Origin of the sequence: Streptosporangium heterodermiicola (assembly GCF_051390675.1) — a bacterium.
Classification (GTDB): Bacteria; Actinomycetota; Actinomycetes; order Streptosporangiales; family Streptosporangiaceae; genus Streptosporangium.
In genome coordinates, this window is record NZ_JBPJSR010000003.1 from 230,287 (window position 1) to 342,589 (window position 112,303).

General features: G+C 69.1%; 105 protein-coding genes, 2 tRNA genes, 2 pseudogenes and 1 riboswitch (2 of these 110 running past the window's edge). Of the genes and pseudogenes, 51 read left to right on the plus strand and 58 right to left on the minus strand.

All coding sequences use genetic code 11. The features are described from left to right. Positions 1 to 1,033 carry the start of a replicative DNA helicase gene (locus ACSC1Q_RS08200; RefSeq protein WP_436758052.1) on the minus strand. The gene continues 1,601 nt to the left of window position 1, outside the view, so the window shows 1,033 of its 2,634 coding nt (coding positions 1–1,033); the start codon lies at positions 1,031 to 1,033; the stop codon falls past the left edge of the window. 469 nt (positions 1,034 to 1,502) lie between these two features. On the opposite strand from ACSC1Q_RS08200, the gene ACSC1Q_RS08205 reads away from it, so the two are divergent. Both ACSC1Q_RS08205 and ACSC1Q_RS08210 read left to right on the plus strand, forming a co-directional pair. Further along, a complete protein-coding gene (locus tag ACSC1Q_RS08205) occupies positions 1,503 to 2,771 on the plus strand; it encodes an MATE family efflux transporter (RefSeq protein ID WP_436758364.1) in 1,269 nt (422 codons plus the stop codon). A 274-nt stretch (positions 2,772 to 3,045) separates the two neighbouring features. After that, positions 3,046 to 4,662 carry an APC family permease gene (locus ACSC1Q_RS08210; RefSeq protein ID WP_436758053.1) on the plus strand — a complete coding sequence of 539 codons (1,617 nt, stop codon included), beginning with the start codon at positions 3,046 to 3,048 and terminating at the stop codon, positions 4,660 to 4,662. Positions 4,663 to 4,722: 60 nt separating this feature from the next. On the opposite strand, the gene ACSC1Q_RS08215 is transcribed toward ACSC1Q_RS08210, so the two are convergent. The 7 genes from ACSC1Q_RS08215 to rpsF all read right to left on the minus strand — a co-directional run bounded on the left by ACSC1Q_RS08215 (position 4,723) and on the right by rpsF (position 9,422). Then, positions 4,723 to 5,466, minus strand: a complete 744-nt coding sequence (locus tag ACSC1Q_RS08215; protein ID WP_436758054.1) for an amino acid ABC transporter ATP-binding protein — start codon at positions 5,464 to 5,466, stop codon at positions 4,723 to 4,725. 70 nt (positions 5,467 to 5,536) lie between these two features. Continuing rightward, entirely contained in the window at positions 5,537 to 6,403 is an 867-nt protein-coding gene (locus tag ACSC1Q_RS08220) for an amino acid ABC transporter permease (RefSeq protein ID WP_436758055.1), read from the minus strand. A 91-nt stretch (positions 6,404 to 6,494) separates the two neighbouring features. Next, entirely contained in the window at positions 6,495 to 7,385 is an 891-nt protein-coding gene (locus ACSC1Q_RS08225; RefSeq protein WP_436758056.1) for an ABC transporter substrate-binding protein, read from the minus strand. A gap of 303 nt (positions 7,386 to 7,688) precedes the next feature. Next, the gene (gene rplI, locus ACSC1Q_RS08230) at positions 7,689 to 8,135 is read right to left on the minus strand and encodes a 50S ribosomal protein L9 (protein ID WP_436758057.1); all 447 of its coding nucleotides are present in this window, start codon (positions 8,133 to 8,135) and stop codon (positions 7,689 to 7,691) included. A 14-nt stretch (positions 8,136 to 8,149) separates the two neighbouring features. Then, positions 8,150 to 8,386, minus strand: coding sequence for a 30S ribosomal protein S18 (rpsR, locus tag ACSC1Q_RS08235; protein WP_012895699.1), 237 nt, complete (start codon positions 8,384 to 8,386; stop codon positions 8,150 to 8,152). Between the two features lie 101 nt (positions 8,387 to 8,487). Further along, the gene (locus tag ACSC1Q_RS08240) at positions 8,488 to 9,054 is read right to left on the minus strand and encodes a single-stranded DNA-binding protein (RefSeq protein WP_436758058.1); all 567 of its coding nucleotides are present in this window, start codon (positions 9,052 to 9,054) and stop codon (positions 8,488 to 8,490) included. 77 nt (positions 9,055 to 9,131) lie between these two features. Next, positions 9,132 to 9,422: a 30S ribosomal protein S6 gene (gene rpsF / locus ACSC1Q_RS08245; RefSeq protein ID WP_030919721.1), complete on the minus strand. Its 291-nt coding sequence runs from the start codon at positions 9,420 to 9,422 to the stop codon at positions 9,132 to 9,134. 248 nt (positions 9,423 to 9,670) lie between these two features. On the opposite strand from rpsF, the gene ACSC1Q_RS08250 reads away from it, so the two are divergent. Further along, the gene (locus ACSC1Q_RS08250) at positions 9,671 to 9,982 is read left to right on the plus strand and encodes a hypothetical protein (RefSeq protein ID WP_436758059.1); all 312 of its coding nucleotides are present in this window, start codon (positions 9,671 to 9,673) and stop codon (positions 9,980 to 9,982) included. A gap of 130 nt (positions 9,983 to 10,112) precedes the next feature. Here the strand turns inward: ACSC1Q_RS08250 and ACSC1Q_RS08255 are convergent, their stop codons facing one another. Next, positions 10,113 to 10,298: a hypothetical protein gene (locus tag ACSC1Q_RS08255; protein ID WP_344744214.1), complete on the minus strand. Its 186-nt coding sequence runs from the start codon at positions 10,296 to 10,298 to the stop codon at positions 10,113 to 10,115. Positions 10,299 to 10,393: 95 nt separating this feature from the next. Here ACSC1Q_RS08255 and ACSC1Q_RS08260 point away from each other — a divergent pair, with 95 nt between their 5' ends. Beyond that, complete coding sequence (locus ACSC1Q_RS08260; RefSeq protein ID WP_436758060.1) at positions 10,394 to 11,152, plus strand: deoxyribonuclease IV; 759 nt, start codon at positions 10,394 to 10,396, stop codon at positions 11,150 to 11,152. 165 nt (positions 11,153 to 11,317) lie between these two features. On the opposite strand, the gene ACSC1Q_RS08265 is transcribed toward ACSC1Q_RS08260, so the two are convergent. The 3 genes from ACSC1Q_RS08265 to ACSC1Q_RS08275 form a co-directional block, all read right to left on the minus strand. Continuing rightward, positions 11,318 to 12,469: a putative hexosyltransferase gene (locus ACSC1Q_RS08265; RefSeq protein WP_436758061.1), complete on the minus strand. Its 1,152-nt coding sequence runs from the start codon at positions 12,467 to 12,469 to the stop codon at positions 11,318 to 11,320. A gap of 203 nt (positions 12,470 to 12,672) precedes the next feature. Continuing rightward, positions 12,673 to 13,980, minus strand: coding sequence for a glycosyltransferase family 87 protein (locus ACSC1Q_RS08270; protein ID WP_436758062.1), 1,308 nt, complete (start codon positions 13,978 to 13,980; stop codon positions 12,673 to 12,675). Further along, complete coding sequence (locus tag ACSC1Q_RS08275) at positions 13,980 to 16,700, minus strand: transglycosylase domain-containing protein (RefSeq protein ID WP_436758063.1); 2,721 nt, start codon at positions 16,698 to 16,700, stop codon at positions 13,980 to 13,982. Before ACSC1Q_RS08275 ends, ACSC1Q_RS08270 begins: the two co-directional genes overlap by 1 nt. A gap of 620 nt (positions 16,701 to 17,320) precedes the next feature. Here ACSC1Q_RS08275 and ACSC1Q_RS08280 point away from each other — a divergent pair. Both ACSC1Q_RS08280 and ACSC1Q_RS08285 read left to right on the plus strand, forming a co-directional pair. Then, a complete protein-coding gene (locus ACSC1Q_RS08280) occupies positions 17,321 to 17,995 on the plus strand; it encodes a PadR family transcriptional regulator (RefSeq protein WP_436758064.1) in 675 nt (224 codons plus the stop codon). A gap of 32 nt (positions 17,996 to 18,027) precedes the next feature. Beyond that, on the plus strand, positions 18,028 to 19,107 hold the full coding sequence (locus ACSC1Q_RS08285; protein ID WP_350968666.1) for an inositol-3-phosphate synthase: 1,080 nt from the start codon (positions 18,028 to 18,030) through the stop codon (positions 19,105 to 19,107). A gap of 294 nt (positions 19,108 to 19,401) precedes the next feature. On the opposite strand, the gene ACSC1Q_RS08290 is transcribed toward ACSC1Q_RS08285, so the two are convergent. Both ACSC1Q_RS08290 and ACSC1Q_RS08295 read right to left on the minus strand, forming a co-directional pair. Next, on the minus strand, positions 19,402 to 19,875 hold the full coding sequence (locus tag ACSC1Q_RS08290; protein ID WP_436758065.1) for an NUDIX domain-containing protein: 474 nt from the start codon (positions 19,873 to 19,875) through the stop codon (positions 19,402 to 19,404). A 10-nt stretch (positions 19,876 to 19,885) separates the two neighbouring features. Then, positions 19,886 to 20,635 (minus strand): helix-turn-helix domain-containing protein, encoded by a 750-nt coding sequence (locus ACSC1Q_RS08295; RefSeq protein WP_436758066.1) that lies wholly within the window; start codon positions 20,633 to 20,635, stop codon positions 19,886 to 19,888. A gap of 764 nt (positions 20,636 to 21,399) precedes the next feature. Between ACSC1Q_RS08295 and ACSC1Q_RS08300 the strand changes: the two genes are divergently transcribed. Both ACSC1Q_RS08300 and ACSC1Q_RS08305 read left to right on the plus strand, forming a co-directional pair. Then, on the plus strand, positions 21,400 to 21,771 hold the full coding sequence (locus ACSC1Q_RS08300) for a hypothetical protein (protein ID WP_436758067.1): 372 nt from the start codon (positions 21,400 to 21,402) through the stop codon (positions 21,769 to 21,771). A gap of 14 nt (positions 21,772 to 21,785) precedes the next feature. Then, positions 21,786 to 22,211 carry a hypothetical protein gene (locus ACSC1Q_RS08305; protein WP_436758068.1) on the plus strand — a complete coding sequence of 142 codons (426 nt, stop codon included), beginning with the start codon at positions 21,786 to 21,788 and terminating at the stop codon, positions 22,209 to 22,211. A gap of 100 nt (positions 22,212 to 22,311) precedes the next feature. On the opposite strand, the gene idi is transcribed toward ACSC1Q_RS08305, so the two are convergent. Further along, positions 22,312 to 22,896, minus strand: coding sequence for an isopentenyl-diphosphate Delta-isomerase (gene idi / locus ACSC1Q_RS08310; RefSeq protein ID WP_436758069.1), 585 nt, complete (start codon positions 22,894 to 22,896; stop codon positions 22,312 to 22,314). 135 nt (positions 22,897 to 23,031) lie between these two features. Between idi and ACSC1Q_RS08315 the strand changes: the two genes are divergently transcribed. After that, entirely contained in the window at positions 23,032 to 24,342 is a 1,311-nt protein-coding gene (locus tag ACSC1Q_RS08315) for an MFS transporter (RefSeq protein WP_436758070.1), read from the plus strand. A gap of 80 nt (positions 24,343 to 24,422) precedes the next feature. Here ACSC1Q_RS08315 and ACSC1Q_RS08320 read toward each other — a convergent pair whose 3' ends face one another. After that, positions 24,423 to 25,631: an adenosylmethionine--8-amino-7-oxononanoate transaminase gene (locus ACSC1Q_RS08320; protein WP_436758365.1), complete on the minus strand. Its 1,209-nt coding sequence runs from the start codon at positions 25,629 to 25,631 to the stop codon at positions 24,423 to 24,425. Positions 25,632 to 25,719: 88 nt separating this feature from the next. Then, on the minus strand, positions 25,720 to 27,216 hold the full coding sequence (locus ACSC1Q_RS08325) for a CCA tRNA nucleotidyltransferase (RefSeq protein WP_436758366.1): 1,497 nt from the start codon (positions 27,214 to 27,216) through the stop codon (positions 25,720 to 25,722). Positions 27,217 to 27,375: 159 nt separating this feature from the next. Between ACSC1Q_RS08325 and ACSC1Q_RS08330 the strand changes: the two genes are divergently transcribed. From ACSC1Q_RS08330 to trxA, 8 genes are all read left to right on the plus strand, one after another. Then, positions 27,376 to 27,897, plus strand: coding sequence for a YbaK/EbsC family protein (locus tag ACSC1Q_RS08330; RefSeq protein ID WP_436758071.1), 522 nt, complete (start codon positions 27,376 to 27,378; stop codon positions 27,895 to 27,897). A gap of 46 nt (positions 27,898 to 27,943) precedes the next feature. Continuing rightward, positions 27,944 to 30,094, plus strand: a complete 2,151-nt coding sequence (locus tag ACSC1Q_RS08335) for a DUF6049 family protein (protein ID WP_436758072.1) — start codon at positions 27,944 to 27,946, stop codon at positions 30,092 to 30,094. 37 nt (positions 30,095 to 30,131) lie between these two features. Continuing rightward, the gene (gene murJ / locus ACSC1Q_RS08340; protein WP_436758073.1) at positions 30,132 to 31,736 is read left to right on the plus strand and encodes a murein biosynthesis integral membrane protein MurJ; all 1,605 of its coding nucleotides are present in this window, start codon (positions 30,132 to 30,134) and stop codon (positions 31,734 to 31,736) included. A gap of 195 nt (positions 31,737 to 31,931) precedes the next feature. Continuing rightward, on the plus strand, positions 31,932 to 33,458 hold the full coding sequence (locus tag ACSC1Q_RS08345; protein ID WP_436758074.1) for a protein kinase family protein: 1,527 nt from the start codon (positions 31,932 to 31,934) through the stop codon (positions 33,456 to 33,458). Between the two features lie 114 nt (positions 33,459 to 33,572). Beyond that, positions 33,573 to 34,220: an RNA polymerase sigma factor SigM gene (sigM, locus tag ACSC1Q_RS08350; RefSeq protein WP_436758075.1), complete on the plus strand. Its 648-nt coding sequence runs from the start codon at positions 33,573 to 33,575 to the stop codon at positions 34,218 to 34,220. Continuing rightward, positions 34,210 to 35,121 (plus strand): RsmA family anti-sigma factor, encoded by a 912-nt coding sequence (locus tag ACSC1Q_RS08355; protein WP_436758076.1) that lies wholly within the window; start codon positions 34,210 to 34,212, stop codon positions 35,119 to 35,121. The genes sigM and ACSC1Q_RS08355 overlap by 11 nt, the downstream gene beginning before the upstream one ends. A 189-nt stretch (positions 35,122 to 35,310) precedes the next feature. Continuing rightward, positions 35,311 to 36,243, plus strand: coding sequence for a thioredoxin-disulfide reductase (gene trxB, locus ACSC1Q_RS08360; RefSeq protein WP_436758367.1), 933 nt, complete (start codon positions 35,311 to 35,313; stop codon positions 36,241 to 36,243). Between the two features lie 143 nt (positions 36,244 to 36,386). Next, on the plus strand, positions 36,387 to 36,710 hold the full coding sequence (trxA, locus tag ACSC1Q_RS08365) for a thioredoxin (protein ID WP_350968651.1): 324 nt from the start codon (positions 36,387 to 36,389) through the stop codon (positions 36,708 to 36,710). Positions 36,711 to 36,960: 250 nt separating this feature from the next. Here the strand turns inward: trxA and ACSC1Q_RS08370 are convergent, their stop codons facing one another. Next, entirely contained in the window at positions 36,961 to 37,581 is a 621-nt protein-coding gene (locus ACSC1Q_RS08370; RefSeq protein WP_326646217.1) for a GNAT family N-acetyltransferase, read from the minus strand. Between the two features lie 286 nt (positions 37,582 to 37,867). Between ACSC1Q_RS08370 and ACSC1Q_RS08375 the strand changes: the two genes are divergently transcribed. The 3 genes from ACSC1Q_RS08375 to ACSC1Q_RS08385 all read left to right on the plus strand — a co-directional run bounded on the left by ACSC1Q_RS08375 (position 37,868) and on the right by ACSC1Q_RS08385 (position 41,643). Continuing rightward, on the plus strand, positions 37,868 to 39,100 hold the full coding sequence (locus tag ACSC1Q_RS08375; RefSeq protein ID WP_436758368.1) for an aminotransferase-like domain-containing protein: 1,233 nt from the start codon (positions 37,868 to 37,870) through the stop codon (positions 39,098 to 39,100). A 185-nt stretch (positions 39,101 to 39,285) separates the two neighbouring features. Continuing rightward, the gene (locus ACSC1Q_RS08380) at positions 39,286 to 40,239 is read left to right on the plus strand and encodes a D-alanine--D-alanine ligase family protein (RefSeq protein WP_436758077.1); all 954 of its coding nucleotides are present in this window, start codon (positions 39,286 to 39,288) and stop codon (positions 40,237 to 40,239) included. A 345-nt stretch (positions 40,240 to 40,584) separates the two neighbouring features. After that, positions 40,585 to 41,643: a threonine aldolase family protein gene (locus tag ACSC1Q_RS08385; RefSeq protein WP_436758078.1), complete on the plus strand. Its 1,059-nt coding sequence runs from the start codon at positions 40,585 to 40,587 to the stop codon at positions 41,641 to 41,643. 717 nt (positions 41,644 to 42,360) lie between these two features. Here the strand turns inward: ACSC1Q_RS08385 and ACSC1Q_RS08390 are convergent. The 8 genes from ACSC1Q_RS08390 to rpmH form a co-directional block, all read right to left on the minus strand. Further along, a complete protein-coding gene (locus ACSC1Q_RS08390; RefSeq protein WP_436758079.1) occupies positions 42,361 to 43,341 on the minus strand; it encodes a ParB/RepB/Spo0J family partition protein in 981 nt (326 codons plus the stop codon). A gap of 71 nt (positions 43,342 to 43,412) precedes the next feature. Continuing rightward, the gene (locus ACSC1Q_RS08395) at positions 43,413 to 44,339 is read right to left on the minus strand and encodes a ParA family protein (RefSeq protein ID WP_436758080.1); all 927 of its coding nucleotides are present in this window, start codon (positions 44,337 to 44,339) and stop codon (positions 43,413 to 43,415) included. A 195-nt stretch (positions 44,340 to 44,534) separates the two neighbouring features. Beyond that, complete coding sequence (rsmG, locus tag ACSC1Q_RS08400; RefSeq protein WP_436758081.1) at positions 44,535 to 45,230, minus strand: 16S rRNA (guanine(527)-N(7))-methyltransferase RsmG; 696 nt, start codon at positions 45,228 to 45,230, stop codon at positions 44,535 to 44,537. Between the two features lie 183 nt (positions 45,231 to 45,413). After that, on the minus strand, positions 45,414 to 45,917 hold the full coding sequence (locus ACSC1Q_RS08405; RefSeq protein ID WP_350968643.1) for a Jag family protein: 504 nt from the start codon (positions 45,915 to 45,917) through the stop codon (positions 45,414 to 45,416). 35 nt (positions 45,918 to 45,952) lie between these two features. Continuing rightward, positions 45,953 to 46,903 (minus strand): membrane protein insertase YidC, encoded by a 951-nt coding sequence (gene yidC, locus ACSC1Q_RS08410; RefSeq protein WP_436758082.1) that lies wholly within the window; start codon positions 46,901 to 46,903, stop codon positions 45,953 to 45,955. Positions 46,904 to 46,907: 4 nt separating this feature from the next. Then, positions 46,908 to 47,189, minus strand: coding sequence for a membrane protein insertion efficiency factor YidD (yidD, locus tag ACSC1Q_RS08415; RefSeq protein WP_425582575.1), 282 nt, complete (start codon positions 47,187 to 47,189; stop codon positions 46,908 to 46,910). Continuing rightward, positions 47,186 to 47,560, minus strand: coding sequence for a ribonuclease P protein component (gene rnpA / locus ACSC1Q_RS08420; protein ID WP_436758083.1), 375 nt, complete (start codon positions 47,558 to 47,560; stop codon positions 47,186 to 47,188). The genes yidD and rnpA overlap by 4 nt, the downstream gene beginning before the upstream one ends. A 109-nt stretch (positions 47,561 to 47,669) precedes the next feature. After that, positions 47,670 to 47,807 carry a 50S ribosomal protein L34 gene (gene rpmH, locus ACSC1Q_RS08425; RefSeq protein ID WP_329088117.1) on the minus strand — a complete coding sequence of 46 codons (138 nt, stop codon included), beginning with the start codon at positions 47,805 to 47,807 and terminating at the stop codon, positions 47,670 to 47,672. A 532-nt stretch (positions 47,808 to 48,339) separates the two neighbouring features. On the opposite strand from rpmH, the gene dnaA reads away from it, so the two are divergent. The 10 genes from dnaA (at position 48,340) to ACSC1Q_RS08475 (ending at position 61,701) form a co-directional block, all read left to right on the plus strand. Then, positions 48,340 to 50,082 (plus strand): chromosomal replication initiator protein DnaA, encoded by a 1,743-nt coding sequence (dnaA, locus tag ACSC1Q_RS08430; protein ID WP_436758084.1) that lies wholly within the window; start codon positions 48,340 to 48,342, stop codon positions 50,080 to 50,082. Positions 50,083 to 50,656: 574 nt separating this feature from the next. Next, positions 50,657 to 51,796, plus strand: coding sequence for a DNA polymerase III subunit beta (gene dnaN / locus ACSC1Q_RS08435; protein ID WP_436758085.1), 1,140 nt, complete (start codon positions 50,657 to 50,659; stop codon positions 51,794 to 51,796). A 50-nt stretch (positions 51,797 to 51,846) separates the two neighbouring features. Next, the gene (locus tag ACSC1Q_RS08440) at positions 51,847 to 52,803 is read left to right on the plus strand and encodes a 3-keto-5-aminohexanoate cleavage protein (protein WP_436758086.1); all 957 of its coding nucleotides are present in this window, start codon (positions 51,847 to 51,849) and stop codon (positions 52,801 to 52,803) included. 32 nt (positions 52,804 to 52,835) lie between these two features. Beyond that, complete coding sequence (gene gnd / locus ACSC1Q_RS08445; protein ID WP_436758087.1) at positions 52,836 to 53,780, plus strand: phosphogluconate dehydrogenase (NAD(+)-dependent, decarboxylating); 945 nt, start codon at positions 52,836 to 52,838, stop codon at positions 53,778 to 53,780. A 113-nt stretch (positions 53,781 to 53,893) separates the two neighbouring features. Next, positions 53,894 to 55,069, plus strand: a complete 1,176-nt coding sequence (gene recF / locus ACSC1Q_RS08450) for a DNA replication/repair protein RecF (protein WP_436758088.1) — start codon at positions 53,894 to 53,896, stop codon at positions 55,067 to 55,069. 118 nt (positions 55,070 to 55,187) lie between these two features. Beyond that, complete coding sequence (locus ACSC1Q_RS08455) at positions 55,188 to 55,703, plus strand: DciA family protein (protein WP_436758089.1); 516 nt, start codon at positions 55,188 to 55,190, stop codon at positions 55,701 to 55,703. A gap of 298 nt (positions 55,704 to 56,001) precedes the next feature. Beyond that, complete coding sequence (gene gyrB / locus ACSC1Q_RS08460; protein ID WP_436758090.1) at positions 56,002 to 57,954, plus strand: DNA topoisomerase (ATP-hydrolyzing) subunit B; 1,953 nt, start codon at positions 56,002 to 56,004, stop codon at positions 57,952 to 57,954. A 31-nt stretch (positions 57,955 to 57,985) separates the two neighbouring features. Continuing rightward, positions 57,986 to 60,535 (plus strand): DNA gyrase subunit A, encoded by a 2,550-nt coding sequence (gene gyrA, locus ACSC1Q_RS08465; RefSeq protein ID WP_436758091.1) that lies wholly within the window; start codon positions 57,986 to 57,988, stop codon positions 60,533 to 60,535. Positions 60,536 to 60,717: 182 nt separating this feature from the next. Then, entirely contained in the window at positions 60,718 to 61,485 is a 768-nt protein-coding gene (locus tag ACSC1Q_RS08470; RefSeq protein ID WP_436758092.1) for a DUF3566 domain-containing protein, read from the plus strand. Between the two features lie 142 nt (positions 61,486 to 61,627). After that, positions 61,628 to 61,701: transfer RNA gene (locus ACSC1Q_RS08475), tRNA-Ile, on the plus strand. A gap of 379 nt (positions 61,702 to 62,080) precedes the next feature. Here ACSC1Q_RS08475 and ACSC1Q_RS08480 read toward each other — a convergent pair. Both ACSC1Q_RS08480 and ACSC1Q_RS08485 read right to left on the minus strand, forming a co-directional pair. Continuing rightward, complete coding sequence (locus ACSC1Q_RS08480) at positions 62,081 to 62,362, minus strand: hypothetical protein (RefSeq protein ID WP_436758093.1); 282 nt, start codon at positions 62,360 to 62,362, stop codon at positions 62,081 to 62,083. Positions 62,363 to 62,364: 2 nt separating this feature from the next. Beyond that, the gene (locus ACSC1Q_RS08485) at positions 62,365 to 62,661 is read right to left on the minus strand and encodes a hypothetical protein (protein ID WP_436758094.1); all 297 of its coding nucleotides are present in this window, start codon (positions 62,659 to 62,661) and stop codon (positions 62,365 to 62,367) included. Positions 62,662 to 62,804: 143 nt separating this feature from the next. On the opposite strand from ACSC1Q_RS08485, the gene ACSC1Q_RS08490 reads away from it, so the two are divergent. Both ACSC1Q_RS08490 and ACSC1Q_RS08495 read left to right on the plus strand, forming a co-directional pair. Then, the gene (locus ACSC1Q_RS08490) at positions 62,805 to 64,064 is read left to right on the plus strand and encodes an NsdA family TPR-like regulatory protein (protein ID WP_436758095.1); all 1,260 of its coding nucleotides are present in this window, start codon (positions 62,805 to 62,807) and stop codon (positions 64,062 to 64,064) included. Between the two features lie 87 nt (positions 64,065 to 64,151). After that, positions 64,152 to 64,475, plus strand: a pseudogene (locus ACSC1Q_RS08495) (NUDIX domain-containing protein); the annotation flags it as partial. A gap of 81 nt (positions 64,476 to 64,556) precedes the next feature. Here ACSC1Q_RS08495 and ACSC1Q_RS08500 read toward each other — a convergent pair. Next, positions 64,557 to 65,159 carry a TetR/AcrR family transcriptional regulator gene (locus tag ACSC1Q_RS08500; RefSeq protein ID WP_436758096.1) on the minus strand — a complete coding sequence of 201 codons (603 nt, stop codon included), beginning with the start codon at positions 65,157 to 65,159 and terminating at the stop codon, positions 64,557 to 64,559. Positions 65,160 to 65,201: 42 nt separating this feature from the next. Further along, positions 65,202 to 65,621 (minus strand): hypothetical protein, encoded by a 420-nt coding sequence (locus ACSC1Q_RS08505; protein WP_436758097.1) that lies wholly within the window; start codon positions 65,619 to 65,621, stop codon positions 65,202 to 65,204. A 333-nt stretch (positions 65,622 to 65,954) separates the two neighbouring features. On the opposite strand from ACSC1Q_RS08505, the gene ACSC1Q_RS08510 reads away from it, so the two are divergent. Beyond that, complete coding sequence (locus ACSC1Q_RS08510; protein ID WP_436758098.1) at positions 65,955 to 66,968, plus strand: NAD(+)/NADH kinase; 1,014 nt, start codon at positions 65,955 to 65,957, stop codon at positions 66,966 to 66,968. Here ACSC1Q_RS08510 and ACSC1Q_RS08515 read toward each other — a convergent pair. From ACSC1Q_RS08515 to sigJ, 3 genes are all read right to left on the minus strand, one after another. Next, a complete protein-coding gene (locus ACSC1Q_RS08515; protein WP_436758099.1) occupies positions 66,943 to 67,767 on the minus strand; it encodes an MBL fold metallo-hydrolase in 825 nt (274 codons plus the stop codon). The genes ACSC1Q_RS08510 and ACSC1Q_RS08515 overlap by 26 nt on opposite strands. A gap of 70 nt (positions 67,768 to 67,837) precedes the next feature. Beyond that, positions 67,838 to 67,905, minus strand: a riboswitch (guanidine-III (ykkC-III) riboswitch). 511 nt (positions 67,906 to 68,416) lie between these two features. Continuing rightward, on the minus strand, positions 68,417 to 69,646 hold the full coding sequence (locus ACSC1Q_RS08520; RefSeq protein WP_436758100.1) for an NAD(P)/FAD-dependent oxidoreductase: 1,230 nt from the start codon (positions 69,644 to 69,646) through the stop codon (positions 68,417 to 68,419). A gap of 91 nt (positions 69,647 to 69,737) precedes the next feature. Continuing rightward, complete coding sequence (sigJ, locus tag ACSC1Q_RS08525) at positions 69,738 to 70,682, minus strand: RNA polymerase sigma factor SigJ (RefSeq protein WP_436758101.1); 945 nt, start codon at positions 70,680 to 70,682, stop codon at positions 69,738 to 69,740. Positions 70,683 to 71,139: 457 nt separating this feature from the next. On the opposite strand from sigJ, the gene ACSC1Q_RS08530 reads away from it, so the two are divergent. Then, positions 71,140 to 72,639: a sulfatase family protein gene (locus ACSC1Q_RS08530; protein ID WP_436758102.1), complete on the plus strand. Its 1,500-nt coding sequence runs from the start codon at positions 71,140 to 71,142 to the stop codon at positions 72,637 to 72,639. 90 nt (positions 72,640 to 72,729) lie between these two features. Here the strand turns inward: ACSC1Q_RS08530 and ACSC1Q_RS08535 are convergent, their stop codons facing one another. The 3 genes from ACSC1Q_RS08535 to ACSC1Q_RS08545 all read right to left on the minus strand — a co-directional run bounded on the left by ACSC1Q_RS08535 (position 72,730) and on the right by ACSC1Q_RS08545 (position 75,579). Continuing rightward, entirely contained in the window at positions 72,730 to 73,671 is a 942-nt protein-coding gene (locus ACSC1Q_RS08535; protein WP_436758103.1) for a GMC oxidoreductase, read from the minus strand. A 541-nt stretch (positions 73,672 to 74,212) separates the two neighbouring features. Then, the gene (locus tag ACSC1Q_RS08540) at positions 74,213 to 74,800 is read right to left on the minus strand and encodes a calcium-binding protein (RefSeq protein ID WP_436758104.1); all 588 of its coding nucleotides are present in this window, start codon (positions 74,798 to 74,800) and stop codon (positions 74,213 to 74,215) included. A gap of 449 nt (positions 74,801 to 75,249) precedes the next feature. After that, on the minus strand, positions 75,250 to 75,579 hold the full coding sequence (locus tag ACSC1Q_RS08545; protein WP_436758105.1) for a putative quinol monooxygenase: 330 nt from the start codon (positions 75,577 to 75,579) through the stop codon (positions 75,250 to 75,252). 324 nt (positions 75,580 to 75,903) lie between these two features. Between ACSC1Q_RS08545 and ACSC1Q_RS08550 the strand changes: the two genes are divergently transcribed. Next, entirely contained in the window at positions 75,904 to 76,620 is a 717-nt protein-coding gene (locus tag ACSC1Q_RS08550) for a YqjF family protein (RefSeq protein ID WP_436758106.1), read from the plus strand. A gap of 36 nt (positions 76,621 to 76,656) precedes the next feature. On the opposite strand, the gene ACSC1Q_RS08555 is transcribed toward ACSC1Q_RS08550, so the two are convergent. From ACSC1Q_RS08555 to ACSC1Q_RS08585, 7 genes are all read right to left on the minus strand, one after another. After that, positions 76,657 to 77,877, minus strand: coding sequence for a cytochrome P450 (locus ACSC1Q_RS08555; RefSeq protein ID WP_436758107.1), 1,221 nt, complete (start codon positions 77,875 to 77,877; stop codon positions 76,657 to 76,659). A 260-nt stretch (positions 77,878 to 78,137) separates the two neighbouring features. Then, positions 78,138 to 79,529 carry an NAD(P)/FAD-dependent oxidoreductase gene (locus tag ACSC1Q_RS08560; RefSeq protein WP_436758108.1) on the minus strand — a complete coding sequence of 464 codons (1,392 nt, stop codon included), beginning with the start codon at positions 79,527 to 79,529 and terminating at the stop codon, positions 78,138 to 78,140. Then, on the minus strand, positions 79,526 to 79,801 hold the full coding sequence (locus tag ACSC1Q_RS08565; RefSeq protein ID WP_436758109.1) for a ferredoxin: 276 nt from the start codon (positions 79,799 to 79,801) through the stop codon (positions 79,526 to 79,528). The genes ACSC1Q_RS08560 and ACSC1Q_RS08565 overlap by 4 nt, the downstream gene beginning before the upstream one ends. Positions 79,802 to 80,116: 315 nt before the next feature. Beyond that, positions 80,117 to 80,329 carry a hypothetical protein gene (locus tag ACSC1Q_RS08570; protein ID WP_436758110.1) on the minus strand — a complete coding sequence of 71 codons (213 nt, stop codon included), beginning with the start codon at positions 80,327 to 80,329 and terminating at the stop codon, positions 80,117 to 80,119. A 179-nt stretch (positions 80,330 to 80,508) separates the two neighbouring features. Further along, a complete protein-coding gene (locus ACSC1Q_RS08575; protein WP_436758111.1) occupies positions 80,509 to 81,093 on the minus strand; it encodes an ATP-binding protein in 585 nt (194 codons plus the stop codon). 233 nt (positions 81,094 to 81,326) lie between these two features. Further along, entirely contained in the window at positions 81,327 to 81,647 is a 321-nt protein-coding gene (locus tag ACSC1Q_RS08580) for an STAS domain-containing protein (RefSeq protein WP_436758112.1), read from the minus strand. 269 nt (positions 81,648 to 81,916) lie between these two features. After that, positions 81,917 to 82,294 carry an STAS domain-containing protein gene (locus tag ACSC1Q_RS08585; protein ID WP_436758113.1) on the minus strand — a complete coding sequence of 126 codons (378 nt, stop codon included), beginning with the start codon at positions 82,292 to 82,294 and terminating at the stop codon, positions 81,917 to 81,919. Positions 82,295 to 82,601: 307 nt separating this feature from the next. Between ACSC1Q_RS08585 and ACSC1Q_RS08590 the strand changes: the two genes are divergently transcribed. From ACSC1Q_RS08590 to ACSC1Q_RS08605, 4 genes are all read left to right on the plus strand, one after another. After that, a complete protein-coding gene (locus ACSC1Q_RS08590) occupies positions 82,602 to 82,961 on the plus strand; it encodes a GNAT family N-acetyltransferase (protein ID WP_436758114.1) in 360 nt (119 codons plus the stop codon). A 571-nt stretch (positions 82,962 to 83,532) separates the two neighbouring features. Beyond that, entirely contained in the window at positions 83,533 to 83,652 is a 120-nt protein-coding gene (locus tag ACSC1Q_RS08595) for a DLW-39 family protein (RefSeq protein WP_211264163.1), read from the plus strand. A gap of 29 nt (positions 83,653 to 83,681) precedes the next feature. Continuing rightward, positions 83,682 to 84,419, plus strand: coding sequence for an HAD family hydrolase (locus ACSC1Q_RS08600; RefSeq protein WP_436758115.1), 738 nt, complete (start codon positions 83,682 to 83,684; stop codon positions 84,417 to 84,419). Between the two features lie 165 nt (positions 84,420 to 84,584). Further along, positions 84,585 to 84,657: transfer RNA gene (locus ACSC1Q_RS08605), tRNA-Ala, on the plus strand. A 61-nt stretch (positions 84,658 to 84,718) separates the two neighbouring features. Here ACSC1Q_RS08605 and ACSC1Q_RS08610 read toward each other — a convergent pair. The 8 genes and pseudogenes from ACSC1Q_RS08610 to ACSC1Q_RS08645 form a co-directional block, all read right to left on the minus strand. Beyond that, positions 84,719 to 85,843, minus strand: coding sequence for a tyrosine-type recombinase/integrase (locus ACSC1Q_RS08610; protein WP_436758116.1), 1,125 nt, complete (start codon positions 85,841 to 85,843; stop codon positions 84,719 to 84,721). Between the two features lie 83 nt (positions 85,844 to 85,926). Beyond that, a complete protein-coding gene (locus ACSC1Q_RS08615; protein WP_436758117.1) occupies positions 85,927 to 86,178 on the minus strand; it encodes an excisionase family DNA-binding protein in 252 nt (83 codons plus the stop codon). Further along, a pseudogene (locus ACSC1Q_RS08620) lies at positions 86,175 to 87,889 on the minus strand (replication initiator). The gene ACSC1Q_RS08615 and the pseudogene ACSC1Q_RS08620 overlap by 4 nt, the downstream one beginning before the upstream one ends. Continuing rightward, complete coding sequence (locus ACSC1Q_RS08625; protein WP_436758118.1) at positions 87,886 to 88,080, minus strand: hypothetical protein; 195 nt, start codon at positions 88,078 to 88,080, stop codon at positions 87,886 to 87,888. Before ACSC1Q_RS08625 ends, ACSC1Q_RS08620 begins: the two are co-directional and overlap by 4 nt. Then, entirely contained in the window at positions 88,080 to 89,525 is a 1,446-nt protein-coding gene (locus ACSC1Q_RS08630) for an FtsK/SpoIIIE domain-containing protein (RefSeq protein WP_436758119.1), read from the minus strand. Before ACSC1Q_RS08630 ends, ACSC1Q_RS08625 begins: the two co-directional genes overlap by 1 nt. Before the next feature lie 83 nt (positions 89,526 to 89,608). After that, positions 89,609 to 90,022: a plasmid replication, integration and excision activator gene (locus ACSC1Q_RS08635; protein ID WP_436758120.1), complete on the minus strand. Its 414-nt coding sequence runs from the start codon at positions 90,020 to 90,022 to the stop codon at positions 89,609 to 89,611. A gap of 121 nt (positions 90,023 to 90,143) precedes the next feature. After that, positions 90,144 to 90,878: a GntR family transcriptional regulator gene (locus ACSC1Q_RS08640; RefSeq protein WP_436758121.1), complete on the minus strand. Its 735-nt coding sequence runs from the start codon at positions 90,876 to 90,878 to the stop codon at positions 90,144 to 90,146. Positions 90,879 to 91,960: 1,082 nt separating this feature from the next. Then, positions 91,961 to 92,746, minus strand: coding sequence for a GntR family transcriptional regulator (locus tag ACSC1Q_RS08645; RefSeq protein ID WP_436758122.1), 786 nt, complete (start codon positions 92,744 to 92,746; stop codon positions 91,961 to 91,963). A 73-nt stretch (positions 92,747 to 92,819) separates the two neighbouring features. Here ACSC1Q_RS08645 and ACSC1Q_RS08650 point away from each other — a divergent pair, with 73 nt between their 5' ends. Further along, positions 92,820 to 93,272, plus strand: coding sequence for an NUDIX hydrolase (locus ACSC1Q_RS08650; protein ID WP_436758123.1), 453 nt, complete (start codon positions 92,820 to 92,822; stop codon positions 93,270 to 93,272). 1,733 nt (positions 93,273 to 95,005) lie between these two features. Here the strand turns inward: ACSC1Q_RS08650 and ACSC1Q_RS08655 are convergent. Beyond that, entirely contained in the window at positions 95,006 to 95,923 is a 918-nt protein-coding gene (locus tag ACSC1Q_RS08655) for a helix-turn-helix domain-containing protein (RefSeq protein WP_436758124.1), read from the minus strand. A gap of 161 nt (positions 95,924 to 96,084) precedes the next feature. On the opposite strand from ACSC1Q_RS08655, the gene ACSC1Q_RS08660 reads away from it, so the two are divergent. Continuing rightward, complete coding sequence (locus tag ACSC1Q_RS08660) at positions 96,085 to 96,843, plus strand: SDR family NAD(P)-dependent oxidoreductase (RefSeq protein ID WP_436758125.1); 759 nt, start codon at positions 96,085 to 96,087, stop codon at positions 96,841 to 96,843. A gap of 2 nt (positions 96,844 to 96,845) precedes the next feature. On the opposite strand, the gene ACSC1Q_RS08665 is transcribed toward ACSC1Q_RS08660, so the two are convergent. Continuing rightward, on the minus strand, positions 96,846 to 97,775 hold the full coding sequence (locus ACSC1Q_RS08665; RefSeq protein WP_436758126.1) for an AraC family transcriptional regulator: 930 nt from the start codon (positions 97,773 to 97,775) through the stop codon (positions 96,846 to 96,848). A gap of 80 nt (positions 97,776 to 97,855) precedes the next feature. Between ACSC1Q_RS08665 and ACSC1Q_RS08670 the strand changes: the two genes are divergently transcribed. Together ACSC1Q_RS08670 and ACSC1Q_RS08675 are read left to right on the plus strand one after the other, a co-directional pair. Next, complete coding sequence (locus tag ACSC1Q_RS08670) at positions 97,856 to 98,860, plus strand: zinc-dependent alcohol dehydrogenase family protein (RefSeq protein WP_436758127.1); 1,005 nt, start codon at positions 97,856 to 97,858, stop codon at positions 98,858 to 98,860. Between the two features lie 12 nt (positions 98,861 to 98,872). After that, the gene (locus ACSC1Q_RS08675) at positions 98,873 to 99,886 is read left to right on the plus strand and encodes a zinc-dependent alcohol dehydrogenase family protein (RefSeq protein ID WP_436758128.1); all 1,014 of its coding nucleotides are present in this window, start codon (positions 98,873 to 98,875) and stop codon (positions 99,884 to 99,886) included. Here the strand turns inward: ACSC1Q_RS08675 and ACSC1Q_RS08680 are convergent. Then, complete coding sequence (locus ACSC1Q_RS08680) at positions 99,876 to 100,304, minus strand: HIT family protein (RefSeq protein WP_436758129.1); 429 nt, start codon at positions 100,302 to 100,304, stop codon at positions 99,876 to 99,878. The genes ACSC1Q_RS08675 and ACSC1Q_RS08680 overlap by 11 nt on opposite strands. Further along, the gene (locus tag ACSC1Q_RS08685; RefSeq protein ID WP_436758130.1) at positions 100,301 to 101,590 is read right to left on the minus strand and encodes an FAD-binding oxidoreductase; all 1,290 of its coding nucleotides are present in this window, start codon (positions 101,588 to 101,590) and stop codon (positions 100,301 to 100,303) included. The genes ACSC1Q_RS08680 and ACSC1Q_RS08685 overlap by 4 nt, the downstream gene beginning before the upstream one ends. Positions 101,591 to 101,676: 86 nt before the next feature. On the opposite strand from ACSC1Q_RS08685, the gene ACSC1Q_RS08690 reads away from it, so the two are divergent. Then, on the plus strand, positions 101,677 to 102,888 hold the full coding sequence (locus ACSC1Q_RS08690) for a helix-turn-helix transcriptional regulator (RefSeq protein WP_436758131.1): 1,212 nt from the start codon (positions 101,677 to 101,679) through the stop codon (positions 102,886 to 102,888). A gap of 226 nt (positions 102,889 to 103,114) precedes the next feature. On the opposite strand, the gene ACSC1Q_RS08695 is transcribed toward ACSC1Q_RS08690, so the two are convergent. Then, positions 103,115 to 103,399, minus strand: a complete 285-nt coding sequence (locus ACSC1Q_RS08695; protein WP_436758132.1) for a hypothetical protein — start codon at positions 103,397 to 103,399, stop codon at positions 103,115 to 103,117. 277 nt (positions 103,400 to 103,676) lie between these two features. On the opposite strand from ACSC1Q_RS08695, the gene ACSC1Q_RS08700 reads away from it, so the two are divergent. The 3 genes from ACSC1Q_RS08700 to ACSC1Q_RS08710 all read left to right on the plus strand — a co-directional run bounded on the left by ACSC1Q_RS08700 (position 103,677) and on the right by ACSC1Q_RS08710 (position 104,818). After that, positions 103,677 to 104,222, plus strand: coding sequence for a DUF5753 domain-containing protein (locus ACSC1Q_RS08700; RefSeq protein ID WP_436758133.1), 546 nt, complete (start codon positions 103,677 to 103,679; stop codon positions 104,220 to 104,222). Between the two features lie 10 nt (positions 104,223 to 104,232). Further along, a complete protein-coding gene (locus tag ACSC1Q_RS08705; protein ID WP_436758134.1) occupies positions 104,233 to 104,448 on the plus strand; it encodes a DUF397 domain-containing protein in 216 nt (71 codons plus the stop codon). A 160-nt stretch (positions 104,449 to 104,608) separates the two neighbouring features. Continuing rightward, positions 104,609 to 104,818 carry a DUF397 domain-containing protein gene (locus ACSC1Q_RS08710; RefSeq protein WP_436758135.1) on the plus strand — a complete coding sequence of 70 codons (210 nt, stop codon included), beginning with the start codon at positions 104,609 to 104,611 and terminating at the stop codon, positions 104,816 to 104,818. Positions 104,819 to 105,054: 236 nt separating this feature from the next. Here the strand turns inward: ACSC1Q_RS08710 and ACSC1Q_RS08715 are convergent, their stop codons facing one another. Then, positions 105,055 to 105,582 (minus strand): YcxB family protein, encoded by a 528-nt coding sequence (locus ACSC1Q_RS08715; protein WP_436758136.1) that lies wholly within the window; start codon positions 105,580 to 105,582, stop codon positions 105,055 to 105,057. Between the two features lie 235 nt (positions 105,583 to 105,817). Between ACSC1Q_RS08715 and ACSC1Q_RS08720 the strand changes: the two genes are divergently transcribed. Next, entirely contained in the window at positions 105,818 to 106,186 is a 369-nt protein-coding gene (locus ACSC1Q_RS08720; RefSeq protein ID WP_436758137.1) for a hypothetical protein, read from the plus strand. Positions 106,187 to 106,718: 532 nt separating this feature from the next. Here the strand turns inward: ACSC1Q_RS08720 and ACSC1Q_RS08725 are convergent. Then, positions 106,719 to 109,817 carry an AfsR/SARP family transcriptional regulator gene (locus ACSC1Q_RS08725; RefSeq protein WP_436758138.1) on the minus strand — a complete coding sequence of 1,033 codons (3,099 nt, stop codon included), beginning with the start codon at positions 109,815 to 109,817 and terminating at the stop codon, positions 106,719 to 106,721. 364 nt (positions 109,818 to 110,181) lie between these two features. On the opposite strand from ACSC1Q_RS08725, the gene ACSC1Q_RS08730 reads away from it, so the two are divergent. The 3 genes in view from ACSC1Q_RS08730 to ACSC1Q_RS08740 are tightly spaced (at most 23 nt apart) and all read left to right on the plus strand, a layout consistent with a single transcriptional unit that may run on beyond the window. Further along, positions 110,182 to 111,258 carry a hypothetical protein gene (locus ACSC1Q_RS08730; protein ID WP_436758139.1) on the plus strand — a complete coding sequence of 359 codons (1,077 nt, stop codon included), beginning with the start codon at positions 110,182 to 110,184 and terminating at the stop codon, positions 111,256 to 111,258. A gap of 23 nt (positions 111,259 to 111,281) precedes the next feature. Continuing rightward, positions 111,282 to 112,022: a hypothetical protein gene (locus ACSC1Q_RS08735; protein ID WP_436758140.1), complete on the plus strand. Its 741-nt coding sequence runs from the start codon at positions 111,282 to 111,284 to the stop codon at positions 112,020 to 112,022. Then, positions 112,019 to 112,303: the beginning of a carbohydrate kinase family protein gene (locus ACSC1Q_RS08740; protein ID WP_436758141.1), read on the plus strand. It continues 684 nt past the right edge of the window; 285 of the gene's 969 nt are visible here — the first part of the coding sequence; the start codon lies at positions 112,019 to 112,021; the stop codon falls past the right edge of the window. The genes ACSC1Q_RS08735 and ACSC1Q_RS08740 overlap by 4 nt, the downstream gene beginning before the upstream one ends.

Below are 112,303 nucleotides of genomic sequence, written 5' to 3' on the forward strand. Positions count from 1 at the left end.
CGTTCTGGCGGCTCTCGGTCTTCTTCGGCGAGGACATCAGCTGCAGATAGTCGATGATGACGAACCGCAGGTCGTTGCGCTGCTTGAGGCGGCGGCACTTGGCCCTGATCTCCATCATCGACATGTTGGGCGAGTCGTCGATGAACAGCGGGGCCTCGGCCACCTCGCCCATCCGCCGGGCCAGCTTGGCCCAGTCGTCGTCGGTCATCGTGCCCGATCGCATGGCGTGCAACGCCACCCGCGCCTCGGCCGACAGCAGACGCATCGTGATCTCATTACGCGACATTTCCAGCGAGAACACCACAGTCGTCATGCCGTGCTTGATAGCGGCAGATCTCGCGAAATCCAGCCCCAAAGTCGACTTGCCGATGGCGGGGCGGGCGGCCACAACGATCATCTGGCCGGGGTGCAGGCCGTTGGTGAGGGAGTCGAGGTCCTGGAAGCCGGTGGGAACCCCGACCATCTGGCCGCTCCGGCCGCCGATGGCCTCCAGCTCGTCGAGGGCGCCCGGCATGATGTCGGCCAGCGGGATGTAGTCCTCGGAGGTGCGGCGCTCGGTGACCTTGTAGATCTCCGCCTGCGCGCGGTCGACGAGGTCGTCGACCTCCTCGTCCTGACCGCCGTAGCCGTAGGAGACGATGCGGGTGCCCGCCTCGATCAGGCGGCGGAGGATGGCCTGCTCGCGGACGATCCTCGCGTAGTAACCGGCGTTGGCCGCGGTCGGGACGACGGCGGTCAGCGTGTGGAGGTAGGCGCCGCCGCCGATCCTGGCGACCTCGCCCCGCTTCTGCAGCTCGTCGAGGATGGTGACGGCGTCGGCGGGGTCGCCGCGGCCGTAGAGGTCGGTGATGATGTCGTAGATGATCTGGTGGGCCGGACGGTAGAAGTCGTCTGACCGCAGGATCTCGACCACGTCGGCGATGGCGTCCTTGGACAGCAGCATGCCGCCCAGGACCGACTGCTCGGCCTCGATGTTGTTCGGTGGGGTGCGCTCGAATCTCGGCTCGAAGACCGGCGGCTCCGCGATGCTCACCACACACCCCCTCTTTCGAACACAGTTACGCTATCTCTATTTGTAGCCGATCGGGGTGACAGTTTCGCCGCTTCGCGCCCGGCTGGCAACGCGGCCTGTCGACAGAGGTGTGGATAAGCTGTGCACTTCTTCCCCAGAGGTGTGGGCACCCTGGGGACAGTGCTGTGGATAACTCTTGTCCACAGCTGTGGATAACGCTCTGACCAGCGGAAACATCATCCACCGCCTGTGGAGAAAAGAAAGTTTGGGCGACACGCCGAAAGTCGCCCCCGATGGCACGTCCTGACGGGTTCATCCCGCCGAAGATCCATTCAGAGGTAAGAGGCACAATGGACGGGTGCCTCTTACTCCTCGATCCGGCCGACCCGGTCGATCCGGCCGACCCGGTCGATCCAGCCGGTCCGATCGGTCCGATCGGACGGGTCGATCCGGCCGGTCCGATGGATCGGGGCGCGACCACGATAGGCAGATCCTGCGGCTCGCGCTGCCCGCGTTCGGTGCCCTGGTGGCCGAACCGCTGTTCCTGCTGACCGACACCGTCGTCGTCGGCCGCCTGCCCGCCCCCGCGCTCGGCGCCCTGGGGGTGGCGAGCACGGTGCTGAGCTTCCTCGTGGGACTGTGCGTGTTCCTGGCGTACGGCACGACCGCGGCGGTGGCCCGGCAGATCGGGGCGGGCGAGACCGGGCGGGCGCTCCGGCAGGGGGTGGACGGCCTCTGGCTGGCCGCCGGGGTGGGACTGGCGATCATCGTGGTCGTCTGGCCGCTCGCCCCCTCGCTGGTCCACCTGATCGGCGCCGAGGGCGAACTCGCCCGGCAGGCGGTCACCTACCTGCGGATCAGCCTGCTGGGCGTACCCGCCATGCTGCTGGTGCTCGCGGGCACGGGCGTGCTGCGCGGCATGCAGGACACCGCCACCCCGCTGCTGGTGTCGGTGGGGGCCTTCGCGCTGAACGCCGTGCTCAACGTCGTGTTCGTCCTGGGACTGGGCTGGGGGATCGCGGGCTCGGCCTGGGGCACCGTGCTGGCCCAGTCGCTCGCCGCCGCCGTCTACCTCCTCCTCATCCTCGTCCGGTACCGCGCGCCGTTCCGCCCCGACCTGGCGGGCGTGCGGGCGGCGGGCTCGGCCGGGATCGCTCTGATCATCCGTACGGCGTGCCTCCAGCTGGTGCTGGCCGTCGCGACCGCCGCGGCCACCCGTATGGGGGAGTCGCAGATCGAGGCGCACACCGTCGCCATCAGGATCTGGACCCTGATGGCGTTCGCCCTGGACGCGATCGCCATCGCCGGGCAGGCGATCACCGGCCGCGCGCTGGGCGCCGGCGACGTGGCGGGAGCCCGCGGCGCCACCGGGCGGATGGTGGTCTGGGGAGTCGGCTCGGGCGTGCTGCTCGGCCTTCTCATCGTGCTGGCCAGGCCGTTCGTGCCCGCGCTGTTCGACGCGGGTCCCGTCGTCGCGGCGGAGCTGCTCGACCTGCTCTGGGTGGTGGCCGTCCTGCAGCCCGTCGCCGGGGTGGTGTTCGTGCTGGACGGCGTGCTGATCGGGGCCGGAGACGGGCGCTACCTCGCCTGGGCGGGGGTGTGGACGACGATCGCCTACCTGCCCGCCGCGTTCCTGGTGGACCTGCGGGGCGACGGCCTGGTGGCGCTCTGGCTGGCGCTCGGGCTATGGATGACGGCCCGGCTGCTCACCCTGTCGACGCGGGCGTACGGCAGGGCGTGGCTGGTGGTGGGCGGCTGAATCGGCGGCCGGATCGTCGGCCCCGGAGGTCGGCCGGACGCACCGGACGGAGGCCGGGACGGCGCGACGGCGGGCGGTTCACCTGTGACGGACGGTGTTCGCCGGGCGGGTGATCAGGGCGTGACACGGTGGTGTCCACCACGTGACCGGCTAGCCCTTGTCCAGCGCAACTCCCCTGCGGCACTGTGAAGCGAGTCCCACAATATAGGGTTATCAACCCACCACGATTGGTCACGTCGTGCCCGAAGGTGCTTCCTCGTCGATCGTTCGCCGCATGCCGCCGGACCGTGCCACAGGCCGACTGACCGGTGCGCGTCACGGCCTCCCCACGGCCTATCGCGGGGCGGACCTCATCGTCCTCGGTGTCGGGGTCATGATCGGCGCGGGCATCTTCAGCCTCGCCGCCCGCCAGGCGGCGAACATGGCGGGACCGGGCGTGATCCTCTCCTTCATGATCGCGGGAATCAGCAGCCTGCTCGTGGCCTTCTGCTTCGCGGAGCTGTCCTCCGCCATGCCGAGCTCGGGAAGCGCCTACACCTTCACCTACGTCATCTTCGGCGAGGTCTGGGCCTGGATCGTGGGCTGGGCGCTGGTCCTGGAACTCCTGCTGGCCACGGCCGCGGTGGCCCGCGCCTGGTCGCTCTACGCCTCCCAGATGCTCACCGACCTCGGCGTGCGCCTTCCCGAGGTGATCGCGGGCATGGTCGGCCAGACCACGGGTTTCGACCTGTTCACGCTGTTCATCCTGGCGATCCTCACGGCCGTGGTGGCTCTGGGGGCCCGGGTCGGACTGCGCACCCTGTGGGTCATCGTGGTCGCCAAGCTGCTGGCCATCGGCGCGGTCATCGTGATCGGCGCCCTCCACTTCGACCAGCGCAACCTCGCGGCCATCCCGGTGCCGGCGGTGCCCGCCGAGAAGGCCGAGGAGGGTCTGCAGTCCCCGCTGCTCGGCCTCCTCCTCGGCCAGACGGGCACGTTCGGCTGGTTCGGCATCTTCGCCGCCTCGGCGGCCATCACCTTCGCGTACATCGGCTTCGACGTCGTGGCCACCGCCGCCGAGGAGTCAGAGGACGCCCCCCGGTCGATCCCGAAGGGCATCATCCGCGGGCTGGTGCTCACCACGGTCATCTACATCGCGGTCGCGGTGATCATGGTCGGGATGACCCCGTACGACAAGATCGCGGCGGACGCGCCGCTCGCCAGTGCCTTCCGCGAGGCGGGCGAGGGCTTCATGGTGCACGTCATCAACATCGGGGCGGTGCTCGGTCTCACCACCGTCGTCCTGGTGCTGCTCGTCGGCCTGACCCGTGTGCTGTTCTCCATGGCGCGCGACGGGCTGATCCCCCGCTCGCTCTCCAAGATCAACCGTAGTTACCGCAGCCCGACGAGGGTCACGCTGATCATCGGCTTCCTCGCGATCCTGCTGGCCGAGTTCGTGGACGTGCTGACGCTCGAACCGCTGGTCGTGATCGGTGCCCTGTTCGTGTTCATCGCCGTGGCCGCCGGGGTGGTCAGGATGCGGCAGACGATGCCGGACCTGCCCCGGGGCTTCCGCACCCCGCTCTCTCCCGGCGTGCCGATCGCCTCGATCCTCGCCTGTCTGTGGCTCATGGTGAACCTGCAGCTCATCACCTGGCTGTACTTCATCATCTGGATGGCCTTCGGCGTGCTGGTCTACCTGGTGTACGGCAGGCGCAACAGCGTGCTCGCCGCGACGGCGCGGCCCGTCCCTGAGCCTCCGGTACGTCCGTCCCCGGGGCCGTACCAGTACGGGCCCGGGGACGGATGGACGGGCCCGCCCCGGCCGCCCGGGCCAACCGGTCCTCCCGGTCCTCCCGGGGGTCCCGGCTCCGGATCCACCGCCGGGCCCCGCGGCAGGCACCGCCGCTGAGACCGCGCGCCTCGAAGGCTCTGAGGCTCTGAGGCTCGAAGGCTCTGAGGCGGGAAGAGGTCAGAGGCGCCGGGCGTCGATGACGCTCTGCACGAACTCCCTGGTGCGGGGCTCGCGAGGGTCGGTGAAGATCTGCTCAGGGGTGCCTCGTTCCAGGAGCACGCCGCCGTCGAGGAAGCAGACGGTGTCGGCGATCTCGCGGCAGAAACCCATCTCGTGGGTGGTGAGGACCATGGTCATGCCCCCCTCCTTGAGCTCCCGGATGATCCCGAGCACCTCCTTGACCAGCGCCGGGTCCAGGGCCGAGGTGACCTCGTCCAGCAGCATCAGGCGGGGCCGGGTGGCCAGGGCCCTGATGATGGCGGCACGCTGCTGCTGGCCACCGGAGAGCTGGTCGGGGTAGGCGCCCGCCTTGTCCGCCAGACCGAACCTGGCCAGCAGGTCGCGGGCCTGCGCCTCGGCCTCCGTCCTGCCCGTCCCGTGCACCTTGCGCGGCGCCAGCGTGATGTTGTCCAGCACGCTCATGTGCGGGAACAGGTTGAACGCCTGGAACACGATGCCCATGCGCTTGCGCACGTCGTCGGGGTCGGTCCTGGCGTCGGTGATCTCCTCACCGTCCAGGGTGATCGTGCCGTCGTCGGCGGTCTCCAGCAGGTTGACGCAGCGCAGCAGGGTGGACTTGCCGGAGCCGGAGGCGCCGATCAGGCAGACCACCTCGTGCGGCTCGACCTCCAGGTCGATGCCGCGCAGCACGCTGTGGCCGCGGTAGTTCTTCCACAGGCCCTCGATGGCCAGCAGGCTCATGCCCTCTCCTCCCGTACCGCCGCCGCCGTCTCATCGGGCGCGCTGCCGCCGTACGCCCCGATCCGCCCGCTCACTGGCCCCGCCGCCGCTGCGAGCGGGCCGCCAGGTAGTCGGTGAAGCGGGCCATCGGGATGGTGAGCAGGATGAACAGCAGCGCCGCCGCCAGGTAGGGGGTGTAGTTGAAGGTGCTGGCGACGTGGATCTGCGCCTGCCGCAGCGCCTCCAGGGGACCGATCGTGGCGACGAGCGCGGTGTCCTTCTGCAGCGAGACGAAGTCGTTGAGCAGCGGCGGCACCACCCTGCGCACGGCCTGCGGCACCACCACGTAGCGCATGGTCTGGCCGTGACTCAGCCCGAGGGACCGGGCGGCGGCCCGCTGGCTGGGGTGCACCGACTCGATCCCGGCCCGGAAGACCTCCGCCACGTACGCGCCGTACGAGAGGGTGAGCGCGATGATGCCCAGCGTCGCGAGGTCCGTCGGCGTGCCCTGCAGGCCGAGCGCGGGCAGGCCGAAGCCGACGAGATAGATGACGAGGATCGTGGGCACGCCGCGGAAGACGTCGGTGTAGATCACCGCGACGGCGCGCAGCGGGAAGAACACCGGCGCCGTGAGGTTGCGGGCCAGCGCGACGAGCAGTCCCACCACGAGGATGAGCGGCTCGGCGATCAGGAAGATCTTGATGTTGAGCAGGAACCCGCTCAGCACGTCCGGCAGCGCCCCGGTGAACTGGTCGAGGTCGAAGAACGTCTCCCGCACCCGGGGCCAGCCGGGCGAAGTGGTGAAGAGCCAGAGCAGCAGGACGATCACGAGGATCGTCGAGACCGTCGCGACGGAGCCCGAACGGATCGACGACCTCCTGCGGAGCCGCTCCCGCTCGACCTGCCGCTCGCTCTTCTCCCAGCCGGTGGGAACCTCCAGGCGCTCGTCGTTCCTCATCGGGCGCCACCGTGACGCGGACCGTACGCGCTCCGCGCCCGGGTTCTGCTCGTGGACACCCGCGTCCGCGACGCCGGAGAGTACGCCAGGGTCACTTCAGCTCCGGCGCGCCCGCGGCGGAGCCGAGCCACTCGGTCTCGATCTTCGCCAGCTCACCGGAGGCGGTCAGCTTGTCGATGGCCTCGTCGACACAGCCCACCAGCGGGCTGCCCTTCTCGAAGACCGCGCCGAAGACCTCGGGCTCCCCGGAGGCCGTGCCGAACTGACCGACGATCTTGGAGTTCTCGACCTGGGCGGCGGTCACGTAGAAGGCGGTGGGCAGGTCCACCACCACGGCGTCGACCTGCTTGTTCTTCAGCGCGTTGACGGCGTCGATCTGCTCGTTGTAGACGTTGAGCTCGGACGACGGCTTGATGACGTCCTTGACCGCCTGCAGCGAGGTGGTGCCGATCTGCACGCCGATCTTGGCGTCCTTCAGGCCCGCCAGGTCCGTGGCGGAGGCGACCTTGGAGCCGTCCAGCGCGACCACGGCCTGCTTGACCGTGTAGTAGCCCTTGCTGAAGTCGACGACCTTGGCCCGGTCGGGGGTGACCGAGACCTGGTTGACGTCGAAGTCGAACTGCTTGGCGCCCGGCGCGAACGCGGAGTCGAACTTCACCGTGGCCCAGGTGACGTCTTCCTTGGCGAAGCCCAGCTGGCCCGCGATGGCGTAGGCGACCGCGCTCTCGAAGCCCTTGCCGTTGGCCGGGTCGTCGTCGCTGAACCACGGGTCGTAGGCAGGCTTGTCGGTGCCGACGGTCAGCTTGCCCGGGGTCTTCAGCGCGGGGCTGTCCTTGGCGCAGGCGCTCGCGGCCGTGGAGGCGGCGCCGGAGGCGCTTGAGGACGCGGGGCTCGCCTGGGTCGTCGTTTCCGAGGCCGGCGCACAGGCTACCGCGGTCGCCGCGAGGGCACCGAGCGCGAACAGCGTCGAGGGACGGACCATGACAAAACCTCCAGGGCGAAGCAACGGTTCCCGAATTGTATGTACTCGCGGTGACCTGGGGTAACGGGGTATCAGAATATGAAATTTCCCCGGCGGAAAAGAGGGTTTTCACCGGCCCGTACGGGCCCGTGGAAGGACCGGGGAAGGACGGAGAGGGGCCGGGAAGGGGACTGCGGCCCGGGGACCCGGAAACTCCGGGACTCGGGAACCCGAGAACTCAGGGACTCGGAGACTCGGAGACTCGGGAAAAGGACAAGGGCCCCTCCCCGTGAGCGGGGAGGGGCCCTTGTCACACGGGGCCTGTCAGGCCGCGACGACCTCGACATCGAGGGACGCGGAGACCTCCGGGTGCAGCTTGACGCTGACCCGGTGGGAACCGAGGCTCTTGATCGCGGAGGCGATCTCGATGCGACGGCGGTCGAGCAGGGGGCCACCGGCGGCCTTGACCGCCTCGGCGACGTCACCCGTGGTGATGGAGCCGAAGAGACGGCCGGACTCGCCGGCCTTCGTCTTCAGGACCACCTTCAGGGCCTTCAACTGGCCGGCGACTTCCTTGGCGGTGCCGAGGTCGCGAATCTCGCGGGCGTCGCGGGCCTTCTTGATCGAGGAGATCTGCTTCTCGCCGCCGCGCGACCAGAGGATCGCGAAGCCGCGGGGAAGCAGGAAGTTGCGGCCGTAGCCGCTCTTGACCTCGACGATGTCACCGGGAGCGCCGAGGCCGGTGACCTCACTGGTGAGAATGAGCTTCATCTGTCCGGACCTCCTTAGCGCGCGGTGCTCATGTACGGCAGGAGCGCCATCTCACGAGCGTTCTTGATAGCGGTCGCCACGTCACGCTGGTGCTGGGTGCAGTTGCCCGTCACCCGGCGGGCACGGATCTTGCCGCGGTCGGAGATGAACTTCCGAAGCAGCGCCGTGTCCTTGTAGTCGACGTAGGAGATCTTGTCGTGGCAGAACAGGCAAACCTTCTTCTTAGGCTTGCGCAGTGCCGGCTTGGCCATCGTGGTGCTCCTTTCAGAGCCCCGCCGTCAGGCGGGAATGGTCGCTGCGGATATGGACTGGGATGTCGGGACGCGGTGGTGGCCGTCCCGGAGGAGCGTCCCTAGAAGGGCGGTTCGTCGCTGAAGTCGCCGCCGCCGAAGCCGCCGCCACCCTGCTGCTGCTGACCGCCGCCGCCCCCGTAGTTGTTGCCGCCGCCGCCGCCGGAGAAGCCGCCACCTTGCGGTGCGGCCGGCGCCGCGGAGGCCCACGGGTCGTTGGCGGGGCCGCCGCCGAAGCCGCCACCGCCGCCACCGCCCTGACGGGCGGTCTTGTTGACCTTGGCGGTCGCGTTACGCAGGGAGGGGCCGACCTCGTCGACCTCGACCTCGTAAACGGTGCGCTTCTCGCCTTCCTTGGTCTCGTAAGACCTCTGACGGAGCCGCCCCTGAACGATGACCCGCATGCCGCGCTGGAGGCTCTCGGCGGCGTTCTCCGCCGCCTGCCGCCAGACGTTGCAGGTCAGGAACAGGCCTTCGCCGTCTTTCCACTCGTTGGTCGTCTTGTCGAGGAACCTCGGAGTGGACGCGATGCGAAACCGGGCCACCGCTTGCCCCGTGGGGGTGAAGCGCAGCTCCGGATCGTCGACGAGGTTGCCGACGATGGTGATCGTGGTGTCGCCTGCTGCCATGGCTAGCGCTGCCCTTCCTGCGGCCTTCGCTGGTTATCGGCTCAGAGTACGGCTGCCGTCCGACAGAATGCCGGAGATTAGTGCACGTCCGGGCGCAGGACCTTGGTGCGCAGGATTCCCTCGTTGAGGTTCATCTGCCGGTCGAGCTCCTTGACCGTGGCGGGCTCGGCGCTCAGGTCGATGACGGCGTAGATGCCCTCGGGCTTCTTCGCGATGTCGTAGGACAGCCTGCGGCGACCCCACACGTCGACCTTCTCCACGGTGCCGCCGTCGTTGCGGACGACCGTGAGGAACTGGTCGAGGGAAGGGGCGACCGTACGCTCATCGAGCGAGGGGTCAAGAATGACCATCACTTCGTAACGGCGCATGCTGACTTCCAACCTCCTCTGGACTCTTGCGGTCACGACACCGTGCCGTGACAGGAGGACGCTGACGTACGCCACCTCGGGCTCCCATTTCGGCGCTCGGGGTGGAGGGTGGGCCATGACACACCCATTCGACGTAGCCGTGCCAGCCTACCAGTCCGGCAAGGGTTGGGCCGTCACCTCGCCGGGCACGTCCCCATCAGGGGAAACGGGTACGTCCTCACGAATTCTGGGGGAAGGGGGTGGTGGAGATGCCGCGCACGTCCGGACGCGACCGGAGCGGGCCGTCCCGGTTCAGGCTGAACAGCGACGGGCGGCGCCACCCCCTGGAGAACGTGCTGAGCGTCGCTACGATCCTCTGCGGGCTGATCGCCTTCGTGGCCGGATTCATCCCCTCCGCGCACTCCGTCGCGTCGTTCCTGGGGGTGCTGGGATTCTTCGGCGGCCTCTACTCCCAGTACATCTCCGCGACGAGGCCGGAGCGCGCGCTGAACATCGTGGGCATCGTGGCCTCGTTCGTGGGTGTGGCCTTCGGCATCCGCCACGGGGGTTTCCTGCCCTGAGCTCCCCGGGCCCAGGGTCCCGAATCCCGGAAGCCCGGACCTGACCAGGGCCACAACGGCGAGGGCCGGGCCGAGTGGCCCGGCCGGATCGCGCGGCACGTGGACGGGGAACGACTAAGACCGGGAACGGCTAACCCGCCAGGCGCAGGTCCACTCCCAGCAGGACGAGGAACCACAGGAAGACCGCGAGCAGGGCCTCCGCGATGTCCTTCAGGAGCGCGGGGGTGATGTAGTCGTACACCCAGGCGACGTAGATGCCGATCAGGATGTAGATGAGGCCGATGAGACTGATCCCTCTGCGATAGCGAGCAGCCACTTGGAACTCCTTGGGGTTGGCCCGTGGGGGCGGGCGGTGGGGCGCGACCTGCGACTGCCCAAGCCCTCGGCGTTGAAACGGCTACTCTCGGATACATGCCGCTTATCGGAGCTCATGTCGATCAGGACGACCCGCTGGCGCATGCCAGGTCACGCGACGCCGAGGTCGTGCAGTTCTTCCTCGGTGACCCGAAGGGGTGGAAGGCCCCGGTCATCGGCGAGAAGACACGGGAGATCAAGGACTCGGACGTGGAGGTCTACGTCCACGCCCCCTACGTGATCAACGTGGCGACCGCCAACAACCGGGTGCGCATCCCCAGCCGCAAGCTGCTGAGCGCGCATCTCGCGGCGGCGGCCGAACTGGGCGCGCGGGGGCTGATCGTCCACGGCGGGCACGTCGGCGCCGGGGACGACCCGCGGAAGGGCTTCGACAACTGGCGCAAGGTGTTCGAGCGCCTGGAGGAGCACGAGGTCCCCGTGCTCATCGAGAACACCGCGGGCGGCGGCAACGCGATGGCGCGCAAGCTCGAACGCGTCGCCCGGCTGTGGGACGCGCTCGACGGCTTCGACGTGGGTTTCTGCCTCGACACCTGCCACGCCCACGCGGGCGGCGAGGACCTGGCGGACGTGGTCGAGCGGGTCATGGCGATCACCGGCAGGATCGACCTGATCCATTGCAACGACTCGCGCGACGCCTTCGACTCAGGCGCCGACCGGCACGCGAGCCTCGGCGCGGGCCAGATCGACCCGGAGCTCATCCTGGGGGTGTGCCGGAGCGCGAACGCCCCGATCGTGGTGGAGACCCCCTTCGACGGCCAGGCCGAGGACATCGCCTTCCTCAGGACGAAGCTCTAAAACCCTCAGGACGAAGCTCTAAAACGAAGCTCTAGAACGAACCTTCGGGAGGAAGGCCCAGGTGAGGCTCCGACGTGGCTCCGGGGCGAGAATTGATCCACAGCCTGTGGATAACTTCATGGGATTACTTTTCCCGGAGAGTGGGTAAGGAGCCTTCCCCGCCGTTCAGCCCACCCAGGCCCCGTCGGCGAAGATCAACACGTTGAGCGCCATCAACGGGCCCACCACCAGGGCGTAGACGACGATGATCCATCGTCGCCACGGCGCCGGCCCGCCGCTCGCCCGGGCGATGAGGATGAAGAGCGGCCACCACAGCAGCGCCGAGCGCGGGACCGACAGATAGTAGGCGGAGCACAGCAGGGCACCCACCTGGAGCCCCACGTAGACGAACTCGCTCCATCTCCGCAGGTAGAGCAGGACCAGCACGAGCCCCACCCCGACGATCGCCCCCGCGATCTCCAACCGGAACGCCCAGGCGAACCGTCCGTCGCCCGCGGTGGCGTTCCAGGTCGTGATCAGCGACTCCCAGGGCCACACCAGATGGCGTCCCCAGCCGGCCTCCTGCGCGGTCTTCCAGGCCAGCCAGTCGCCCGTACGGGAGTACTGGTACGCGGAGTAGAGCCCCAGTGGCACGAACGGGAGGAGCAGCCACGCCGCCTGCCGCACGGGCTGCCTGCGGACGAGGAACTCCACGATCAGCGCGACGGCGAGGAACAGGCCGGTGATGCGCACGCAGGAGGCGCCCGCCGCGAGGGCCGCGGCGAGCGGCCAGCGGCCCTGGCGAGCCGCGAGCCAGGCGGGGACGGCGAAGGCCAGGAAGAGCGACTCGCTGTAGCCCGCGAACAGGAACACCGCCATCGGCCAGAGCAGCAGCGCCAGCACCGCGCGCCTGCCGGTCCCCTCCGGGCCCTCGAACTCGGCCAGCCTGGCGAGCGCCGCCATCGCGACGGCACCGGCCACCAGGGAGATGAGCAGACCGGCGAGCGTCCAGTCGTCGATCACGAGATGCGCCGCGCGGAGCATCAGCGGCATCCCGGGGAAGAACGCGGGCAACCCCTTGTCGGGCTCGCTGCCCGGGGCGCCGTCGTAGCCGTGCTCGGCGATGGTGACGAGGAGGCCCGCGTCCCAGTTGCGCCAGCGCTCCAGGAACGGCTTCGGCAGGGCGTCGCCCTCCATCAGCGCCTGGGCGCCGACGGCGACCAGGACGACGATTCCCAGGCGGGAGGCCAGCCAGAGCAGCAGCCCTTCCGTCGCGGTGTCGCGCGGAGGGGTGTCGCGCGGGGGAGCGTCCTGTGGGGGAGCTGGAGGAGTGGTCACAAGGTCGGATTGTCCCGGATCATCTCGGCGGACCGCCAGACTCGGACGCTCGCTGAACAGCCCCACTCCCGCCTCCTGCCACCTCGCCGGACGCTCGATCCGGTCCTGTAACCTCGCCGGACGCTCGACGAACACCCTCACCCCACCGGAGCCGCCGAACCCACCGAACCCACCGAACCCGGCGGACGTCCCCCGTCCAGGCGTTAGGAGAGCGCGAGCCGGAAGCGGTCGGGTGCCTCGTCGAAGACGCCGCCCGCCTGGTCGTCGGTCCCGTCCTCGCGGACCACGTCCTTGTCCGGGACGAAGATGTCCCGTACGACGAACGCCATCATGATCAGAATGGTGATCGCGCGGGCCCACACTGCGGTGAAGTAGGTGTCGCCCGCGATGCCCAGGGCCTCGTTGCCCGGCTGGATGCCGACGAGATACAGCCAGATCGCGAAGAAGTACCAGCACTCGGCGAGCTGCCAGAGCGCGATCGGCTTCCAGCCCGGCCTGGCCAGCACCGCGAAGGGGATCAGCCAGAGCACGTACTGCGGCGACCACACCTTGTTGGTCAGCATGAAAGCCGCCAGGGTGAGGAAGCACAGCTGCATCAGGCGGGGACGGGTCTTCGCCGTCAGGGTGATCACGGCGATCGCGAGGCAGAACGCGGCGAGCGAGACGACGCCCAGCTTGTCGAGGAGCTCGGAGTCACCCAGGATCGGCCACTGCTTCTGGTTGAAGAAGTACCAGATGGAGCCCCAGTCGGCCGGTCGCTCCTGGCTGAAGACGTAGAACCTCTTCCAGCCGTCGAAGGCGAAGACCATGATCGGCACGTTGACGACGAGCCAGGCGCCCGCGACGCCGCCGATCGTCTTGAGGAACGGTACCCATCTGCCGGTGCGCAGCGTCAGCAGGAACAGCGGGCCGAGGAACATCAGCGGGTAGAACTTGGTGGCGATCGCCAGGCCGAGCAGGATGCCCGCGAGCCACTGCCTCCGCTTCGACCAGGCCAGCAGCGCGCCCAGCGCGAGGGCGTTGGCCGCCAGGTCCCAGTTGATGTACGCGGTGAGGATCAGCGCGGGGGCCAGGGCGTACCAGAGCGCGTCCCAGCGCCTGGCGGGACCGGCCAGCGTGGCCATCAGCAGCACGCCGACGATCAGGCAGATCGCCATCAGGATGACGGTGAGGTCGTAGAACGCCGTCCCCTGGTCGCTCATCGGGGTGACGATCCGGCGGAAGAACTCCATGATCCCGCCGATGCCGACGGGGTACTCGACCGGATAGTCGAAATAGGGGATCTTGCCCTCGTTGAGCTTCTCGTTCCACCACAGGGGATAGATGTCGGTGTAACAGAAGTTCGTGAACTGCAGGGTCCCGTGGTTCCATGCCCCGTCGACGCGGCACGGCCACTTCCAGAACCAGGCCAGGACCGCCCCCAGCCCCGCGAACAGGGCCAGGGGCACGTACGGGATGGCCCGGGTGCCGAACTCGGGCAGCGGGCTCCGCGGCGACAGGAGATTCTTCATCAGGGACGTCGTCCGCTCGCGGAGGGTGTCGGGACGACGGCCGCGCCCGGTGTGCCGGGGGCGCCGAACGTGTCAGGCCCGCCGTTCTGTTCCACCTCGCCGTTCGGCGGATCGTCGCTCGGATTGTCGTCGGTGCCGATGTCGCACGAGCCGTCCCAGGGCAGGCACTCGTTGCCTTCGGGCTCGCCCTGCTCGCCGCCGTCGCCGTTGTCGTCGTTCTGCCAGCCGCCGTCGTCGCCGTTCTCGTCGGGGAACGGGTTGGTGTCGTCCATCGTCGGCGTCGGGCTGGGCGTCGGGGTGGGCGTGACCAGGTTGTTCCGCGTGCCGGTGTTGGCCCTCGGCGGGAACTGCATGACCTCGTCCTTGGCGGTCACGGCCTGCATGTAGTCGTGCCAGATCTGGGTCGGGGTGCCGCCGCCGCCGATGAACTCGGGCATGCCCTCCTCTTTCCAGAGGATGCTCTCGTTCTTGATCTTCGGGTTCGGCAGGCCGTACTTGTTGACCTTGAGCTTGCGCGTTCCGGTCCTGTTGTAGGGCACGTCGTTGGACATGCCGACCGCGGTGACGATCTGCGGGGTGAAGCCGACGAACCAGGCGTCCTTGTAGCCGTTGTTCGTGCCGGTCTTACCGGCCACCGGCCGCGTGCCGAGGTTGGCGGCGCCGCCGGTGCCGCCCCTGACGACCTGCTGCAGCGCGACGGTCGTATCGGCCGCGGTCTCGGGGGTGATGACCTGCTTCTCGACGATCTGCTCGGGGAGCACGAGACCGCCGTCGACCGTGGTCACCTTGGTGACGGTGTGCCAGCCGAAGTGCTTGCCCTCGTTGGCGAAGATCCCGTAACCGCTGGCCTGCTCGACCGCGGTGACCGAGGCGCTGCCGATGGTGACCTGGTACTTCTGCTCCTGGACCGCGTAGTCGACCGCGTTCTTGCGCTGGTAGAGGGGGTTGTACTTGGTCGTCTCACCGACCCCCGCCTCCTTGGCGATCCTCGCCACCTCGTCGAGGCCCACCTCCTCGCCCATCTGCGCGAAGACGGTGTTGACCGAGCTGGCCATGGCCTTGACCATGTCGATCGGCCCGAACGCCTGGTTCCCCGAGTTGCCGATCGGGGTGGTGCCGGGCATCTTGATCGTCCGTACGCCGTCGACCAGGCTGTCGAGCGACTTGTCGTTCTCCAGCCAGGCCGCGAGCACGTAGGGTTTGAACGCCGACGCCGCCTGCTTGGTGGAGTCGAACGCGCGGTTGACGGAGTCGTTGACGAAGTCGTCGCCGCTGTAGAAGGCGAGCACCCGGCCGTTCTTCGGGTCCACCGAGGCCACCCTGGCGTGGATGGTCCGGTCCAGCCCGGCGGTGCGGGCCTTCACCGCCTTCTGCGCCTCCTTCATCATCTTCTCGTCGAAGGTGGTGTAGACCTTGTAGCCGTCGGTCTCCAGCTCCTCCTGGGTGATGTTCCGCCCCTTGAGCTCCCGGAGGACGATGTTGAGCATGTAGCCCTTGAGGCCCTTGTAGGTGTTTCCGATCGCGACCTTCTTGAACTTCAGGTCGTCGAAGGAGCTTCCCGCGTACTTGCCGTACGCGGTGGGGTCGAGCTCTCCCATGTTCTTGATCGCGGCGTTGAACCGCCACTTGATCGCGGAGTAGTCGCCCGCCTTCTCCTGGACGTCGAAGGCGCTCGGGTTCTGAACCCGGGCGGCCAGGTAGGCGCCCTCCTGCGGGGTCAGCTCGCCGACGTTCTTGTTGAAGAACGTCTTCGCCGCCGCCTGGATGCCGTGCGCGCCGCGGCCGAAGTAGACGAGGTTGAAATACTCCTGGAGGATCTCGTCCTTGGTCTTCTCCTTGCTCAGCTTGACCGAGACGAAGATCTCCTTGATCTTGCGCTGGATCGAGACCTCCTGGCTGAGGCCCTCGTAGTAGCCGCGCGCCATCTGCTGGGTGATGGTCGAGGCGCCCTGGAGCTGGGTGCCGCTCACGGTGCTCCAGAGCGAGCGGGCCATGCCCGCGATGTCGATGCCGCTGTCGGTGCGGAAGGTCTGGTTCTCCAGGGCGATCACCGCGTCCTGGACGTGCTTGGGGATCTGCGAGAGCTTCACCGGGGTGCGCTGGACGCCGAGCCGCGCGATCGCGGTCTTCTTGTCGCGGTAGTAGATCACGCTGCCCCGGTCGTCCGCGCTGTCCTGCGTGGAGTCGGGGATGGGCGTGTTGGCGTAGGCGACCGCGATCATGCCGAAGACGCCCGCGCTGAGGACCACGAAGCTGGCCATGACGATCTTCCAGTTGGGCAGGAAGCGCGTCCACCTCTTGGCTTTGGGCTCGTCGTCGTCCTCGGGACCGCCGCCTCCCGGGCCCCCCGGGCCCTCGGGGCCGCCCGGTCCGCCCGCGGCGGGACCGCTCGCGCCACGCCCTCGGCGCCTGCGCCCGCCCTCGCCCGGCCTCGAACCGGCGGAACGCCCGCCGCCCGCCTGGGCGGCGAGCATCGCCTGGGTGTCCTCGAAGGCGGCCTCGGCACGGCGGCCGGTCGGGTCGGTGTCGCGGCGGCGCATCTCACCGGGACCACCGGGAACGCCGGGACCACCGGGAACGCCTGGGCCGCCAGGACCACCGGGGCCGCGAGGCGGCATGCCGCCGGGGGCGCCCGCGTCGCGCCGGGGCGGTCCGCCGGGCTGCTGGGACGCGGCGCCGGGGTAGGGCATCCCGCCGGACTGGGGCCCCGGCTGGGGCATCATCGCGGTCCGGGGATCGGCTCCCGCTCCCTGTGGCGGCCGGCCCTGCGGTGCCTGCCGGGAAGAATCCCAGCCTGCGTCGGTTTGGGGATTTTGTGAGGGGGGAACTGCACGGGGAGCGGCTCCTGGGCTTGAGCGACGGCGCCGCCCCTGGCGAGCCGACCCGTCGGCGCCCTCCTGGCGCCCGTCCGGCTCCGGGTCATTGCTGTGGCTGTAACTCACGCGTCCTCGTTCGGTCATCGGGGTCTACGACGGCGTGCAGGCGGGCGAGACTACCTCCTGACCACCGGAGATCTCGCCGCCTTGGCTCACTGGTAGCCGGCCTATTCGGGTGGATCTCCATTCCCGGTGACGAACGAGATCGTCGGGTGGTTCCAGCGACAACCTTGGCAGACCTCTCCCAGGTTGACGCGGAATTCCGGGTATTGGAAAGCGGTCCACGCCGCGCGAGGACCGTGTCCCACGACCGCCTGCTGTGACCACATACGCGCCAGACTACGGCCTTTTTGTCGTTTGCTCCCAACCACTTGGGAAAGTCGCTGATTGCAGCCTTATGTTGGATGGACGTATCCTGTCGATGTATCGGTTCGATACATCGACGCGAGAGGTGGTGGTTTCCAGTGGCCGGCGGACGTGGCGGCGTGCTGGAGCTGGCCGTGCTCGGGTCGTTGCACGAGACCCCGTTACACGGCTATGAGCTGCGCAAACGGCTCAACGCCCTGCTCGGCATGTTCCGGGCGTTCTCCTACGGCTCCCTCTACCCGTGCCTTCGTCAGCTGCTCACCGACGGGCTGATCGTCGAAGACGGCGACGCCGCCGCGGCCTCCACGGCCGCCGACAGCGCCATCGTGCTCCCCGGCCGCCGTTCGAAGATCGTCTACAAGCTGACAGCGGAGGGCAAGGAACGCCTGCAGGAACTCCTCACCCAGGCCGGCCCGTCCGCCTGGGAGGACGAGAGCTTCGGCGTGCACTTCGCCTTCTTCAGGCACACCGAGGCCGAGGTGCGCCTGCGCATCCTCGAAGGCCGCCGCAGCCGGCTGGAGGAGCGTCTGGACGCCGTGCGCACGGCACTCGCCCGTACGCGCGAACGTCTGGACAGCTACACCCTCGAACTCCAGCGTCACGGTCTGGAGTCGGTCGAACGCGAAGTGCGCTGGTTGAATGAGCTGATCGCCACCGAACGGCGAGCATCGCCGCCGGAGGGGGAACGGCGGCCCGCGCGAGATGAGACGTCCAGGGCGCCCGCGCCAGGGACGGGCACGACGGGGCGGCACGCCACCCCGGAAGAGAACTGACCACTGAGAAAGAACAAAGGGGAGCGAGTGCCATGGGTTCGGTGCGCGTAGCCATTGTCGGTGTAGGCAACTGTGCCACGTCGCTCATTCAGGGCGTGCACTACTACCGGGACGCCGACCCCGGTGCCCGGGTGCCGGGCCTGATGCACGTCAAGTTCGGCGACTACCACGTCGGTGACGTGGAGTTCGTCGCGGCGTTCGACGTGGACGCCAAGAAGGTCGGGCGTGACCTGTCCGAGGCGATCGTGGCCTCGGAGAACAACACGATCAAGATCTGCGACGTGCCGCCGCTCGGCGTGACGGTGCAGCGCGGCCCCACCTACGACGGTCTCGGCGAGTACTACCGGGAGATGGTGGAGGAGTCCGACGAGGCCCCGGTCGACGTCGTCCAGGTCCTCAAGGACAGCCAGGTCGACGTCCTCGTCTCCTACCTGCCGGTGGGCTCCGAGGAGGCCGACCGCTTCTACGCCCAGTGCGCCCTCGACGCGAAGGTCGCGTTCGTCAACGCGCTGCCCGTGTTCATCGCCTCCGACCCCACGTGGGCCCAGAAGTTCGTCGACGCCGGGGTCCCGATCGTCGGCGACGACATCAAGTCGCAGGTCGGGGCGACCATCACGCACCGCGTGATGGCCAAGCTGTTCGAGGACCGCGGCGTCGAGCTGCTCCGCACGTACCAGCTGAACTTCGGCGGCAACATGGACTTCATGAACATGCTGGAGCGCAAGCGCCTGCAGTCCAAGAAGATCTCCAAGACCCAGTCGGTCACCTCGCAGATCCCGCACGAGATGCAGAAGGCCGACGTGCACATCGGCCCGTCGGACCACGTGCCGTGGCTCGACGACCGCAAGTGGGCGTACGTGCGCCTGGAGGGCAGGTCCTTCGGCGACACTCCCCTCAACCTGGAGTACAAGCTGGAGGTCTGGGACTCCCCCAACTCCGCCGGAATCATCATCGACGCGGTGCGCGCCGCCAAGATCGCCCTCGACCGGGGCATCTCCGGGCCGATCCTGTCGGCCTCCTCGTACTTCATGAAGTCACCGCCGGAGCAGTACTCCGACGACGAGGCGCGCGACTACGTGGAGAAGTTCATCCGCGGCGAGGTCGAGCGCTGACCCGTCGGCGTCGTACGGCGAGGGGGCTTCCCCTCTAATGGTCGTCGCGACACCCCGGCTCGGGGAGTGCGACGGACGTCGGGATCCGCGAGATCCGAAGCCGTGAGACATGCCGGACCGTCGGGATCGACCGGCGCAACGGCCGGGCGCGAACGAGACCGACAAGATGGGGGCACCGCAGGTCAGACGACCTGCGGTGCCCCCATCTCGCGCGTCCCGCCACTCACAGGGAGATGAGCGCGTCCACATCGCCGACCGAATGCGGGAGAAGGTATCGATGTGGCGCCGGACCGTTCAACCGAGGAACGGCTGAACGCGAGACTCGTCGAGAGCGTGACCGATGCGCAGTCGCTGCGTGGGGTGCATGTCGAGTACGTCGAGTTCCGCAGGAGACACCCACCGTACTTCGCTCGCCTCGTCCGTCGCGTGAGCCGTGCCCGACACCGGCCGGGCACGGAGGCAGACGTTGAACTGCTGGCGGACCTCGCCGTCACTGTAGGCGATCACGTGCCGAGGGTCGCTGTAGATACCGACGACGCCGGTGATCTCCACGGTCACGCCGGTCTCCTCGCGGACCTCGCGGGCCACGGCGTCGGCGATGGTCTCGCCCAGATCCATCACTCCGCCGGGCAGGGCCCACAGCCCGCTGTCGCGCCGACGGTGCAGAAGAACACGCCCCGAGTCGTCGATCACTACCGCGGACCCTCCGGGCACGACGGAGTTCGGTGCGGGGGCGTTGGGATCGTTGTAGTAATCGGTTCGGGTCATGCCCGATCGCCTACCCGGCGGTCACGGTGTCCAGTCGCCGAGTCGTGCCCCAGATCTGTTCGAACTGGTCGGCGTACCGGGTAAAGATCCCGTGCGGGGAGAGCCGCTGCATGTGCAGGGCTGGATGCTGGTAGCCGCGGGACCGATACAGATACGGCGTGACGATCATCTGCTCGTCGAACCGGTAGATCGCCGAGTACAGGTGCACCTGGTGAAGCCCGATCTGAACGCCCGGGACGTCTTGAAGATCCCGCAGATGGTTGAGGGCGTTGCGGATCCGACCTGGCAGGGTGCCGCCGAGTTGCTCCAGGTCGTCGCGCTCAACCACGTGGGTGCTGTCGGGATCGGCCAGCGCGATTCGCACCCGGCCCCCGGCCGCACACTTCTCGGCGATCAGTTGGGGGAGGTTGATGTGCTGCTCCCAGATGAACAGGAAGCAGTAGCCGACGATGTCGATCTGCTCCCGCGCTCCGATGAGAAGCGACTCCCACAGTGCCGGGGGGACGTCGACTCGGTGAGCGTAGGCGCCCATGACCTCACCCGTCACCGTGCCGCCCGGTGCTTGATCTGGTCGCGAGGTAGGCCAGAGGACGGCTTCGTCCTCGTTGAGGCGACGAGCGATGGCCATTCGGTTGGCCCGGTGGGGGACGCGGCCGTGGACCCAGCGGTTCGCGGTCTTGGCATCCACACCGACGGCAGCGGCGAGTTCGGACAGGGTCACGCCCGCACGGAGGATCGCGGTACGTAGGCGGTCGTTCACAGGGGGCATGGGACTTTTATAAGGCTTCAAGGACGTCCCCGTAACGTCCTTTGCGGACGTTTCCGCGTCCCCCATCTCCTCGCACCCTTGAGAGCGTGAATGATTCGCCAGCGGAACTGATCGACCGGACTCCAGTGAGCATCAGCTGCCACTGTCTCGCCGACGTCCCACCCCTGCCGATGGGCTGCGCCGACTGCGGGCACGCCCCCTACGCGCACGGCTGCCCCGGCCAGGCCGCCGACCACGAGTACGCGCGGCCGACCGGCGCGCTGATGGCCGAGCGCCTCGACGCGCGCCGCCGCCTCGGACTCGGCCGCGCCCTGCCGACCTTCAAGCCCGACCCCGAGATCCCGGCGCGGCCGATTCCGCTGGTGCCCGCGCCCCGCCAGGCCGAACCCGAGGCGACGCCGCCGCGCACCCGGCCCGCCGGACACACCGGCACCCCCCGCCGCCCGCCCGTACCGGCCGGTGGAGACGCGGGAGAGCCGCGCGGTCCGCCTGGCGCTCGCCCGCGACTCCCTCGCCCGCCGCCGGGCCCGCACCGCCGCCCGCATGCACGAACACGGCGCTCCGCCTCCGGGCACCGTCCTCTCGGACGCCCCGCCGCTCCCCGACCCCCGGACCCTCCGGCCGGGGCCCGCCGTCGCCCCCGGCCGGGGCCGCTCCCCGGACGCCCCTCCGGTACGACGGCACGAGCCCCGGCGAGAGGTCGCGGCATGCACGCGATCCCACCGCGGGATGACCCCATGAACAGGCGCGGCGGCGTGTCTCCTTCCCAAACACGCGCCGTCGCGCCGTCGGCCGACACCGAGAGCGAGGCCGTTGCGCGGGCCAAGGAGCTGACCCTCGTGCTCGGCGAGGTGTACGGCATCTCGGCCGACGTCCACACGCTGCGCTCCGGCAACGCCGTCGTGTCCATCTATCACGGGCTCCTGGCCTACACCGACGGCGAGAGGTTCTGGTGGACCGGCCCCAGGCCCGGCGACTCCGGCGCGCCCGTGCTCAGCCCCGAGCTGACGCTGCCCGCAGCCGCCGAACAACTCGCCGGGCACTACGCGATCCTGCGCGGCAGGAGCCTCACCACCGTGCCTCCGCTCGCCGACGAACTCATGACCGATCACGCCGGACCGGTCTGAGGAAGGAGGCGGTCGTGATCCCATCACCCGGCACACCGGCAGGCGACCTGCGAGGCGAGACGCAGGGGGCCGGGAGTCGTCGCCGGGCTCCTCGCGTCCCCAGGGAGGAGGTCCGGGTGCCGACCACCCCCGACGCCCTGGGCGGTGATCTGGACGCCCGCGATGAATGGACCTGCCCCGGCGTCAGCCCGCACCCCGTGCGTGTCGCCCCGGGCCGCCGGGCACTCGGCTGGGAGGCGTTGGCGCCGGGACCGTACCGCGTGCTGGAGCACACGTGCGCCTGCCGGGCGGTCTACTTCGAGCTGATCGCCTGCGGCGGCACCTACATGATCCACAGGGTGATCCAGGGCAGGCCGACGGAGCACGCCTTCGCCGGGCGGTGGACACACCGCGAGGCCCGCGAGATGTGGCTCCGGCTGCTGACCGGGCAGGCACGGTAGCCGGCATCCGGACGCGCGGGAAGGCGCCGGGCCGGGAAAGCTCGCCGTGGAACGACCGGCGGCGTGAGAGACCCTCACACCGCCGGGACGGAAGGCCGCGTCAGCAGCGGGCAGCGAGCGGGAGCTCGGCGGGGTCGGCGGCCCGCCAGGCGAGCGGGTCGGCGCCGAGCTCGACCAGCTGGGGGACCTGCTCGCGGCACCAGGGAGAGATCGCCAGACGGTCGCCGATCACCCCGTCGGTGAACTCCTTCCACGGCACCCAGCGGACGTCGTCGACCTCGTCGGGGTTGGGCGCCGCCTCGGCGGTCACGAGCACCCGGTAGACCGGGCACAGCTCCCGCTCGACGGTGCCGTTGTCCATGACCGCGCGGTAGGAGAAGCGGGGCAGGAGGAGATCGACCTGACCGGCCGCGAGGCCCAGCTCGTGGGAGAGCCTGCGCGTCACCGCCTCGGGAAGCGGCTCGCCGGGCAGGGGGTGGCCACAGCAGCTGTTGGTCCACACCCCCGGCCAGGTGATCTTGTGCAGTGCGCGGCGGGACAGGAGGACCCGCCCCTGCTCGTCGAACACGTAACTGGAGAAGGCCAGGTGGAGGGGAGTGTCGAGACCGTGCACCGTGGCCTTGGCCGCCGTGCCGATCGCGTTTCCCTCGGTGTCGACGAGCACAACGTGTTCATCAGGTGTCACCCGACCGAGGGTACGTGATCATGTCGGTTTACCGCGCCCCCTAAGTGATACGTAGGCAAAGGTGTTGAATGTCCATTTGGCTAATCAGGGATGTACCCGATGCCCGGCCACGGCGCCCGCACATAGGCTGAGCGCGTGTCATTCATCTCCGATCTACGCGTGGTCCTGGAAGGTCGGGACTTCCGGAGGCTGTACGCGACCCGCCTGGTCTCGCAGTTCTCCGACGGGATCTTCCAGTTCGCCGTGGCCGGGTTCGCGTTCTTCAGCCCGGAGAAGAGCACGAGCGCGGTGGAGATCGCCGCCGGGCTGGCCGTCCTGCTGCTCCCGTACTCGATCCTGGGCCCCTTCGTCGGGGTGTTCATCGACCGCTGGTCGCGGCGGCAGATCCTGGTGGTCGCGCCGCTGGTCCGCGGGGCGCTGCTGCTCGCCGCGGCGGCGCTCGTCGCCGCGGACGCCCCCGACGGGATCTTCTACGCCGCCGCGCTCGGCGTGCTCGGGGTGAACCGCTTCTTCCTGGCCGCGCTGGGGGCCTCGCTCCCGCACGTCGTGCCGGCCGACCGGCTGATGGTGGCCAACGCCGTCACCCCGACCTCGGGCACCGTGCTCACCTTCGTTGGCATCGGCGCCGGCTACCTGCTCCGGGCGCTCTTCGGCTCCGACCACCGGGGCACCGCGGTGCTGCTGGTCGTCTCCGGTCTCGTCTTCGGGCTCAGCGCGCTCATCTCCATGACCATGGGCAGGCGGCTGCTCGGCCCCGCCTACGACCCCGCCCGGCCGCAGGCCCGCGAGGCCGTGCGCCACGTGCTGACCGGCCTGGCCGACGGCGCGCGGCACCTCGCCAGGCACCGGGCCGCCGCCGCGGCGATGGGCGCGATGGCGACCCACAGGTTCATGTACGGCATGTGCACGGCGATGCTCGTGCTGCTGTCGCGCTACTACTTCGCCGAGAACGCCGAGGACGCGCTGAACGCGGTCTCCGTCGTGGTCGCCACCTCGGGGGTCGGCTACTTCCTGGCCATCCTGGTCACGCCGTGGGCCACCGAGCGCTTCGGCATCGAGCGGTGGGTCCCGGCCATGCTGGTCACCGCCGGGGTGCTGACGCTGGCGCTCTGCGCGCCGTTCCAGCAGTGGGGGTTCGCGGCCGCGGGCTTCGTCCTCGGCATCGCCGGGCAGAGCATCAAGATCTGCGCCGACACCGCCGTCCAGCGGGACCTGCAGGACGCCTACCTCGGCCGGGCCTTCTCCATCTACGACATGCTCTTCAACGGCAGCTACGTGCTGGCCGCGGCCCTGGCGGCGGCGCTGCTCCCGCCGGACGGCAGGTCGCTGCTCGTGCTGGTGGTCATCGCCGCCGGATACGTCGTGGGCGCGGTGATCTACCGGATCGTCACACCGGCCCGGGTGATCGAGCCTCTGCCGTCGTCACCGTCGTCGCCCTCACCGTGACCGGGCCGCCGTCGCCATCATCGCAATCATCGTCGTCGCGAGCCTCACGATGACCGGGGCGCCGGTCACCGGCGCGCCCCTCACAGTGACCGGGCCGCCGCCGTCATCGCCGTGGTGACCCTCTTCAGGTCGCCGTCGCCGATCGAGTAGGGCGGCATCGCGTAGATCAGCCGTCCGAACGGGCGGAGCCAGACGCCGTGCCGCATGACGAGGGCCTGGACGGCGGGGACGTCGACGGGCTCGCGGGCCTCGATCACCCCGATCGCGCCGAGGACCCGCACGTCCCGCACCCCGTGTGCCTCCGAGGCCCCGGCCAGGCCCGCGAGGAGACCGGCCTCGATCCGGCCGACCTCCTCGCGCCACGGGCGCTCCCGCAGGAGCTCCAGGGAGGCGCTCGCGACGGCCGCGGCCAGCGGGTTGCCCATGAAGGTCGGCCCGTGCATCAGCACGCCGACGCCCCCGGCCACCCGCTCGGTGCACAGCGTCGCGGCCAGCGACATGTAACCGCCGGTCAGGGCCTTGCCCAGGCACATGATGTCGGGCCTGACCCCGGCGTGGTCGCAGCCGAACAGCTCCCCGGTCCTGCCGAACCCGGTGGCGATCTCGTCGGCGATCAGCAGGACGCCGTGCTCGTCGGCCAGCTCGCGGAGCAGCCGCAGGTAGGCCGGGTGGTAGAAGTGCATGCCGCCCGCCCCCTGGACGACCGGCTCCACGATGATCGCTGCCAGCTCCCCGGCGTGCCGGGCGACCAGGTCCGCCAGCCGGGCCGCGTAGCCCTCGTCGTACTCGCGCGGCGGCCGGTCGGCGAACACGTGCTCGGGCAGCACGCCGGAGAACAGGTGGTGCATGCCGTTGACCGGGTCGCAGACCGACATCGCCCCGAAGGTGTCGCCGTGGTAGCCGCCCCGCACCGTGAGCAGCCGTCCCCTGCCGGTGAGCTGGAAGGCCATCTTGATCGCGACCTCGACGGCGACCGACCCCGAGTCGGCGAGGAAGACCTTCGGCAGCCCGGTCATCGCGGCGAGCGTGGCGGCCAGCCGCACGGCGGGCTCGTGGGTGAGCCCGCCGAACATGACGTGCGCCATGTCCTCCAGCTGGTCCTTCAGCGCCCGGTTGAGCCGGGGGTGGTTGTAGCCGTGGATCGCCGCCCACCAGGACGACATGCCGTCGACCAGCTCGCGCCCGTCGGCGAGCGTCAGCCGCACCCCGTCGGCGCGGGAGACGACGTGCGGCGCCACCGGCTGGGGTGTGGCCGCGTAGGGGTGCCACACGTGCTCACGGTCGAGCATGGCGATCTCCGCGCCCCCGGCGGCCTCCGCGGTCTCGCCAAGGCCGCCAAAGTCACCGGTGTCGCCGGGGTCGCCGGGGTCGCCGGGGTCAGGAGCGCCGTTCAGAGTCCACCTCACCGGCGACGTCGCCGGCCTCGCCGATCCGGCCGGCCGCCACATCCACCCCGTCCGCCACGGCCGCCCCGTCCGCCTCGTTCACTCCGTTCGCCCGTGCCCACTCGCGGAGGGCGTCCGCGGCGGCCTCCTTGCCGAGGACGCCCTGGTCGAGGCGCATCTCCAGCAGGAACTTGTAGGCGCGGCCCACGAGGGGACCCGGCGGGACGCCGAGGAGCTCCTGGATCTCGTTGCCGTCGAGCTCGGGGCGGATCTTGCCGAGCTCCTCCTCCTCGGCCAGCCGGGCGATGCGCTCCTCCAGCTGGTCGTAGGTCTGCGACAGGGCCTGGGCCTTGCGCCGGTTGCGGGTGGTGCAGTCGGCGCGGGTCAGCTTGTGCAGGCGCTCCAGCAGGTGGCCGGCGTCGCGGACGTAGCGGCGTACGGCCGAGTCGGTCCACTCGCCCGTGCCGTACCCGTGGAAGCGCAGGTGCAGCTCCACCAGGCGGGAGACGTCGGCCACCACGTCCTTGGGGAACTTCAGCTCCGCCATGCGCTTCTTGGCGAGCTGGGCGCCGACCACCTCGTGGTGGTGGAAGGAGACCCGGCCGCCGGGCTCGTGGCGGCGGGTCTTCGGCTTGCCCACGTCGTGCAGGAGCGCGGCCCAGCGCAGGATCCGGTCGGGGCCGCTCTCCTCCAGGTCGATCGCCTGCTCCAGCACGATCAGCGAGTGCTCGTAGACGTCCTTGTGCCGGTGGTGCTCGTCGATCTCCAGGCGGAGCTTGGGCACCTCGGGCAGCACGTGGTCGGCGAGCCCGGACTCGACGAGGAGCCGCAGGCCCTCGCGCGGGTGGTCGCCGCCGATGAGCTTGTCCAGCTCGTCGCGGATGCGCTCGGCGGAGACGATGTCGATCCTGTCGGCCATCGCGCCCATCGCGGCGAGCGCCGCCGGGTCGACGGCGAAGCCGAGCTGGCTGGCGAACCTGGCCGCGCGGAGCATCCGCAGCGGGTCGTCGCCGAAGGAGCGCTCGGGGGCGCCCGGGGTGCGCAGCACCTTGGCGTGCAGGTCGTCGAGGCCGCCGTGCGGGTCGACGAACTCGCGGGACGGCAGGCGCAGCGCCATCGCGTTGACCGCGAAGTCGCGCCGGGCCAGGTCGCCCTCCAGCGTGTCGCCGTAGGCCACGTCGGGCTTGCGCGACTTGGGATCGTACGACTCGCTGCGGTAGGTGGTGATCTCCAGCAGCCACCCGCCCTTGCGGACGCCGACGGTGCCGAAGTCGATGCCGATCGTCCAGATGGAGTCGGCCCAGTCGCGGACGAGCTCCAGGACGGTCTCGGGCCTCGCGTCCGTGGTCAGGTCGAGATCGTTGCCGATCCTGCCCAGGAAGACGTCGCGTACGGAGCCGCCGACGAGGGCGATCTGGTATCCCCTGGCGGCGAAGAGCTCGCCGAGCTCGTCCGCCACGGGTGCGATCTTCCGGAACAGCTCGCTCATGCCGTGGCGCTGGCTCTGGGTCAGATTTGAAAGGGACAAGCCGGGTAGGTCCTTCGGTTACGGAACATGTTCCCCTGCGGGGATACACCTGAAGCGATCACCAGGTTACGGTCGGTCAGGGAACCTCGGGGACTGTGCGTCGAGGCAAGGAGCACACACATGAAGGATGCGCTCGCGATCCACCGCTGGCTCCTCGCACACCAGGTCCATCATGAGATCGTACGCCTTCCGCGCGCGATGACATGCTCGGACGAACTCCCCGAGGTGCTGTCGGCGAGTCCCGAGATCTGCCTGGGAGTCACGGTCCTGGAGGTCACGACGCGAATCGGCCGCGAGCCCGTGGCGGTCGTCACCTCCGTCGGATCCCCGCCGCGCCCCGGCGTGATCGGCGGCATCCTGGAGGCCCGGCGGGTCCGGCAGGCCTCGGCCTTCACCGTCAACTCCGCCACCGACTACGCCTCGGGCCTGGTCTGCCCGCTGCTGCTGCCCCCCACGCTCACGGTGCTGGTGGACGAGCGGCTCACCCGTACCGTCACACCCGTTTACGTGCCTACCGGAGAGCGTCGTACGGCACTCCTGATCCGTGCCGACCACCTGCTCACACTGGTGTCAGGAAAGATCGTCGACCTGACCCGGCATGGCTCCCGCAGGGAACCGGCGACCTTTCCCCTCGCCGGTTAGGCCATAGCATTACCGGCGTGCGCCGTACTCGACCCCTGGCCGGCACGTGATCCACAAGGCCGCTCTCCTCGCCCTGCTCGCCACCACGCTGCTCGTTCCCGCGGCCGTGGTCGCTCCGGGCACGGCGAACGCCCGGACGACCTCGGCCTCCTCGGCCTCCTCGGCCCCGGTCTCGGCGAACCGGGCGGGCCTCCAGGTCGTGCTGGAGGCGATCGGCCCCGACGCCCCCCGTGACCCGACCACCGAGATCAAGCTGTCCGGCTCCATGGTCAACTCGGGCGCCGAGCCCCTGAACGGGCTGCGGGTCCAGATGCGCTACTCGCCCAGGCCCTTCGCCAGGCGCGCCGACATGGAGACCTACCGGGCGGGACAGACCCTCCCGAGCTCGTGGTGCTGCCAGAGCTTCGTCCAGGCGCCGATCGCGCCCGCGGGCAAGCTGCCGTGGGAGTTCTCCTTCACGCCGCAGGAGCTGCAGTTCTCCGGCTTCGGCGTCTACCCGGTCATGATCGAGGTGCTCGACTCCTTCGGGCAGCAGGCCGGCAGCCTGCGCACCACGGTGACCTACATGCCCAGGGAGACCAGGGTGGCCCGCACCCGGCTCGCCACGGTGCTGCCCATCGTCGACCAGCCGCGCCGGGGCGTCGACTCCACCTTCGTCGACGAGGGCCTGCCCGCGGCCATGGCGCCCGGCAAGCGCCTGGGCGACCTGCTCAAGATCGCCCAGGACACGTCGTCGGCCAAGGGCCTCACCTGGATCGTCGATCCCGCCCTGCTCGACGACGCGCGGGCCATGGGCGGGCCGCACACGGTCAGGGTCAAGGACCGCGCCCAGGAGCGCCCCGCGACCCCCGAGGCCGCCCAGTGGCTGAGCGACCTCCGCGAGGCCGTCGCCGACCACCCGGTGGTCGCCACCCCGTACGGCGACCCCGACGTGGCGGCCCTCGCCCACAACGGCGTCGACGACGCCACCTCGACCGGGATCGCCGCGGCCGCGATCGTCGGCAGGGAGACCCTCGGCCGCGACGTGATCACCAACGTGAACTGGCCGGTGGGCGGCCTGATCGACTACGACGGGCTGGACCTGCTGGCCACCGGCGGCGTCGGCACCGTGCTGCTGAACGTGCTGAACCTGCCGCCGGCGACGCCCCCGCTCACCACCCCCGACGCCTCGGCGACCCTGGAGAGCGTGAACGGCCCGCTCACCGCCCTGGTCGCCGACGCGGCGCTGAGCGAGACGGTCGGCGCCGACACCTCCGCCCCCGGCGCGGCGCTGGCGAACCGCCAGCGGTTCATCGCGGAGACGGCGATGATCGGTTCGGAGCCCGGCACCTCGGCCAGGACGGTGATCGCCGTCCCGCACCGCCGCTGGGACCCCGACCCCGAGTACGTGACCGACCTGATCGAGACGGCCGCGACCCTGCCCTGGCTGGCACCCGTCACGCTCGACGCGGTCAAGCGCGGCAAGGGCGTCCCGGTCCCGCGGGCCGGCCTGACCTACACCGACCAGGACCGGAAGCTGGAGCTCTCCAAGCAGTACCTGACGGGCGTCAAGAGGGTCGGCGCCCGCGCCGACCTCACCGCCGCGATCACCACCGCCCAGGACCTCGACGCCTTCGACCTGGCGCTGCTGCGCCTGACCTCATCCGCGTGGCGCGGCAGGACCGGCAACGCGGCGCCGTACGTCCAGCAGCTCGCCGAGGCGATCGACGGCCGGATCGCCATGGTCAACATCACCGGCAGCGAGCAGTCGCGGCTGCGCACCCTGGCCGGCAGCAACGGCGACGTGCCGATCAGCGTGCGCAACGGGCTGAGCGGCGAGGGCAGCAGGATCGCGGTCCGGCTCAAGGTGACCTCCGACCAGCCAGACCTGCTCAAGATCGAACCGTACGACGACAAGCTGGAGATCTTCGGCGGCCAGAACCAGACCATCCGGATCCCGATGACCTCGAAGGAGAGCGGCCAGTCGACCGTGACGGTCCAGCTCACCACCGAGGACGGCCGCAAGTACGGCAAGCCGATCGAGCTGACCGTGCGGACGACCGGCTACACCGGGGTCGCCCTGGTGATCGTGGGGGCGGCCCTCGTGGTGATGCTGGCGGCCGTCGTCCTGCGCGTCCTCCGCCGGAGGGGACGCCGCCGCCCCGCGGCCGCCCCGCCGCCGGAGCGCGAGCGCGAACCCGCCGGCACCGAGTCGTGAGCGCCCGGCGCTCCGAGCACCTAGCGAAGGAAAGCGCATGAGCAGGGTCCTGCGCGCGAGCGCGATCATGGCGGCGGGGACGATGGTCTCCCGCGTCACCGGCTTCGTCCGGACGGCGGTTCTCGCCGCGGCCATCGGCACCTTCGCGCTGGGCGACGCCTACAACGTGGCGTACACGATCCCGCTCATCCTGTTCGACCTGCTCATCGGCGGGATCCTGAGCAGCGTCGTGGTTCCGATGATCATCAGGCGGCAGAAGTCCGACCCCGACGGCGGCCGGGCCTACGAGCAGCGCCTGATGACCCTCGGGGTCGTCACGCTGACGCTGATGGCACTGGTCGCGGTGGCGCTGGCCAGGCCGCTGATCGGCCTCTACAGCGCCGACTGGAACGCGGAGAAGACCGAGGTCGCGGTCACCCTGGCGCGGTACATCCTGCCGCAGATCGCCTTCTTCGGGATCGGCGCGATCGCGGGCGCGATCCTCAACACCCGCGACAGGTTCGCCGCGCCGATGTGGGCGCCGGTGCTGAACAACATCGTGATGATCGGCGTCGCGATCGTCTACTACGTGAAGCTGGGCGGCTCGGGCACCGACATCGGCACCGTGACGGACGGCGACCTGCTGCTGCTCGGGCTCGGCACCACCGCGGGCATCGTGGCCCAGTGCCTGGTGCTGGTCGTCTCGCTGCACCGGGTCGGCTTCCGCTTCCGGCCCCGGTTCGACCTGCGCAACGCCGGTCTCGGCGAGATGGGCCGGACCGCGTCCTGGACCTTCGCCTACGTCGGGATCAGCCAGCTGGGCTTCCTGATCACCACCAAGCTCGCCTCGGGCGCGGGTGAGCGCGCCCCCGGTGCCGGAAACTCGGCCTACGCCTACGCCTACCAGTTCTTCCAGCTCCCGTACGGGATCATCGCGGTCTCGGTGATCACCGCGATGCTGCCCAGGATGAGCCGGGGGGTGGCCGACGGGCAGTTCGACACGGTCCGCGAGGAGTTCGCCTCGGGGGTGCGGCTGGTGTCGGTGCTGCTGGTGCCCGCCGGGCTGCTGCTGATGGTGCTGGGTCCCGCGGTGACCGTGCTGATCTTCTCGTGGGGCAACATGACCGTCGACTCGGCGGTCCACATCGGCAACGTGCTGCAGGTCTTCGGGCTCGCGCTGGTGCCGTTCTCGATCTTCCAGCTGCTGCTGCGGGTCTTCTACTCCTTCGGCGACACGCGCACCCCGGCCTTCCTCGCCCTCGGCAACGTGGCGGTGAACGCCACGCTCAGCCTCGTGGCCTATTACGCCCTTCCCCCCCGGTACATCGTGATGGGCCTGGCCTTCGCGTTCACCGTCGCCTACGTGGTCGGCGCGGCGGTCGCCTGGATCATGGCGGCGCGGCGCGTGGGGGGCCTGGCGGGGCGCAGGGTGGCCGCCGGGCTGTCCCGGATGTACCTGGCCGCGCTCCCCTCGGCGGCGCTCGCGCTCGGCGTCCTGTGGCTCACGCAGGAGCTCACGGGACTGGACGCGCTGAGCGCGGCCATCATGCTGGCGGCGGGCGGCGGACTCGGTATGGTTCTTTACTTGGCGATCGCCCACCGGATGCGCATCCCCGAGGTGAGTTCGATCGTTGGAATGGTGGCAGGACGGGTAGGCCGGTAACCCAAAGACTTGTCTCAAACGTCTGACAAGACGAACACGGGCGGAACCGGCGCGGGACTACCATGGTGCGACGCGTGTGGTGACATGCGGCTAATGGAAGCAGGAGGGCGTGGGCGGATCCACCCAGCATCGTGTGATGTGTCGTGAAGTGCTGACCGGGCATGGTGCTGTCGTGTTCTCAGGTACGGGGTCCTCGTGAGTTCCCCCGCCGTCGAGCCCGGCACCAAGCTGGCCGAGCGTTTCCGGCTCGAGGACCGCGTCCACGAGTCGGGCGGCGCCACGCTGTGGAAGGCGATCGACGAGGTGCTCGCCAGGCCCGTCGCCGTCCACACCTTCGATCCCGACTTCCCCCGCCTGAACGAGGTCGTCACGGCCGCCAGGGTGGCCAGCCGGCTGACCGACCCCCGCCTCACCCAGGTCTTCGACGCGACCGAGGACGACGGCCACTCCTACGTCGTCAGCGAGTGGGTGAGCGGCGAGTCCTTCGGCGACATGATCGCGGGCGGGCCGCTCGACCCCGAGCGGGCCGCCGCGATGGTCGCCGAGGCCGCGGAGGCCCTGGCCCACGCGCACGAGGCGAACCTCGCCCACCTCTGCCTCACCCCCGACCACCTGGTCTGGACGGCGGGCAGCACGGTCAAGCTGCTCGGCCTGGGGGTCGACGCCGTCCTGGACGACGTGACGAGCGACGACCCCGCCCGCGACGACGCCGAGGGCCTCGGCCGCCTGCTGTACGCCGGGCTGACCGGCCACTGGCCGGGCGACGAGCGCGACGGCGGCGGCCTGCCCGTCGCGCCCATGGGCGACGGGCACTTCTGCACGCCGCGCCAGGTCACCGCGGGTGTCCCCGGCTACCTCGACGCCATCGTCTGCCGGGCGCTGCTGCCGGAGACCAGGCGCGGGCTCGAACCGCTCACCACGCCCGCCGAGGTCGCCGAGGCCCTCGCCTCGGTGTCGCGGCCCAGTCCGCTGCCGATGCCGACGCCGATGCCCATGACGGCGCTGCCGGTGGCGGCCTCCCGCTCCGAGGGCATCGACACGGCGGCGCCGCACCGCCACACGCCCCCTCCCCAGCACCACCAGACCCAGCACCAGCACCGCCCGATGCCCCGCCAGGCGGGTGGCATGGTCAACAAGGTCGCCATGACCGTCGTCGTGCTGCTGGTGATGGTGGCCGTCGGCCTGGGCGCCTGGACCCTCGGCCGCAGCATCGGCAACGCCGGCACCCCGGTGCCCGGCGAGGAGAGCACCACGCCCACGCCGACCGCGGCCGCCGGCACCCGGGAGGTGAAGCCCTCCTCGGTCACCGGCTTCGACCCGCTGGGCGACAACGAGGAGCGCGGCGAGCTCGCCGTCAACGCGACCGACGGCAGGGAGTCCACCGACTGGCACTCCGAGTCGTACGACTCCGCCGACTTCGGCCGGCTCAAGACTGGGGTGGGCCTCCTGCTGGACATGGGCGAGAGCGTCCCGGTCAAGCAGGTGACGGTCAACTTCGGCAGCACCTCGGGAGGCACCGTGGAGCTCAGGGTCGGCGACTCCCCGCAGCTCGACGACCTGTCCGTGCTGCAGAAGCTCAACGGAGTCTCGGGCAAGAAGACGTTCACCGCGGAGGCCCCGAAGAAGGGCCGCTACGTGCTCGTCTGGTTCACCAAGCTGCCCACCTACCAGGGGAAGTACCGCGGCCAGGTGCTGGACATGAAGGTCCTCGCGACCAAGTGACACCGCTCCGATTTGATCTGTTTTACGTGGCTTCTTGCAGATCATCGGAGAATCCGTGGCACCATCTATCCCGTAGAGGTGTTCTCCCCGGATCGGTATAGCAGGACTCTCCTTGTGAATTCCCCACCCGAGACCCCGCCAGCGGCGGACGAGCAGACGGCGAAGACCCCCGTGTCCGACGCCGACCTGCTCACCCGGCACATCGCCGGGGATCCGCACGCCTTCAGTGAAATAGTCAAGCGACATCGAGACCGCATGTGGGCGGTCGCCCTGCGCACGCTGGGCGATCCCGACGAGGCGGCCGACGCCGTTCAGGACGCCTTCGTCTCGGCCTACCGCAAGGCCGGGAGCTTCCGCGGCGAGGCGGCGGTGACCACGTGGCTGCATCGCATCGTGGTCAACGCGTGCCTCGACCGCATGCGCAGGAAATCGGTGCGCCCGGTGGCCGACGACGAGCTCGTCGAGGCCGCGGAGCGCGAGACCCCGGTGCTCGACCAGACGGCCGAGCGCGAGGTGTCCATGGAGGTCTCGGCGGCCCTGAAGCTGCTGCCCTCCGACCAGCGCGCCGCGCTGGTCCTCGTGGACATGATGGGCTACTCGGTCGAGGACGCGGCCCAGGTGCTGGAGGTGCCGAGCGGCACGGTGAAGAGCCGGTGCGCGCGCGGAAGGGCGAAACTCGCCCCGATTCTTTCCCATTTACGGAACCGATCAGACCTGTCTCGCGTCTCATCCGCGAAGGGAGCAGAACTTCGTGACGGGTGATACGCACTACGACCTGGAGATCTTGGCCGAACTGGCCGAGGGGCTCCTCGACGCCGCCACGGCCATGCGGGTACGCGAGCATCTCGCGATCTGCGATCCCTGTGGTGAGAGCCTCGCCGACCTCGCGGCTGTCCGCGAGGTGCTGGCGGCGACTCCGACACCGGCGATGCCGATGGGAGTCGCGCTGAGGATCGACCGCGCGCTGGCCGCCGAGGCAGACAGCTTCCGTGGAGGTGGAGTGGGCCTGGTGGAAGCACCGGCCTGGGACGACATAATGCGCGACGCGCCGTGGGAGACGTCCTCTCCCGCAGAACCGGCGCCATGGGAGACGACCCCTCGGAGGGCCCCGCTCCCGGAACGGGAGCCGGAGCTTGAGCCGGTGCGGCTGGGGGTCGTCGGCGACGACGGCACCGTCGTCCCGGTGGTCCCCGCCAGGCGTCGCGGCACGAACCCGCTGCGGCGGTGGGCGATGCCCGCCGCGGCGGCGGGCGTGGCCGCGGCGGTGATCGGCGCGACCGTGCTGGCGACCGGGACGCTGACGGCGTCCGGCCCGGCCCCCGTGCCCATCGCTCAGCCCTCGCCGGCGGACACGATCCAGTACTCGCTGACCGACAGCAACTGGAACTACACCGACGCGGAGCTCCGCGGCTCGCTGCTCGACTACATCAGCCCGGGGACCATCGTCGGGACGACCGAGAACTCGGGGATCGACAAGTGTGTCCGGCAGGTCGCGGCGCAGGTCGGCTTCTCGCCCTTCGCCGTGGACCAGGGGTACTACAACGGGCAGGAGGCCAACATCCTGCTCTTCTGGCAGGACAAGGCCAAGAACACGGTGCGCGTCCACGTCGTGGGCCCGCAGTGTGACGACGTACGCAAGCCAGGCCTCGCGCGCTGGAAGTGACCGGAGGGGTGATCCGGGACGGGTAATCCGTTCCCAAAACCCTCGCCTCCGCCGGAGTTGCCCGGCATGGATTCGTCCGTGCCGGGCTTTCCGGTTCCACCGGGGTCTCCGTCACCGCACCGGGCGGGAATCACCGGCCCCTAGGATCTGTTGACGCCGGTGGCATCGACAGAGGGAGAGGCGCGAGCACTGATGGACGTCCGAAATGTGATCATCATCGGGTCGGGTCCCGCGGGTTACACGGCGGCCGTGTACTCCGCGCGTGCAGAGCTGAATCCGCTGGTCTTCGAGGGGTCGGTCACCGCCGGTGGCGCCCTGATGAACACCACCGAGGTGGAGAACTTCCCCGGCTTCCCCGGCGGCATCATGGGCCCTGACCTGATGGACGGGATGCGCAAGCAGGCCGAGCGGTTCGGTGCCGAGCTGGTCGCCGACGACGTGGTCGAGGTCGACCTGGCCGCCAGCCCGAAGGTCGTCAAGACCGCCACCGACACCTACTACGCCACGTCCGTCATCCTGTCGATGGGCTCGGGATACCGCGAGCTGGGCGTTCCCAACGAGAAGCGCCTGTCGGGCCACGGCGTCTCGTGGTGTGCCACCTGTGACGGGTTCTTCTTCCGCGGCCAGGACATCGTGGTCGTCGGCGGCGGGGACACCGCGATGGAGGAGGCGATCTTCCTGACCCGGTTCGCCGCCTCGGTGACGGTGGTGCACCGTCGTGACGAGCTGCGCGCCAGCAAGATCATGCAGGATCGGGCGTTCGCGAACGAGAAGATCCGCTTCCTGTGGGACAGCGAGGTCGTCGACGTGCTGGGCGAGACCAAGGTGAGCGGGGTGCGGGTGCGCAACCTCAAGACCGGCGCCGAGGCGGAGCTGGCGACCACCGGCCTGTTCGTCGCGATCGGGCACGACCCGCGCACCGAGCTGGTCAAGGGCCAGATCGAGCTGGACGACGAGGGCTACATCACGGTCGACGCGCCCTCGACGCGCACGAACCTGGAAGGCGTCTTCGCCGCGGGCGACGTCGTCGACCACACCTACCGCCAGGCGATCACCGCCGCCGGCACCGGTTGCGCCGCCTCGCTCGACTCCGAGCGCTGGCTGGCCGAGCACGGCGCGTGACGAAGGCGCGTGACGGCGACGCGTGACACCCCGCGAGGCGGGCCTCGCGGGACGCCGCCGCGCACGCCGGTCACCCCATCGGCAACGTCATCAGGAACAGCCCCCGGACAAAGGGCGACAGCGCAAGAGGGAGAGCAGGAACCTTGGGCACCATCAAGCACGTGACCGACGCCAGCTTCGAGGCCGACGTCCTCAAGAGCGACAAGCCCGTGATCGTCGACTTCTGGGCCGAGTGGTGCGGCCCGTGCCGCCAGGTCGCGCCGATCCTGGAGGAGATCGCCGGCGAGCAGGCCGAGAAGCTCACCGTCGTGAAGCTGAACGTCGACGAAAATCCGACAACGGCGACAAACTATGGCGTACTCCAGATTCCCACCCTGAACGTCTATAAGAACGGAGAGGTTGTGAAGCAGATAATCGGCGCCAAGCCGAAGGCCATGCTGCTTCGCGAGCTTGAGGGCATCATCTAGGCCCCCTGCGGTCGGCCGCCCCCCACGGCGTCCGCCCGTATCACCCGCTTCCGAGCGGCACACCCACCCACTGAAAGCCCCCCGTCTCACCGCGGGGGGCTTTCACATGCGCCGACCGGACCGATATGACCCAGGGAGAGCCCGTGTCAGGACGCCGCGCGGGACAGGTCACCCGTCGGCCGGGCGGGCTCGTACGACCCCGGGCGGGCGCGTTCGGCTCCGGAGCGTGCCGTACGGGCTCCAGGGGGTCTCAGACGGGCCGCAGAGCCCTCTCGGGACTCATCGACCCGAGCAGCCTCTCCAGTGCCACCTCGACGTCCTCACGCCACGAGACGGCGTTCTTGAGCTCCAGGCGGAGGCGGGGGAAGCGCAGGTGCGGGCGGACCGTCTTGAAACCCACGGAGAGCAGGTAGTCGGCGGGCATCAGGCACGCGCCCGGCTGCTCCCACTTCAGGTCGCCGAACGCCTCGATCGCGCGCACCCCGCGCCGGGTCAGGTCCTTGGCCACGCCCTGGACCAGCATCCGGCCCAGGCCGCCCCCGGAGAACTCCGGGATGATGTGCGCGGTCATCAGCAGCACCGCGTCCGCGCTGACCGGGGAGGTCGGGAAGGCCACCGAGCGCGGCACGTAGTGGGGCGGCGCGTAGAGCACGAAGCCGGCCGCCACCCCGTCGACGTAGACGATCTTTCCGCAGCTTCCCCACTCCAGGAGGGTGGAGGAGATCCAGGCCTCCTTCTCCAGCCCCGGATCGCCGGCCTTCACGGCCCGGTCCGCGTTGACGGGATCGAGCTCCCAGAAGACGCACCGGCGGCAGCGGCGCGGCAGGTCGTCGAGATTGTCGAGGGTGACGTTTGCCAGCCGACGCGACACCTGTTGGCCCCAATCCTGGCGAGACGAGTGCAAGCCATGGCGAAAAACGCGCGAAAACGGCGTCTCCAGCTGGCATCGTAGCCCAGTAAGGGTCTTGGTTTCAGGAGGTCCCGTCCCCACACGCAGGCGACTGCAACCCCTGACGTAACCTGGTTTCTCTAGTATGACCACACAACCTAGGAGGTGGACCGTGCCCCAGGATCACGATCACGGTCAGACCATCGTCCCCACCCAGGGGTCGCGCATCGACGCCTACGTCGACCGCTACGCGGCAAGGGCAACCGGGATGGTCGCCTCCGAGGTGCGAGCTCTCTTCTCCGTCGCGTCGAGGCCCGAGGTGGTCTCGCTCGCCGGCGGCATGCCGTACGTCACGGCCCTCCCCCTGGACGTGGTGGGGGAGCTGGTCGCAGACCTGATCGCCAAGCGCGGCCCGGTCGCGCTCCAGTACGGCTCCGGGCAGGGCGACCCGCACCTGCGCGAGCAGATCTGCGACGTCATGCGGATGGAGGGCATCGAGGCCAACCCCGACGACGTCGTCGTGACCGTCGGTTCCCAGCAGGCCCTCGACCTCATCACCCGGATCTTCATCGACCCGGGTGACGTCGTGCTCGCCGAGGGGCCCTCCTACGTCGGGGCGCTGGGCACGTTCTCCGCCTACCAGGCCAGGGTCATCCACGTCGCGATGGACAGCGAGGGGATCATCCCCGAGTCGCTCGCCCAGACCATCTACGCCCTGAAGAGCGCGGGCAACCGGATCAAGTTCCTCTACACGATCCCCACCTTCCAGAACCCCGCGGGGGTGACGCTCAGCGTCGCGCGCAGGCAGCAGGTCCTGGAGATCTGCCAGCGGGCCGACGTGCTGATCGTCGAGGACAACCCGTACGGCATGCTCGGCTTCGACGGCGACCCCATGCGGACGCTGCGCGCCGACAACGCCGACGGCATCGTCTATCTCGGCTCGTTCTCCAAGACCCTCGCCCCCGGTTTCCGGGTCGGCTGGGCCCTCGCCCCGCACGCCGTCCGCGAGAAGCTGGTGCTGGCGATGGAGTCCGCGGTGCTGTCGCACTCCTCCTTCACGCAGCTGGCCGTCGGCCAGTACCTCGCCACCCAGCCCTGGCGCGAGCAGATCAAGTCGTTCAGGGAGCTCTACCGCGAGCGACGCGACACCATGCTCGCCTCGCTAGAGGCCCTGATGCCCGACGGCGTCACCTGGACCCGCCCCGGGGGCGGGTTCTTCGTCTGGGCAACCCTCCCCGAGGGGCTCGACTCCAAGGCGCTCCTGCCCCGCGCGGTCGCCGAGCGGGTGGCCTTCGTGCCGGGCACCGGTTTCTTCGCCGACGGCGGCGGCGCGCGGCACATGCGGCTCTCCTACTGTTATCCCGAGCCCGAGCGGATCCGCGAGGGCGTCCGCCGCCTGGCCGGGGTGATCGGGCAGGAGCTCCGCGTCCGCGACACCTTCGGGACCGGCTCGCCCACCGAGCGCGCCGGGATCGACACCCCGGGACCCGACCTCGCGTAACCTCGCCCTCCGGAGGTGCTCCGTGCCACGGGGCACCTCCGGCACGAGCTCCTCCCCACCGGTACCGTACGGTGACTTCCTGCGCCGGTGCGCGGTGATCGATCCGGTTCGCCGGGACAGCCGGACCACGCGTGACGAGAGCGACAGGACAGGCTCGGAGCGGGCCTTGACGAGAGGTATGTCGGATGAGTGACCTGGGCCATGTGCTCGTCCTGGCGGGCGGGCTCTCCTACGAGCGGGAGGTCTCGCTGCGTTCCGGCCGCCGGGTGAGCGAGGTGCTGCGCGGAGCGGGCGTCTCCGTGGAGACCCGCGACACCGACGCGTCACTGGTTCCCGCCGTGCTCGCGGACCCGCCGGACGCGGTCTTCGTCACCCTGCACGGCGGGGCGGGCGAGGACGGCGCCATCCGCTCGGTCCTGGAACTCCTCTCCGTCCCGTACGTCGGCGCCGGTCCCGACGCCTGCCGGGTCGCCTACGACAAGCCCACCGCCAAGACCGTCGTCCGCTCCGTCGGGCTGCGCACCCCCGAGTCGGTGACGCTGCCCAAGGAGACCTTCCACGACCTCGGCGCCTCCGCGGTGCTGGCCCGCATCGTGGAGCGCCTCGGCCTGCCCCTGTTCGTCAAGCCGTCCCGCGGCGGCTCGGCGCTCGGCGCGTCGATCGTCCGCAGCGCCGAGGAGTTCCCCGCCGCGATGGTCGGCTGTTTCGCCTACGGCGACACCGCGCTGATCGAGCGCTGCGTCGAGGGGGTCGAGGTCGCCGTCTCCGTGGTCGACCTCGGGGGCGGCCCGGTGGCACTGCCTCCCGTGGAGATCGTCGCCAACGAGGGCGTGTACGACTACGCGGCCCGCTACACCGCCGGGCACACCGAGTTCTTCGCCCCGGCGCGCCTCTCGCCCGAGGCGTCGGCGGCCTGCGCCGCGATGGCCGTGACCGCGCACACCGCCCTCGGTCTCAGGGACGTCTCCCGCACCGACCTGATCGTCGACGCGGACGGCCTGCCCCACTTCCTCGAAGTGAACGTCGCTCCCGGCATGACCGAGACGTCCCTCCTCCCCATGGCCGCCGAGGCCGCCGGGGACGACCTCGGCACCCTCTGCCGCGTCCTCCTGGAACAGGCCACCAAGCGCGGCGCCTGACCCTCGCGCCCGGCTCCCCCGGCGTCCCGTTGGACGGGGCCGTCCGTCGTCGCTCCGCTTCTTCTCTTCCTCTCTTCTCGCGCTCGGCTCCCCCGGCGGGGCCGTCCCGTTGAGAGCGGGCTCTCCCGTACGGAGGTCGAGCAGGGGCGGCGAGGCGGGTCGGGCAGACCGGTGATGAGCAGGAGGGGCCTACAGGCGGGGCGGGTCCGCAGGGCGGGTCCGTGGAGCGAGGCGGGCCGGCGGGCAGGACAGGCCGGTGACGAGCGGGAGGGGCCGGCGGACCGGGGCGGGTCGGTGGGCGGGGCGGGTCGGTGGGCGGGCCGGGTCTCCCCCTACGCTGGCCGTGTGCTGACCTCCACCCCATTTCCCAAGAGCTTCGCCAGCGACAACCACGCGGGCGTGCACCCCGCGGTTCTCACCGCCATCCTCGAAGCGAACACCGGAGACGCCCCCGCCTATGGCGGGGACGCCTGGACCACCGCGATGGAGGACGCCTTCCGCGCCGAGTTCGGCGCCCACGCGTCCGTCTACCCGATGTTCAACGGCACCGGCGCCAACGTGGTGGGGCTCGGCCTCGTGCTCCGGGCGTACGACGCGGTGCTCTGCCCGGCCACCGCGCACATCCACACCAACGAGTGCGGTGCCGCGGAACGTGTGCTGGGCACCAAGCTGGTCACCCTTCCCACGGGAGACGGCAAGATCTCCGTGGACGACGTCCGCGACCAGCTGTCCGTGCTGGGGAACGAGCACCACTCCCAGCCCAGGGTCATCTCCATCTCCCAGGTGACCGAGTGCGGCACCTGCTACACCGCCGACGAGATCGCCGAGCTCGCGGAGTTCGCGCACGCGCACGGTCTCTTCCTGCACATGGACGGCGCCCGGCTGGCCAACGCGGCGGCCGAGCTCGGCTGCTCGCTCCGCTCCCTCACCACGGACGCGGGCGTGGACCTGCTCAGCTTCGGGGGCACCAAGAACGGCGCCATGGGTGCCGAGGCGCTCGTGATCCTCCGTCCGGAGCTGGACTCCCCGGCGCTCTTCCTGCGCAAGCAGGGGATGCAGCTCGCCTCCAAGATGCGCTTCGTCTCCGCCCAGCTGACCGCCCTCCTCACCGACGACCTCTGGCGCGAGAACGCCGCCCACGCCAACGCCATGGCCCACCGCCTGGCCGACGGCATCGCCGATCTTCCGGGCGTCTCCCTGCGCTATCCCGTGCAGTCCAACGCCGTCTTCCCGGCCCTCCCGGAGAAGGCCATCGCGGAGCTGCAGCAGCGCTATCTCTTCCACGTGTGGGACGCGGCCGAGAACGTGGTCCGCTGGGTGACCGCCTTCGACACCACCCCCGAGCACGTCGACACCTTCCTCGCCGACATCCGTCTCGTCGTCCAGGAAACCACCGGCTCCTGAACGTCCCCTGTTTCACGTGAAACAGGGGACCTCCGGGGACGAGGACTGTTTCACGTGAAACACCGGTAGCCGCCTCACGAGCATCTTCATCTCCCGTACGGCAATCCCGGCCGCCCATGGGTGAGGCGTCCTCATGGGTGAGGCGCCCCCATGGGTGAGGCGTCCCCGTGAGCGAGAGACCCCCTGCCGCTCTCCAATCTCCTACCGCTTCCCTCCTTCACTGAGGAACCGTCTGAGGAACCGTCCTTGCCGGGGCCGGTTACACGCACCCTCAGTTCCTGTTTCACGTGAAACAACGCCGCCTCCACTGAGAGGCAACACCCCACTCACGCCGACCCTGACGAAGCGGGACGCGCGGCCCTGAAGTCGCTCACGCGTACACGCGAGACGCCCCGGAAGGGCAAGTCCCAATCGATCACCGCAACGCCGTACGGCGAGCACAGGGCGGCCGACAGAAGGAGGGGGAGGTGCCGGAGCGCGGGAGCGGCCAGACGGTAGCCGGGGAGAACGCGAACGGCCTCCCTGTTTCACGTGAAACAGGGAGGCCGTTCGCCAAGTGTGTGGGTGTGCCGCGTGGGGAACCGTCCGGGAAGGCCGGCCGCCGGGGGTCATCCCGGAAGGCAGCCATCCCGGAAGGGGCCTCGGGGAAGACTCACCGGCACCGGCCCGGCGAGGACGCCACGGGATCGCTCTCCCGGACTCCCGGAACCGGTGTGATCATCCTTCCGTCGCCTGCAGCGAGCCCGGAGCCATCGTGCCGATGATGCGCTCCAGGTCGTCGATGGTCGCGAACTCCACCACGATGCGTCCCTTGCGACGGCCGAAGTCGACCTTCACCCGGGTCTCGAAGCGGTCGGAGAGACGGTCGGCCAGATGCCGGAGGGCGGGCTCCTCGTCGGGCTTCGCCCGGGGAGCGCGCGGAACCGGTGCCGGGGCGGCCTTGGCGTCGCCCACCGCGACGATCTCCTCGACCGCGCGGACCGAGAGCAGCTCGGCCGTGATACGGCTGGCCAGATGCTCCTGGGCGGCGGGGTCGTCCAGGCGGAGCAGGGCCCGGGCGTGGCCCGCGCTGATCGTTCCGGCCGCGACCTTGCTCTGCACCGAGGGCGGCAGCTTCAGCAGGCGCACCGTGTTGGTCACGTGCGAGCGGGACCGGCCGATCCGGGTGGCGAGCTGCTCGTGGGTCGCGCCGAAGTCGCTGAGCAGCTGCTGGTAGGCCGCCGCCTCCTCCAGGGCGTTGAGCTGCTCGCGCTGGAGGTTCTCGATGAGCGCGTCGAGCAGCAGCTTGTCCTCGTGCGTCTCCCGGACGATCGCGGGGATCTCGGAGAGCCCGGCGAGCCTGGAGGCGCGCAGGCGGCGCTCGCCCATGATCAGCTCGTAGCGTCCCTCGCCCGTGGCGCGCACCACGATCGGCTGGAGCAGGCCGACCTCGCCGATCGAGGTGGCCAGCTCCTTCAGGGCCTCGTCGTCGAAGATGTCGCGGGGCTGACGCGGGTTGGGCGCGATGTCGTCGACGGGGATCTCAAGGAAGTAGGCGCCCGCGACCGGCTGGGGGCCGGGCTGTTCCGGCACCACCACCGGCTCGGGGGCGACCATGGTCGCGGTCATCGACACGGGCGGCGGCTCCGCGACGACGGCCGGACCCGTCGGGATGAGCGCCCCCAGCCCCCTGCCCAGCCCTCTCGGCTGCTTACTCACTGCCCCTCCCGAGACTCAAGGTGTCGCCCTCACTGACATACCCGTGGCCGCGGCCACGGGGCTCCCGGTGCTCATACCGCCGCACCGCGGTAAGCGATCTCGCGGGCGGCGTCCATGTAGGCCATCGCGCCGCTGGAGCCCGGATCGTACGTCATGACCGACTGACCGTAGCTCGGAGCCTCGGAGACACGCACGCTCCGGGGGATCAGCGTGCTCAGCACCGTCGCGCCGAAATGGGAGCGGACCTCGTCGGCGACCTGCGAGGCGAGGCGGGTGCGCCCGTCGTACATCGTCATGAGGATGGTGGAGAGGTCGAGCGTGGGGTTCAGGTGCGCGCGGACCAGGTCCACGTTCCTCAGTAGCTGGCCTAGACCTTCCAGCGCGTAGTACTCGCACTGGATGGGGATGAGCAGCTCGTTCGCGGCCATCAGCGCGTTCACCGTGAGCAGGCCGAGCGAGGGAGGGCAGTCGATGAGGATGTAGTCGAACTCGACCGCGTCGTACGCGGCCAGCGCGCGCTGCAGGCGGGCCTCGCGGGCGACCATGGAGACCAGCTCGATCTCGGCACCGGCCAGGTCGATCGTGGCGGGAGCGCAGTAGAGGCCCGGCATGTCCGGGACCTCCTTCACGACCTCCGCGAGCGGCAGGTCCTCCACGAGCACCTTGTACATGTCCGGCACGTCGCCTCGGTGCTCGACGGCGAGGGCCGTCGAGGCGTTTCCCTGGGGGTCGAGGTCGACCACGAGCACCCGCTGGCCGTGCATGGACAGCGCCGCCGCCAGGTTGACCGACGTGGTGGTCTTGCCGACGCCGCCCTTCTGGTTGGCGACGGTGAAGATCCGGGTCTTGGCGGGGCGGGGCCAGTCACCGTCCCGGACCCCGGTGGAGCCTCCGGGAGCGGCGGCGGTCTTCTGGGCCGATGTTTCACGTGAAACCACTGAGCTGAGTGCCTCTCGTACCAGCGGCGAGTCGCCGGGATTAAGGGGGGTCTGGGTCACGGTCGTCTTCCTTTCAACCGGCCTGACTACGGCACCGGGTGCTGGTGCCGGCCAGCCCAGACCGGAAAGGCGTCCATGGGGCAGAACGGCGGGAACCTCGGGCCAGCCGAGACCGCTCCTCGCGCTGGCGATCGCACTCGAACGGTCGTTCACTGGCCTCGTACTCGCTTTGCTCGGTTTATCCGGTGCCTCGCGCTATCTGCCTCGCGAGGCACGATCCTTCCGGCGAGAGGCCTTCCGCGCTCCTTCGGGAGCCCGACCGGCGACCACCCGGATGAGAGTTGCGGGCGGCTCGACCTTACCGTGCCCGACCGATGTAAGCTCCGCGGTTTGTACCCCACTCGCCCGCAATTGCGGCTCGGCGTCCGCCAACTCCTCCGCGGCGCGCTCGCCCTTCATCGCCAGCAGCTCGCCCCCCTCGCGCAGCAAGGGCAGCGACCATTTCAGCAAGCGGTCGAGCGGCGCCACCGCGCGGGCGGAGGCGACGTCGAACTCCCGCCTGCCCGCGAACTCCTCGGCCCGGCCGCGCAGCACCTCGACGTTGCCGAGTTTCAGCGACTCCACGCACTCCTCCAGGAAGACCGTCCGGCGAAGGAGCGGCTCCAGGAGGGTGACGGTGATGTCGGGCCGTACGATCGCCAGGACCAGGCCCGGCAGGCCGGCGCCGGAGCCGATGTCGACCAGGCGCACGTCGGCGGGCACGACCTCGGCGATCACCGCGCAGTTGAGCAGGTGGCGGTCCCAGATGCGCGGCACCTCCCGCGGGCCGAGCAGCCCGCGCACCACCCCGGGACCGGCCAGCAGCTCCGCGAAGGCCTCCGCTCTGGCCCAGGCGTCGCCGGTGAACACCGCGCGCGCGACCTCGGGCGGTTCGGGGATCTGGTCACTCACTCGATGCTCACTCTTCCCTCGGAGATATCGGGGTCAGGCCGATCTCAAGGCTAACGGCCCGCTTCGGCGCCGTCGTACAGCGCGGGGTGGCGACGGGACACGAAAAGGCCGCCGTCCCCGGAAACCGGGGACGGCGGCCTCTGCAGGCTCGTACAGCCGCTGGAAGGCGCTGAACGGAAGGCGCTAAACGGGAAGGACCACCACGAAACGGCGGGGCTCCTCGCCCTCGGACTCGCTCCGCAGGCCCGCCGCGGCGACGGCGTCGTGCACGATCTTCCGCTCGAACGGCGTCATCGGCTGCAGCGACTTGGGCTCGCCGTTCCGCTTGACGTCCGCCGCGATCTTGGTGCCGAGCTCGCTCAGCTCGCTCCTGCGGCGGTCGCGGTAGCCGCCGATGTCGAGCATCAGGCGCGACCGCTCGCCCGTCTGACGGTGGACCGCCAGGCGGGTCAGCTCCTGGATGGCCTCCAGCACCTCGCCGTTGGGGCCGACCAGGTCGCCGCCCTTGATGTCGACGACCGACACCACGGCGCGATCGCCTTCGACATCCATGTCGATGTCACCGTCGATGTCGGCGATGTCGAGCAGACCCTCGACATAGTCCGCCGCGATCTCGCCTTCCTGCTCCAAAGCGGCGAGATCGGGAGCCGCCTTCGCGGGCTCCTTCTCGGCCTCGGCCTCGGTCACGTCCGGCCACTCCTTCGTGCTGTCGGGATGAGATGTCAGGACTTCTTGCTACCGGTCCGCTTGCTGCGGGGCTGGCGGGTGGGCTGCTGCCGGATCACCTTGGCCTCGGGCTCGGGCGGCGCCTCGGGCTCGGGGGCGGTCTTCTTGACCTTGCTCAGCAGGCTCGGCTTGGGCTCGGGAGTCGTGATGTTGCCCTTGGCGTCGACCACCGGGGAGGGGTTGCGGCTGTAGAACCAGTGCTGCTGGCCGAGGGTCCAGAGGTTCGTGGTGACCCAGTAGAGGATCAGGCCGAGGGGGAAGTTCAGTGAGAAGACGGCGAACAGCGGCGAGACGTACATCAGGATCTTCTGCTGCTGCGCCATCGGGTTGTCCGGCATCTGGGCCATCGAGCGGGTCACGCTCTGCCGGACGGTGAGGAAGGTGGTCAGCGAGCTGACCGCCACGAAGATGGCGAGCACGACCTTGGTGACGATCGGGTCGGCACCGAGCTTGATGATGTCGGCCGAGTCGGTGAAGAAGGTCGCCGGGATCGGCGCGCCGAAGATGTGGGCAGCTCGGGCGCTGTCCATCATCTGCTGGGTCATGCCGAACTTGGGCACCGGGCTGTTCGCCATGGCCTGCAGCACGGTGAACATCGAGATGAAGATCGGGAACTGCGCCAGGATCGGGAGGCAGCCACCCAGCGGGTTGGCCCCCTGCCCCTGGTACAGCGCCATGACCTCCTGGTTCATCCGCTGCTTGTCGTTCTTGTAGCGCTTTCTGATCTCCTGGACCTTGGGCGCCAGCTCCTGCATCTTCTTCGACGAGCGCATCTGCTTGAGGAAGAGCGGAAAGATCAGCAGCCGCATCAGCACGGTGAGCGTGATGATGGTCAGCGCCCAGTTGAGCCCGCTGTCCTTCGGGATGAAGGTGCTGTAGCCCTGGTGAATCCAGGTGATTACATGGGCGACGGCTGTGTACAGCCAGTTCAGCCAGGACAGCTCCACCGAGCTAGCTCCCTTGCGTTTCGTCGGACCGGCCCGGGCGCGGGGGCACCGGGTCAAAGCCTCCGGGATGGAATGGGTGGCAACGCCCGATTCTCCGGATCGTCAACCATGTGCCGCGCAGCGCGCCGTGAACGGCCACGGCTTCGAGGCCGTAGGCACTGCACGAGGGGTGGAAGCGGCAACGGGGACCCAGCAGAGGGCTCACGAAGGACCGGTAGAACCGGATCGGAGCCATCAGGATCCTGGCAGCCGGAGAAATTCCAGCGGTCTGCTGCGCCGTCATCATCGCCCATCCATGCGAGCCCCGGGGGGCTCCAGCCGCCTGAGTAAACGATCCAGCGCGACGTCGAGTTCGGCGGCTATGCGCTCGCTTCGCGCGGACGCGGCCGGTGGATTGGCGCGTACCACCAGCAGGCTACCTCTCGGAAGCCGGTCGAGACGGTCTCGCATGAGGTGTCTCAACTGACGTTTAACCCGATTTCTGATGACCGCGCCTCCTACGGCACGGCTCACCACGAATCCGACCAGGGGAGGAGTATCCCTGTCAGAACGCATGCCAAGGTGCGCGACCAGGGTGGGGCGGCCTGCTCGGCTTCCCCCTCTGACCGCGCCGGCGAACTCGTCGCCCCGGCGCATGCGGGACCCGGACGGCAGCACGAGAGATCTTGGTGACCCTGGGCAGGTACGCCCGTCGCCCGCCGACAGCGATGCCGGCGGGCGACGGGCTCTACTGCCTAGGCCCGGCGAACCGGGCGCAACGGATGCGTCAGGCGGAGATCTCGGCGCGGCCCTTGCGACGGCGAGCGGCAAGGATGGCGCGGCCGGCGCGGGTGCGCATGCGGAGCCGGAAGCCGTGGGTCTTCGCACGACGGCGGTTGTTCGGCTGGAAAGTACGCTTGCTCACGAGTGGGCTCCAGGCTCAAGACGCATCCCCAGCACATGGGGACGCTCGACAGTGGCTGGCTTGCCGGATGCGGGGCATGCGAAATAGCCGCCGCGTGGCAAGCCGACCGTCGTACGTTACGGGTCAGACGTGTCCCAGGTCAAACCGGAGAGTGTTCCCCGAGCACGCCCTCACAGGTTATCCACGTTTCCACAGGCACGTTATCCACCGGCGCCTCGCCGTCCACAGGATGTGCGCTCCGTCCCTCCCGTACGCCACTAGGCTGTGGACAACGTCTTGTACACAGCTGTGGACAGGGCTACTGTCGGCCCTTCCAGACCCTCTCTCCGCTGCGAGGACGCGTCGGACCGCAGGTAACGGGCTGTGCACAGCCTGTGGATTCGATGTGGATTTCGTATGGCGCCCACGAAGGGGCCACGGGACTCCCTGCATGTGGACAACGACGAGATCCGGTGCGCCCGGCGGCCACCATTGTGGATAAACAGATCGCGGTAGGCCAGCGGGGCCGCGTCGGGAGGAGGGGAGCCGGACCATGGACGGAACGGACCTCAGCGCGGTCTGGGCGAGGGCCCTTGAGAACTCCCTGAACGAGAACGTCCCGTCCCAGCAGCGGGTCTGGCTCAACATGACCCGGCCCTTCGGCCTGATGAACGACACCGTGGTCCTCGCCGCACCCACGGATTTCGCCAGAGATGTCCTGGAGAACAAGCTTCGTCCGCTCATCAGCCAGGCGCTCTCCCAGGAGTTCGGCCGCCCGATGCGGGTGGCGGTCATGGTCGACCCCAGCGCGGCGGGCCCCGAGTCCGGGCTCCCCCCCCGCCAGGACGGTTATCCCCAGGCCCAGCCCCCGGGTTATGCACAGCCCGGCGGGGACCGGCAGGGTTATGCACAGCCCGCTCCGCCCCAGCACCACGGGGGTTCCGGGCTCCAGCACCCCTATACGGGGGGCAACCAGCCCGCGCCGCCGTCCACCGACTATCCACAGGCACAGCCGTTCTCCTACCCGTACCAGCAGGGCGAGGAGTCCCCCCAGCCGTACCTTCCCGCGGAGCCCTCGCAGGCGCCCGCGCAGGGGGAGCAGAGCCCCGGATACGGCCGCGGCTACACCCCGCAGCCGTCACCGCCGCGGCCCGAGCCCGACTCGTTCGACCGCGGCGCGCCCCCCGTGCCCGCCGCGGGTGGCGCCGGAGGCGTGCAGAACAGGTGGGACGGCCGCGGGAGCCGGACGCAGGGGGAACCGGCCCGGCTGAACCCGAAGTACACCTTCGACACCTTCGTGATCGGCTCCAGCAACCGGTTCGCGCACGCGGCGGCGGTCGCGGTGGCCGAGGCGCCCGCCAAGGCGTACAACCCGCTGTTCATCTACGGTGACTCGGGCCTGGGCAAGACCCACCTGCTGCACGCGATCGGCCACTACGCGCAGAGCCTGTACGACGGCGCGCGGGTGAGATACGTGAGCTCGGAGGAGTTCACCAACGACTTCATCAACTCCATCCGCGACCACAAGGCCGACAACTTCCGGGGCCGCTACCGGGCCGTGGACATCCTGCTGGTGGACGACATCCAGTTCCTGGAGGGCAAGGAGCAGACGCAGGAGGAGTTCTTCCACACCTTCAACACGCTCCACAACTCCAACAAGCAGATCGTCATCTCCAGCGACCGGGCGCCGAAACAGCTGGTCACGCTGGAGGACCGGCTGCGCAACCGGTTCGAGTGGGGATTGATCACCGACGTCCAGCCGCCCGAGCTGGAGACCCGGATCGCGATCCTGCGCAAGAAGGCGATCCAGGAGGGCCTGGCCGCGCCGCCCGAGGTGCTCGAATACATCGCGAGCCGCATCTCGACCAACATCCGCGAGCTGGAGGGCGCCCTGATCAGGGTGACCGCGTTCGCGAGCCTGAACCGGCAGTCGGTGGACCTGCAGCTCACCGAGGTCGTGCTCAAGGACCTCATCACCGAGGACGCGGGCTCGGAGATAACGGTCGCCACGATCATGGCGTCCACCGCCGCCTACTTCGGGCTGTCGATCGACGACCTGTGCGGCGGGTCGCGCTCGCGGGTCCTGGTGACCGCCCGGCAGATCGCCATGTATCTGTGCAGGGAGCTGACCGACATGTCGCTGCCGAAGATCGGCCAGCAGTTCGGCGGCCGCGACCACACCACGGTGATGCACGCCGACCGCAAGATCCGCTCCCTGATGGCCGAGCGACGCTCGATCTACAACCAGGTCAACGAGCTGACGACCCGGATCAAGCAGCAGTCCCGCAACGGATGATGAGGTTTTTCACCCCGTGATGCACAGGCTGTGGAAAACCTTGTGGATCAACGGTTCGCGGGGGCCCGGGAGGCTCCGGGACGCCGAACCATGATCATCCGGAAACCCGCTGGGCCGAACGCTGTTCGGCGTCTGTGGACAACCCTGGGGAGAACTTGGGGACAACCTGGGGACAACTCGTGGATAACCTGGGGACGCCCTGTGGGGAGAGTTTTCCACAAGGACAAAACGACCTCCTACCCCGTGGATAACCTGGGGAAACCTCGTGGAAAACTTGGGGACAGAGGACCCCGAATCTGGGGACGGCCTGTGTGTACTCCGAGGTTCTCCCCAGCCCCAAGAGTTGTCCACAGTCTCCGCCCACAGCCCCGGTGGATGAAAAAACAGCACTTGACCTGCGGAAACAATGGCTTTCCACAGTATCCACAGCCCCTAATACGAAGGCCACCTGTATCTCTAACTAGGAAACCCAAGAGCCATAAGAGGGTTCCGAGGGAGCACAGGTGCGGGACAGTGAACACTTGAACCCCAGGCACCGAGCGGATGGCGCTCGACACACAGGAGGCAGATCCACGTGATGTTCCGGGTCGACCGAGACGTGCTCGCTGAGGCGGTCGCATGGACGGCGCGCAGCCTGCCTGCGCGTCCCTCCGTGCCGGTGCTGGCCGGCATGCGTCTTGAGGTCACGGAGAACGGGCAGCTCAAGCTCTCGGGCTTCGACTACGAGGTCTCCGCCGAGGTGACCCTCGAACTGCAGACGGGCGAGGCGGGCGTGGTGCTCGTCTCCGGAAGGCTCCTCGCCGAGATCACCAGGGCGCTTCCCGCGCAGCCCGTGGATCTCGTCGTGGAAGGTGCCAAGGCGGTCGTCACCTGTGGCAGCGCGCGGTTCACCCTTCTCACCATGCCTGTGGAGGACTACCCCTCCCTGCCGACCATGCCCCCCGCCGCCGGCAAGGTGGGCAGCGACGTGTTCGCCTCGGCCGTCGGCCAGGTCGCCGTGGCCGCGGGCAAGGACGACACCCTGCCGATGCTCACCGGCGTGCGCGTGGAGATCGAGGGCGACACGGTCACGCTCGCGGCGACCGACCGCTACCGTCTCGCCGTGCGGGAGCTGAAGTGGCAGCCGGGCCAGCCCGACTTCTCGGCGATCGCGATGATCCCGGGCCGGACCCTCGCCGACACGGCCAAGGCCCTGGGCGGCACCGGCGCCGAGGTCGAGATCGCGATGAGCTCCGCGGGCGGCACCGGCGAGGGCATGATCGGCTTCTCCAGCGCGGGCCGCCGCACCACCACCCGGCTGCTCGACCCCGAGTTCCCCAAGTACCGCTCGCTGCTGCCGACGGAGTTCTCCGCCCGCGCGGAGCTGCCGACGTCCGCCTTCGTCGAGGCCGTCAAGCGCGTGGCCCTGGTCGCCGAGCGCAACACGCCCGTACGGCTGGCCTTCCGCGGCGACGAGGTCGTCCTGGAGGCGGGCAGCGGCGACGAGGCGCAGGCGGTCGAGGTGCTCCCCGTCGAGTTCGAGGGCGACGACATCAACATCGCCTTCAACCACCAGTTCCTGCTGGAGGGGCTCGGCGCGATCGACTCCGACGTGGCCCGGCTGCAGATGACCACGTCCACCAAGCCCGCCATCCTCACCGGGGGCAAGCCCGCGGACGACGGCGGTGTCCCCGACTACCGCTACCTGATCATGCCCATCCGCCTGTCCAGCTGATGACGGCCCCGCGACGGCCCGGCGCGGCGGATCCCCCGGCGAGTCCCCCGGTGGATCCCGCGCCAGGCCGGGAAGGCGATCTCGCGGCGGCTTCGGAGACCGGCCCTCTCGCGGCAGACGCGGCTGCCGGCTCCGGCGGGGATCTCCCGGCGGGCCCGGAGACAGGCTCTCTCGCGGCAGGCGCGGCGACCGGTCCCGGCGGGGATCTCGCGGCGGCGGCGACGGGAACGGTCGTCCACAGGGCAGCCGAGACGCGCGGCGAGGCCGCGCGGGGGACGACGTGGCTCAAGGCGTGCCTGAACGGCGCCAGGAGGCCCGGCGACCACCCGGCCGTCCCCCTGACCCCCCTGGAGCTCGCTGAGGCGGCCCGTGGGGCGCGTGGGGCGGGTGCGGACGCCGTTCACATACACCCGCGCGACGAGGCGGGCAGCGAGTCGCTCAGCGCCGCCCACATCGGGGCGGCCGTACGCGCCGTGCGCGAGGCGTGCCCGGGGCTGCCCGTCGGGGTGAGCACAGGGCTGTGGATAACCGGCTGGGACGTGGACGCGCGGCGCGACGCCGTCCGCGGCTGGGCCGCGCTCTCCCCCGGCGAGCTGCCCGACTTCGCCTCGGTGAACCTCTCCGAGCCCGGCTTCGAGGCCCTGTGGCATGATCTGCGACGGCTCGGCGTGCAGGTGGAGGCCGGGGTCTGGTCGGTGGAGGACGCCGACGCGCTCGCCGCGACCGGCCTCGAATGCGCGCGGGTGCTCGTCGAGATCATCGGCGGTCCCGCGGACACCGCCCTCTCCCGGGCGCGGGCCGTCCTGGACCGTCTCGCCGGGCTCGGCGTCCCCGGCCCGAGACTGCTCCACGGCGAGGGGGACCCCGCGTGGATTCTCCTGGACGAGGCTGGGCAGTCTGGACTCGCCACGCGCATCGGCCTGGAGGACGTCCTCCACAGCCCTGTGGGTGACCCCGTCGGCGGGAACGCCGAGCTGGTAAGGCTTGCGCGGGCACGCCTGGCGTAGGTGAATGATGAAACCCTGAAGGGGGTGCTCGTATGCAGATCGGCATGGTCGGGCTGGGCAAGATGGGCGGCAACATGGCCGAGCGCCTGCGCCGCGGAGGTCACGACGTCGTCGGGTACGACCGCGATCCCGCGGTCAGTGACGTGGCCGGCCTGGAAGAGCTCGTGGAGCGGCTCCAGGCCCCGCGCACCGTGTGGGTCATGGTGCCCTCCGGTGACCCGACCCGGGCGACGGTCAAGGCGCTCGGCGACCTGCTGTCGCCCGGCGACATCCTCGTCGACGGCGGCAACTCGCACTATGTCGACGACCAGAAGCACGGCGCCGAGCTCGCCGCCAAGGGCGTCGGCTTCGTCGACTGCGGCGTGAGCGGCGGCGTCTGGGGGTTGCAGAACGGCTACGCGCTCATGGTCGGCGGCGAGAAGGCCGACGTCGAGCGGGTGATGCCGATCTTCGAGACCCTCAAGCCCGAGGGGGAGGACGGTTTCGTCCACGCGGGCACGATCGGCGCCGGCCACTTCGCCAAGATGGTCCACAACGGCATCGAGTACGGCATGATGCAGGCCTTCGCCGAGGGCTGGGAGCTCCTTGAGGCCTCCAACATCGTGACCGACGTGGCCGGCTCCTTCAAGAGCTGGCGGCAGGGCACGGTCATCCGCTCCTGGCTGCTCGACCTGATGGTCCGCGCGCTCGACGAGGACCCGTCCCTTGCGGAGCTGGAGGGCTACGCCCAGGACTCGGGCGAGGGCCGCTGGGCGGTGCAGGCCGCCGTCGAGCACGCGGTCCCGCTGCCGGTCATCACCGCCGCCCTGTACGCCAGGTTCGCCTCCCGCCAGGACGACTCACCGGCGATGAAGGTCGTCGCGGCCCTGCGCAACCAGTTCGGCGGCCACGCGGTCACCTCCAGGGCGGGCGCGACCGAGAAGGGCGCCGACTCCCCCGGCGCCGACGTCACGCCCCCGGTCGAGACGGCCGGATAGCCTGCCGTCAGCCCACGTCCCCTCGCGGCTCGCGCCATACCTTTTCCACGGGGCGCGAGCCGTACGGACGCGGGAGGCCCCGGTGACGGACGGGGCCGACTAATCTTCCTGGGGTGCATGTCGCCCATCTCTCCCTGACCGACTTCCGGTCCTACGAAACCGTCGACCTCGGCATGGAGCCGGGGGTCACGGCCTTCGTCGGGCCCAACGGCATGGGGAAGACCAACCTGGTCGAGGCGCTGGGTTACGTGGCGACGCAGGCCAGCCACCGGGTCGCCACCGACGGGCCGCTGGTCAGGCAGGGCGCGGCGCGGGCGATCGTCCGCTCGTCGGTGGTGCGCGACGAGCGGCGCGCGCTGATCGAGCTGGAGATCAACCCGGGCAGGGCCAACCGGGCCAGGCTGAACCGCTCGCCCGTCTCCCGTCCCCGCGACGTCGTCGGCCTGCTGCGCACGGTGCTGTTCGCCCCCGAGGACCTCGCGATGGTCAAGGGCGACCCCTCCGAGCGGCGCCGGTTCCTCGACGACCTCCTGGTGGCCAGGACGCCCAGGTTCGCGGGGGTGCGCGCCGACTACGACCGGGTCCTCAAGCAGCGTGGCGCCCTGCTGCGCACCGCCGCGCAGGCCCGGCGGGGCCGGGGCAGGAGTCCCCGGCGGGCCGAGAGCGAGGCCGCGTTCGCCGAGGCCGGGGCGGGAGACCCGCTGAGCACCCTGGAGGTCTGGGACGCACACCTGGCCACGCACGGCGCCGAGCTGCTCGCGGCCAGGCTGGAGCTGGTCGAGACGCTGCGCCCGCTGGTCGCCGCCTCGTACGCCTCCCTCGCGCCCGACTCCGCCCCCGCCGGGCTGGAGTACCGCGGCACCCTGCCCCCTGACGCCGGGACCGACCGCGCCGAGCTGGCGAAGCGGCTGCGGGCCTGCCTGCTGGAGGTCCGCGCCTCCGAGCTCGAACGGGGCGTGACCCTCGTCGGGCCGCACCGCGACGACCTGTTCCTCGGCCTGGGCGAGCTGCCCGCGCGCGGCTACGCCAGCCACGGCGAGTCGTGGTCGTTCGCGCTGGCGCTCAGGCTGGCCGCCTACGACCTGCTCAGGGCCGACGGCGGCGACCCGGTCCTGATCCTGGACGACGTCTTCGCCGAGCTCGACAACAGGCGCAGGCGCCGCCTGGCCGAGATGGTCGCCCCGGCGGAGCAGGTGCTGATCACCGCCGCGGTCCCCGACGACGTGCCGGGGGAGCTGGCCGGGAGCCGCTTCGACGTGACCGAGGGGGGCGTGGCCCGTGTCCGATGACGGCGGAGAGGGCGCCGGAGGCCCGGTGCCCGTCCCCCGGGGGCCTGAGCCGAAACGGCGCGGCGCGGCACCCGCGCCGGGCGATGCGGGCGACACGGGCGGTGCGGACGGTGCGGGCGTGGACGGTGCGGCCGCCGGTTCCGCGAGGAGCGCGGCCGCCAAGGGGGCCGCGATGGCCAGGGAGAAGCTGGCCCAGGCGAAGTCGGACGCCGCCAGACGGGGACAGCTCCCCCGCCGCGAGCCGCGCCGCAGGGCGTCGGGGGCGCGCAGGGACTCCGGTGACCCCCAGCTCTTCGGCCGGGCCATCGCCGACCTGCTGTCCGACCGGGGCTGGGAGCAGCCCGCCGCGATCGGCGGGGTTTTCGGCCGCTGGCACGAGATCGTCGGCGCCGACATGGCGGCCCACACCAAGCCGGAGACCTTCGCCGAGGGCGAGGTCGTGGTGGTCGCCGACTCCACCGCCTGGGCCACCCAGGTGCGCCTGCTGGCGAGGACGCTCGTCAGGAGGTTGAATGAGGAGCTCGGGGACGGAACGGTGCAAAAGGTAAAAGTTCGCGGACCGCAGAACGGCCCCCGCTCCAGCGGCGGCCTGCGCGTCACCGGAAGTCGCGGTCCGGGCGACACCTACGGCTGATCCGGGGATCGAAAACGGATCAGCGGCCCTTCTGGCGCGGCGAACCCCGTCCCCGTAGGGGGATGTCCAAGACGATGATCGTCGCGCGACAGGCCATTCCAGAGGCCGTCAATGCCACATGATGTGCTCTGAGCCGCTAGAATGAAATCGAATTCCGGACACGTCCGTTTGCGTGTCACCCCCGGCGCGCGTGCCGGCTCCCCTGGGTGAACGCATCGGGGCATTCACGACGGTGACGGGCACGGCGGGGCTACATGTTGTCTCCCTGCCGCGTGTCCGCGGCAGGAGGATTTCGCACTTGTCCTACGACGCTAGCTCAATCACCGTTCTCGAAGGGCTTGAGGCGGTCCGTAAGCGCCCCGGCATGTACATCGGCTCGACAGGCGAGCGCGGTCTGCACCACCTCGTCTACGAGGTCGTGGACAACTCCGTCGACGAGGCCCTGGCGGGACACGCCGACCGGATCGAGGTCACCCTGCTCGCCGACAACGGCGTGCGGGTCGTCGACAACGGCCGCGGCATCCCCGTCGGGATCGTCCCCGGCGAGAACCGTCCCGCGGTCGAGGTCGTCCTGACCGTGCTGCACGCGGGAGGCAAGTTCGACGACAAGTCGTACGCGGTCTCCGGCGGCCTGCACGGCGTGGGCGTCTCCGTCGTCAACGCGCTGTCCGGCAAGCTCGACGTGGAGATCCGCACCGAGGGCCACCACTGGCGCCAGAGTTACGTCGAGAGCAGGCCCACCGCCCCGCTGGCCAAGGGCGAGAAGACCGGCGAGACCGGCACCTCGATCACCTTCTGGGCCGACGAGACCATCTTCGAGACCACGATCTGGCACTTCGAGACCCTCTCGCGGCGCTTCCAGGAGATGGCCTTCCTCAATAAGGGCCTGACGATCTCGATCAGGGACGAGCGCCCCGAGTTCGCCGAGGGCGAGGACGGGGAGCCCAAGGAGGTCACGTACCACTACGAGGGCGGCCTGTCCGACTTCGTCGAGCACCTCAACTCCAAGAAGGAGCCGGCCCACCTCTCGGTGATCGACTTCGAGGAGCAGGGCGAGGGCATCGCCGTCGAGATCGCGATGCAGTGGAACAACTCCTACAGCGAGTCCGTCTACACCTTCGCCAACACGATCAACACGGCCGAGGGCGGCACCCACGAGGAGGGCTTCCGCGCGGCGCTGACGTCCATCGTCAACCGCTACGCGCGCGAGCAGAAGTTCCTCAAGGAGGGCAAGGACGACAACCTCGCCGGAGAGGACATCCGCGAGGGTCTCACCGCGATCATCTCGGTGAAGCTGACCGACCCGCAGTTCGAGGGCCAGACCAAGACCAAGCTGGGCAACACCGAGGCCAAGTCGTTCGTGCAGAAGGCGTGCAACGACCACCTGCGCGACTGGTTCGAGCGCAACCCCGGCGAGGCCAAGGACATCATCACGAAGTCCCTGCAGGCCTCCCGCGCCCGCCTCGCGGCCCGCCAGGCCCGCGACCTGACCCGGCGCAAGTCGCTGCTGGAGTCGGGCTCGGGGCTGCCGGGCAAGCTGGCCGACTGCCAGTGGAGCGACCCTGAGAAGTGCGAGCTCTACATCGTCGAGGGCGACTCGGCGGGCGGTTCCGCCAAGGGCGGCCGCGACTCCAAGTTCCAGGCGATCCTCCCGATCCGCGGCAAGATCCTGAACGTCGAGAAGGCGCGGATCGACAAGGTCCTGCAGAACAACGAGGTCCAGGCGCTGATCACCGCCATGGGCACGGGCGTGCACGACGAGTTCGACATCTCCAAGCTCCGCTACCACAAGCTCATCCTGATGGCGGACGCCGACGTCGACGGCCAGCACATCACCACGCTGCTGCTGACCCTGCTGTTCCGCTTCATGCGGCCGCTGATCGAGGCCGGGCACGTCTACCTCTCCCAGCCGCCCCTCTACAAGATCAAGTGGGACCGGAAGGGCGAGGACGCCTCCTACGCCTACTCCGACCGCGAGCGTGACGTGGTCATCCAGGCGGGCATCGACGCGGGCAAGCCCGACCCCCGGCCGCGCGACAACGTGCAGCGCTTCAAGGGACTGGGCGAGATGAACGCCAACCAGCTCTGGGACACCACCATGAACCCCGACACCCGCCTTCTCCTCCAGGTCACCCTCGACGACGCGGCCCAGGCCGACGAGCTGTTCAGCGTGCTCATGGGTGAGGACGTCGAAGCCCGCCGCTCCTTCATCATCAGGAACGCCCGGGACGTCCGTTTCCTCGACGTGTAGCGGTAGCCGTACCAGAAAAGGATCTTGACCTGTGACGGAAGTCAACACTCCGCCCGGCCCTCCGACCGACCGCGTCGAGCCGGTCGACATCCAGTCCGAGATGCAGCGCAGCTACATGGACTACGCGATGTCGGTCATCGTCTCGCGCGCGCTGCCGGACGTCCGCGACGGCCTCAAGCCGGTGCACCGCCGCGTGCTGTACGCCATGTACGACGGCGGCTACCGGCCCGACCGCGGCTACTTCAAGTGCTCCCGCGTCGTCGGCGACGTCATGGGCTCCTACCACCCGCACGGCGACACGTCGATCTACGCCACCGTGGTGCGGATGGCCCAGCCCTGGTCGCTGCGCTACACGCTGGTCGACGGGCAGGGCAACTTCGGCTCGCCGGGCAACGACCCGCCGGCCGCGATGCGCTACACCGAGTGCAAGCTCGCGCCCATCGCGATGGAGATGCTGCGCGACATCGACAAGGACACCGTCGATCTCGTCCCCAACTACGACGGGCGCTCCCAGGAGCCACTCGTCCTGCCCTCGCGCTTCCCCAACCTGCTGGTCAACGGGGCGGCGGGCATCGCGGTCGGCATGGCCACCAACATCCCGCCGCACAACCTGCGGGAGGTGGCCGGCGGCATCGTCTGGTGCCTGCAGAACCCCGACGCCGACGACGAGGAGCTCCTTGAGGCGCTGATCGCCCAGATCAAGGGGCCCGACTTCCCCACCGGCGCGCTGATCGTCGGCCGCCGCGGCATCGACGACGCGTACCGCACCGGGCGCGGCTCGATCACCATGCGGGCGATCGTCGAGGTCGAGGAGGACGCCAAGGGCCGCCAGTGCCTGGTCGTCACCGAGCTCCCGTATCAGGTCAACCCGGACAACCTCGCGCTGACCATCGCCGAGGCGGTCAAGGACGGCCGGATCACCGGCATCGCCGACGTCCGCGACGAGAGCTCCTCGCGGGTCGGCCAGCGACTGGTGATCGTGCTCAAGCGCGACGCGGTCGCCAAGGTCGTGCTGAACAACCTGTTCAAGCACACCCAGCTGCAGACCACCTTCGGCGCCAACATGCTCGCCCTGGTCGACGGCGTGCCGAGGACGCTCAGGCTCGACCAGTTCGTCCGCCACTACGTGGCGCACCAGATCGAGGTCGTGGTCCGCAGGACCCGATACCTGCTGCGCAAGGCCGAGGAGCGGGCGCACATCCTGCGCGCGCTGCTCAAGGCCCTGGAGCGGATGGACGAGGTCATCGCCCTGATCCGGCAGTCGCCCTCGGCGTCCGCGGCGCAGGGCGGCCTGATGACGCTGCTGGAGATCGACGAGATCCAGGCGCAGGCCATCCTCGACATGCAGCTGCGCAAGCTGGCCGCCCTGGAGCGCCAGCAGATCACCGACGAGCACGACTCGCTGATGGCGCAGATCACCGAGTACCAGGCGATCCTCGCCTCGCCCGAGCGGCAGCGCACGATCGTCCAGGACGAGCTCACGGAGCTCACCGGCCGGTACGGCGACGAGCGCAAGACCGAGATCATCGCCTACGAGGGCGACATGTCGATCGAGGACCTCCTCGCCGAGGAGGACATGGTCGTCACGATCACCCGCGGCGGCTACGCCAAGCGCACCAACACGGACCTCTACCGGGCGCAGAAGCGCGGCGGCAAGGGCGTGCGGGGCGCGCAGCTGCGCCAGGACGACATCGTCGACCACTTCTTCGTCACCACGACGCACCACTGGCTGCTGTTCTTCACGAACAAGGGCCGCGTCTACCGGGTCAAGGCGTACGAGCTGCCCGACTCCGGCCGCGACGCGCGCGGGCAGCACCTCGCGAACCTGCTGGCCATGCAGCCGGACGAGGTCGTGATGGAGGTCCTCGACCTGCGCGACTACGAGGTCGCCCCGTACCTCGTGCTCGCCACCCGCAGTGGCCTGGTGAAGAAGACGCGCCTGTCCGAGTACGACTCGCCGCGTACGGGTGGCCTCATCGCGATCAACCTGCGCGAGGATGACGAGGTGATCGCCGCCAGGCTGGTTTCGGAGGACGACGACCTCCTCCTCGTCTCGCGCGGCGCCCAGTCCATCCGCTTCACGGCCTCCGACGAGGCCATGCGCCCGATGGGCAGGGCGACCAGCGGTGTGATCGGCATGCGCTTCCTCGACGGCGACGAGCTCCTGGCGATGAACCGGATCGCCGACGGCGACAACGTGCTCATCGCGACCGAGGGTGGATACGCCAAGCGCACTCCCGTCGATCAGTACCCTCTTCAGGGAAGAGGCGGAAAGGGAGTCCTGACCGCCAAGATCGTCAGCGCTCGTGGCAAGCTGGTTGGCGCGGTCATGGTCAGACCCGAGGACGAGGTTTTCGCGATCACGTCCGCCGGAGGGGTTATCCGGACGAGTGCCGGGGAGATCAAGCAGTCTGGCCGCCAGACGATGGGGGTTCGGCTGATGAATCTGGCGGAAGGGGACAGCGTCGTGGCGCTGGCCCGCAACGCGGAGGCGCTGGAGACCGGGGAGAACCTGGAAACCGGGGAAGGCGCCGACGCGCAGGTGGACACCGGTGAGAACGGGGAAGGGGAGAATCCGTGAGTGCTCAGGGCAAGCCGGGATCGCGCCCCGCCTCCTCATCGACACGCGATCAGGCGACGGAGAAGATGGACAAGACCGCTGGAACGAAGGACGTCGAGGCGGCCTCGTCACCGGTTAACGGTAGCGCGCCCGCGCCGGAGACCGATGAATCGGTATCCGACGATCGCAAGGGCAGGAAAAAAGTGACGACGACAGAGGACGGCAAACAGGCCGACACCACGGTGCGGATCCGTCCAAGCGGATCTCCACCACCCTCCGCGCCACCGTTGCAGTCGTCCGCGCAGCCCACACCGCAGGCGCCGCCTCCGCCGGGTGGTCAGCAGGGTCGCTCCCCGGCCTCCCCTGCCGGGGGTCAGCAGGGCCGTTCTGCGGCCACGCCGCCCTCGCCGGGGGGCCAGCAGGGTCGTTCCCCGGTCGCCCCGCCCGCGCCCCCGCCCGGCGGGCAGCAGGGTCGTGGCCCGGCCGGACAGCAGAACAACCGCGCCCCGTGGTCGCCCGGCAGCCTGTCGTCGCCCCAGGCACCCTCGGACGCGGCCGACAGGAAGGCCAAGGACGTCGGCGGCGGCTCCAGGTCGCCCCGCAAGGCGCACCTGGTGCTGCGCAGGGTCGAGCCGTGGTCGGCGATGAAGTTCAGCTTCGTCGTGTCCCTGGTCTGCTTCGTGGTGCTGTTCATCGCGGTCGCGGTGCTGTACATGGTGCTGTCCGGCCTCGGGGTGTTCGAGAACATCATCCAGACGGTCACCCAGCTGACGACGGCCGACGGCAAGGCCACCAGCGGCGTCGACATCGCCTCCTGGTTCGAGCCGGTCCGCATCCTGGGCTACACCGCCCTGATCGGCGCGGTGAACGTCGTGCTGATCACCGCCCTCTCCACTCTCGGCGCGGTGATCTACAACGTCGCCTCCGACCTGGTCGGCGGCGTGGAGGTCACCTTCAGCGAGGCCGAATAGCCGGCCCGTCGCGTGTCCCCGCCCTCTTCCGGGGGCGGGGACATGGCGCGAGCAGGCACCGAAACAGGGTAAGCTTTTCCCTGTTCGAGCGAACGGGTTCGCCTCCGCCAAACGGATGCGAGACCGTTCGTCCGCGTGATGAGGGGCTATAGCTCAGACGGTTAGAGCGCTTCCCTGATAAGGAAGAGGTCCCAGGTTCAAGTCCTGGTAGCCCCACTTCGGAGATGGGAGATCTGTGGTCGCGGCTTTGCCGCTTCCATGGGTCTCCTTCGTCGTTTACACGGGGGGACGACCCCCCGAGCCCCCCGATGTGAGGGCCTGGCCCCCACGCCCCCGTGCTTCGCGCATGGTTGTCGAGGCGCTGCCGAGGACGGAGTTCCAACGGCTCAGTTTGGCTCCGTGGCCAGGCACGTCCCGGTCTGGTGCACCTGGTCCGGCGGTGGGGGTCGATGAGTACATCGCTGCCCCAGTCGGTGAAGTCGACCTCGGTCGGGCTCGTCTCCGGCTGGTTGTCCCCAGCTGTGAAACTGATGAAGGCGCCCCTGGTGGGCGTGGCGACGCCGTCCCTCCGAAGCACACGCCGCCACGCCCGTCTCTACCGGGCTTTCCCGGACAGTAGTGCCGTCCAGGTCGTCCGAGTTTCGGTGATCGACCAGCGGTGGCTCTCGTCCACCCGGTGGCCGTCGTCGTGTTGGAGGGTGCGTCGGATGAACCCCTGTCCGCCGCGCTGGAACAGCTCGTACACCGTGGCCCGGCAACCGCACGTCCACGCCACCGGACGCGCCCGCTCCAGGACCCGGTCGGGTGGGTGCCAGTCGAGCTGGACATGATCGCGTTGCGCCATGCCCAGGTGCGGGCTCACGCAGGTCTCCAGCACCGTCACAACGGTGCCGCCTCTGCCCTAGGTGCTCTCAGCGGAGGCGTGGGGTGCGTCGTGCGGAGATCGGCGTAGCGGGCGGCGATGTGGCGGGCCGCCGCTGCCGGATCACCTGCTGGGTGTGCCGCGTACTTCCTGCGGCCCGTCCGCGCGGAGTGCTCGCCGTTCCACCACATGAAGCGGACGCCGTCGGACCAGACAAGCAGATCCACCCACACGCTCAGCAGGGCCGCGCCGTGCCCATGGTGGATGTCGGAGGTGATGCCCAGGCTCTCGAGCTCCGCGTGAAGTCGTCGCATCGAGCGCGGAGCCGGATCCTCGGCCGTCGGAACCCGTGAAGTAATCATCACGTTCAGCTAAGCCGCCGCGCTCCGGCAGGGCACGATGACAATGGGAGGCAGCCAGGGATACGGCTGTGTCCGCGAATATCCGGAGGTGGACGATGGGCACTCCAGGAACGCCTCCTGAGTGGGCCGTACGGCTGCGCGAGGAGCGCAAGGCCAAGGTCGGCACCGTGGCGGACATGGCACGTCGGCTCAAGGAAGTCGCCGGAGAACAGCGCGGCAAACTGCCCGGCATCGATGACCTCACCCGGACGATCCGGGGATGGGAACGCGGCGACCACTACCCCAGTGAGCGCTACCGCCTGCTGTACGCCCGCGCGCTGCGGAGCACCGAGACCGACCTGTTCGACCTTGCCGAGCGCCCCAGCCTGCCGGTGCCCGCGCTGCCCCTGCCGGCCGTCGCACCCGACGCCGATCTGTTCGAGCGGATCGCCCGCACTGTCCGGCAGCCCGGCCGGGTGGACCAGCGCACCGTGGACTGGCTGGCGACCTGTCTTGCCGAACATCGCAAGGTCGAAGACACCATCGGCTCCCGCCCCCTGCTTGGGATCGTGCGGCAACAGCTCGGTGTGGTGGTCGAGCTGGCCCAGGGCGCTCGCGGTTCGCTGGCCGACACGGTGGTCGACCTGGCCGCGCAGTACGCCCAGTTCGTCGCGTGGATGTCGCTGGACGTCGACGACCAGGCCGCCGCTCTGGCCTGGTACGACCGCGCGCATGATTGGGCGTTGGAGATCGGCGACGTCAACATGGCCACCACCACGCTCAGCATGAAGGCCCACCAGGCATGGAGTGCGGGCAACGCCCGCAGGTGTGTCCGGCTCGCCGACGCGGCCCGCTGGCACGATGGCCGGGTGACACCGGGTGTGCGGGGGATGGCCGCGCAGATGGCCGCCCGGGGTCACGCGCTCGCCGGTGACGCCCGGCCCGCCCGCACGCTGCTGGACGAGGCCGAGGCCCTGATCCGCCAGGCCGCCGAGCGTGCCGACGACGAGCCGGTGTGGATGTACTTCTACGACGAGACGTGGTTTCGCCTCCAGCGCGGCATGACCGAGCTGCATCTTGCCAACTGGCCCAAGGCGATCGACCTGCTGACGGAAGGGCTGTCCGGCTTGCCGGAGAGCTACAAGCGGGATCGTGCCTGGTACGGCTCATGCCTGGCCAAGGCACACGCCGAGGCCGGAGACGCGGCGGCGGCCGTACAGGTGAGCCTGCCCATCGTGGCCGACGCCGTCGGGCTGAACCGCCACGCCCGCAAGGAACTGGTCGACGCCGCAGCCCTTCTCCGGCAGAGAGGGGCGGCTCAGGTCGCCACCTTGCAGGAGGCTCTTACAGCCGCCAACCGCGCAAGCGGGGGCTGATTCTCGCGGTAAGAGCGATTCGACATCTACGCCGTCAGCGTCGAAGTCGTGTGGAAGCAGTCCCGACTGCCCGGCGAGGAGCGGTAAGTGGCCCGCATCGAATACTACGACGATCCCGACGCCCCCGAGCCGAACAGCCTGGTCGTGGGAGTGTCCGCCGTGGTCGTCGACGACGGGGGACGCATCCTCATGCAACGGCGCACCGACAACGGGCTGTGGGCGCTGCCCGGAGGCGGGATGGACCTCACCGAGTCGGTGCCCCAGACCGCCGTACGGGAGGTGAAAGAGGAGACCGGCTACGACGTCGAGGTGACCGGGATGGTCGGCCTCTACACCGACGCCCGGCACATCATCGCCTACAGCGACGGAGAGGTCCGCCGCCAGTTCAACGTCTGCCTGACGGCCCGCGTCTGTCCGGTCGCGCCGTCGCCCGCAGACCGAGTCCGCCGAGCGGCTGCCGAAGCGACGGCGAGGAGCCGCAGGCTCGGCCGTTCACGGCCTGGAAGCCGGCTCACGGGTGGCGAGGTCGAAGGTGGTGACCAGTTCCTCGGCCGCGACGGCGGGGTCGAGACCGGTGAGGAGCCGGCCGGCGACGGCGTCGATCGTCGCGCGGAGGGTCATGGCCATGAGGTGCGCGTCGAAGGCGCGGAACGCGCCGGTCCTGCGGCCCTGCTCGAACAGCTCGGCCAGCAGGTTCAGGGCACCGTCCTGGGTCCCGTCAGGCGTCGGTGCCGCGTTGAAGGCGATCTGCTGGACCGCGCGCACGTGGGCGGGGTTGGCGGCGATGAATTCCACGTTGGCGCGGATGTACGTCGCCAGTTTCTCGCGCGGGCCCTCCGCGGCCACGATCCTCGGGTGCATGTACGCCGCGGCATCGGTGAGCACCTTGGCCAGTACGTCCGCGAGCAGGTCGTCCTTGGTGGCGAAATGGTAGGAGATCAGGCGTTTGCTGCTTAGTCCCGCGTGACCGCAGATCGCTTCGAAGGTCGTCCCCGGGTAGCCCCGTTCGGCCAGGACCTCGATCGTGGCCCGTACGATCTGCTCTTTGCGGGCCTGGGTCGCCTGGGCTCGGTCGGCGGGTGCGGGCGTGGGCATGATGGGCCTTTTCGTGATCGGTGGCCCTCCCGCCGGGCCTGGTCAGCTCAGTTTGCCAGTCTGGCCGGGCTTCGGGAACGCCGCTCGTACGGCGTGCCGGTTGGCCAGGATCGCGACTCCCGCGAGCAGCAGGCCGATCACCCCTTGGTCGACCTTCATCCACAGGGGGTAGCCGCTGTCGGGCGCCACGCAGATCAGCACGATGCCGATCGTGCCCAGGATCGAGAGGGTCCTGATCCGCACGTAGGCCGATCGTTTTCCCTTGAGTGCCTGCCCGGCGAGCGAGATCAGCCACAGCGAGGCCGCCGCCACGGCGCCACCGCGCACCCAGACCACCCAGTTGACCAGGTCGGGCCGGTTGCGCAGGGCGGCGGCGATGATCAGGGTCACCAGCGACACGGCCGCCATCCCGACGAACAGGGACCGGATCCGCTGGAGGTTCACCAGCACATTGTTATCCATGCGGATAATGATTACACAGTTGGATAAGAAATGGCAATCGGCTCTCGGTGCGCTGAGCGTCGGCACCACGGCTACGAACCCGAGCACCGACGGCACGCCGTCGGCCGCGTCCGCCGTACGGGAGCTGGGGGAGACCGGCTACGACGCCGGGGTGACCGGGATGTCGGTCTCTACGGCCGGTGGGAACGCCCGTAGAGCCGTCGGGGAGGTGATTCGCCGTATCAGGGCCTTGCGCTGCACGGGAATCCGCCGGCCGCAGTCACGGCCGGCGGAGGATCTGACGCGGGAGCCTCGACCGGATTGTCGCCCGTGAGGTCGACCTAGAGTGAGGGCATGGATCCGGAACCGAGGGTGGGCACGGTCGGCCTGGTGCTTCATCCGACAAAGCAGGTGAACCGGTCGATCGACGCGATCGTCGAGACCTCCGGGAGCCGAGGCTCCCGGGTGCTCGCCCGCGAGGTCGACCGGGACCGCGTACCGGCCGAGGTCGAGATCGTTCCCGAGGCCCGGTTCGTGGCCGAGGTGGACGGTCTCGTCGCCCTGGGCGGCGACGGCACGATCCTGGGGGCTATGCGGCTGGTGATCGGCCGTCCCGTGCCCGTGCTCGGGGTCAACCACGGCAACCTGGGTTTCCTCGCCGAGGTCCACCCGGCCCAGCTGCCCTCGGCGCTGGTCCGGCTGACGGCAGGAGACTTCACCGTCGAGCAGTACGCCGCCCTGCGGATCGACGCCGGCGAGACGCGGCTGGCGACCCGGTCCGGCTTCAACGACCTGGTGCTGGGCCGGTCGTCCCGCGCCGGGGCCGTCTCCCTCGATCTGGCCGTCAACGGCCTCCAGTACGGCTACTACCGGGCCGACGCCGTGGTCGTCTCGACCCCCACCGGCTCCACCGCCTACAACTACGCGGCCGGCGGCCCGGTCCTGTCCCCGTCGTCCGGCGCCGTGGTCATCACCCCGGTCGCCCCCATGTCAGGCGTGAGCCGGCCGGTCGTGCTGGGCGCGGCCGACCACGTCCGGCTCACCGTGGCGGCCGACAGCGCGCCCGTCACCGTCGACGTCGACGGAACCCCGTCCGGGGAGCTCGGGCACGGCGAGAAGGTGAGCGTCACCGTACACGCCGAGGCCGGGCAGGTGGTGAGGCTCTCCGGGGGCGAACACACCAACCGCAGCCGGGTCAAGCTCAGCCTCCTCGACCTCCCCCTGCGCCCGGATCAGCTGCTGGAGCTGATCCCCCCTGAGCTGCGCCGCAGGGCCGAGGCCACAACCGACGGCCGCCAGACTGGTCACGCCGGACGCCGAACGACTGCCGAGCCCACCGGTGTCAGCCCTCTTGAGGCCAGAGAATGAAGAGGGGGCAGGCGCGCCGGCCGGGCCGGTCGCCGATCTCCTTGATCGCCGCACGGATCTCGCGCAGGTGGCCGGTGGTCATCTGCGGTGGAGGCTCGTCGGGCTGGTAGGTGGTACGAATCGGGTAGTCCACGCCTGGCTGCCTGGTCATCTCGATGTGGCAGCCGAGCACGTGGGTGACCGGTCGGCCGTCGGAGAAGTCGATCAGACGGTCGATGGTCCGGGCGAAGGCCGGCCAGTCCTGGATGTAGAGACGGCCCGGGTAGACCGTGTCGCCGGTGAGCAGGAACCCGGTCCACCGGTCGTAGAACGTGACCGCCGCCTCGTGGTGGCCCGGGGTGGCCAGGCACTCCAGCACACGGCCCCCCAGATCGACCCGCGCCACGGCGTCGGGATCCTTGCCGAACCCGAAGTACTCCCAGGCGGTGACCAGGTCCGCGCCGACCAGCGTGGTATCGGGGCGGTCGGTGAACTGGTCGTCGCCCGCGATGTGGTCGCCGTGCGGGTGGGTGTGCAGCACCAGCAGCTGGTACGCCTCCCGGGGATGGCGGGCGAGCCAGCCGGCGACGAGCTCGTCGACCACCCGGCGCAAGGGGAAGAACTCGGCGGACGCCGTGGCGCCGGTGTCGATCAACACCGCCCGCGCGTTTCCGAACAGCAGGAACAAGAACGGCGCCTCGTAGTCGATCGCCATGTTCTGCCGCAGGATGAACGTGTGCTCGTCGTACGCGTGGACCTGGATGTCCGGATCGGTGTTGTGCTTGGCCGACGGTGAGCCGTGAATCCACCGGACGTCCAACCCACGAGGCTGTGGAGTCACTCCGGTGAAATCGACCAGGGGTATGCCCGCGTCCATGACGTCTCCTTCGAGTGCGTCGTCTTAACAGGCCGGGTACGGCGCACATCTCGTCCGGGGCAAGCACTTACGGGCTTCCACGGCGACGGTACCTCACCGGCGTGCGCCTCTTCGGTGTGAATCTCGGGGACGTGGTGGGTCTGCCCGGTCTGCCAGGCGCCGGATTGATCGGATTGATCGGATTGATCGGATTGATCGGATTGATCGGCAGCGGGGATACCGCGGCACTCCCAGCCCGGTGAAGGGCCTATCACGTGGCGCAGCGGGGGGCAGTGCCCTGAAGGCGGTGAAGATGGGAGGCAGGTGCTCGGCGGTGTCGTCGTTCTATACGAGCGCGCCAGGTCACGCTCGTCGGGCCGTCGTTCGCCGAGCACGGGTCCCAAGAGGTTGGCGGCGAACGCGTCCTGCACGGTGGCATCGACGGCGGCAAGATACGGTTCTCAAGAAGCCGCCGTGACCAACGGGTACGACCTGTCCGACAGCGGGTTGCCCGAACCGGGGACCTCGGACCCTCGACCCGCCCGCGGTGACGGATCGTCGGACGCGTGGGAGCCGATCGGCTCCCCTGCCTGCCCGGCCTTCGCTTCGTGCCCTACGCCCGCGCCTCGACGGCCGGGCCCGCCGCGGCCCGCTCTCGCGTGACGCGGCGGCGCCGGGCCGGCAGCCCGAGCGTCGGGTTGGCGACGCCCCAGGCGGCACCCTTGCAGACCAGTTCCTTGTAGACGGCGGCGAGCCGTCCGGTCAGGACCGCCCGCACGGCGCGGTCGTCGGCGGTGACGTACTGGATCAAGCCCTCCTCGCGGCCCAGTGAGACACACTGGTTGAAGTAGCGAATCGGCGCGTCCGGGAGCTTCCCGCCGGTCAGGCGCGCCGCGATCGCGTCGGCGGCCTGCCACGCGGCCGGGGTTCCCGAGGCGCACGACATCCGCAGTGGCCTGTCACCCGGGCCCATCGCCATGGCCGCGTCGCCGACGGCGTACACGTCCGGGTGCGAGACCGAGCGCATGGTCCTGTCGACCACGATCTGGCCGGTGCCGGTGACCTCCAGGGCGGTCGCCTTCGCGATCGGGTGGACCGCGAAGCCGGTGGTCCACACGACGACCGCGGCCGGGACGGCCTCGCCGTCGGCGGTGGTGACGCGCTCGGCTTCGACGCCGGTGACGGCGGTGCGCTCGTGCACGGTGATTCCGAGCTTGCCGAAGGCCTTCCGCAGGTGCTCGCGGCCCTTGGGCGAGAGCCAGTCCCCGAGGTCGCCGCGGGCGGCGAGGGCGACGTCGAGGTCCGGGCGGGCCTCGGCGATCTCGGTCGCGGCCTCCAGACCGGTGAGGCCGCCGCCGACGACGACCACGCTCTGCCCGGCGCCGAGGCGGGCCAGGCGCTCACGGAGCCGGAGTGCTCCGGGGCGGCCGGCGATCTCGTAGGCGTGCTCGGCGGCCCCGGGGACCCCCCGGGCGTTCCAGCCGCTGCCTAGGGCGTAGACGAGCGTGTCGTACGCGAGTTCTTCTTCGGCACCGTTCGCGTCGACGGCGGTGACGGTCTTTTGGTCGACGGCGGTGAGGGTGACGGTTTTGCGGTCGACGTCGACGGCGGTGACCTTCGCGAGCCTCAGCTCGACGCCGGTGCCCGCGAACATCTCGCTGAACGGCCGGGGCTTGAGGTCTTGGCCGGCCGCCAGCTGGTGCATGCGGACGCGTTCGACGAAGTCGGGCTCGGCGTTGACGAGGGTGATGGCGACGTCCTCGCGGTGGAGTCTCCTGGCGAGGCGGCCGGCGACGATGGCGCCGGTGTATCCGGCTCCCAGGACGATGATGCGATGCCGCATTTCCTGCTCCTGTCTTGTGTACGTTTGCCACTTGAACCGAGTGGCTCGCCGTTTCCTGACAGGAACGCGATGTGAAGCACCTCACACAGGGCTAGAAAGCGGTGAACAGGGGTTCTCCGTGGTCGGCGACCGCCCAGTGCGCGGTCGCGCGTTCGAGCTTGCCGGGGTTGACCTGGTTGCGGAACGCGCAGATGCCCTCGGCGGTGATCTCCAGGCACATGACGCCGACGACCCGGCCGTCCACGACGGCCACGACGGCCGGGTCACCGTTGGCGGTCCAGGCGTAGACCTCGGGCGCGCCGCCGGCCATGGCGCGCTTGGCCTTGCCGGGTTTGAACAGGCCTCGCAGGAACCTCGCGACCGCGGCGGCGCCCTCGAACGCCTTGGCGCGGGCCGGGACCCTTCCGCCACCGTCTCCGATCGAGATGGCGTCCTCGGTGAGCAGGCGCACGAGTGACTCGGTCCGGCCACTGGTGGCGGCCGCCAGGAACTCCTCGACGATCCGCCGGCCGGTGGCCTCGTCGACCTCGGTCCGGGCCTTACCGTCCGCGACGTGCTTCCTGGCGCGGTGGAAGATCTGCTGGCTGGAGGCCTCGGTGATGCCGAGGATCTCGGCGATCTCCCGGTGCGGGTAGGTGAAGGCCTCCCGCAGCACGTACACCGCCCGCTCGCTGGGGGAGAGGCGCTCCATGAGGGTGAGGACCGCGTACGAGACCGATTCGCGCTGCTCGGCGGTTTCGGCGGGGCCGAGCATCGGGTCCCCCGCGAGCAGCGGCTCGGGAAGCCATTGGCCCACATAGGTCTCGCGGCGCGCCCGGGCGGAGGTGAGCTGGTTGAGGCACAGGTTGGTGAGGACCTTCGTCAGCCAGGCCTCCAGGACCTCGACGCGGTCGACGTCGGCGGCCTGCCAGCGCAGGAACGTCTCCTGCACGGCGTCCTCGGCCTCCCCGGCGGAGCCGAGGAGGCGATAGGCGATGGCCTCCAGGCGCGGCCTGGAGGCCTCGAACCGGTCGATGTCGTCCGCGGCCAGGGACATGGCTCGATCCTAGGTCGCGTGGCGTGGCGTGGCGTGGTGCGGATCGGCCGCTGTCGAGACGGGGTCCTTCCCGGAACCGGTCCCGCTTCTCCCTGAAGTTCCCACTGAAGTTTCCACCGAAAGTTTCCATCGAAGGAAAACCCTATAATTCTGTCTGTTTAGTGGGTGTTGCGTGTTTTGACAGTAGATGTAAAGCTTCTTGCATGCCGACCGAGATCGTGTTGACGAGACGGTTGCACGTTGACCTGATGCGTCTCGGTGCCGCTCGCCGTCCCACCGGCTGAGCACGCCGACACGCCGAGCACGCCGACACTCCGGTGCCTGACGCCGTTCTCCCCTTCGAGTCTTCGAGTCTTCGAGCTTCTGAGCTCCTGAGCTTTCGAGCTTCTGAGCCGCACCGATCGGTCCCGTTCCGGCGGGCTCACGGTGTCCGCCGTCCTGCCCCTGAAGGAGTCGTATGTTCGCACGCCCGTATCGACGCCGGCTCGGTGCGACCTTGCTCGCCCTGGCCTCTGTCGTCGCGCTGACAGGGACCACCGCCGGTGCGCCGGCCGTCGCACCGGCCGAGACGCTGGCGGCCAAGCCCAACGTGGTCGTCATCATGGTCGACGACATGAACGTGTCCGCCCTGCAGTACCTGCCCAACGTGCGATCGCTGCTCGCCACGCCGGGTACCACCTTCGACAACAGCGTGGTGTCCTACTCGCTGTGCTGCCCGTCGCGCAGCACCTTCCTCACCGGGCAGTACGCGCACAACCACGGCGTACTGGGCAACCAGTTGCCGGACGGCGGGTACGAGAAGCTGCCCGCCGCGGAGACCCTGCCGGTCTGGCTGCGCCGGGCGGGCTACGACACCGCGCACATCGGCAAGTTCCTCAACGGCTACGGCCGCGCGCGTCCCACGGAGATCCCGCCCGGCTGGGCCGAGTGGTACGGCTCGGTGGACCCGAGCACCTACCGCATGTGGGGTTACACGCTCAACGAGAACGGTGTCCTGCGCACCTACGGCGCGGCCGACGTGGAGGATCCCGCGCTGTACCAGACCGACGTCTACGCCCGCAAGGCCGTCGACTACATCAGGCGCAAGGCGCCGGCCGCCGAGCCGTTCTTCCTGTCCTTCGCACCGCTGGCGCCGCACGGTGAGGGGGCCGCCAACGGGTCGGACCTGTCCCAGCGCAATCCCCGCCCCGCGCCCCGGCACCGTGGCGACCTGGAGAACGTGACACTGCCCAAGCCCCCCAGCTACGACGAGGCGGACGTCTCCGACAAGCCTGCGGCCGTACGCGACAGGCCTCGCATCACCCCCGCGAACGAGGACAAGATCGAGGACGTACGGCTCAAGGGGCGCCTGGAGTCGCTGCTCGCCGTGGACGACGCGGTCGCCGACATCGTGGCGGCGCTGCGGACGTCCGGCGAGCTGGCCGGCACGGTCATCGTGTTCACCTCGGACAACGGCTGGATGCAGGGGGAGCACCGGATCCAGAGCGGCAAGACGGTGCCCTACGAGGAGTCGATCCGGGTGCCGCTGATCATCAGAGGGCCCGGCCTGCCGGCGGGCAGGCACGTCAGCACGATCGCGGCCAACATCGACCTCGCACCGACGATTCTCGACGTCGCGGACGCGACCGCCGGAGTGACCGTCGACGGCCGCTCACTGCTGCCGATCGCCGCCGACACCGCGTCGCCGGCCCGCGGCATCGTGATCGAGACCGGTCCCAAACAGAGCGGCCGGTGGTACGCCGGTCTGCGCGCCCCGAGATGGAAGTACGTCGAGCACTCGACCGGCGAACGGGAGTTGTACGACCTGCAGCAGGACCCGTACGAGCTCGTGAGCGTGCACAACGACCCGCGCTACGCCGCCACGCGGCAGGCGCTGGCCAACCGGCTCGCGACCCTGCGCACGTGTGCCGGTGACGTGTGCCGGCAGTGGACGCCGGTGGCCGGGCCGACGCCCTGAGCCGGACGGTCGTCTCCGTCGTGTCGCGGCCTCCCGGTGAGTCCCGGGAGGCCGCGACACGACGTGGCCTGCCGCTTCGTCGGACCGTCGTCACAGGTCGGTGGCTATGATCTTCTCGATGTTCCGTTCGGCGAGCGCCGTGATGGTGACGAACGGGTTGACGCTGGTGTTGCCGGGGATCAGCGAGCCGTCGATGACGTACAGGCCGGGGTAGGCGGTGAGGCGGCCGTAGTTGTCGGTCGCCCTGTTCAGGACCGCGCCGCCGAGCGGGTGGTACGTGAGGTGGTCGCCCCAGATCTTGTACACGCCGAAGAGGTCGGTCCGGTAGATCGTCCCCTCCTTGGCGTTGATCTTGTCGAAGATCGTCTTGGCCATGTCGACGGACGGCTGCTTCCAGGAGGTCTGCCAGTTCAGGTCGACCCTGCCCGTCGCGGCGTTCCAGGAGAACTGGGCGCGGTTGGGGTTCCTCGTGATCGACAGGTAGAACGAGGCGAAGGTCTCGATGCCGACGGGCAGCGGCGCGACCTCGGCGAACGCGCCTCCGGCGGCCCAGTTGTCGATGCCCGAGCAGGGAATGGTCGACTGGAGGCCGCCGGTCGGGTCCCACAGGTGGTTGGCGCGGCCGCACATGACGTTGCCGTTGTCGCCCCAGTTCCTGCCGATCTCGCCGTTCAGGTTGGGCAGCGCGCCGGTGGCCTTCAGCTTGACCAGCAGCTTGCTGGTGCCGACGCTGCCGGCGGCGAAGAACACCCTGTCCGCGGTCACGGTCTTGGTGGCCGTGACGTCACCGCCGGTGCTGAGCTGCTCGATGACGACCGCGTAGCGGCCACCGGTCGCCGGGGCGACCGAGGTGACCCGGTGCAGCGGTGAGACGGTGACGTTGCCGGTGGCCTTGGCCAGGGCGATGTAGGTCTTCTGCAGCGACTTCTTGCCGTGGTTGTTGCCGTAGAGGATCTCACCGGCCAGCGCCGACCTGGTGGCGGTCCCGGCCGCCTCCTGCTTCATGTGGTTCCAGTCGTACACGTTGGGCACGAAGACGAACGGGAGGCTGGACCGCTGGGCGTGCTTCCTGCCGACCCGGCCGTACTGGTAGCAGGCGGTGGTGTCGAACCAGGCCGGGTCGATGTGCCGATCACCAGGGCCGGGACGTGGGCGCCGTCGGCGATCGGAGCGGCCGCGAGTGATTTGTGTCCTGTGGGCTACCGGAAACTCCAGGCACGGTGCGTCTGGAGGGTCGCCTCCCGATCGGGCCGGGAGACCCGCGTCCGGCCGGGTCGACGCCTCGATCGGCCCCGGGTCTCGGGTCCCGGGTTTTGGGTTTTGGTTGGGGACGCGCGGCGGGTGCCGCCCGACGGTCCCGCACCCGAGGGCCTGCCGGATTCCTCGGGTGCGGTCTGCCGTCGTGCCTCCCCGCGGCGTTCCGGACGTCATGGGGACAGCCGCCCCGGCAGGCGTCCAAGGAGGGCTCGGGGTGCGGTGTCCGCTCCCCTGAATCCGGGGGCGTACGGGCGGCTGTCCCCGGTGTCCGAGGGGCGTACGGATCCGGCGGCCGTCCGCCCCTGTGGTCGGGACGTCAGTTCTCGCAGGACTCCCGGATCTCGGCGGTGCAGATGTCACTGCCCGCGCCGCCGACGACGGAGTCCGGGCCCGCGTTGCCTTCGAGGACGTCGTCGCCGTCGTTCCCGTTCATGGTGTCGCCGCCGGTCTGGCCGGAGACGATGTCGCGGCCCGAACCGCCGGAGAAGCCGTCCTTGCCGGCGCCCAGGAAGGCGCGCATGGACAGGGGGGTGTTGTTGCGCAGGGTGTCGGCGCCGCCCTGGAGGCTGGCCTGGATACCGGTGATCCCGGTGGCGGGGCAGCGGACCGTGTTGTCGTCGACGTTCTGGCAGGTTCCTTCGGTGGAGAGCGTGTCGTTGGCGTTCCTGACGAGGAGCGAGCCCTCGATGTCGATGTCGATGCTGATGTTGTCGGACAGGTTTCCCGCGTTGACGGACAGCAGGCTTCCGGTCACGACCACGTTGGTTCCGGCCAGCGCGGGCCCGGCGAGGGCCAGTGGCGGGGTGGCCATCAGGATCCCCACCGCCAGCACCCGCAGCCCGGCCCTGCGAATCATGCCCGGCCGCGACGGCTCGTACTTCGTGACGTTCCTCCGTGTACGCATGCATCCCCCGTGTGTTCGGTCGCCGGCCACTTCTGATGGTGACCGGCGGACGGGCTCCTGTGCCCGGGACGATTACATCCCGTGACCACCCGCGACCTCGGGTCGCTGCGCGCGCGGTGGGAGAACTGTTTTACGGAGAGTTCTGAAAGCTAGACCGTTTTCATGGCCGGGCACCCCCGGCGCCCGGCCGAGGCGCCCGCGACAGAACGCGGCACCGGGGGCGAAGCCCGGTCTTCCAGGCTGAAGCCCGTCTTTCCGGGGTTGAGTCCGTCTTTCCGGGTGGTTGGGACGGCGGGCCGTCCGGCTCGGCTCCGGGCTGCCCGGCTCGAAGGCGCTCGCCTTCGCGCTGCTCGCTCCCGGGGCGCTCGGCTCTGGGCCGGTACCGGTGCTGGGCCGGTACCGGCTCTTGGCCATACCGGTGCTGGGTCGGTACCCGCGTTGGGCCGGTGTCAGCTCTGGGCGGGTGTCAGTTCCGCCATCTGGGACCAGCCATCACCGGGCACCTCGACGTTGATGATCTCCGGTGTGCTCGCGATCACCTCGGGCATCCAGGCCATCGCGGTCCTGAAGTGGTCCGAACCCACGTGCGCCGCACCCGCGTCCGACGAGGCGAACGCCTCCAGCAGGACGAACTGGCCGGGCGTGTCGACGCTCCTGGACCACTCGAAGAAGACGTTGCCCGGCTCGTCACGCGTGGCCCGGGTGAAGGCGTCGACGAGCGTGAGCCACTCCTCGGCCCGCTCGGGACGGATGGTGAACTTGACGGCGATGAAGATCATGGGTTGGCCTCTTCAGGTCTGTTCCGGCTCTGGCGAGACACCGGTCCTGCCGGAGTCACGGTTCCGCCGGAATCGCGGTTCTGTCGAAATCATGGCGCTGTCGAAATCATGGCCCCGTCACGGCTCTGCCGAAAACCAACACGGCTCTGTCGAGAATCAGGACGGATGCCCCCTCGCGGGTGTCGCGCGGGACGACACCCGGTGCCATGGCCAAGATAAGTGGCGGACGCGCCATCCGGGCGCCGCCACTCGACAAGCCGTACTCGCCAAGCTGTCACTCGACAAGCCGTACCCGACAAGCCGTCACCCGAGAAGGAGCGGATCATGCAGGCTCCGCCGTCCCCCCACCTGACCCGTCCGGTCATGTACCACCGCTGGTCCGAGATGACCTTCATGCACTGGCGGTACCCACCGGCCGCGATCCAGCGGCTGCTGCCCTCCGGTCTCACGGTCGACACCTTCGACGGCACGGCCTGGGTAGGCCTCACCACCTTCCTGATGGAGGACGTGCGGGCACCGGGCGTGCCCGCGCTGCCGTGGCTGTCGCGCTTTCCCGAGACGAACGTGCGCACGTACGTACGCGACGAGCGGGGGCGGGACGGTGTCTGGTTCCTGTCGCTGGACGCCGGGCGCCTGCTCGCGGTGCTCGGCGCGCGGGCCGGGTACCGGTTGCCCTACTTCTGGTCCCGCATGGCCGTCCGCGCCGTCGGCGAGCGGCGCGGCTACCGCTGCCGCAGGCGCCTGCCGGGGCCCGTGGGCGCGCGGTGCGACGCGATTGTGGAGCTCGGGCCGCCGTTCGAGGAGCCGGAGCGCGACGAGCTGGCGCACTTCCTGACCGCCCGCTACCGGCTGTTCACCACGGTCGCGGGCAGGACGGCGAGCGCCCAGATCGAGCATCCCGACTGGCCGCTGCGCCACGCCCGGCTGATCCACCTGGAGCAGGACCTGCTCCAGGCGGGCGGGCTCGACGCCCCGGATCGCGCTCCCGTGCTGCACGCCTCACCCGGGGTGCCGGTACGGATCGGGATGTGGAGCCGGTGACGTACGAGCCCTCCTTCCCGGCCTGGATCCGTACCGTCACTCCTGCCTGACGAGGAGGTGGCGCGGCCCGCGCAGGACCGCGCTCTGCCGGTACGGGGGCGGGTCGGCGACGAGCCGGGGGGTCTCCAGGTTGCGGAAGAGCTCGTTCAGCGCGATCTGCGCCTCCAGCCGGGCCAGGGGGGCGCCGAAGCACAGGTGCACGCCGGCGCCGAAGCCGAGGTGCTGGTTCTCCCGCCGGTCGGGGTCGAACCGGTCGGGGTCGTGGAAGTAGGCGGGGTCACGGTTGCCGGAGGCGAGCACGAGCGTGATCCGCGACCCCTTCGGGATGACGGTGTCCGCGACGGTGAGGTCGCTGTACGCGGCCCGCCAGGGGATGAGCTGCACCGGAGGCTCGTAGCGCAGCAGCTCCTCGACCGTCCGGATGATCATTCCCGGGTCGCGGCGCAGGCGCTCCAGTACGTCGGGATGGCGCAGCAGCGTCAGCACGCCGTTGGTGATCAGGTTGACGGTCGTCTCGTGGCCCGCGATGAGCAGCAGGTTGGCGGTGCTGACGATCTCCTCGTCCGTCATGCGCCCGTCGGGTCCGTCGTCGTTGGCCAACCGGGACAGCAGGTCGTCACCGGCGGGCCGGCCACGGCGGCTCTCCAGCAGCTCGGCGAGGTAGTCCCTGAGGCTCTCGCGGGCCCGCACGCCCTCCCGCACGCGATCCTCGGAGTCCGTCACGGGGTCGACGTCGAGCATGGCGACGATCGCCTCGACCCACCCGTGGAAGCGCGGCTCGTCCTCGCGGGGTACGCCGAGCAGGTGGCAGATCACGGTGACGGGGAAGGGGTAGGCGAAGTCGTCGACGATGTCGATCTCGTCCTTGCTCACCAGGTTGTCGATCAGGCGCGTGACGATGGCGTTCAGGTCGGGCCGCAGGTCGTCCACCAGCGTGGGCGAGTGCGGGGGGCCGAAGTACCGCATCGTCATGCGGCGCAGCCGGTCGTGCTGCGGCGGGTCGAGGCCGATGAAAGCCGGCGTGTCCCCGCGCATGGCGAGGGTGGGCCCCGGCTGGTCGAGGTTGTGCGCGTCGGAACTGAGGTGCGGGTCGTGCAGCAGCGCGGTGATCTCCCGGTAGGTGCTGACGATGTAGCCGCCGTCCTCCTGCCGGGCCACCGGGGTCCTGCGCAGCTCGGCGTAGAGCGGGTACGGATCGGCCCGGCTGGAGTGGTCGAGGATCCGCTGGAAAGTGCTGGACGCCTGGGTAACTGTCATGGCCGCTCCTCCTTGGATGTGCCGCTTCCGGTCGCCCGGAGTTCCACCGTCCCGGTCGCGCCCGGTCGAGGTCGGTCGAGCCCGGTTGAAACCGTCGCGCCCGGCCGAGCCTTGTCGAGCTCGAACCTGAATGAACCCGGTCGAGCCAGGTCGAGCCAGGTCGAGCCAGGTCGAGCCCGGTTGAGCCCGGTTGAGCCCGGTTGAGCCCGGTCGAGCCCGGTTGAGCCCGGCCGTGCCAGGTCGGACCCGGCCGAACCTGGTCAACCGCCCGGCCGTGCGAACGCCACGCGCCGCTCGCTCGGCTCGTGGCCGGTGACCACCACCGTGGCTCCACGTGTGATGATCACCGGATCGGGGAAGTGGGCGGGGACCGGCTTCATGCCGGTGGGCTGGTCGGGAGTGGGGCAGGAGGGCGGGAAGGGCGCCGCCGTCTCGATCAGGTGCCGGTAGTGGTCGAGCCACTTGGCGTTGTCGAAGCTGACCGCCGCGGTGACCCGGCCGTGGTAGCCGTACGTCGCGACGAACCGGTGCTCCTCCACCGACCCCTGCGTCACGACGACCTCGTCCGACAGGACGGGGACACCGACGGACTTGATGTTGACGCCGAACTGCGTCGACCAGAACGTCGGCATGGACAGGTGCGGCCAGCGGTCGGTCGGCGAACTGACCATGTTGTGGGCCGCGACCTGCGCCTGTTCCACCGCGTTGGCCCAGTGTTCCAGCGACAGGAACCGGTACTCGTAGACCGGGTGCGGGCAGCGTGCCACGTCCCCGGCGACGAACACGTCGTCGGTGACCAGGCCGTTGACGTCGAACGCCCGGCAGCCCGAGTCGCAGGCCACGCCCCAGACACCGGCGGCGAGCCCCGAATCCCGCAGCCACTCGGTGTTGCGCACGCCGCCGAGCGCGACCACCACCACGTCGGCGTCGATCGTGTCGCCGTCGGAGAAGTGGGCGCGGCGCACCCGTCCCCGCTCGTCCCCCTCCAGCCGCGTGACCTTGACGCCGCAGCGCAGGTCGACGCCGTGGGCGCGCTGGAGGTTCGCGGCGATCGAACCGATCATGCTTCCGAGCGCTCCCACCAGCGGGGCCTCGGCGACCTCGGCGACGGTCACCGGTATGTCGCGCTCGCGGCACACGGAGGCGATCTCGGAACCGGCGAAACCGGCCCCGATGACGAGCACCCGGCCGGGTCCGGCGGCCAGCCGCTCCTGCAGGCGGCCGGAGTCGTCGCACGTGCGTACCACGAACACGCCGTCCAGGGCGGCCTCGGTCTCGTCGGCCCAGAGCCTGGCGCGCACACCGGTGGTGATCAGCAACCTGTCGAAGGGGATCTCCCGCCCGTCCGCGAGCTCCACCCGCTTGCCCGCGAGGTCCAGGGCGGAGGCGGGCACGCCGAGCACCCATTCCGCGTCGATCTCGCGTCGCCGGGGCAGCGCGGTGCCGTCCGCGGGCACCCAGCCGGTCAGGACCTGCTTGGACAGCGGGGGACGGTCATAGGGTTCGCGCGCCTCGTCCCCGACGAGGGTGAGCGAGCCGGTGAAGCCCTCGTCACGGAGCGCCTCCGCGGCCCGCAGCCCCGCCAGGGAGGCGCCGACGATGACGATGCGGCCGTCGCGCCTGAACGCCTCCTCGCTCCGCTCGCTGGTCACACCGTCGCCGTTCCGGTCGCCACTGTCGTTGTCGCTGCCGTGGCCGTTACGGGCGTCGTGGCGGGCGGGATCGCGGTCGCGTCCAGCCGGTCGACGAGGATCGCCTGGACCGGGCAGGCGGCCGCCGCGCGCAGGACCTGGTCCCGTTGCGCCTCGTCCGGACTGGAGTGGAACACGAGCGCCTCCTCACCCCGCATCCGGAACGTGTCCGGGGCCAGGAAAGCGCACTGCGCGTATCCCTGGCATCGCGCCAGGTCGACGACAACCCTCATACGGACCATCCCTTCCGGACCTTCGTACGGCTGAGTGAGACGGAGAGAACCGGGACAGCGGAGTCGACGGCGGTCTTGGCATGTGTTCCGATGGGCGGCTCCACAGGGTTCGGACGGTCCCGAAGCCCCCGAATGGGCCGGGAGACGCGGCGACACCGAGGGGTGGGGGTGGGTTCCGGGGCGAGACGACGCCCTCGGCCGGTTCCGGAGCACATCAGACGTCCTCCCGTGACACCACCTGGTACGGCGCTGACCTGCCTAAACAAGGCTAACTCGGACATTTGGCCGGTACATCGCCCTTGTGCCAGAGGACGGTCAAGGATTGCGTACGGAGAGAGAGGATCGGTGACGGAAAGATGACAACATGCCACGCTTCGCCGCGGTGAGCGCGGTGAGCGCGGTGAGCGCGGTGAGCGCGGTGAGCGCGGTGAGCGCGGTGAGCGCGGTGAGCGCGGTGCGGCCGGGTGTCCAGATGTCCGGATGTCCAGGCGGCGCGCGTACCCGGCCCCACGCCTGCCGAGGGCGCACGACGTCCTTGACCGGGGCCGAGGCTCCGGATCACCGCGCGACGATCATCGGGGACGGCCACGTGACGGTCATTGGAGAACGACCGCGTGACGGTCTACCGGAGACGGCCGCGTGACGGTCTACCGGAGACGGCCACGTGACGGTCTACCGGAGACGGTCGGACCGGGAACCTCAGGACTTCATGGGACCTCTCGGAACGAGACCCGAAGCTCGCCCTGGCCGGGATCCTCCCGCGCGGAGTCGGCGGCGCCCCGTACGGAATCGGCGGTGCTCTGTGCGGGATCGGCGATGTTCCGTACGGGGTCGGGGGCGCCGGCGGAGGCGTCGAGGTCGTCTCGCGCGGAGCCCGCCGAACCGCTGGCCCCGCTCCGGGCCGAGGGAAGGCCGAGCCGCATGCGCAGGCGGACGCGCGACCCCTCCTCCATCTGATCGATGGTGAACTCGTCGCACAGCTGGTTCATCAGCCACAGGCCGAACCCCCGCACGGTGCCCGTGGGGCGTTCGCTGGGGACGTGCCAGAGGGTCAGGAGGCCCAGGGTGTCGGTGACGTCGACGGTCAGGTAGGTCTCGTTCTGCCAGATGGCCAGTGTGCCCTTGCCCCCGCCGTGCTCCAGGATGTTGATGACCGCCTCGTTCGTGACGAGAAGGAGATCGTCCAGCCGTTCGCCCCGCATGCCGGCTCGAACGGCATGATGTTCGAGACGATCTCGCAAAGCGCTGAGATCCTCGTCGATCGGCCAGTGCTGGCCGTGGTCGCCGGTCACGACACCCCCTTGAGGTCGCCTTGTCTGGCAGTCACCGGGGGGCGAGCCGACTTGCTCCAGAATCAGGGCGTTGCTGACGAGTTACACGATGCTAGACACCTGCCCGCTCATTGCCAACTTACGACCGCCCGAGCCAACAGATGTTCGCTCGGTCGTACCGGGGAAAGCGACGGCCGATCGGGGTCCAGGGCCGGGATCCGGGGCGGGGATCCGGGTCCGGGGTCCGGGGTCCGCTAGGAGGGCTGGCTCGGCCGCAGCACCTTGAGGGCGTCGGCCACGGTGGGCTGGATGCCGAAGGCCTGGGCGAGACCGGTCAGGTGGAAGAGCCTTTCGAGGCGGGGGTGCAGGTTGACCAGGACGATGCTGCCGCCGCGGTCCTGGACGGTCTGGCGGGTGTTCAGGAAGCTCTGGATCCCCGTGGAGTCGCAGAAGGTCAGATCGGTCAGGTCGATGACGAGATCGTTCCTGCCCTGGCCGATGGCATCCTGCAGGTCGTGGTGGAACCGCTCGGCGTTGCTGTAGTCGAGTTCGCCGGCCAGGGTCAGAAGAAGCATCTCCTTCACAGCGGGGTCGGACACGTCGGTCACGCGGACGGCAGCGCTCACGGATATACCTCTGCAGACAGTCGGTGGGAGGAAGACTCGGCCGGGGGGCGGCCGCCGGGCGTGACGCCCGGATCGGAACCGGAGAGCGGTGACCCGATCACGATCGCCTCGGAACCGGAACCGGGACCGGAAGCCGTGGAGGGGGCCGATCTGGTTGCTCTCAGCGTACGATCCTCCGAATTCCTCTAGAGAACCCTTACGGTACAACTGAGGAGCAATTAGTCGTTATCCCACTGTGGTTTTACGGTGCCCGGCCCCACGCTGAGCACCTCCGTCCAGCCGCACAGCTCGACGATCCGCCGCGTGTGCGGCCGGAGGCCGTCGACGATCAACCTCCGGCCGCCCACCATCCCGAACGCCGTCTCGGCCAGCACTCTCAGGCCGCCGACGTCGACGAAATCGACGCCGCGTAGGTCGGCGTGCAGATCACCACCGGTCCGTTCCACCGCCATGGCGAGCGCGCGCGTCAGGACGCGCCGCGTACCGAGATCGATGTCTCCCTCGCAGTGGACACCGGCGGGTCTGCCGGTGAAGAGAATGCGCAGTGAACCGTGGTCGACGTCACCTGTCATCGCGATCACCTTCTGGGTGCGCATGAAGGTCAGTCAACATCTGTCGTGTCGGCACAGATGGGTCGGCTGATCGCCATGAGGCGCCGGTCGTGCCGGGCACCTGCTTCCATCATCCTTCAATCGGACGGCCACCGGTACGGTCCAACGCCTGTGAGTTTCGACTACCGAATGTGTCTGACCGGATACTTCTCGCGGCCGGTCTCCGCTGGTCACCCCCTCGCGCCCTCCTGAGGCCACCTGGCGGGGATACCGGGTACGGGAGCGGGTAGGCGAGGGTCCGGGAACGCGGAGACACGGGAACGCAGGCATGCGGTAATGCGGGAACGCGGGAATGAACGCCGCGAGCGATCGGCTGACCAGGGAGCCGCCGTACGGCCGTAAGGCGGCCTGGCGAAGGAGGATCTCCATGCAGGCGGACGTCAAGCTCTCCCCCGGCGGTGATTTCTTCGTGGCGGAGGTGGACGGCAGGCAGGCGGGGAAGCTGGAGCTCATCCGGCGTGACGGGGTCATCGTCTACCCCCACACCAAGGTCCAGCCGGAGTACGAGGGGCAGGGGGTGGGGTCCGCGCTCGTCCGCACGGCACTGGACGCGGCCCGCGCGGAGAACGCGAAGGTCGTCCCTCTCTGCTGGTTCGTACGGGAGTGGATCGACCGTCACCCCGACTACGCCGACCTCGTCGAAGGCACCTGACCTCTCCTGGCCTTTCCTTGGCTTTTCCGTGCCTTCCTTGGCTTTCCCGGGTTTTTCCTGGCCCGGAATCCCCATCGGCCGCGCCGGGCCCGGACGCTTCCCCGACCTCGAAGGCCTCGAAGGCCTCGAAGGCCCTCGCCTGGCTCGGAAGCTTCGCCGGACGCGCCGGGCTTGACCGGGTCCGAAGGCTCCATACCGAGCGGGTTTGTGTCATTCGCGCTCCGCGTAATCAGGCCGGAGCCGACGAACGCCCTGGTCGGGGCCATGGCGGACACCGTCGTTCCCGGCCGGGCGGGGGCCGGAACCTCCCATGGGGTGAAGCGGGAGTGTCACGGGGGTTATCGTGAGAACCAGGACGGTTTCGCGACAAGACTCACGGCGGATTGTGATCGTCGGAACGCGTACCGTGCGGCATGATACTGAAAATCACCCGGTTGGTGTGGATCGGCCCTGGTGGCTTGTCGTGCAGACCGGATCATGGCCCGATCCCTTGCTAGGCTGCAGGGAACCGTTCGAACCGGGCGTTGTCTCACCCCGGCAGGTGAGACTTCTCAAGAAGTGGGGTCACACCGTGAAGAAGTTGCTTGTTCTGGCGCTCGTCGCCCTCGGGGGGCTGCTGGTCTGGCGCAAGGTGCAGGCCGACCGCGCCGAGCTCGACCTGTGGACCGAGGCCACCGGCAGCGAGAACTGACAGACGCGGCTACCGATTCGGGTGCTTTCATGGTCCTTGCCCAAGATGGAATAACACCCATCAGGCTTGTCTGCCTGGATCTGGCAGGCACCACGATCGGCGATGTCGCCATGGTCGAGCGGGCGTTCGCCGAGGCGATCGCCACGCAGGGCATCGTGCCCGGGACCGGTGCGTACGCTCGCGCCATGGTGCACGTGCACCGGTCCCGGGGATGCTCCACGATCGACGTCTTCCGGGGCATCTTCCCGGACAACGAGGCCCAGGCCCAGGCGGCCAATCTCACCTTCGAGCGCTCCTACGAGGGAGCCATCGCGCGCGCGGGCCTTACCCCGCTGCCCGGGATCGTGGAGGCACTCGACAAGCTCCGCGGTGCCGACATCAAGATCTGTCTCATCACCGGCTTCAGCCGCGCCACGCTCGGCCGCGTACTGAGCGCCCTGAACTGGTCTGACAAGATCGATCTCGCCCTGTGCCCCGAAGACGCCGGACGTGGCCGCCCCCTGCCCAACCTGGTCCTCACCGCGGTCATGCGCCTCGGCGTCGAGGACGTCCGCCAGGTCGCGGTCGCCGGTGACGCCGAGAGCGACATGCTCTGCGGCCGCCGCGCGGGCGCCTCGGTGGTCGCCGGCATCCTGACCGGCGTGCACAGCAGGGAGCGTCTCCTCAACGGCGGAGCCACCCACCTCCTCGACTCCGTCGCGGATCTCCCCGAGCTCCTCCTCGGCATCACGCCGGCCGCACCCCCCGTCGCCGCCGCCGTCCACTGAAGCCGGCTCGTCCTCGGTGCCACGTCTGCCGCCCCCGTCACCGTCCACTGAAGCCCGCCCCGCCACGCGGATCCAAGTGGCGTAGGAGCGGTTCCTGTTGCTACCGTGTACGACTGAAGCAGGCCGTGTGCAAGGGTGTCTCCCCAGGCCACCGGCTTGAATCTCGGGGCCTTAGCTCAGTTGGCAGAGCGCCTGCTTTGCAAGCAGGATGTCAGGAGTTCGAATCTCCTAGGCTCCACCCCCTCTCGGACAGACAGAAGCCCAGGTCAGGCATATTGCCGCAACCTGGGCTTTGATCTTCATTCGGCCTTCTTCCGCTCCCGTGCCCGTTGCGTGCCCGATCCCTTCGCGAGTGCCCCCCGGGCAAGGCCGTCGAGCTTCCGTGCCACCTCCCGCTGCCGCTCGTCGGTCGAGTGCTGGTAGACCATCGCGGCCCGCGTGCTGGAGTGGCCCATGCGCTCCATCAGCTCCCGAATCGACGCCCCGGCGTTCGCGGCGAGGGTGTTGCCGGTGTGTCGCAGGTCGTGAAAGTGGATCTTCGGAAGGCCCGCGTCCTTGAGCGCCTGAGCCCAGACCCGGCGGTTGAAGTTGGTGTTCCGTAGTGGCCCGTCGTCTGGCCCCGCGAAGATCAGCCCCTTGTCGCCGTCCTGGGTGAAGTCCTTCACGTGCGCCCGCAGGTCCTCGATGATCAGTTCGGGGATCACCACAGTCCGCTTACCTGCCGCCGACTTGGGTTCGGTGAAGACGAGCCCCTTGCCGGTGAGCTGCATCAATTGACGTTCCACGCGCACGGTCCCGGCGTCCAGGTCGAGGTCTCGGCGCTGAAGGCCCGCCAGCTCACCCCACCGCAGACTGCCGAAAGTCCCCAGCAGCACCAGCGCTCGGTAACGCGGCTCGATGGTGTCGGCGAGCTTGTAGACCTGGGTCACCGTGAGCACCGGCCGTTCCGGTGACTTCTCCTGACCGGCGCCCTTGATCCGGCAGGGGTTCCGCTTGATGAGCTGGTCATCCACAGCCGTGGTGAGAATCGCCTTCAGGAGCCGGTACGCCTTCGCCACGGTGACCGCACTGACCCCTGCGTCCAGCAGCTTCTTCCGCCATCGCCGGACGTGCGGGTCCTTGATCTCGCTCAGCGCCTTCTCGCCGAAGGTAGGGACGAGGTGGGCGCGGAGGAGATAGCCGTACAGCTCAACCGTACGCAGACGGAGGTTCGGCCGTTCGTCGATCCAGTCTTGCCCGTACTCCCCCAACGTGATCTTTCCGGCGTCCGGGTCTATCCACTCGTCATCGAGGATCTCCGCTTCTTTCCTGGTCAGCCAGACCTCGGCGTCGGTCTTGGTGGTGAAGGTCTCCGGTGCCGGGCGGTCCACGCCGTCAGGTCCCGCGTAGCGAGCCTGGAACCGCCCGGAGGGGAGTTTCCGCACCCGTCCGAAGCGTCGTTTGGTGGCCTTCCTGGTCCGTGACGGCCGGGGGTTCTCTTCCGGCGTGGCTAAAGCGGTTTTAGCCATTACGCGGCCCTCCTACGTCGTGTGGTGATCGGCTCAACCAGCCCGGCAGCGATGAACGCGTCAAGCGCCGCTTCGGGGATACGGACGTTGCGTCCTACGTGAATGAAGGCGATCCGTCGTTCCTCGATCAGGCGACGAGGAAAGCGGACCGAAGTATTCAGCCGTTCGGCCGCTTCTTCGACGGTGAGCAGTCGCCCCCGTGCCAGCTCTGGGAGGAGCGAGACGGGCTCTTGCCTGGTCTTCCTGGTCATGCCGCCACCCCCAGGACTGGAGTTGCCGAAAGATCTGGAACAGGGATGCCGTCCGCTCTGGCCTGGAGTTCGATCAGGCGCGCTTTGGTGCGATGGCGGTCGGCGACGCCGCGTAGTAGCCGTTTGGCCAATGGGGTGCGGTTGGGGTCGCTGGTCGAGACCGGCCGCCAGACGTAGCGGTGAGCGTCGGTCACGGTGTCATCGGGCAGGCCGAGCATGTCGAGGACCCAGGCCCGGCGGTCGGCCTTGTGCTCCCGGAGGGTCTTGTTCGACCACTTGCGGGAGACCAGCACGCGGCGCCCGGCGTAGCCGAGGTGTTCGGCCTTGTGTGCCTTGCCCTTGCACCGGCCCGGCTAGCCCCCTTGGGCTGCACGCCGTAGCGCAGCCAGTTCGGGCAGGTGGCCGAGCACGGTTCGTAGCGCAGCGCCTCAACCATCCGCGTGGCGTGGTCACGACGTGCGGGGTTCTCGGTGGCGGGGTCGTCAGGGTCGAGGGGGTCACCCAGGCTCTTGGTCAGGTACTTGGTGAGGTAGCCGATGCGCTTGTGCGCGTCCGGCGATCCTGCGACGAGGCCCTGAACATCGACCTGAGCACCGAAGCGGACCACGTGCAGCGGTTCGGCCTCCTCGTCGGCGTCGAGCTGGTCGAGTGCCTCGTCCCAGGTGGGCAGCAGTTCCCCGGTAGCGGGATCGAGGTAGTCGCCGCTCTGTCCGTCCGGGTAGGTGGCGCCGTCGCCCAGGTCAGCCCGTGGCGCCCAGATGGGCAGGTGCTCCCCGTCGAAGCAGACCTCATCGACCGATGGCCACCACACCTGGTGATAGGTCGCCGCAGCAATCGCCTTGATCTCCGCACGGGGCATGGTCCCCCGGATGGCCATGTGCAGGTGAGGCGCGAGCCGCTTCTGAGGTTCAACGGTGGCGAAGTACTGCACGTCATAGCCCGCGACCCGGCGAAGGTTCTGCACGAACCGATCGACGAGCTTGGAGAAGTGCAGCGCATCACGTGCCGCACGAGCGTAGTCGTAGGTGCTCGGATCGACCGGCACGCCCAGGCCGGAGCGGATCTTGCCGTACGAGGGCAGGGTGAGGGTGACGAACAGCGATGGGCGGTAGACCCTGCCATCGGGGGCGATGAAGGTCCGGCCGAGGGTGGTGTCCTGCTTGGCCCGCTTGGGCAGGTCCGGCGCATCCTGGCGACGCCTGGTCGAACGCGACCGCTTGGGAGCCGTCCGACTGCCCAGGACGTTACCGCGCATCCCGGCGGCATTGATCTCCGCGTCGATGTCCGCGATGGCCTCGTCCCAGTCGGCGACCTCTTCGCCGTTCCTCTCGGCCTCGTCGCGCTTGGCTTCCACGTCGGCCCGGAACTCGATCAGCCATTTCTGGTCATCGGTGGAGGGGTGGGGTTCGGCGACGGGTTCGTGGTCGAGGTGCCAGCCTTCCCGGCACTGGGCCCGGCGCAGCTGCTGGTTGCGTTTGGCGCACGGCGGGCACTTGGCTTCCTGCGTGGTGCCACAGGGGATGTCGAATGGTTCGCTCTGGCCGGTATGGGTGTCCAGGCGCCGCATCTCGATGGGGCGGATACAGACGCCGTTGAGCTTGGCGACCTCGATGGCCACGTCCAGGGCGACGGGCAGGGTGTCACGGACGAGGCGGGGAAGGGTGCGATCAGAACCGTTCGGAGGGGTATCGGTCGAGGGGGTGTCGGTCATATGGCCCCCTCGGGGTCGATGAGATCGGCGCAGATTCGGTAGGCATCGCGGTAGGGGTGTTTGCGCAGCCGTGCGGAGGCCAGGTCAACGATCACCGTCACTTCGGCGAGGTCGGAGCCGTCGAGGGTGCGCAGCCGCCGCAGGGGCAAGCCCTCGATCTGGGCCGGGGTGCCGTGCAGGATGATGCGCATCAGGCCGCCCCCTCCATCTCGATCGGAAGGGTGTCGCTGGCGACCAGGGCTGCCATGTCTCTGATGTCGGTGTCGGAGACGTAGGCCGCGCGGACTCGGATCGGATCGGGTGATGTCTCCAGCCGGACGTAGGCGACGCCCGCGCCCTGCTCGGGGATCGGGGAGATGTGATCGGCCAGCGCTCCCCTGTCGCGTGCGCCGTCGCCGAGGACCATGTCCACCTGTTCCGACTCGTCCAGCCGGAGCGCGATCTTGTCGGGGAACAGGTTGCGGATGTTCATGACCTCCTTGCGCGGGTCCTGGAGGGCGGCCATCACGCCGAACCCGACCGCACGGCCCTGGGTGGTCAGCGTCGCCAGCGCGGCGGAGATGCGGAGCTTGAGGCCCTTGTCGGACTGGTAGGCGGTCAGGAACGCCACCTCGTCAACGAGGACCAGGACGAAGGGGTCATCGAGGGTGGGGGTATGGGAGCGCTGGAGTCCGGCGTAGCGGTCGGCCCGCTCCTGCATGATCTTCACTGCCGCTTCCAGCAGATCGGCGCAGGCAGCCGGATCAGCGGCGTACCGATCTTCGAAGATCTCGCGTCCGTAGGACAGCTCCATCCGCTTGGGATCCAGCGCCCATACCTCAGCGACACCGGCCCGGACCGCCGGGAGGAGACCACGGATGGCCGACCACAGGAACGAGCCCTTGCCCGCGCCTGTCGCGCCCGCAATGAGTACGTGTGTGCCGTGGACCTTGAGCAGGTACGGACGACCGTCCTCACACGTACCGATCTCGACCGGCCCCACCGAAGCAGTCGCCGGGAGCGGAACCGCCGGCAGAGGGACGGCCAGCGGGTCACGCCGGGGAAAGGTCAGCTGAAGACGACCGGCTCGCACGATGGCTACCCGGCAGGAGGAGGCGCCGAAGCCGTGGGCGAGGTTCTCGATGCGGTCGGACCAGTCCTTGACCGACTGTCCGCTGATCATCTTCACCGTGACCACGTCGGCCCAGGAGGTACAGGAGACGCGGACGAGGTGGGGCAGGTAGTCACGGCCTTGGAGGTGACGGCCAAGCCCGGAGACGATCATCACCGGTTGCCAGTGACGGCGGTAGATCCACACCAGACGCCACCAGGCCAGCAGGCGCCAGCCCACCCAGCGCAGGAACGAGGCGCGATCCAGCAGCGCCCAGAGGGTTAGGTTCAGGACGAGCACGGCGAGCGGAGTGACGGCGAATTCCCAGCCGTACAGGAGGCCGAGCACGGCGGGAACGGCGATCAGGGTCACGATGACCGGGTGGCGCCAGACGAGCCGGATCACCCCGACCAGGAGACGCCGCAGGAAGATCGTGATGGTGAAGATGGCCGGGGTACGGACGACGGCCGGGCGGAACACCACGGCGGTGTCGGGGGTCGTGGTGACGAGGGTGCGTGCCTCGTCACCGGGCAGTTTTTTGAACACTAGGCTTGAGCCCTCTCTTGATTCACTGTCTGGGGAGATCAAGGGGCCGCCGGAATGCCAGTTCCAGCGGCCCCGCTTTCATGTCAGGCCGCAGCGCTCTGCTTGGTCGAGGCCGCAGCGGATCGGGGAGCGCGCATCGCCCTGGCGCGCAGGGACCAGGCCAGACGGCCGGTCTTCTCGGCGACGTAGGCGGTGGCGGTCATCCCGTCGAACTCCACCGGGACGAACGGCATGCCTGGCAGCGGGGGCGGGGGCACCGGCTGGACCGGGGCCAGGATCTTGACCGCCACCGTCTTCTGCGTGGCCTTGAGGGTGGGGTCGGCGTCCATGACGGCGACCTGCCAGACGAGTTCGCCGATGGTCTTGTCCTTGGCGTAGACGGTGCGTCCGCCGGTGGAGGCGGTGAAGTCCTTGACCTGCTCGACCTCGCCGACGATGTAGCAGCCGTGCGGGAAGACCTGGTCGAAGCTGACGGGGATGGGGCCTTGGATGACCATGATCTGTTCTCCTCTTATGCGGTTGGTATGTCGCTAACTCGTACTGTCAAGTACGAAGCTAACCGATGAAACGCGCACTCGACAGTACGAGTTTCCGTCTTGCTATGTGAGCTGCGTCACACTACAGAGAGTAGGTGTCTTCCAACTCATGAAGCGTCCCCGGCAAGGCAACCTCAATGACCATGACATGCCGGTTCCCAGAGAAGACCCGAGCCGTCACCCCCATGACCGCCGCCGTCTTGCCCAGCCCCAACAGCTTCATCTCATCGGCCGTAGGGTGACGAGCCGCCAGACGCTCAATGACATGATCCAGCCGCAGACCCTTGATCGCCTGCACGTGCTGACGAATACCCGCCGTCAACGGCAGCGCCTTGCCCAGGTCGGTCCCCTCGGCGAGTTCGATCGGACACCAGAAGGTGACCAACTCGCACGGCTGGTCACCATCGCTCAGCAGAACCCGGCGCATCATGACCGGCGCCCCGGTAGGCAGAGCCAACGTCGCCGCGATGTTCGCCGGAGCCGGACGCGATCCCGCCTCCAGTACCGCAGCGCCCTGGCCTGCTTCCGCACGATCCAAGACGGCACGGCCAGGCCGGGAGAAGTCCTCCTCAGCCAGCGGAGGCGCCATCTTCACGTACGAGCCCTTGCCATGCTCGCGGTCGATGAAGCCCCGCAGCTGCAACACCTGAAGTGCTCGCACCACGGTGGGACGGCTGACCGCGAACTCCCGGATCAGCTGCGTCTCCGAAGGCAGCAGGGAACCGGGCGGATAGGTGCCGTCCGTGATCTTCTGCCGGATCTGCGCAACGATCTGGGCGTACTTCGGAGGCGCGTACTCCTCGCCAGAAACAGACATATTAACAACCCAACTACTCGACTTATCGTCAGCATAGATGCGAACCCTTCGCTTGAAAAGCGAGCGCTCTACCGCAGGTGGGGAGTGTGGTGGTGCGAGACCTCCGGCGCCCTCCGCAGCCAGTCACCGCACCACCACACTCGTCTACCGAGCCCCCCCAGCCAGCAACGCCGACCAAACGGCCCGAGCTTCGGTGATCTTCCATATGCGGGTGTCATGGATCAGGTGGCCGCCGTCGTTCTGAACGGTCCGCCTGATGAACCCTTGTCCAGCGCTGACGCGAAGTTCGTAGACGACGGCCAAGCATGCGCACGTCCACGCCTCCGGGTGTGCCCGCTGTAAAGCCCCGTCCGGGTTCCGCCACTCAAGACGTACATGATCACGTTGAGCCATGACCACATGTGGACTGATGCTGACGCACTCATCAGACAGGCTCAGCACGATGAGCCTCCGCCCTCTCAGCGGGCAGCGGATGAGCCTTCCGAAGATCGGCGTAGCGGAACGCCACTCGCCGCGCGGCCCGGTCAGGTTCCTCCGCCGCATGCCAGGCGTACAGCACCCGCCCACGCCTGGCGTCCAAGCGCCCCGTACTCCACCAGAAGGTCAGGCCATCGGACCAGACCGTCAATCCCGTCCAGACCGACACCACGGCCAACCCGTAACCGCCGTTGACGTCGGCATCGATCCCACACCGCCTCAACGCCGCCCGCAGAGACTCCGCCGCCCCCACCGGCGAACAGGCATCCCTCAGGACCAGCCGCCCCGCAGGCAGATGGGAACTCATGCGCGGGGCCGCATCATCGACATCGGATTGACCCGCTGTCCCTGGCACAGCGAGCAGTCATCCCGAACGCGGATAAGAGACAGGGCCGACCCTCGCAGACCGCCGATTAGGCCACGCCGCAGGCTGACGTACTTCCACCCTTTGCCGCCGCACGAAATACACGGTTGCTCGGTCACAACGTTCAACCCCTTCAGACTCAACGCCTCACGCTTACCGATGGCTCCACAGAGACATCTACTCGACTAGAGGAGTAAGCGCGTAAGACATTTATGACTCCTCTAGAGGAGTACGTCAAGTCCTATCGCGCAGGCAGCTCGTACGAGAGCACGTAAGCATCGCTGGACATCACCGTGTCACACACCTCCACAGCGCGACCATCGGTGGCATACGCCGTCCGGACCAGGTGAAACACCGGAACACCCGGCGCCAGCTTGAGCGCCCGTACCTCGTTGCGGAGCGGCATCCGCGAGCGGATCTCCTCCACGAAGTGATCCAGCCGGAACCCCAACTCCTCCAGCCGGGCATAGATCCCACCCGGACCACTGTCCGGCTGCGCGATCCGCGTATCCCGCGCGATGTCCGCCGGAATGTACGACACCGCCGTCTCCACCGGCTGACCGTTGATCAGATACCGGCGCGAGCGCCGGATCACGTGATCCTCCGAAGAGATCCCAAGCTTCTCGGCCACCTCCGCCGACGCCCGCTCCTCGGTGATCTCGATCGAGTCGACGGACGGCTTGCCGCCGGCCCCTTCCGTCTCCGCGATGAACGCCGCCTTACCCCGCTCCCGATGACCACGAGCGAACCGATCAGAAGCCAGCCGCCGCACCGGAGGATGAGACCGGACGAAGACACCACGCCCATGCTCGGCCACGGTCAGCCCCTCGCCTTGAAGGACCTGGAGCGCGTTGCGGATGGTCATCCGCGCGACGCCGTAATGTTGCATGAGCTGAGCTTCCGAGGGCACCTTGTCACCTTCGGCGAGGACACCCTGCTCGATCGCATGCCTGATGTGGTCGGCGATCTGCCGAAAAACGGCCCGATCGCTGGTCGGGTCCAAACCCGGCAACGGCAGCTCGGCCACAACCAACTCCTCAACTCGTACATACGTGTACCGCAGCCTGAGAATAGCGATCAGCAGCCCCGGAGGACATCCGATGGATCACCACCACCCGCAGCACTCCGTCAGCGTGGCAGGCGTGATCATCGACGACCAAGGCCGCGCACTCCTCACCCAGCGCAGAGACAACGACCACTGGGAAGCACCCGGCGGAGTCCTCGAACGCGACGAGGACATCACCACCGGCCTCCTCCGAGAGATCCACGAAGAAACCGGCCTGCACGTCGAGCCCATCACCCTGACCGGCGTCTACAAGAACATGACACGCGGCATCATCGCCCTGGTCTTCCGCTGCAAGGTCATCAGCGGCCACCTCACCGAAACCGACGAAGCCCACGCATTCCGCTGGGTCACCGCAGACGAGGTCAAGAAACTCGCATCCGAGGCATTCGCCATCCGCGTCCTCGACGCCATGCATCAGCACCAGACACCGGCCATCCGCCACCACGACGGCACTCATCTACTAGGGTCGTCACAGCTTCACGAGTAACTGCCGAATTGTTCTTATGGGTATCAAGGCGGCGGCGCGGCGCGCCGCCGCACGACCCGCCGCCCGCCTGCCGTCCGGGCGTGCGGCGTGGGCGCCGGTCCCGGACGGCGCGGGGCTCAGGGCCGCGCGCCGTACCACCCGCGCGCCGTACTCGACCATCGGCCGCCGCATTGGGGCCGCCCCGCCGCCTGGCATAAGCAGGTAGTGCCGTTCTTGCGAAGACACATTCGCTTCGCATCGGCCCTGAACCTAGAGAACGCCACAGCCCCGCTCAATTAGCTCAGTCAGCTAGACAGGGCAGCACGCTTTCCCACAGTCGGCGTGTCGGTAGAAATACTTTTACCCACAGGCTGGGGAAGATATAAGTGCAGGTCAGGAGGGGGTAGTGGCTTTGGCTATCCACTTATCCACATCTCCCTCCACATGTGGCGAGCATTTATGCACACGCCATCCACTGCTCATCCACAGCTCCATCAACATGCCACGTTGCGACTTGGCGTAGACGAAGACCAAACTGTCAGGTCAGCGCTCCAGAATCTTGGGACGCGAGATCAGAGTCGTCTGTGTTGATCAATGCGAACGGCCCTCTGCGCCAACAGAGAGCCGTTCTGGTGTCCATCCATCTCATGAGGTCGCAACAAGGAAGGACGAGCGTGAGACTACCTGGAAGGTCGAAGAGGGAGAAGGAGGAGCCCCCCAGCGGGCCTGAACTTCTGTCACAGCGATGGGTGATCATCATCGCGATCTCTGCAGGTGTGGGTGTTGTTGTTGGCCTGGCGCCAACCAACCTTGCTACGGGGATAGCTGCGGGGTCCGGAATGCTTCTCCTGCTGCACAAGATCATGGCCTGACGGCAGTGCTTCCGCTCTCCCCCCGCGAGGAGTTTTAGCTATGCCCGCCGACCCAATAGTTGCTCTTGAGTCGGCGGGTACTACCCTCACGATCGCCTGAGGGGACTGATCTTTGTTTGGGGTCGGGGGCGATCGAAGGTCTGGGACTTCGTACCTCAGCCCCAGCCCACCGGGCGGCGCAGAGGCCACCGCCGCACGCAGTACTGCAACGAGTACTGCAACAGCCCCTCACGATCACACCCGTCCAGCACCATCCGAGGGCGGGTCAGGAGCCTCTGATCATGGACGGGATGGTCCTGATAAGGAAGAGGTCTACCAAAGATGGCGTGCCCGTTGCGTGCCCGATGGGACGGGAAACGAGGGGGAACAGCGGGGAGCCACGGGGAGCGCGATCAGTGCTGTGAGCTGCGTCTTCGCTGGTCGCCCATGATCGGTATGCGTCTTTGCAAGCAGGATGTCAGGAGTTCGAATCTCCTAGGCTCCACCCCCTCTCGGACAGACAGAAGCCCAGGTCAGGCATGTTGCCGAAACCTGGGCTTTGATCTTCATTCGGCCTTCTTCCGCTCCCGTGCCCGATCCCTTCGCAGTGCCCCCTGGGCGGAGCTGTCGAGCTTTCGTGCCACCTCTCGCTGCCGCTGGTGGCCCCACCATGACGACGGACGAGCCGGGCAAACGGAGCACCTACGGCCGTCAAAGGATCGATGGATTCCGCAGACCAAGGCACTCCGCAAGGTGGCGGCAAGAGGCTGAAGCGGGTGTGGGCGTTGGGGCACAACGGCACGTCAGCTCCATCGTCTCACTTGACCTAAGGCGGCTTCCTTCCGAGCCCTATTCGCTATGCGCTGAGAACGAAGACGGCCCCGCGTCCTCGTCGACGGATCGTCATCCGGCCGACGGGGTTGAGGGCGGAGCCTGTCCAACGTGGCCGACCCAGAGGCTGCCGGTGTCCCCGGCACGTGTCGCGTCGACGCCCCAGGATGCCAGGAGGCGTAGCGCCTCCTCCGCCGGACCGGAGGACTCGGCGTAGTAGGTGACCAGGCACTGTTCGGTGTCGCCTGCCGGCCTGTACGAGTCGTAGTGCAGTGTGAGGTCGCCGACCAGGGGGTGGCGCAGGCGCTGGACTCCGCTCTGCTTCTCCTTGACGTCGTGGGTGGCCCACAGTCGGCGGAAGTCCTCGTTCCTCACCGACAGCTCACCGACCAGCGCCGACAGGCCGCGGTCGTCGGGGTGGGTTCCTGCTTCCATGCGAAGCGCGGAGACGGCGTCGATCTGCTTCTGCTCCCAGTCGACGAACAGCTCTCTGTACTCCGGCCGGAGGAAGATCATCCGGGCCCAGTTGCGCTCGGCGGGTGGTAGCCGGGACCAGTCGCCGAACAACGCTGCGGCCATGGGGTTCCAGGCGAGGATCTCGGCCCGGCGGCCCGTGACGTACGCCGGGATGTCGGTGATCGCGTCGAGCAGCCGCAGCAGCCCGGGCCGTGCCCGCTGGGGGCGGGCGACGGACGTGCGCCTGGGCTGCCGGGGTTTCGCCAGGTGCATGAGGTGGGCGTGCTCGGAGTCGGTCAGCCGCAGGGCCCGGGCGATCGACTCGAGTACCTCCGCCGACACGTTGCCGGCCTCGCCCTGCTCAAGGCGGGTGTAGTAGGCCACCGACACGCCGGCCAGCTGGGACAGCTCCTCGCGGCGCAGGCCGGGCACCCGGCGCCGCCGACCGTGGTCCGGCAGGCCGACGTCCTGCGGTTTGAGGCGGGCGCGGCGGGTGCGCAGGAACTCGCCGAGCTCGGCACGCCGCTGATCCATACGCTCCAGTATCCCTCCCGGCCCGCCCTCGAGCCTGCCCCTGCCGGTGGTAGGCAGCCCGGTGGTACGCGCGGGCCGTGCCTGGTTGGGCCGTGTCCGTCCGTCGAGGATCGATGTCGTACCGGCGGACGTCCGCCGTCGTTCGAGGCAGGAGAGGTTCGATGAAGATTGCTGTGGTCACGGGTGGCAGTTCCGGTATCGGCCGGAGCGCGGCGATCCAGCTCGCGAAACGGGGTGCCGGGGTGGTGCTGACGTACAACACCGGCCGGGAGCGGGCCCAGGACGTGGTCGCCGAGATCGAGAAGGAGGGTGGCACGGCCGTCGCGCTACGGCTGGACACCGGCGACACCGCCGCCTTCCCGGCGTTCCGCGACGCCCTGGCCCGCACGCTGCGCGGTACCTGGCAGCGCGACACGTTCGACGGTCTGGTCAACAACGCGGGCTTCGGTGAGATGTCGATGTTCGGGGACACCAGCGAGGAGTCGTTCGACCGGCAGACCGGCGTCCTGTTCAGGGGTCCTTACTTCCTCACCCAGATCCTGCTGCCGCTGATCGCCGACGGCGGGGCCGTGGTCAATCTGACCAGTAACGCGAATCGGGCGAACGTCACCGGGCCCGGCTGGTCGGTGTACGCGTCGCTGAAGGGTGCGGTGACCGTCCTGACCCGCTATCTGGCCAAGGAGCTGAGTCCGCGTGGGATCCGGGTCAACTCGGTGGCGCCCGGCGCGACCCGGACGCGGTTCGCCGACAACGTGCTGGAGAGGCATCCGGAGATCGAGCCCGGTCTCGCGGCCACCTTCGCCCTCGGGCGGATCGGCGAACCTGAGGACGTCGCCGCTGTCATCGCCATCCTCGTCTCCGACGAAGGGCGTTGGATCACCGCCCAGGACATCGAGGTCTCCGGCGGTCAGAACCTCTGACCCTAGGGCCGGGGTCCGCCCGTCTGCGCGCGGCGCCAGGCCCCCGGCGGCAGCGGTTCGAAGCGGCGGAAAGCTCTGCTCAGGGCCGTGTCGCTGTCGTAGCCGACGCTCACCGCGATCTCCGACAGTGAGTGCCGGGTCTCCTTGAGCAGCGCTTTCGCGCGGTAGACCCGCCACGATGTCAGATACGACAGCGGCGGCTCGCCCACCACGTCCCGGAACAGCGCGGCGAAGGCCGAGCGTGACATCGCCGCCTCGCGGGCGAGGTCGGCCACCGTCCACGGCCTCGCGAGGTCGCTGTGCAGGGCGCGCAGAGCCACGGCCAGGGGCGGCACGCGCAGGGCGGCGATCCAGCCGGCGCCGGGGCCGTCGTCGGCGGCGCACCAGGCGCGCAGCACCTGGATGAACAGGACGTCCGCCAAGCGGTCGATGATCGAGCCGGCGCCCATGCCGTCGCCGTCCGATTCGGCCGCCATCAGGTCCAGGGTCGCCCGGACCGCCGCGCTGCGTTCCTCGTCCAGGCGGATGCGCAGGATGGGGGGCAGCAGGGGCATGAGAGGTTCGGCCGCGGCCGCGTCGAAGGAGAAACGTCCGCTCTGGATCGCGGTGACCGGGCCGCTCTCGCCGACCGTCGCCTCACGGCCGGTCGCACGGGCGAAGACCGCCTCGCAGTGCATCGTCGGGCGGCCCAGGCGGTCTTGGAGGGAGAAGCCGATTCCGGGCTGGACGACGATGCAGTCGCCTGCCGACAGTTCCATCGGCGCTTCCACGTCGGAAGAGGTCAGGAGGCAGGTGCCCTCGACCACGATCACCAGACGGGCCAGGGGCGCGGTCTCGAAGGTGACGGCCCACGGGCCCAGGGCTTTGAGCGCGGCGTACCAGGAACCTTCGACGTGCATGCGGCCGAGCAGGTCGTCGAGTGCGTCGCGCATCGTGCTCCCGTGGACGATATGTCAGAAAATACGGACGAAGAACATCATATCGTCCGACAAATGTCCTTAGCGTTGCCGTCATGACTACGACCAAGGCGTACCGCATGAACATCCCAGGTTCCGACTTCCCTTTCCATCTCGTCGAGGAGGCGGTTGCGGCGCCGGGGCGGGGCGAAGTGCTCGTCCGGGTGCGGGCGAGCTCGCTCAACTACCGCGACCCCGCGCTCGCGTCCGGCAACTACCCGTACCCGATGGAGCCGGAACGCGTCGCCCTCGCGGACGGCGCCGGTGAGATCGCCGCCGTCGGCCCGGAGGCCCGCCGCTTCGCCGTCGGTGACCGCGTCGCCAGCACCTTCTTCCCCACCTGGTACGGGGGCGCCTTCCGCCAGGTGCCCGAGATGTACGTGACGACCCGCGACGGCTGGCTGACCGAGTACAAGGTCGTCGACGAGGACGCGCTCGTCGCCGTGCCCGATCATCTCGGCTTCGAGGAGGCGGCGGCGCTGCCGTGCGCCCTCGTGACGGCGTGGAACGCGGTCCGGGGCGCGGGTGTCGGTGACTTCGTGCTGACGCAGGGGACCGGTGGGGTGGCCCTGTTCGCGGTGCAGCTCGCCCGGGCGCTCGGCGCGAAGGTCGTCGCGACGACCTCCGACCCGGCGAAGGTGGCGCTGCTGGAGAAACTCGGGGCGGACGCCGTCATCGACTCCCGGGCGACTCCCGAGTGGGGCGCCGAGGTGCTCGCGGCGACCGGTGGGCACGGCGCCGATCTCGTCGTCGAGCTCGGTGGGCAGTCGACCATCGCACAGTCGATCGCCGCGCTCGCCTATCGGGGCACGATCTCACAGGTCGGGCTGCTCGGCGCGGCCGGCGCAGGGCTGGACCTGGCGGCCTTCTTCGGCAAGCAGGCCGTCCTCCGGTCCATCCCCGTCGGCAGCCGGAGCGACCTGGAGGACGCCCTGCGGGTAGTCGCCGCCCGCGAGATCCACCCGGTCATCGACCGGGTCTTCGACTTCGACGACGCCACTGCGGCCTGGGCGCACTTCTCGGCGCCCGGCCGCGTCGGCAAAGTCGTGATCCGCCATTAGGAGATGGACAGAATGATGATGGTTTACCGACTTGCTCAGCGCGGCAGCGTCGACAACCTGACGCTGCGGGAGGGGGCGCTGCCCCGGCCCCAGAGGGGTGAAGTGGTCGTCCGGGTTCGCGCCGTGTCGCTGAACTACCGCGACCTGGCCCTGGTGCACGGCCGCTACTTTCCCGACGCGCCGGACGATCTGGTGCCGGTGTCGGACGCCGCGGGCGAGATCACCGAGGTCGGCGAGGGGGTGACCCGGTTCGCGACCGGTGACCGGGTGATCAATGTGTTCAACCCGCGCTGGTTCGGTGGCCCGTACCCGGGCACCGAGGACTTCCAGTACGGCACCGCCCAAGACGGCTGGCTGACGCAGTACAAGGTGGTCTCCGAGGAGCACGTGATCGCCATGCCGCCCGGGATGTCGTACGAGCAGGCGTCCACGCTGCCGTGCGCCGCGGTGACGGCGTGGAGTGCGGTGACCGGCCCCCGTCCGGTCACCGCTGCCGACACCGTTCTCACTCAGGGCACCGGCGGGGTGTCCCTGTTCGCCGTCCAACTGGCCAAACGCCTCGGTGCCCGGGTCATCGCCACCACGTCCAGCCCGGCCAAGAGCGAACTGCTCAAGGCCATCGGGGCGGACGAGGTGATCGACTACAACGCCGTCCCGGAATGGGGAATCCGGGCGCGGGAGCTGACCGGCGGGCGCGGCGTCGACCGCGTCATCGAGGTCGGCGGTGCCGTGACCTTCGCCGAGTCGCTGAAGGCGGGCAACGACAACGCCGAAATCGACGTGATCGGGTTCCTCGGCGCCGGCGACTGGGGTGTGGACTTCTGGAGCCTGTACGGCGGCGGCTTCGAAACCCTCCGCAAGATCCGTGTCGGCAGCCGCCAGGACGCCGAGAGCCTGGTCCGTTTCCTGGCAGGGCACCCGATCGAGCCGGTCATCGACCGCGTCTACCCGTTCGAGCAGACCCTCGACGCCTGGCGCCACTTCGACAGCGGCGCGGGCCTGGGCAAGATCGTCATCAGCCTGTAGGTACGGCCATGCCGTGCCCCAGTTCCCGGAGGGCGGCGCGGAGACGGCCGGCGGAGTCGGCGAGCGCCGACTGGTTCGGCTCGTGATCGACGTTCGTGAGGTCCAGGTCCGACATGTCCCAGATCGGCGTCACGTGGACGTGCAGGTGCGGAATCTCGAAGCCGGCGATGGCCAGACCGGCGCGAGGCGCGCCCCACGCGCGTTGTTGTGCCCTGCCGACGGCCTGGGCGACGGCCATGAGGCCGTTCAGCAGTTCCGGTTCGGCCTCGGTCCAGAGGTCGATCTCCTGGCGCGGAACGACGAGCACGTGCCCGGGCCGCAGCGGGGCGATCGTGAGGAAGGCGACGACGTCGTCCTCCCTCCAGATGACGTACGCCGGCAGCTCACCTTTGATGATCTGGGAGAAGACACTGCTCATGAGGTTCGGCCGATGGTGTGCGCCCCGCCGAACATGCCCGCGGGGTCGACGCGCTGCTTGACGGCGAGTAGCCGGGCACGATCGGCCTCGGTCCACAGGGCGGCGACGCGCTCCGGGCCGGCCGGACCGATCATGTTGAACAGGTCAGACGCGCTGCGCCACGGGCCCACGGCGGCCACGATTTCGGCGATCAGGGCCGGCACGACCCGAGCGGCGTCGCCGGCCATGAGACCGACGGCGGAGAGGGCGTAGGCGGCGTCGCGGCCCGTCACCGCGTTGGGCACCACGGGCGGGCGCGCCATCGCGCCACCCTGCAGCCGCACCTCGACGAGCGGAATCGGCACGTCTTGACCCGGGCCCACCAGATCGAGCAGGGCATCGGCCGCTTCAGCAGGGAAACCCGCCAGGCCGGCGCCGCCGTCCCAGAACGGGATCGGCTCGGGCGGGTCCTGGTGGATGGAGTCGACCGCCGTGTACGGCATCTCCTGCACGGTGTCGAGGAGCGGCCCGGCCACCGACCGCATCCCGGCGAGCACCTTCTCTCCGGCCTCGACTCCGTCGAGATGGGCGTAACGCAGTTGCACGACGAGCTGACCGCGCAACACCTCGGGCAGCTCCGGCAGCGGCGGCAGGCGCAGTACGGCCACCGAGGTGGTCGACACCCGGTCGGGCAGGTCGGCCGACCATTCGCCGAAAGCCTGCAGGACGTCGCGGGCGGCCTCGCCCGGGTAGTAGACCGAACCGCCGTACAGGGTCGCCACCGGCATCAGCCCGATCTCGATCTCGGTGACGACGCCGAAGTTGCCCTTGCCGCCGCGCACCGCCCAGAACAGCTCGGGGTCGGAGTCAGCGTCGACCTCACGGACCTGGCCGGTGCCGTCGACGAGCCGCACCCGCCGCACGTGGTCGGCGGCGAATCCGTACGCACGCGACAGCGGCCCGCTCCCGCCGCCGAGCGTGTAGCCGACCGCGCCGACGCGTGCGGAGGAGCCGTTGACCGGGGCCAGTCCATAGGGCGCGGCCGCCTCGATGACCTGCGCCCACCTCACGCCGGCGGCGAGCGTGGCGGTACGCGCGGTGGGATCTATCGTCACCTCGCGCATCCGTTCGGTGGTGATCAGCACACCGTCCTCGATCGGAGCGTTCAGGCCGTGCCCGGTCGCCATCACGCTGACGCGCCGCCCCTGCCGACGCGCCTGCTGGACTGCGGCGGCGACATCCTCGACACCGCCGGCGGATACGCGAGTTGCCGGATTTACGGGAAATGCCAGGTTGTACGGATTCATGACTCCACGATCGCCAATCGCCGGCCGAGTCGGTATCCCAGCGATCTGGGGTACAGCACGGATCCGAGCCGAGCCACACTGGAGCCATGGCCACCACACATGCCGACCGGATCCGGGCACACCTCGTGCAGCTGGCCACCGCCGGGCTGGACGTCCGCGCCTTCACCGACGCCGCCCTCGCGCTTCTCGTCCGAGCCGTCCCGTTCGATTCGGCCTGCATGGCCACGGCCGACCCGGCCACCAACATTCTCACCGGCACCACCAAATGGGGTGAGCTGGGCGACGCCTCCGACGAGGAGTGGGCCCGCTTCGAGTACCTGGTCCCCGACGTCTACGACTTCCGCGACGTGGCTCAGCGGCCCGGCCAGGTCACCTCACTGCGGGTGGAGACCGGCGACCACGCGGAGCGGTCGGCCCGCTTCCGGCGCTACCTGCGACCGGCATGGGGCTTCCGAGACGAGTTGCGCGCGGCCCTGCGGGCCGACGACGGCAACGTCTGGGGATACCTGGCTCTCTACCGCCACGACGATTCCGCCTTCACGTTGGCCGACCAGCAGTTCGTCAGCGTGGTCGCCCCGCTGCTGGCGGTCGGCCTGCGCGCCGGGCTGTTGGCCACCGCGGTCACCGAGGGCGCGCTCGACGCCCCGGTGGTTCTGATCGTCGACGGCGACGGCCAGATCGTCCAGGCCGGACCTGGCGCGGAGGAACTGGCCGCAGACCTGGGCGCCGGACCACTGCACGGCTCACTGCTCCCGGTCGCGCTGCGCGCGCTGACCCAGGCGGCTCGATCCGGGAGGCCCGCCGTACCCCGTACGCGTCTGCGCACCCTGTCCGGTCAGTGGCTCGTCGCCCATGCCGCGCCGCTCCGCTCCCGCGATGGCTCCACCAGCGACATCGTGGTCACGATCGAGGAGGCCCGTCCGCCCGAGATCGTCCCGCTGGTCATCGCCGCGTTCGGCCTCACCCGGCGCGAACAGGACGTCGTCCGGCTGGTTCTGCAGGGCCTGGACACCGGCCAGATCGCCGCGACCCTCCATCTGTCCGCCCACACCGTCCAGGACCATCTCAAGATCATTTTCGACAAGACCGGCGTGCGCAGCCGCCGCGAACTCACCGCCAAGGTGTTCTACGACCAGTACGCCCCGAGGATGAACGGACGCCTGGCCCCGAACGGCTGGTTCGCGGAGGCGTCCCGACCGGCCGGCACTCCAGCGGTGAGCGCCGCAGAACCGGGCTCGCCGACAGCACCAGCGGAGACGCGAGGAGGACTTAAGGCGGTTCGACATGCGGGTCGTTGATGAACCGGCCTGTCTTCAGCCTGGTCTTCTTCATGTTTTCGATCTTCGTCGTCTCTCGCGGGAGGAATATGGGAGATCATACGGTTGGGTCCAGAAGGATCTTTGAGAGTTCGCGGGATGTCTTTCCCAATCTGGCTTTCTCTTGATTCGTTCGTTTCCCGCTTCCGCGACCGGTGTATTGCTGATCAGGTCATGATGGCCTGCGCTGGATGAGTGGTCCCGCTTCTCATGACCACATCCCTGATTTGGGATCCCAGTTCGGTGTGACGGCCTCACCGGTGAGGAGGGGATCCGCGAAGGCTGTGACCAGCGCTATGACGTGGGTGAACAGGTCGGGGTAGCCGCTTGCTGCGATTCCCTGTCGACGCAGCCAGGCCGTGTAGGACGATTGGCGACGTTCCCCGATATCGGTGATCGAGGATGTGAGTGTCCGCAGTGGAATGCCACGGTGCCGGGCGGTCGAGGTCAAGGCTTCGGTGAGCTCGCCGCCGTCGAGGGTGCGGAGGGTCACAAGGCGGTAGAGGTCAGCGTAGTCGCGGTCGCGGGGGCGTCCGCGCGACGGTAGACCCTTCGTGAGAGTTCTTCGATGTCGCCGCTCGTGGTCAGGGTGGTCAGACCGCGTGATGAGATAGCTGTCTGTCTGGCCTGTGTCGCCGTGAATGTGGGAGGGAACGCGGCCAAACGCCCTTCGAGGCGTGAGTGCGCAGGAGTGCCCATGTATTAAATGCTACCCCTCTCCTCGTTAGGGGGACTGATTTAATGCATTGCCCGTGTCGTTGCTCCTACGAATGCAACAAACCGCAGGAGGCCGCGCACATGGCTCCGCAACTGTCCTCGTCCCCGGCCTGCTCCAGACCCCCGCTTATGCAGAGGCCGTGTTCAGGGCCGGGCGCGTACTTGACGACGGAGGCGTGCAGCGACACGTCGAAGGACGCATAGCGCGCCAGAAGATCCTTTGGCGAGACAACCCGCCTATTCTGTGGTCGGTCATCGACGAAGCCGCACTGAGGAAGCTCGTCGGCGGTCCCGAGGTGATGCGCGAGCAGCTGTGCCATCTCGTCGAAGTAGCGCGCCGTCCTGCCGTCAACATCCAGGTGTTCCCCGATCGTGCAGGCGCGCACGCCGCTATGGTTGCGCCGTTCACGATCTTCAGTTTTGCCACGGAACAGTATCCGGCTCTCGTATACATGGAGACGCCCACGAACCCTGTGTACCAAGACGACCAAGAGGAGATCGAGCATTACGACGTCATTTACAGGCAGGTAGTGGCCGAAGCGCTGCCAGTTGAGGAGTCTGTGAGATATATCGCCGAACTGGCCGATCGAATCGAGTAGGGCGAGGATCATGAAATCAACCCACAAAAACCCTGCCGTTGAGGGGGAGTTCGTCAAGAGCACCCTCAGCGACAACTCCGGCAACTGCGTTGAGGTTGCCTTCACGCGAGGTGGCGGCCGTGCGGTCCGCGACAGCAAGGACCCGTCTGGGCCGATGCTCAGGTTCACGTCCGGCGAGTGGAGTGCCTTCGTCGAGGGCGTTCGGGGCGGCGAGTTCGACCAGTAGCCAGCCACAGCAACGCGTCGGCCCCGCTCTCCCTTCCGGGGGGAGGGCGGGGCCTTTGCGTGAAACGAAGCCCTTCGAGCCTAACCACCAACAGTTAAGACGCGCGCGATACTTGTTGGAGCTGGTGAAAGAACTCAACAATTGAAGAAGTGGGGAGATCATGGACCTTACGCAGTCCACAGAACTCACCTGGCGCAAGTCCAGTCTCAGCACAGCGGATTCGTCCAACTGTGTCGAGGTGGCAGACCTGCCCGCCGGCGGCCGGGCCGTCCGCGACAGCAAGGACCCGTCCGGGCCGATGCTCAGGTTCACATCCGGCGAGTGGAGTGCCTTCGTCGAGGGCGTTCGGGGCGGCGAGTTCGACCAGTAGCACAGCGAAGACAAAACGGGCCCCGAGACAACAGCCTCAGGGCCCGTTTTGGACCTTACGCGCTCCCCAGAATATATGTCGGATCGCTGTGTGAAAGAGGCGCGCCGCATGACGCTCTGGAAGACCTCCATGGCATCCGCGACCGGGTACGGCTCCGCAAGCCCCAGCGAGTCACGCTGCCTGACGCGGACCAGACCGTCGAAGCCACCGACGGCGAGGAGCCGCAAGCCAGTCCTTCAGGGCTGAGAAGCTGACGTAACCCCTGCGTTCTGCCGCGCGGTGAAGAAGCCGTCGAGTTCGGCCTGCTGCTCGCTGTCGAAGGCGCGTCTGGGGAGGAAGCCCGTGCACTGCTTGTTCACGAAGAACAACCAGAACTCGGGGGTGGTCTCAACTCGTCCGAACAGGGACCACCGCATCGTGGTGGTGGATTGGTCGGTTCGACACTCGTACCCGTCGCTGGTCATCCGGAGGGTGGTTGGCACGCAGAGGTGTGTGAGCTGTCGCTTGGCGGTCCGGCCGATCGACCAGGTCAGAAAGAGCGGGAACACGACCGCTCCGACGAGCAAGCCGATCCCCAGGCCGACGGCATCGACCAGGACGCAGACGAGGCCCGACACGATCAGAACCGACGGCAGCGCCAGATAGGCGACTTTGAGTTGTCGTTTGAAACCCTGTTTGAGCGCTCGCGCCACTTCGTCGGGAGTGGGTTCGTATCTGACCGTGAAATCCACCAAGCCGCCTTCGTCTGAGGTGGTGCCCATCATTCAGGGCTCCGCACACCCTTGCAATGTCGCTCCTGTGAGGATGGCTTGCGAGAGTCGCGAGAAGGCGGGACAAGGCGATCGCCGGGCTCGCCCCGGCTGTACGGGGCCGCCCCGGCATATCATGCCGGTCGGTTTCACACTGATCATGAATATGCGCCGAGAATGGAGGGGCCGCCGATCGTATGGCCACGAGAATCCTCGCCCCGGAGGGTGGGGGAAGCCCAGGAGAGGTGCCATGGACCCGACCGTACTCGCCGCGATCATCTCCGCCCTGATCGGTGGTGCCGCCGGTGAGGCGGGAAAGAACGCGTGGGCCTCGCTGGCCACGCTCGCCCGCCACCGCTTCGGCCGCGACTCCACCGAGGTGGCCGCCCTGGAACAGGCCACCTCGGACTCTCCGCAGGAGGTCGCCGGAATCCTGGTCGATCGCGCCCGGTCCGATCCCGAGTTCGGGGAGTCGCTGGCCTCCTGGACGTCCGAGACCGACAGGATCATCCGGCAGAGCAGCGACGTGTCCAACACCATAGGCGGCGACGCCCGGATCCACGGGAACGTCGTCCAGACCGGCACCGTGTTCGGCTCGATCAATTTCGGCCCTCGTTGACCGGGGGCCCGGGGGCGAGGGCACGGGAGGCGGACGTCGGCCTCCCGTGCGGGGCCGTATGTGACGGCACCGGAGCCACGTGTCGGTCACGCCGTGACCGCGGGTGCGAGGCCGCCGAAGCCGAAAAAAGGAGGCGGCATGTGCCGCCTCCCGCTATTCTAGAAAATACTCAGGCACCGGTGCCCAGAAAAGTGCCCACCGGCAACTTCTCCACGATATAAATCATGAAAGCATTAACCGCAATAATCGTGCCGATGTAGGCGTGATGGAAACGCTTCATGCCGTCTTTCGCCTTTGCTTAAAGTTGAAAACGTCTTCGGTCTCAAATTTGGGTCAGGACGATATCTGCATTACGGGCTAGCTTAAATTGGCGATCATCCCACAGGACTCATGACCTCTCGTGGAGGATGTGGGAGTAAAGGCAACACATCAGCGAGAAGGGCGATGTGCCGATTTGGCCACGTTTGGGAGCCGTGGAAGATCATACAGCAGGATGGATCAACCCGCCGCCGCCTGGCGGGTCCCGCCTGTTCTACCTGGCAAGTCTCGTCCGGACGAGTTCCGCCTCCGCCACGCCGAGGGACTCGTAGAGGGCAAGTGCCCGCCGCCAGCACTCCTCTGCCCGCGTCTCTTCGCCGGTGTCGGCGAGCGCGGTGCCCATCTCGTCGAGCGTGCGGGCCTCCTGGTGGACGTCCCCGATGGCGTGTGCCACGGTAAGCGCTTTCCCGTAAAATGTCAGGGCGGCGTCGTGGTGATTCGCGCGATGATGGATTCCGCCAATACTGAGAAGAGCCTGGCTCTCCTCGCGTCGTTCTGAAATCTCGGTCGAGATGCGTAATGCTTTTTGGTGATGGACGAGCGCGTTCTCGTCCCTGCCCATGCGCGCGTAACAATTTCCGATGTTGTTGAGGGCGTCCACCTCGTGCCGCCGGTCGCCGATGTCACCGTAAATCCGCAGCGCCTGTCTGTAGCATTCGAGAGCGTCGGCATGCCGGTTCAGGGGCTGATATACGTTGGCGACGTTGTTGAGCCAGATGGCCTTGTTCTGCGGGCCCATGTCGGGGTAGACGGACTCGGCCTCCTCGTAGTGGCCCAGCGCGGCGGTGTAGCTGCCCAGCTTGCACTCGATCTCGCCGATGTTGTTCAACGCGACCTGCTGCCCGCGCCGGTCGTCGTCCTGCCGGTACAACCCGAGCGCCCCCAGCAGGTGCTCGGTGGCCTTCGGGTAGTCCCCCCGATACGAGTGGATGATCCCGATATGGGTGAGGCTGGCGGCCTGACCGTGGCGGTCGGCCACCGCCCTGCGCAGTCGCAGCGCCTGCTCGAAGCAGTCCAGGGCGACATCGAACTCGGCACGCTGCCAGTACACCAGGCCCCTGTTGTCGAGCAGGTCGGCGATGGCCCGCTCGTCGTCGAGGGCACGCTGGATCGTCAGCGCCTCGTCCGCCAGCCGGAGCGCCTCCTCATGGCGGCCGGTCTGCCGCCGTACCACGCTGAGGTCGGCCAGCGCGTACGCGGTCCCGGACCGGTTCCCCAGCTCGCGCCACGCCTCCACGGCGCGTGTGTGGAGCTCGGCCGCCTCCGCCCAGCGGGCCCACACGTCGAGATACCGGCCGAGGACGCGTGGAAGCAGGGCCGCGTGCCTTGTCCACCCGTGATCGGCGGCGTGGCGCGTGACGAGGAGCAGGTTGTCCACTTCGGCGTTCATCCAGGCGAGGGCCTGCTTCTCGGTGGCGATGCCGGGTCCGGGGCCCGGCGCGTCGAACACCTCGGCCGGGCCGCGGGTGCGGTGCGGGTAGAGCAGCCGGTCGGCGGTGTCGGCCATGCGAAGGTAGTGGTCGAGGACCCGGCGGAGCACCTCGGCTCGCGCGCTCTCCGGCTCTCGGTTCGAGAGCAAACGGGCGTACTCGTCGATGAGGTCGTGAAATCGGTACCTACCACGGGTCGGCTCCGCGATGATGTGATGGTCGAGGAGATCGTCGAGCAACCTCTCCGCCTCGGCCCGGTCCGATTCCAGCAGTGCCGCCGCGCAGTCCGCGGTGATGTCCGCCCCGGGGTGCAGTCCGAGCCGCCAGAACGCCCGCTGCTGCCATTCGTCCAGGCCGTTGAAGGAGAGCTCGAACGCCGCGATGATCCCGCGGTTCCCCGCCCGGATCTCGTTCAGCCGCCGGTCGTTCCTGCCGAGCAGGTCGGCGAGGTCGGCCACGCTCCACGCGGGCCGGTGCCGGAGCCGGCTGCCGGCCAGCTGGATCGCCAGGGGGAGATGGCCGCAGAGCCGTACGACCCGCGCGACGTCGTCCGCGTGGAGCGTGCGCCGCGGACCCACGACGCGGCCGAAGAGGGCGGCCCCCTCCTGCGGTGACAACACCTCCAGGGAGAGCGAGTGGACGTCGTCCAGCCCCACCAGCCGTCGACGGCCGGTGATCACCACAAGGCAGCCGGGTGCCCCCGGCAGGAGGGGGCCGACCTGATCGTGTCCGATGGCGTTGTCGAGGACCAGGAGCACCTTGCGGCGGGCGAGCGCGGTGCGCCACCTCGCCACCCGCTCGTCCAGGCCGCCGGGGACCGGGATGCCGAGGAGGCGCAGGAGACGTTCGAGGGCGGTCGCCGGGTCCATCGACGCGTGCTCGGCGTCGTAGCCCAGCAGGTCGAGATAGAGCACGCCGTCGGGGTAGTCGTCGGCGAGCCGGTGGGCCAGGTGCACGGCCAGCGCCGTCTTCCCGACCCCCGCCATCCCGTCGATCGCGAGAACGGTGACCGCGTCCTCCCGTACCCCCTCGTCGACCAGCCAGGTGATCTCGGGCGTCCTGCCGACGAAGGTGTGGACGTCGCGGGGAAGACTGGTCAGCGGCGTGTTTCCCGGGGCGCCGCGCCAGGGCTCGGGCAGCAGCGCCGGGTCGCCCTGGAGGATGCGCTGGTGCAGTGCCCGTAACCCCGGTCCCGGTTCGGCGCCGTGCTCTTTGAAGAGGCGCCTGTGCGTCTGACGGTAGGCGCCGAGGGCCTCCGCCTGCCGACCGGCGCGATAGAGCGCCAGCATGAGCAGCTCGACCAGTTTCTCGTCGAATCGAAATCGGTTGACCAGGTCGTACAGTTCCGGCACGAGCTCGGTGTTCGAGCCGTGAAGGAGTTCGAGTTCGACGCGTTCGACGGTACCGGCCAGAAGGTCGCCTTCGAGCTTTCGGCGGGTATTGACGACCCAGGAACCGGAGAGTCCTGACAGCGGCTCTCCCCGCCACAACCGGCCCGCTTCGCCATACAGCCGGAAAGCGCTGTCGACGTCGCCGTTTTCGGATATCGAACGGGCTTGCGAGCACAGCGCGCGGAAGTGATGGTAGTCGATGTTCTCCGGATCTGTTTCAAGGGAATACGTCCCCGAGCCACCTCTCAGCCGTACGTCCTCTCCGGCGCCGTGGAGGTGGCTCCTCAGCCGGGCGACATGACTGTACAGGCTGCCGCGGGCATTGGCCGGTGGATTTTCGTCCCACACCTTGCGGATGAGCGACTCGGTGGAAACCGGCTTGCCCGGCGTCATCAGAAGGACGGCCAAAACGTGACGTTCTTTGGCCCACCCCAGGTCACGGCGTTGACCATGAGACCAAAACTCGACTGGCCCGATAATACGGAATTCCATTCGATTCCCCTTCCCGGGGGAGCGGTCTTCCCGTCTGACGCATTTAACTGGCCAGAGTCAACTGAGCAGTAAGTGATTCGACCAGCCCTATGACCTATTTATCCTCAATCCCCTTGGCTGGCAACAGGATAGCCGCAAGGGTTTCCGCAAGTTTCGGTGGCAATTCTCTAGAGAGGGCGATGAACCTCGCCCGTCCGCCGGAACAGGTCAGGGGTGATACAGGCAAATGTCCGATCACGAATGGAGCAGGGTTCCTATCGGGCTCGACTCTCGCCGATGGGTGACGCGCAGGGACTGCAAAGTGGTGCTGGTGGTCGTCCACACCGTCACATCGGGACAGCGTCTGATGGACACCGTGCGTCTCGTGGAATCCGACCTGAGAATTCAGGTCGTGTTCACCATCGCCCCGGACGTCTTCAGCAACGGGGTCGCGGAGTTCGTCGGTGGCCTGGGGGCGGTGGTGCTGCCGTGGGAGCAGTCCAGGAACCAGCGGTTCGATCTCGCCATCGCCGCCAGCCTGGGCGCGCTCCACGAGATCCACGCGCCACTGATCGTCATTCCGCACGGTGCCGGTTTCAATAAGCTCGTGGCCGTACGAGATGGTGTGCGTGCCGTGGGCGATCGCGTGGCATACGGGCTCGATCCCCAGCGCCTGTTGCACGACGGGACCGTACTGCCCTCGGCGGTGGCGCTCTCCCACTCCTCCGAGCTGGGACGGCTGGCCCGGACCTGCCCGGAGGCGCTCCCCGTGGCCACCGTCGTCGGCGACCCGTCGTACGACAGGCTGGCCGCGAGCCTGCCGCACCGAGATCTGTACCGCCGCGCGCTGGCCGTCGAGCCGGACCAGAAGCTCGTCGTGGTCAGCTCGACCTGGGGATCGGCGTCGCTCTTCGGCCGGTGGCCCCGGCTGCTGCACCGCCTGGTCACCGAGCTGCCCCGGCAGGAGTACCGCGTCGTGCTGCTTCTGCACCCCAACATCTGGTTCGGGCACGGCATCTGGCAGGTGAGAGCCTGGTTCGCCGACTCCCTGCGGCGCGGCCTGAGCCTGGTGCCACCGGAGGCGAACTGGCACGCGGTCCTCGCGTCGGCCGACTGGATCATCGGAGACCACGGATCGGCGACCCTGTACGGGACGGTCACCGGGGCGCCGGTCGTACTGGCCGGCTTCCCCCGGGACGACGTCGACCCGGCGTCCGCCCTCGGCGGGCTCGCCACCGTCGCCCCCCGGCTCTCTCCTCGCGGCTCGCTGCGGGAGCAGCTGGTCAGGATCGCCGCGGAGGTGGAGCCCGGCCACTACCGGGCCGTCGCGGAAGGCATCACCTCCGCGCCGGGCCGTTTCGACCGGAACATGCGCCGGCTCATCTATCGGCTGCTGGACCTGCGGCAACCCGCGGCCATCCCGGTAACCGCACCGGCTCCGGCGCCCTTCCTCGTCAGGTAGACCACCCAGATCGGAGAATCGACGTGTTCGGCACACTCGTCTCAGTCCACCTCTTCCGGGTGGAACACGCGCTCAGGTTGCGCCGGATCCCGCCGCCACCCGCGGCCTCCGCCCCACCCGGACCCGCGGCTCCGTCCCGGAGCACCGTCCTGTCCCGGACCCCCGCCACGCGCGAAACCGCCGCGTCGCGGCGGAGTGACCCGGCGATCCTGGTCATTCCCCGCGAGGGCCCGCTCCGCGCCCCGCACCTCATGATCCTGTCTCCGGCGGGGCACCACCGCGGCCTGCCGCCCGGCAGGCGCGTCTTCGACGGCACGCACGTCGTCGCCACCCTCGACGACCCCGCGGACCGGACCTGGTGCGGGGTCGCCGACGTCCTCGTGAGCTCGGGGGCCTTGTGGAACGTTCCAGGGAACGGCGTCTCCGAACTCCTCGACCGGTATCCCGGTTGCGAGGTCGCGGTCGGCGGGCACGAGGCCGGAGGCGGCCTCCTGGCCGGGCTGCGCGACGGGCGGCTCGCCGCGATCACCGAGGTGGGAGGTCTTCGCGGCGGCCCCGCCCCCTCTCCCGGCGTCTACGGGTCGTTCCTGTACGGCTGGTGGACCGCCGGAATGCCGTTCGAGAGCCTGGCCACCGCCTCGGTGATCGTGGGCCGGTACGCCGGTTCCTCGGCGGCCCGGATCGGGACGCTCGAAGTGGCGGGCAGGACACAGGTCGGACCCGCCCGCCCCCGGGCGTACGACACCGGAGGGAGGTCCGCATGACCCGCGGGATCCTCGTGGCCGGTGCGGTCAGCTTCTACATGTCCGTGGGGGTGAGGGAGTTCCCGGTCGGGTACGCCCCCACGTCGTCGCCACGCTGGTCATGCGCCGGGGTGTCAGGGGCCGCGGGCCACATCGCGCGGACCCTGAGGACGCTCGGCGACGACGTGCGCCTGTGCACCGTGGTCGGCCGCGATCTCATCGGCGCGGGCATAACGACCGAGCTCGGCCGTGCGGGCCTGCTCGGACCCGGGATCGTCGAGAGCGCCGAATCGTCGTCGGGC

What these genes read in the sequence shown, in the direction of transcription:
- ACSC1Q_RS08210 (WP_436758053.1), top strand. Translation starts at nt 3,046, where the DNA reads ATGCCGCCGGACCGTGCCACAGGCCGACTGACCGGTGCGCGTCACGGC.
- ACSC1Q_RS08215 (WP_436758054.1), bottom strand. Translation starts at nt 5,466, where the DNA reads ATGAGCCTGCTGGCCATCGAGGGCCTGTGGAAGAACTACCGCGGCCAC.
- ACSC1Q_RS08220 (WP_436758055.1), bottom strand. Translation starts at nt 6,403, where the DNA reads ATGAGGAACGACGAGCGCCTGGAGGTTCCCACCGGCTGGGAGAAGAGC.
- ACSC1Q_RS08225 (WP_436758056.1), bottom strand. Translation starts at nt 7,385, where the DNA reads ATGGTCCGTCCCTCGACGCTGTTCGCGCTCGGTGCCCTCGCGGCGACC.
- rplI (WP_436758057.1), bottom strand. Translation starts at nt 8,135, where the DNA reads ATGAAGCTCATTCTCACCAGTGAGGTCACCGGCCTCGGCGCTCCCGGT.
- rpsR (WP_012895699.1), bottom strand. Translation starts at nt 8,386, where the DNA reads ATGGCCAAGCCGGCACTGCGCAAGCCTAAGAAGAAGGTTTGCCTGTTC.
- ACSC1Q_RS08240 (WP_436758058.1), bottom strand. Translation starts at nt 9,054, where the DNA reads ATGGCAGCAGGCGACACCACGATCACCATCGTCGGCAACCTCGTCGAC.
- rpsF (WP_030919721.1), bottom strand. Translation starts at nt 9,422, where the DNA reads ATGCGCCGTTACGAAGTGATGGTCATTCTTGACCCCTCGCTCGATGAG.
- ACSC1Q_RS08250 (WP_436758059.1), top strand. Translation starts at nt 9,671, where the DNA reads ATGCCGCGCACGTCCGGACGCGACCGGAGCGGGCCGTCCCGGTTCAGG.
- ACSC1Q_RS08260 (WP_436758060.1), top strand. Translation starts at nt 10,394, where the DNA reads ATGCCGCTTATCGGAGCTCATGTCGATCAGGACGACCCGCTGGCGCAT.
- ACSC1Q_RS08270 (WP_436758062.1), bottom strand. Translation starts at nt 13,980, where the DNA reads ATGAAGAATCTCCTGTCGCCGCGGAGCCCGCTGCCCGAGTTCGGCACC.
- ACSC1Q_RS08275 (WP_436758063.1), bottom strand. Translation starts at nt 16,700, where the DNA reads ATGCCCCAGCCGGGGCCCCAGTCCGGCGGGATGCCCTACCCCGGCGCC.
- ACSC1Q_RS08285 (WP_350968666.1), top strand. Translation starts at nt 18,028, where the DNA reads ATGGGTTCGGTGCGCGTAGCCATTGTCGGTGTAGGCAACTGTGCCACG.
- ACSC1Q_RS08290 (WP_436758065.1), bottom strand. Translation starts at nt 19,875, where the DNA reads ATGACCCGAACCGATTACTACAACGATCCCAACGCCCCCGCACCGAAC.
- ACSC1Q_RS08320 (WP_436758365.1), bottom strand. Translation starts at nt 25,631, where the DNA reads ATGCTCGACCGTGAGCACGTGTGGCACCCCTACGCGGCCACACCCCAG.
- ACSC1Q_RS08325 (WP_436758366.1), bottom strand. Translation starts at nt 27,216, where the DNA reads ATGAGCGAGCTGTTCCGGAAGATCGCACCCGTGGCGGACGAGCTCGGC.
- ACSC1Q_RS08330 (WP_436758071.1), top strand. Translation starts at nt 27,376, where the DNA reads ATGAAGGATGCGCTCGCGATCCACCGCTGGCTCCTCGCACACCAGGTC.
- murJ (WP_436758073.1), top strand. Translation starts at nt 30,132, where the DNA reads ATGAGCAGGGTCCTGCGCGCGAGCGCGATCATGGCGGCGGGGACGATG.
- ACSC1Q_RS08375 (WP_436758368.1), top strand. Translation starts at nt 37,868, where the DNA reads ATGGTCGCCTCCGAGGTGCGAGCTCTCTTCTCCGTCGCGTCGAGGCCC.
- ACSC1Q_RS08380 (WP_436758077.1), top strand. Translation starts at nt 39,286, where the DNA reads ATGAGTGACCTGGGCCATGTGCTCGTCCTGGCGGGCGGGCTCTCCTAC.
- yidD (WP_425582575.1), bottom strand. Translation starts at nt 47,189, where the DNA reads ATGATGACGGCGCAGCAGACCGCTGGAATTTCTCCGGCTGCCAGGATC.
- dnaA (WP_436758084.1), top strand. Translation starts at nt 48,340, where the DNA reads ATGGACGGAACGGACCTCAGCGCGGTCTGGGCGAGGGCCCTTGAGAAC.
- gnd (WP_436758087.1), top strand. Translation starts at nt 52,836, where the DNA reads ATGCAGATCGGCATGGTCGGGCTGGGCAAGATGGGCGGCAACATGGCC.
- ACSC1Q_RS08485 (WP_436758094.1), bottom strand. Translation starts at nt 62,661, where the DNA reads ATGCGACGACTTCACGCGGAGCTCGAGAGCCTGGGCATCACCTCCGAC.
- ACSC1Q_RS08490 (WP_436758095.1), top strand. Translation starts at nt 62,805, where the DNA reads ATGGGCACTCCAGGAACGCCTCCTGAGTGGGCCGTACGGCTGCGCGAG.
- ACSC1Q_RS08500 (WP_436758096.1), bottom strand. Translation starts at nt 65,159, where the DNA reads ATGCCCACGCCCGCACCCGCCGACCGAGCCCAGGCGACCCAGGCCCGC.
- ACSC1Q_RS08505 (WP_436758097.1), bottom strand. Translation starts at nt 65,621, where the DNA reads ATGGATAACAATGTGCTGGTGAACCTCCAGCGGATCCGGTCCCTGTTC.
- ACSC1Q_RS08510 (WP_436758098.1), top strand. Translation starts at nt 65,955, where the DNA reads ATGGATCCGGAACCGAGGGTGGGCACGGTCGGCCTGGTGCTTCATCCG.
- ACSC1Q_RS08520 (WP_436758100.1), bottom strand. Translation starts at nt 69,646, where the DNA reads ATGCGGCATCGCATCATCGTCCTGGGAGCCGGATACACCGGCGCCATC.
- sigJ (WP_436758101.1), bottom strand. Translation starts at nt 70,682, where the DNA reads ATGTCCCTGGCCGCGGACGACATCGACCGGTTCGAGGCCTCCAGGCCG.
- ACSC1Q_RS08530 (WP_436758102.1), top strand. Translation starts at nt 71,140, where the DNA reads ATGTTCGCACGCCCGTATCGACGCCGGCTCGGTGCGACCTTGCTCGCC.
- ACSC1Q_RS08540 (WP_436758104.1), bottom strand. Translation starts at nt 74,800, where the DNA reads ATGCGTACACGGAGGAACGTCACGAAGTACGAGCCGTCGCGGCCGGGC.
- ACSC1Q_RS08545 (WP_436758105.1), bottom strand. Translation starts at nt 75,579, where the DNA reads ATGATCTTCATCGCCGTCAAGTTCACCATCCGTCCCGAGCGGGCCGAG.
- ACSC1Q_RS08550 (WP_436758106.1), top strand. Translation starts at nt 75,904, where the DNA reads ATGCAGGCTCCGCCGTCCCCCCACCTGACCCGTCCGGTCATGTACCAC.
- ACSC1Q_RS08555 (WP_436758107.1), bottom strand. Translation starts at nt 77,877, where the DNA reads ATGACAGTTACCCAGGCGTCCAGCACTTTCCAGCGGATCCTCGACCAC.
- ACSC1Q_RS08565 (WP_436758109.1), bottom strand. Translation starts at nt 79,801, where the DNA reads ATGAGGGTTGTCGTCGACCTGGCGCGATGCCAGGGATACGCGCAGTGC.
- ACSC1Q_RS08580 (WP_436758112.1), bottom strand. Translation starts at nt 81,647, where the DNA reads ATGCTTCTTCTGACCCTGGCCGGCGAACTCGACTACAGCAACGCCGAG.
- ACSC1Q_RS08585 (WP_436758113.1), bottom strand. Translation starts at nt 82,294, where the DNA reads ATGCGCACCCAGAAGGTGATCGCGATGACAGGTGACGTCGACCACGGT.
- ACSC1Q_RS08590 (WP_436758114.1), top strand. Translation starts at nt 82,602, where the DNA reads ATGAACGCCGCGAGCGATCGGCTGACCAGGGAGCCGCCGTACGGCCGT.
- ACSC1Q_RS08600 (WP_436758115.1), top strand. Translation starts at nt 83,682, where the DNA reads ATGGTCCTTGCCCAAGATGGAATAACACCCATCAGGCTTGTCTGCCTG.
- ACSC1Q_RS08615 (WP_436758117.1), bottom strand. Translation starts at nt 86,178, where the DNA reads ATGACCAGGAAGACCAGGCAAGAGCCCGTCTCGCTCCTCCCAGAGCTG.
- ACSC1Q_RS08625 (WP_436758118.1), bottom strand. Translation starts at nt 88,080, where the DNA reads ATGCGCATCATCCTGCACGGCACCCCGGCCCAGATCGAGGGCTTGCCC.
- ACSC1Q_RS08635 (WP_436758120.1), bottom strand. Translation starts at nt 90,022, where the DNA reads ATGGTCATCCAAGGCCCCATCCCCGTCAGCTTCGACCAGGTCTTCCCG.
- ACSC1Q_RS08640 (WP_436758121.1), bottom strand. Translation starts at nt 90,878, where the DNA reads ATGTCTGTTTCTGGCGAGGAGTACGCGCCTCCGAAGTACGCCCAGATC.
- ACSC1Q_RS08650 (WP_436758123.1), top strand. Translation starts at nt 92,820, where the DNA reads ATGGATCACCACCACCCGCAGCACTCCGTCAGCGTGGCAGGCGTGATC.
- ACSC1Q_RS08655 (WP_436758124.1), bottom strand. Translation starts at nt 95,923, where the DNA reads ATGGATCAGCGGCGTGCCGAGCTCGGCGAGTTCCTGCGCACCCGCCGC.
- ACSC1Q_RS08660 (WP_436758125.1), top strand. Translation starts at nt 96,085, where the DNA reads ATGAAGATTGCTGTGGTCACGGGTGGCAGTTCCGGTATCGGCCGGAGC.
- ACSC1Q_RS08665 (WP_436758126.1), bottom strand. Translation starts at nt 97,775, where the DNA reads ATGCGCGACGCACTCGACGACCTGCTCGGCCGCATGCACGTCGAAGGT.
- ACSC1Q_RS08670 (WP_436758127.1), top strand. Translation starts at nt 97,856, where the DNA reads ATGACTACGACCAAGGCGTACCGCATGAACATCCCAGGTTCCGACTTC.
- ACSC1Q_RS08675 (WP_436758128.1), top strand. Translation starts at nt 98,873, where the DNA reads ATGATGATGGTTTACCGACTTGCTCAGCGCGGCAGCGTCGACAACCTG.
- ACSC1Q_RS08680 (WP_436758129.1), bottom strand. Translation starts at nt 100,304, where the DNA reads ATGAGCAGTGTCTTCTCCCAGATCATCAAAGGTGAGCTGCCGGCGTAC.
- ACSC1Q_RS08685 (WP_436758130.1), bottom strand. Translation starts at nt 101,590, where the DNA reads ATGAATCCGTACAACCTGGCATTTCCCGTAAATCCGGCAACTCGCGTA.
- ACSC1Q_RS08690 (WP_436758131.1), top strand. Translation starts at nt 101,677, where the DNA reads ATGGCCACCACACATGCCGACCGGATCCGGGCACACCTCGTGCAGCTG.
- ACSC1Q_RS08700 (WP_436758133.1), top strand. Translation starts at nt 103,677, where the DNA reads ATGCAACAAACCGCAGGAGGCCGCGCACATGGCTCCGCAACTGTCCTC.
- ACSC1Q_RS08705 (WP_436758134.1), top strand. Translation starts at nt 104,233, where the DNA reads ATGAAATCAACCCACAAAAACCCTGCCGTTGAGGGGGAGTTCGTCAAG.
- ACSC1Q_RS08710 (WP_436758135.1), top strand. Translation starts at nt 104,609, where the DNA reads ATGGACCTTACGCAGTCCACAGAACTCACCTGGCGCAAGTCCAGTCTC.
- ACSC1Q_RS08715 (WP_436758136.1), bottom strand. Translation starts at nt 105,582, where the DNA reads ATGATGGGCACCACCTCAGACGAAGGCGGCTTGGTGGATTTCACGGTC.
- ACSC1Q_RS08720 (WP_436758137.1), top strand. Translation starts at nt 105,818, where the DNA reads ATGGACCCGACCGTACTCGCCGCGATCATCTCCGCCCTGATCGGTGGT.
- ACSC1Q_RS08725 (WP_436758138.1), bottom strand. Translation starts at nt 109,817, where the DNA reads ATGGAATTCCGTATTATCGGGCCAGTCGAGTTTTGGTCTCATGGTCAA.